This is a genomic window from Methylobacterium currus (assembly GCF_003058325.1).
GTDB lineage: Bacteria > Pseudomonadota > Alphaproteobacteria > Rhizobiales > Beijerinckiaceae > Methylobacterium > Methylobacterium currus.
In genome coordinates, this window is sequence record NZ_CP028845.1 from 1 (window position 1) to 115,343 (window position 115,343).

87 protein-coding genes and 14 pseudogenes (1 of these 101 running past the window's edge) are annotated in these 115,343 nt (G+C 64.6%); 51 read left to right on the forward strand and 50 right to left on the reverse strand.

From position 1 onward, the window contains the following. Window positions 1–1,389: pseudogene (locus DA075_RS34630) on the reverse strand (heavy metal translocating P-type ATPase); the annotation flags it as partial. A 98-nt stretch (window positions 1,390–1,487) separates the two neighbouring features. On the opposite strand from DA075_RS34630, the gene DA075_RS34635 reads away from it, so the two are divergent. The 5 genes and pseudogenes from DA075_RS34635 to DA075_RS34665 form a co-directional block, all read left to right on the forward strand. After that, window positions 1,488–1,913 carry a MerR family transcriptional regulator gene (locus DA075_RS34635; RefSeq protein ID WP_099957680.1) on the forward strand — a complete coding sequence of 142 codons (426 nt, stop codon included), beginning with the start codon at window positions 1,488–1,490 and terminating at the stop codon, window positions 1,911–1,913. 100 nt (window positions 1,914–2,013) lie between these two features. Then, window positions 2,014–2,283 (forward strand): annotated as a pseudogene (locus tag DA075_RS34640) (transposase); the annotation flags it as partial. A gap of 808 nt (window positions 2,284–3,091) precedes the next feature. Beyond that, window positions 3,092–4,423, forward strand: a pseudogene (locus tag DA075_RS34645) (IS1380 family transposase); the annotation flags it as partial. A 941-nt stretch (window positions 4,424–5,364) separates the two neighbouring features. Further along, the gene (locus tag DA075_RS34655; protein ID WP_099957681.1) at window positions 5,365–5,730 is read left to right on the forward strand and encodes a FixH family protein; all 366 of its coding nucleotides are present in this window, start codon (window positions 5,365–5,367) and stop codon (window positions 5,728–5,730) included. Window positions 5,731–5,885: 155 nt separating this feature from the next. Further along, window positions 5,886–6,318, forward strand: a pseudogene (locus DA075_RS34665) (transposase); the annotation flags it as partial. A 42-nt stretch (window positions 6,319–6,360) separates the two neighbouring features. Here the strand turns inward: DA075_RS34665 and DA075_RS34670 are convergent. Beyond that, window positions 6,361–8,025, reverse strand: coding sequence for an IS1182 family transposase (locus DA075_RS34670; protein WP_099957598.1), 1,665 nt, complete (start codon window positions 8,023–8,025; stop codon window positions 6,361–6,363). A 125-nt stretch (window positions 8,026–8,150) separates the two neighbouring features. Here DA075_RS34670 and DA075_RS34675 point away from each other — a divergent pair. Further along, window positions 8,151–8,300, forward strand: a pseudogene (locus tag DA075_RS34675) (IS481 family transposase); the annotation flags it as partial. Window positions 8,301–8,335: 35 nt separating this feature from the next. On the opposite strand, the gene DA075_RS34680 reads toward DA075_RS34675, so the two are convergent. Further along, window positions 8,336–9,102, reverse strand: a protein-coding gene (locus DA075_RS34680) for an IS5 family transposase (RefSeq protein WP_099952440.1) whose coding sequence is annotated in 2 segments (ribosomal slippage) — window positions 8,336–8,787 and window positions 8,787–9,102 — 768 coding nt in all. Because the reading frame shifts where the segments join, the coding sequence is not laid out codon by codon here. Between the two features lie 158 nt (window positions 9,103–9,260). On the opposite strand from DA075_RS34680, the gene DA075_RS34685 reads away from it, so the two are divergent. Then, the gene (locus DA075_RS34685; protein WP_099957611.1) at window positions 9,261–9,632 is read left to right on the forward strand and encodes a MerR family DNA-binding protein; all 372 of its coding nucleotides are present in this window, start codon (window positions 9,261–9,263) and stop codon (window positions 9,630–9,632) included. 21 nt (window positions 9,633–9,653) lie between these two features. On the opposite strand, the gene DA075_RS34690 is transcribed toward DA075_RS34685, so the two are convergent. Further along, window positions 9,654–12,623, reverse strand: a complete 2,970-nt coding sequence (locus tag DA075_RS34690) for a Tn3 family transposase (RefSeq protein WP_096488052.1) — start codon at window positions 12,621–12,623, stop codon at window positions 9,654–9,656. 129 nt (window positions 12,624–12,752) lie between these two features. Between DA075_RS34690 and DA075_RS34695 the strand changes: the two genes are divergently transcribed. Then, complete coding sequence (locus DA075_RS34695) at window positions 12,753–13,385, forward strand: recombinase family protein (RefSeq protein ID WP_096488053.1); 633 nt, start codon at window positions 12,753–12,755, stop codon at window positions 13,383–13,385. Between the two features lie 1,015 nt (window positions 13,386–14,400). Here DA075_RS34695 and DA075_RS34700 read toward each other — a convergent pair. Together DA075_RS34700 and DA075_RS34705 are read right to left on the reverse strand one after the other, a co-directional pair. Further along, window positions 14,401–15,825 (reverse strand): phosphohexomutase domain-containing protein, encoded by a 1,425-nt coding sequence (locus DA075_RS34700; RefSeq protein WP_099957612.1) that lies wholly within the window; start codon window positions 15,823–15,825, stop codon window positions 14,401–14,403. A gap of 313 nt (window positions 15,826–16,138) precedes the next feature. Beyond that, entirely contained in the window at window positions 16,139–16,792 is a 654-nt protein-coding gene (locus DA075_RS34705) for a recombinase family protein (protein WP_244936722.1), read from the reverse strand. Window positions 16,793–17,060: 268 nt separating this feature from the next. Here DA075_RS34705 and DA075_RS34710 point away from each other — a divergent pair, with 268 nt between their 5' ends. The 6 genes from DA075_RS34710 (at window position 17,061) to DA075_RS34735 (ending at window position 19,411) form a co-directional block, all read left to right on the forward strand. Then, on the forward strand, window positions 17,061–17,324 hold the full coding sequence (locus DA075_RS34710) for an AbrB/MazE/SpoVT family DNA-binding domain-containing protein (protein WP_099957613.1): 264 nt from the start codon (window positions 17,061–17,063) through the stop codon (window positions 17,322–17,324). Further along, window positions 17,321–17,707: a PIN domain-containing protein gene (locus tag DA075_RS34715; protein ID WP_099957614.1), complete on the forward strand. Its 387-nt coding sequence runs from the start codon at window positions 17,321–17,323 to the stop codon at window positions 17,705–17,707. The genes DA075_RS34710 and DA075_RS34715 overlap by 4 nt, the downstream gene beginning before the upstream one ends. Before the next feature lie 16 nt (window positions 17,708–17,723). After that, on the forward strand, window positions 17,724–17,972 hold the full coding sequence (locus DA075_RS34720; protein ID WP_099957615.1) for an AbrB/MazE/SpoVT family DNA-binding domain-containing protein: 249 nt from the start codon (window positions 17,724–17,726) through the stop codon (window positions 17,970–17,972). A gap of 126 nt (window positions 17,973–18,098) precedes the next feature. Continuing rightward, a complete protein-coding gene (locus tag DA075_RS34725; RefSeq protein WP_099957616.1) occupies window positions 18,099–18,350 on the forward strand; it encodes a type II toxin-antitoxin system Phd/YefM family antitoxin in 252 nt (83 codons plus the stop codon). Beyond that, entirely contained in the window at window positions 18,343–18,750 is a 408-nt protein-coding gene (locus DA075_RS34730; protein ID WP_099957617.1) for a hypothetical protein, read from the forward strand. Before DA075_RS34725 ends, DA075_RS34730 begins: the two co-directional genes overlap by 8 nt. Window positions 18,751–18,907: 157 nt before the next feature. Then, window positions 18,908–19,411 carry a hypothetical protein gene (locus DA075_RS34735; RefSeq protein ID WP_174800203.1) on the forward strand — a complete coding sequence of 168 codons (504 nt, stop codon included), beginning with the start codon at window positions 18,908–18,910 and terminating at the stop codon, window positions 19,409–19,411. 75 nt (window positions 19,412–19,486) lie between these two features. Here the strand turns inward: DA075_RS34735 and DA075_RS38335 are convergent, their stop codons facing one another. From DA075_RS38335 to DA075_RS34745, 4 genes are all read right to left on the reverse strand, one after another. After that, complete coding sequence (locus tag DA075_RS38335) at window positions 19,487–19,618, reverse strand: hypothetical protein (protein WP_276330951.1); 132 nt, start codon at window positions 19,616–19,618, stop codon at window positions 19,487–19,489. Window positions 19,619–19,803: 185 nt separating this feature from the next. After that, window positions 19,804–20,598, reverse strand: coding sequence for a metallophosphoesterase (locus DA075_RS34740; protein WP_244936719.1), 795 nt, complete (start codon window positions 20,596–20,598; stop codon window positions 19,804–19,806). Window positions 20,599–20,959: 361 nt separating this feature from the next. Beyond that, on the reverse strand, window positions 20,960–21,091 hold the full coding sequence (locus tag DA075_RS38340) for a hypothetical protein (RefSeq protein WP_276330952.1): 132 nt from the start codon (window positions 21,089–21,091) through the stop codon (window positions 20,960–20,962). A gap of 10 nt (window positions 21,092–21,101) precedes the next feature. Continuing rightward, window positions 21,102–21,446 (reverse strand): mobilization protein, encoded by a 345-nt coding sequence (locus DA075_RS34745; protein ID WP_099957683.1) that lies wholly within the window; start codon window positions 21,444–21,446, stop codon window positions 21,102–21,104. 259 nt (window positions 21,447–21,705) lie between these two features. Between DA075_RS34745 and traA the strand changes: the two genes are divergently transcribed. Both traA and DA075_RS34755 read left to right on the forward strand, forming a co-directional pair. Next, window positions 21,706–24,924, forward strand: coding sequence for a Ti-type conjugative transfer relaxase TraA (gene traA, locus DA075_RS34750; protein ID WP_099957618.1), 3,219 nt, complete (start codon window positions 21,706–21,708; stop codon window positions 24,922–24,924). 17 nt (window positions 24,925–24,941) lie between these two features. Next, window positions 24,942–25,709, forward strand: a complete 768-nt coding sequence (locus tag DA075_RS34755) for a DUF6118 family protein (protein ID WP_099957619.1) — start codon at window positions 24,942–24,944, stop codon at window positions 25,707–25,709. A gap of 300 nt (window positions 25,710–26,009) precedes the next feature. Here DA075_RS34755 and DA075_RS36230 read toward each other — a convergent pair whose 3' ends face one another. Both DA075_RS36230 and DA075_RS36235 read right to left on the reverse strand, forming a co-directional pair. Beyond that, a complete protein-coding gene (locus tag DA075_RS36230) occupies window positions 26,010–26,309 on the reverse strand; it encodes a hypothetical protein (RefSeq protein ID WP_123834585.1) in 300 nt (99 codons plus the stop codon). Between the two features lie 5 nt (window positions 26,310–26,314). Continuing rightward, a complete protein-coding gene (locus DA075_RS36235) occupies window positions 26,315–26,809 on the reverse strand; it encodes an ATP-dependent nuclease (RefSeq protein ID WP_123834587.1) in 495 nt (164 codons plus the stop codon). Window positions 26,810–26,941: 132 nt separating this feature from the next. On the opposite strand from DA075_RS36235, the pseudogene DA075_RS34760 reads away from it, so the two are divergent. Then, window positions 26,942–27,421, forward strand: a pseudogene (locus DA075_RS34760) (transposase); the annotation flags it as partial. Window positions 27,422–27,470: 49 nt separating this feature from the next. On the opposite strand, the pseudogene DA075_RS34765 reads toward DA075_RS34760, so the two are convergent. After that, window positions 27,471–27,965, reverse strand: a pseudogene (locus tag DA075_RS34765) (IS630 family transposase); the annotation flags it as partial. Between DA075_RS34765 and DA075_RS34770 the strand changes: the two are divergent. After that, a pseudogene (locus tag DA075_RS34770) lies at window positions 27,952–28,368 on the forward strand (integrase core domain-containing protein); the annotation flags it as partial. The pseudogenes DA075_RS34765 and DA075_RS34770 overlap by 14 nt on opposite strands. Before the next feature lie 3 nt (window positions 28,369–28,371). Here DA075_RS34770 and DA075_RS36240 read toward each other — a convergent pair. Continuing rightward, window positions 28,372–30,465: a hypothetical protein gene (locus DA075_RS36240; protein ID WP_123834589.1), complete on the reverse strand. Its 2,094-nt coding sequence runs from the start codon at window positions 30,463–30,465 to the stop codon at window positions 28,372–28,374. Between the two features lie 297 nt (window positions 30,466–30,762). Between DA075_RS36240 and DA075_RS34775 the strand changes: the two are divergent. Together DA075_RS34775 and ltrA are read left to right on the forward strand one after the other, a co-directional pair. Further along, window positions 30,763–31,433, forward strand: a pseudogene (locus tag DA075_RS34775) (ISL3 family transposase); the annotation flags it as partial. A gap of 615 nt (window positions 31,434–32,048) precedes the next feature. After that, window positions 32,049–33,713 (forward strand): group II intron reverse transcriptase/maturase, encoded by a 1,665-nt coding sequence (gene ltrA / locus DA075_RS34780; RefSeq protein ID WP_164712603.1) that lies wholly within the window; start codon window positions 32,049–32,051, stop codon window positions 33,711–33,713. 275 nt (window positions 33,714–33,988) lie between these two features. Here the strand turns inward: ltrA and istB (DA075_RS34785) are convergent, their stop codons facing one another. Together istB (DA075_RS34785) and istA (DA075_RS34790) are read right to left on the reverse strand one after the other, a co-directional pair. Continuing rightward, window positions 33,989–34,855, reverse strand: a complete 867-nt coding sequence (gene istB, locus DA075_RS34785) for an IS21-like element ISMex13 family helper ATPase IstB (protein ID WP_099952836.1) — start codon at window positions 34,853–34,855, stop codon at window positions 33,989–33,991. Next, window positions 34,852–36,117, reverse strand: coding sequence for an IS21-like element ISMex13 family transposase (istA, locus tag DA075_RS34790; RefSeq protein ID WP_200602002.1), 1,266 nt, complete (start codon window positions 36,115–36,117; stop codon window positions 34,852–34,854). The genes istB (DA075_RS34785) and istA (DA075_RS34790) overlap by 4 nt, the downstream gene beginning before the upstream one ends. Window positions 36,118–36,282: 165 nt before the next feature. Between istA (DA075_RS34790) and DA075_RS34795 the strand changes: the two are divergent. The 4 genes and pseudogenes from DA075_RS34795 to glmS all read left to right on the forward strand — a co-directional run. Beyond that, window positions 36,283–37,046: pseudogene (locus tag DA075_RS34795) on the forward strand (helix-turn-helix domain-containing protein); the annotation flags it as partial. Window positions 37,047–37,648: 602 nt separating this feature from the next. Further along, a complete protein-coding gene (locus DA075_RS36245; protein WP_123834591.1) occupies window positions 37,649–38,362 on the forward strand; it encodes a hypothetical protein in 714 nt (237 codons plus the stop codon). A 4-nt stretch (window positions 38,363–38,366) separates the two neighbouring features. Beyond that, a complete protein-coding gene (locus DA075_RS36250) occupies window positions 38,367–40,349 on the forward strand; it encodes a glycosyltransferase (RefSeq protein WP_123834593.1) in 1,983 nt (660 codons plus the stop codon). A 403-nt stretch (window positions 40,350–40,752) separates the two neighbouring features. Then, a complete protein-coding gene (gene glmS / locus DA075_RS34810; RefSeq protein ID WP_099957621.1) occupies window positions 40,753–42,579 on the forward strand; it encodes a glutamine--fructose-6-phosphate transaminase (isomerizing) in 1,827 nt (608 codons plus the stop codon). Between the two features lie 152 nt (window positions 42,580–42,731). Here glmS and DA075_RS34815 read toward each other — a convergent pair. The 5 genes from DA075_RS34815 to istA (DA075_RS34835) form a co-directional block, all read right to left on the reverse strand. Next, window positions 42,732–43,924, reverse strand: a protein-coding gene (locus DA075_RS34815) for an IS3 family transposase (protein ID WP_099957622.1) whose coding sequence is annotated in 2 segments (ribosomal slippage) — window positions 42,732–43,651 and window positions 43,651–43,924 — 1,194 coding nt in all. Because the reading frame shifts where the segments join, the coding sequence is not laid out codon by codon here. Window positions 43,925–44,092: 168 nt separating this feature from the next. Continuing rightward, a complete protein-coding gene (locus DA075_RS34820) occupies window positions 44,093–45,205 on the reverse strand; it encodes a glycosyl transferase family 90 (protein WP_099957686.1) in 1,113 nt (370 codons plus the stop codon). Window positions 45,206–45,394: 189 nt separating this feature from the next. After that, window positions 45,395–46,150 carry a polysaccharide pyruvyl transferase family protein gene (locus tag DA075_RS34825; RefSeq protein WP_099957687.1) on the reverse strand — a complete coding sequence of 252 codons (756 nt, stop codon included), beginning with the start codon at window positions 46,148–46,150 and terminating at the stop codon, window positions 45,395–45,397. Between the two features lie 540 nt (window positions 46,151–46,690). Continuing rightward, window positions 46,691–47,422, reverse strand: coding sequence for an IS21-like element helper ATPase IstB (gene istB / locus DA075_RS34830; protein ID WP_060846004.1), 732 nt, complete (start codon window positions 47,420–47,422; stop codon window positions 46,691–46,693). Beyond that, complete coding sequence (gene istA, locus DA075_RS34835; RefSeq protein ID WP_099957623.1) at window positions 47,422–48,921, reverse strand: IS21 family transposase; 1,500 nt, start codon at window positions 48,919–48,921, stop codon at window positions 47,422–47,424. Before istA (DA075_RS34835) ends, istB (DA075_RS34830) begins: the two co-directional genes overlap by 1 nt. A 164-nt stretch (window positions 48,922–49,085) precedes the next feature. On the opposite strand from istA (DA075_RS34835), the gene DA075_RS38345 reads away from it, so the two are divergent. Both DA075_RS38345 and DA075_RS36255 read left to right on the forward strand, forming a co-directional pair. After that, window positions 49,086–49,211 (forward strand): hypothetical protein, encoded by a 126-nt coding sequence (locus tag DA075_RS38345; RefSeq protein ID WP_276330953.1) that lies wholly within the window; start codon window positions 49,086–49,088, stop codon window positions 49,209–49,211. Between the two features lie 299 nt (window positions 49,212–49,510). Then, window positions 49,511–50,482 (forward strand): tetratricopeptide repeat protein, encoded by a 972-nt coding sequence (locus DA075_RS36255; protein WP_123834595.1) that lies wholly within the window; start codon window positions 49,511–49,513, stop codon window positions 50,480–50,482. Window positions 50,483–50,610: 128 nt separating this feature from the next. Here the strand turns inward: DA075_RS36255 and tnpB are convergent. The 13 genes and pseudogenes from tnpB to DA075_RS34895 all read right to left on the reverse strand — a co-directional run bounded on the left by tnpB (window position 50,611) and on the right by DA075_RS34895 (window position 66,142). Then, window positions 50,611–50,920 (reverse strand): annotated as a pseudogene (gene tnpB / locus DA075_RS34845) (IS66 family insertion sequence element accessory protein TnpB). Window positions 50,921–51,134: 214 nt separating this feature from the next. Beyond that, complete coding sequence (gene istB, locus DA075_RS34850) at window positions 51,135–51,929, reverse strand: IS21-like element helper ATPase IstB (RefSeq protein WP_091889755.1); 795 nt, start codon at window positions 51,927–51,929, stop codon at window positions 51,135–51,137. Continuing rightward, complete coding sequence (istA, locus tag DA075_RS34855; protein ID WP_091889757.1) at window positions 51,926–52,969, reverse strand: IS21 family transposase; 1,044 nt, start codon at window positions 52,967–52,969, stop codon at window positions 51,926–51,928. The genes istB (DA075_RS34850) and istA (DA075_RS34855) overlap by 4 nt, the downstream gene beginning before the upstream one ends. A gap of 49 nt (window positions 52,970–53,018) precedes the next feature. Further along, the gene (locus DA075_RS38740) at window positions 53,019–53,267 is read right to left on the reverse strand and encodes a transposase (protein ID WP_099957624.1); all 249 of its coding nucleotides are present in this window, start codon (window positions 53,265–53,267) and stop codon (window positions 53,019–53,021) included. A gap of 321 nt (window positions 53,268–53,588) precedes the next feature. Beyond that, window positions 53,589–54,329, reverse strand: coding sequence for a glycosyltransferase family 2 protein (locus DA075_RS34865; protein ID WP_099957625.1), 741 nt, complete (start codon window positions 54,327–54,329; stop codon window positions 53,589–53,591). Window positions 54,330–54,414: 85 nt separating this feature from the next. Next, complete coding sequence (locus tag DA075_RS34870; protein ID WP_099957626.1) at window positions 54,415–56,043, reverse strand: phosphotransferase; 1,629 nt, start codon at window positions 56,041–56,043, stop codon at window positions 54,415–54,417. 3 nt (window positions 56,044–56,046) lie between these two features. After that, entirely contained in the window at window positions 56,047–56,427 is a 381-nt protein-coding gene (locus tag DA075_RS34875; protein WP_099957627.1) for an HAD-IIIC family phosphatase, read from the reverse strand. Between the two features lie 523 nt (window positions 56,428–56,950). Beyond that, a pseudogene (locus tag DA075_RS38040) lies at window positions 56,951–57,112 on the reverse strand (helix-turn-helix domain-containing protein); the annotation flags it as partial. A gap of 57 nt (window positions 57,113–57,169) precedes the next feature. Next, window positions 57,170–59,803 (reverse strand): glycosyltransferase, encoded by a 2,634-nt coding sequence (locus tag DA075_RS34885; protein ID WP_099957628.1) that lies wholly within the window; start codon window positions 59,801–59,803, stop codon window positions 57,170–57,172. Beyond that, window positions 59,800–61,395, reverse strand: a complete 1,596-nt coding sequence (locus DA075_RS34890) for a DUF6212 domain-containing protein (RefSeq protein ID WP_123834597.1) — start codon at window positions 61,393–61,395, stop codon at window positions 59,800–59,802. The genes DA075_RS34885 and DA075_RS34890 overlap by 4 nt, the downstream gene beginning before the upstream one ends. 372 nt (window positions 61,396–61,767) lie before the next feature. Beyond that, a complete protein-coding gene (locus DA075_RS36260) occupies window positions 61,768–63,234 on the reverse strand; it encodes a hypothetical protein (RefSeq protein WP_123834599.1) in 1,467 nt (488 codons plus the stop codon). 195 nt (window positions 63,235–63,429) lie between these two features. Then, complete coding sequence (locus tag DA075_RS36265; RefSeq protein WP_123834601.1) at window positions 63,430–64,500, reverse strand: glycoside hydrolase family protein; 1,071 nt, start codon at window positions 64,498–64,500, stop codon at window positions 63,430–63,432. A gap of 505 nt (window positions 64,501–65,005) precedes the next feature. Next, complete coding sequence (locus DA075_RS34895; RefSeq protein WP_244936720.1) at window positions 65,006–66,142, reverse strand: DUF1972 domain-containing protein; 1,137 nt, start codon at window positions 66,140–66,142, stop codon at window positions 65,006–65,008. A 438-nt stretch (window positions 66,143–66,580) separates the two neighbouring features. Between DA075_RS34895 and DA075_RS34900 the strand changes: the two genes are divergently transcribed. From DA075_RS34900 to DA075_RS34925, 6 genes are all read left to right on the forward strand, one after another. After that, window positions 66,581–68,113, forward strand: a complete 1,533-nt coding sequence (locus DA075_RS34900; protein WP_099957631.1) for a GumC family protein — start codon at window positions 66,581–66,583, stop codon at window positions 68,111–68,113. A gap of 251 nt (window positions 68,114–68,364) precedes the next feature. Beyond that, the gene (locus tag DA075_RS34905) at window positions 68,365–69,300 is read left to right on the forward strand and encodes a hypothetical protein (RefSeq protein ID WP_099957632.1); all 936 of its coding nucleotides are present in this window, start codon (window positions 68,365–68,367) and stop codon (window positions 69,298–69,300) included. Continuing rightward, window positions 69,297–70,457, forward strand: coding sequence for a GNAT family N-acetyltransferase (locus DA075_RS34910; protein ID WP_244936721.1), 1,161 nt, complete (start codon window positions 69,297–69,299; stop codon window positions 70,455–70,457). The genes DA075_RS34905 and DA075_RS34910 overlap by 4 nt, the downstream gene beginning before the upstream one ends. A 7-nt stretch (window positions 70,458–70,464) precedes the next feature. Continuing rightward, complete coding sequence (locus tag DA075_RS34915; RefSeq protein WP_099957633.1) at window positions 70,465–71,250, forward strand: polysaccharide deacetylase family protein; 786 nt, start codon at window positions 70,465–70,467, stop codon at window positions 71,248–71,250. 29 nt (window positions 71,251–71,279) lie between these two features. Beyond that, complete coding sequence (locus tag DA075_RS34920) at window positions 71,280–72,293, forward strand: glycosyltransferase family 2 protein (RefSeq protein WP_164712604.1); 1,014 nt, start codon at window positions 71,280–71,282, stop codon at window positions 72,291–72,293. Between the two features lie 44 nt (window positions 72,294–72,337). After that, entirely contained in the window at window positions 72,338–73,618 is a 1,281-nt protein-coding gene (locus DA075_RS34925) for an O-antigen ligase family protein (protein ID WP_099957635.1), read from the forward strand. Window positions 73,619–73,661: 43 nt separating this feature from the next. On the opposite strand, the gene DA075_RS34930 is transcribed toward DA075_RS34925, so the two are convergent. The 3 genes from DA075_RS34930 to DA075_RS34935 all read right to left on the reverse strand — a co-directional run bounded on the left by DA075_RS34930 (window position 73,662) and on the right by DA075_RS34935 (window position 77,455). Next, window positions 73,662–74,825 (reverse strand): endo-1,4-beta-xylanase, encoded by a 1,164-nt coding sequence (locus DA075_RS34930; RefSeq protein ID WP_164712605.1) that lies wholly within the window; start codon window positions 74,823–74,825, stop codon window positions 73,662–73,664. Window positions 74,826–74,842: 17 nt separating this feature from the next. Then, window positions 74,843–76,183: a lipopolysaccharide biosynthesis protein gene (locus DA075_RS36270; RefSeq protein ID WP_123834603.1), complete on the reverse strand. Its 1,341-nt coding sequence runs from the start codon at window positions 76,181–76,183 to the stop codon at window positions 74,843–74,845. A 132-nt stretch (window positions 76,184–76,315) separates the two neighbouring features. Further along, window positions 76,316–77,455 (reverse strand): glycosyltransferase, encoded by a 1,140-nt coding sequence (locus DA075_RS34935; protein WP_099957637.1) that lies wholly within the window; start codon window positions 77,453–77,455, stop codon window positions 76,316–76,318. A gap of 412 nt (window positions 77,456–77,867) precedes the next feature. On the opposite strand from DA075_RS34935, the gene repA reads away from it, so the two are divergent. The 3 genes from repA to repC all read left to right on the forward strand — a co-directional run bounded on the left by repA (window position 77,868) and on the right by repC (window position 81,579). Continuing rightward, entirely contained in the window at window positions 77,868–79,097 is a 1,230-nt protein-coding gene (gene repA / locus DA075_RS34940) for a plasmid partitioning protein RepA (protein WP_099957638.1), read from the forward strand. Continuing rightward, entirely contained in the window at window positions 79,094–80,104 is a 1,011-nt protein-coding gene (gene repB / locus DA075_RS34945; protein WP_099957689.1) for a plasmid partitioning protein RepB, read from the forward strand. The genes repA and repB overlap by 4 nt, the downstream gene beginning before the upstream one ends. A 200-nt stretch (window positions 80,105–80,304) precedes the next feature. Further along, window positions 80,305–81,579: a plasmid replication protein RepC gene (gene repC / locus DA075_RS34950; protein ID WP_099957639.1), complete on the forward strand. Its 1,275-nt coding sequence runs from the start codon at window positions 80,305–80,307 to the stop codon at window positions 81,577–81,579. Window positions 81,580–81,611: 32 nt separating this feature from the next. Here the strand turns inward: repC and DA075_RS34955 are convergent, their stop codons facing one another. Both DA075_RS34955 and DA075_RS34960 read right to left on the reverse strand, forming a co-directional pair. Next, window positions 81,612–84,581 (reverse strand): Tn3 family transposase, encoded by a 2,970-nt coding sequence (locus DA075_RS34955; protein WP_096488052.1) that lies wholly within the window; start codon window positions 84,579–84,581, stop codon window positions 81,612–81,614. A 201-nt stretch (window positions 84,582–84,782) separates the two neighbouring features. Then, window positions 84,783–85,966, reverse strand: a protein-coding gene (locus DA075_RS34960; RefSeq protein WP_099957640.1) for an IS3 family transposase whose coding sequence is annotated in 2 segments (ribosomal slippage) — window positions 84,783–85,702 and window positions 85,702–85,966 — 1,185 coding nt in all. Because the reading frame shifts where the segments join, the coding sequence is not laid out codon by codon here. A gap of 73 nt (window positions 85,967–86,039) precedes the next feature. Between DA075_RS34960 and DA075_RS36930 the strand changes: the two genes are divergently transcribed. Then, window positions 86,040–86,204, forward strand: a complete 165-nt coding sequence (locus DA075_RS36930) for a hypothetical protein (RefSeq protein ID WP_164712606.1) — start codon at window positions 86,040–86,042, stop codon at window positions 86,202–86,204. Window positions 86,205–86,535: 331 nt separating this feature from the next. Here DA075_RS36930 and DA075_RS34965 read toward each other — a convergent pair whose 3' ends face one another. From DA075_RS34965 to DA075_RS34975, 3 genes are all read right to left on the reverse strand, one after another. Then, on the reverse strand, window positions 86,536–87,012 hold the full coding sequence (locus DA075_RS34965; RefSeq protein WP_395413968.1) for a Ros/MucR family transcriptional regulator: 477 nt from the start codon (window positions 87,010–87,012) through the stop codon (window positions 86,536–86,538). A gap of 182 nt (window positions 87,013–87,194) precedes the next feature. Next, window positions 87,195–87,731 carry a Ros/MucR family transcriptional regulator gene (locus DA075_RS34970; protein WP_099957641.1) on the reverse strand — a complete coding sequence of 179 codons (537 nt, stop codon included), beginning with the start codon at window positions 87,729–87,731 and terminating at the stop codon, window positions 87,195–87,197. Between the two features lie 213 nt (window positions 87,732–87,944). Beyond that, window positions 87,945–89,045: an RHE_PE00001 family protein gene (locus tag DA075_RS34975; RefSeq protein ID WP_099957642.1), complete on the reverse strand. Its 1,101-nt coding sequence runs from the start codon at window positions 89,043–89,045 to the stop codon at window positions 87,945–87,947. A 179-nt stretch (window positions 89,046–89,224) separates the two neighbouring features. Here DA075_RS34975 and DA075_RS34980 point away from each other — a divergent pair, with 179 nt between their 5' ends. From DA075_RS34980 to DA075_RS34995, 4 genes and pseudogenes are all read left to right on the forward strand, one after another. Beyond that, entirely contained in the window at window positions 89,225–90,394 is a 1,170-nt protein-coding gene (locus DA075_RS34980) for a site-specific integrase (RefSeq protein WP_099957643.1), read from the forward strand. 290 nt (window positions 90,395–90,684) lie between these two features. Next, complete coding sequence (locus DA075_RS38745; protein ID WP_236012880.1) at window positions 90,685–90,900, forward strand: type II toxin-antitoxin system RelE/ParE family toxin; 216 nt, start codon at window positions 90,685–90,687, stop codon at window positions 90,898–90,900. Beyond that, the gene (locus DA075_RS34990) at window positions 90,897–91,223 is read left to right on the forward strand and encodes a helix-turn-helix domain-containing protein (RefSeq protein ID WP_099957644.1); all 327 of its coding nucleotides are present in this window, start codon (window positions 90,897–90,899) and stop codon (window positions 91,221–91,223) included. Before DA075_RS38745 ends, DA075_RS34990 begins: the two co-directional genes overlap by 4 nt. A gap of 228 nt (window positions 91,224–91,451) precedes the next feature. Continuing rightward, window positions 91,452–91,709, forward strand: a pseudogene (locus DA075_RS34995) (DDE-type integrase/transposase/recombinase); the annotation flags it as partial. Window positions 91,710–91,854: 145 nt separating this feature from the next. On the opposite strand, the gene DA075_RS35000 reads toward DA075_RS34995, so the two are convergent. After that, window positions 91,855–92,424, reverse strand: coding sequence for a recombinase family protein (locus DA075_RS35000; protein WP_009867463.1), 570 nt, complete (start codon window positions 92,422–92,424; stop codon window positions 91,855–91,857). A 146-nt stretch (window positions 92,425–92,570) separates the two neighbouring features. Here DA075_RS35000 and DA075_RS35005 point away from each other — a divergent pair, with 146 nt between their 5' ends. Next, the gene (locus DA075_RS35005) at window positions 92,571–95,546 is read left to right on the forward strand and encodes a Tn3 family transposase (protein ID WP_099955289.1); all 2,976 of its coding nucleotides are present in this window, start codon (window positions 92,571–92,573) and stop codon (window positions 95,544–95,546) included. A 131-nt stretch (window positions 95,547–95,677) separates the two neighbouring features. Here the strand turns inward: DA075_RS35005 and DA075_RS35010 are convergent, their stop codons facing one another. After that, window positions 95,678–95,953, reverse strand: coding sequence for a hypothetical protein (locus tag DA075_RS35010; protein ID WP_048463589.1), 276 nt, complete (start codon window positions 95,951–95,953; stop codon window positions 95,678–95,680). A 117-nt stretch (window positions 95,954–96,070) separates the two neighbouring features. Between DA075_RS35010 and DA075_RS36275 the strand changes: the two genes are divergently transcribed. Beyond that, complete coding sequence (locus DA075_RS36275) at window positions 96,071–96,601, forward strand: hypothetical protein (RefSeq protein ID WP_123834605.1); 531 nt, start codon at window positions 96,071–96,073, stop codon at window positions 96,599–96,601. A gap of 613 nt (window positions 96,602–97,214) precedes the next feature. Continuing rightward, window positions 97,215–98,696, forward strand: a complete 1,482-nt coding sequence (locus tag DA075_RS35015; protein WP_164712607.1) for a type IV secretory system conjugative DNA transfer family protein — start codon at window positions 97,215–97,217, stop codon at window positions 98,694–98,696. A gap of 89 nt (window positions 98,697–98,785) precedes the next feature. Here DA075_RS35015 and DA075_RS35020 read toward each other — a convergent pair whose 3' ends face one another. Both DA075_RS35020 and DA075_RS35025 read right to left on the reverse strand, forming a co-directional pair. Beyond that, window positions 98,786–99,367, reverse strand: coding sequence for a hypothetical protein (locus DA075_RS35020; protein WP_099957646.1), 582 nt, complete (start codon window positions 99,365–99,367; stop codon window positions 98,786–98,788). Window positions 99,368–99,373: 6 nt separating this feature from the next. Continuing rightward, a complete protein-coding gene (locus DA075_RS35025; protein WP_099957647.1) occupies window positions 99,374–100,075 on the reverse strand; it encodes a hypothetical protein in 702 nt (233 codons plus the stop codon). A 192-nt stretch (window positions 100,076–100,267) separates the two neighbouring features. Between DA075_RS35025 and istA (DA075_RS35030) the strand changes: the two genes are divergently transcribed. The 3 genes from istA (DA075_RS35030) to DA075_RS35040 all read left to right on the forward strand — a co-directional run bounded on the left by istA (DA075_RS35030) (window position 100,268) and on the right by DA075_RS35040 (window position 104,062). Next, window positions 100,268–101,533: an IS21-like element ISMex13 family transposase gene (istA, locus tag DA075_RS35030; RefSeq protein ID WP_200602002.1), complete on the forward strand. Its 1,266-nt coding sequence runs from the start codon at window positions 100,268–100,270 to the stop codon at window positions 101,531–101,533. Further along, window positions 101,530–102,396, forward strand: coding sequence for an IS21-like element ISMex13 family helper ATPase IstB (gene istB / locus DA075_RS35035; protein WP_099952836.1), 867 nt, complete (start codon window positions 101,530–101,532; stop codon window positions 102,394–102,396). Before istA (DA075_RS35030) ends, istB (DA075_RS35035) begins: the two co-directional genes overlap by 4 nt. Window positions 102,397–102,460: 64 nt before the next feature. Then, window positions 102,461–104,062 carry an ATP-dependent DNA helicase gene (locus tag DA075_RS35040; RefSeq protein ID WP_244936718.1) on the forward strand — a complete coding sequence of 534 codons (1,602 nt, stop codon included), beginning with the start codon at window positions 102,461–102,463 and terminating at the stop codon, window positions 104,060–104,062. Between the two features lie 165 nt (window positions 104,063–104,227). Here DA075_RS35040 and DA075_RS35045 read toward each other — a convergent pair whose 3' ends face one another. Beyond that, on the reverse strand, window positions 104,228–104,818 hold the full coding sequence (locus DA075_RS35045) for a recombinase family protein (RefSeq protein WP_060851480.1): 591 nt from the start codon (window positions 104,816–104,818) through the stop codon (window positions 104,228–104,230). A 572-nt stretch (window positions 104,819–105,390) separates the two neighbouring features. Between DA075_RS35045 and DA075_RS35050 the strand changes: the two genes are divergently transcribed. Together DA075_RS35050 and DA075_RS35055 are read left to right on the forward strand one after the other, a co-directional pair. Further along, on the forward strand, window positions 105,391–106,023 hold the full coding sequence (locus tag DA075_RS35050; RefSeq protein ID WP_099957649.1) for a ParA family protein: 633 nt from the start codon (window positions 105,391–105,393) through the stop codon (window positions 106,021–106,023). Between the two features lie 31 nt (window positions 106,024–106,054). Further along, window positions 106,055–106,339, forward strand: coding sequence for a hypothetical protein (locus DA075_RS35055; protein WP_099957650.1), 285 nt, complete (start codon window positions 106,055–106,057; stop codon window positions 106,337–106,339). Window positions 106,340–106,594: 255 nt separating this feature from the next. Here DA075_RS35055 and DA075_RS35060 read toward each other — a convergent pair whose 3' ends face one another. After that, entirely contained in the window at window positions 106,595–107,356 is a 762-nt protein-coding gene (locus DA075_RS35060; RefSeq protein ID WP_099957651.1) for a hypothetical protein, read from the reverse strand. A gap of 659 nt (window positions 107,357–108,015) precedes the next feature. Between DA075_RS35060 and DA075_RS35065 the strand changes: the two genes are divergently transcribed. The 3 genes from DA075_RS35065 to DA075_RS35075 all read left to right on the forward strand — a co-directional run bounded on the left by DA075_RS35065 (window position 108,016) and on the right by DA075_RS35075 (window position 112,292). Continuing rightward, entirely contained in the window at window positions 108,016–108,615 is a 600-nt protein-coding gene (locus DA075_RS35065) for a recombinase family protein (RefSeq protein WP_099957652.1), read from the forward strand. Window positions 108,616–108,667: 52 nt separating this feature from the next. After that, complete coding sequence (locus DA075_RS35070) at window positions 108,668–109,717, forward strand: AAA family ATPase (protein WP_329618738.1); 1,050 nt, start codon at window positions 108,668–108,670, stop codon at window positions 109,715–109,717. A gap of 154 nt (window positions 109,718–109,871) precedes the next feature. Then, on the forward strand, window positions 109,872–112,292 hold the full coding sequence (locus DA075_RS35075; RefSeq protein ID WP_099957654.1) for a S8 family peptidase: 2,421 nt from the start codon (window positions 109,872–109,874) through the stop codon (window positions 112,290–112,292). Window positions 112,293–112,485: 193 nt separating this feature from the next. Here DA075_RS35075 and DA075_RS35080 read toward each other — a convergent pair. Together DA075_RS35080 and DA075_RS35085 are read right to left on the reverse strand one after the other, a co-directional pair. Then, window positions 112,486–112,981 (reverse strand): annotated as a pseudogene (locus DA075_RS35080) (IS66 family transposase); the annotation flags it as partial. A 42-nt stretch (window positions 112,982–113,023) separates the two neighbouring features. Next, window positions 113,024–115,343, reverse strand: the 3' portion of a protein-coding gene (locus DA075_RS35085; RefSeq protein ID WP_053622085.1) for a Tn3 family transposase. It continues 638 nt past the right edge of the window; only the last 2,320 of its 2,958 coding nucleotides appear in the window; its start codon lies beyond the right edge, outside the window; its stop codon occupies window positions 113,024–113,026.

The window sequence follows — 115,343 nt, forward strand, 5'->3', positions numbered from 1 at the left end:
GCGGCAAGGCTGATAATGGAACGTTCCGAAGCATCCGGCCCGAAGGGTAAGATGTCCGTGACACGGGGACGTCCCGCCGTGAGCGTGCCCGTCTTGTCGAAGGCGACCGTGCGCACCCGACCAATGGTCTCCAGAGCCGCGCCGCCTTTCACGAGCAGCCCGCGCCGCGCACCCGCGCTAGCCCGGAGGCGATGGCGGCCGGCGTCGAGAGTACGAGGGCACAGGGGCAGGCGATCAGCAGGAGGGCCAGCCCGCGGTAGATCCAAGTGCCCCAGTCCCCGCCGAGTAGTAGCGGCGGCACCACGGCTACCAGGACGGAGAACGCGAACGCGAGGGGGGTGTAGATCGCGCTGAACCGATCAATGAAGCGCGCCGTCGGCGACTTCGAGGCCTGTGCCTCCTCGACCAGGTGCAGGATGCGCGCGACCATGTTGTCAGCGGCCTCCGCGTCACACGAACCTGAAGAGCACCGTCGGCGTTGACGCTGCCAGCATAGACGGCGTCACCGGGTTCCTTGGCCTTAGGCACCGACTCGCCCGTGATGGGGGACTCATCGAGGCTCGATGCCCCGTCCGTCACCACTCCGTCGGCCGGCACTCTGTCGCCCGGACGCACTACGACGGTCTGACCGATGCGAAGGGAGACAGCGGGCACCTCCCGCGCCGATCCGTCAACGTCGTCGACGAGGCGGGCCATCTTCGGCACCAGCGCGACGAGGCTGCGAATGCCGGCCCTCGCCCGCCCAGCTGCGACGACCTCCAGCATCTCGCCGACGGTGAAGAGCAGGACGACGACGGCCGCTTCCTCGGCCGCGTGGATTGCGAGTGCACCGGCCGTTGCCACCGACATCAGCATTTCGATGGAAAAAGGCGAGCCATTCCGCGCAGCCGCGAATGCGCGCCGGCCATAGAAGGAAAGTCCGACAAGGGCTCCAGGCCAGTACGCGAACTCGCCTGCTACTTCGGGCATTGCGCGGTCGAACAGCAAGCCGAGCGCAAAAAGGGAACCAACCGCGATGGCGAGAGTGGCCTTGGGGGTTCGCCAGAACGGCAGGTCGATGTCTTCTGCTTCCACCTTGGCCAGTGAGGCGTCGAGGCTGGCCGCCTGCGATCGGGCCAGATCCGCCGCCGTCGGAAGGGACGTGATGGGATACCCGAGCGCCCCGACACGCTGCTCAAGAGCGTCGCGCGGCGTTCCGGTCTCATCAAGCGTGAGGTCGAGGGTTTGACTGGTGTAGTTCACCCGAACCGTTGCGATGCCGGGCAGGCGCCTGACCGCCGTCTCAATCTTGCCCGCGCAGCTCGGGCAATCCATGCCCTTCACCCGATATCGCAGCGAGACCAAGTTCGCAGGGACCGGCGGGGCCGCGGCGACAGCGGCGTTGGACATGTTCTGCTCCACGGCTCGCACGATTGCTTCGAGCCTTAGCGCCCCTATATGAACCCTGTAGCAACTATAGGGTCAAGGGCATGTCGCGGATCGATGCGATGACCATCGGCAACCTCGCGGCGGCGACGGCCACCAAGGTCGAGACGATCCGATGGTACGAGCGGGTGGGCTTGCTTCCGGCTCCGCCGCGGACGGACGGCAACTATCGGTCCTATGGCGACGAGCACCTGCGCCGGTTGAGCTTCATCCGCCGCAGCCGCGACCTGGGCTTCACGGTGAAGAAGGTCCGGGAACTCCTCGCCCTGGCGGACCAGCGCGACAGGTCTTGCGCAGAGGTGGACATTATCGCACGTGCGCATCTGTCGGAGATCGAGCAGAAAATTTCCGACCTCATGAGGTTGTCGAATGAACTGAGAGACGTCATCGATCGTTGTGGTTGCGGCTCCATTGCTGAGTGCAACATCATCGGTGCACTTTCGCCGGACGGCGGAACAACACGGCCAAAGCTGCCAATTGCGGGTTGAAGTGTCGATGGTGTCGTCCGCAAGGATCGGCTGTCTACGGCCTGTTTGCCTTGAACGTGTTCCGTGTGCGGGCGTTTGCTCCTCCTGACTGGGAGGAGAGATGCTGGACGACGCAGAATGGAGAAAGCTGGAGCCGCTGATCGAGGCACGCCGGCCGAGGGCCAAGACCCCGCCGCAGGATCAGCGCCGGACGATTTCGGCCATCCTCTGGCGGCATCAGAGCAGGGCCAAGTGGCGCGCCATCCCAGCTGAGTTTGGTCCCTGGGCTCGCGCCGCGCAGACCTTCGTCCGTTGGACCCGCCTTGGTGTCTGGGAGCGCCTGCTCCGCCTCGCTCAGCATGCCGGGGTGCAGCTCGGGATACCTCATCTTCGAGAGCCGGTTCGCTCAGGATCTGTTCTGCGCAGTCCCGACAAGTCGCGTGATCCCCGCGTTCCTCTTCGGCGCCGCTTGGTGGTTCCGAGGCACCCTCGGAAAAAGAGGCTTCAGAATACGCGGTTTTGATAAGGCTACGGCCCGGACCGCAGCACAGCGTGACGGCTTCTATCTCTTCACTTCAGCGGGCGCAGGGATCAGGGCTGACGCACCGACACCGACAAAACGCACCGCGCGCGACGTGATTTTCGAAGCATCTTCATACGTCTAGCGAAAGAGCGTGCATCGCCCGTGAGAGCCAGCGCAACGGCGCAGAGCGCCCCCTGGCTGAAGCAGTGAGAGAGCGTGTCCGACTTAACCAACTATTCGCCCAGCCTTGTAACGTGAGCGGCCATTCCGAAATTGCAAGAAGAAGCATCAAGCTTCAAGAGCATAAAAGGGATCCCGCCATGAAAAGAACTTTCGTCGTTCTGGGCGTCGGAGCTTTCCTAGTCTCGGGCCTGCCAAATCAGGCCTCGGCTGCGTATTGGGAGTCGCTGCCCCCATCGTGGAGGAATCACCGGACGGCGGCTGCACCGTCGACGCTCGCTCCGCCCCCGAGAGACCTGACGACCGGTTCGATCAACAACGCCCCGCGTCGACCTGCGCACCGTCAGCCGAGGCCCGCCGGCGCGAAGTTCTAACCCGTCTTATTCACGAGGACGGTGGATCTGGGGTGGCGAGCGTAGCATAAAGCATTGTTGTAGCTTAGGGATTGGGTGCTGACGCCAAGCCTTCAGATCGCACCGAGCCTGCCACGCCCGCCATGTCCGATCCTACGTGTCTCCCGTTCGCGTTTCCATCCGTTCGGGGCAAGAAGCTCACAGCCGCCTTCGATGGCGGACGCCTGACCTCGGATGGCGGCGTCCTGCTGCTCGCCCAGGCCGCCCGGCGGTTGGACATTGCCGACAAGCTCGCTGCTGTGATCCCGGACCGGCGTGACCCCAGCCGGGTTCTGCATCCGTTGCCCGAGATCCTGCTGGCGCGCATCCTGGCGATTGCCTGCGGGTATGAGGATGCGGACGACCTCGACCACCTGCGCCGACCCCGCCTTCAAGCTCGCCTGCGGCCGCCTGCCCGAGAGCGGGCACGACCTGATGAGCCAGCCCACCGTCTCGCGGCTGGAGAACACGCCGGGTCTGCGCGACCTCATCCGGCTCGGGCGGGTGCTGGTCGACCTCTACTGCGCCAGCTACCCCGTCCCGCCCGACGCCGTCACCCTGGACATCGACGACACGTGCGACGTGGTGCACGGCCAGCAGCAACTGTCGCTGTTCAACGCCCATCACGATGAGCGCTGCTTTCTGCCGATCCACGTCTACGACACCGCCACCAGCCGCCCGGTCGCGATGATCCTGCGGCCGGGCAAGACGCCCGGGCCGCGAAGTGCGTGGACATCTGCGCCGCCTGGTCCGGGCGATCCGCCGTCATTGGCCGAACACCGCGATCACCATCCGGGGCGACGGCCACTACGGCCGGCCCGAGGCAATGGACTGGTGCGAGAACAACCGCGTCGCTTACGTCTTCGGTTTGACCGGCACCAAAGCGCTGGCGGCCAAGGTGGAACAGACGGCCGATCACATCAGAGTTGTGCGAGCCATCGACAACGAGGACGCGGTGCGGGGCTTTGCCGAGACCCGGCACGCGGCCAAATCCTGGCGGCAGGAGCGGGCGCGTCGTCGCCCGTATCGAGGCGACCCGGCTCGGCCTCGACGTCCGCTATGTCGTCACAAACATCACGACCGGCACGCCGGAATGGCTCTATGCCGACCTGTACTGTGCCCGCGGACAGGCCGAGAACCTGATCAAGCTGCACAAGAGCCAGCTCGCCTCCGACCGTACCTCGTGCCGGCATCCCGCCGCCAACCAGATGCGGCTCGTCCTGCACACGGCGGCCTACTGGCTGATGCTGAGCGTGCGTGAGGCCATCCCGAAAGCGCACCGCCTCGCCACGGCCGAGTTCGCCACGCTCCGGCTGCGCCTCCTGAAGCTCGGCGCCCGCATCCGCGAGACCGCCAGCCGGGTTCGCCTCGCCTTCGCCACCGCCTGTCCTGAGGCCGACCTACTGAGCCATCTTGCGACCACGCTCGCCCCCAGCACCTGGCTAAACCAAGGGGCCGTGATGCCCCCACAAACCCGCTCCCGTCCCTCCAGTGCTGACAGAACGATCCAGGTCCACACGCGTCAGAACAGACGCCCGAGCCCGCGCGCCATCAGCCCAAAACACGCCGCAAGCCACTGCCCGGTGAATAAGACGGGCTAAAACATCACGGCACAGGGCGCCGGTAGCGGCGTCCGTTGCCGCGGCCGGGCTTTCGTGTCCTCGGCCTACTCAAGTAAGCGCAGGCGACAAGCCTCACAGACTCGTTGCCCAGCCGGCCATTCCGATGCCGCCGCGGTCGGCGTTGATCGTCCGGCTTTACGACGGCTTGGCGAGGCGTGAGGGGACGCGTCTCTTGGTCGAGTTCGGAGCACAGTCCGAGAAGGCCACGCATCGGCGTGCCGATGTTCGATCCCGGCGATGTCGGGAAGGCGCCGGGCATCCCGCACATCCGGATGTAACGAAAAGATTTTGAGCTCCGAACTCCATGAGCAATGGCACTGAAGCAAGGGCGCTCCCTCAAAGGACGGTGGACAAGATCATGAAACTTTCGGTGGCATTGCTCTCGTAACATTGGCCTTCGTGGGCACGGCATCGGCCGCGCCCAGTTGGCAGACGCGGACCGGTCCGCGCCTCCAAGCATCATATCTCAAGCCCGCCCTGCGTGATCCGGAGATGACGGGGAGCCTCGCGGGCAGCCCGAACCGCACGCGCGTCTTGCGCGACGTCCAGGGACGAGACTTCCGCAGCAGCACGCGCGGCAACGCGCAGTTCCCGGAGCGCCCGCCAGCTCAGCAAAACCTCGGCGGCACTGCCGGCGGCCCTGAGTTTTGAGCACCCCACCTCGCACGCCACCGCTGGCCGCAGCACCTGCTGCGGCCGCCCCCACGTGGCGGCGCCTCCCATTATGGCGCACTCTCGCGCTGGTGCTGCTTCTCATGGGCGCTGGCGTCGCCGTCGCGTCGTCCTTGAGCCGCGCCGCTTCGGACCATTATGCCTTCGAGCTCGTCGAGCGTGAGGTGAAGCAGGGTTACGGCACGACCATCCTGGTCCGGCTCGTCGACGAGCGCACCGGCAAGGTGGTTCCGGACGCGGTCCTGTTCATCAGCCGGATCGACATGTCGCCTGACGGGATGGGCCAGATGGCGGCCCCGCTGGAGCTTCAGGCCGATACACTGCCCGGCTACTACCGTTTCGAGACCGATCTTTCGATGCAGGGCGCCTGGGCGCTCACCCTCGCCGCAAAGATCCCCGGCCTTGCGGACCCGGTCCAACGCAGGCTCGTCCTGCAGGCAGTGCAATGATGCATCAGAACACGCCCTTTCACGACTTCGAGGAGTTCGAGACCGCCCCTGGTGGCGGTGGTCGGGCGAGATGGATCACGGGCATCACCTGATCCTCCCCTGTTTTAGTTTTTTAGTGGCTGTCGCGGACCGGCGCGACGCGCGCCGAGGGTACCAGAGCAGAACCAAATCGCGTCTCCGAAGCAGCTGGCCTAGATCCTGGGGCAACCCGTCGCGACACTGCCGCCCCGCGCCACGGACGATCTCGCTCGTATCCGGCAGGATGCCGAGGCAGCACGCGTGGCCGATCTGGCGCAGCGGTTCACGATGCTGGTGCGCGCCTGCGGCCTGGGCGGCGACCGACCGGCGGATGCGGTCGGCGAACTCGACAGATGGCTCTTGGAGACGCGGAGCTGTGGCGTCGCGGCGCTGGCGACCTTCGCAGCCGGCTTGGTGCAGGATAGGGCGGCCGTTCGGGCGGCGCTGACGACGTCCTGGAGCAACGCGCAGGCGGAAGGGCAGATCAGTCGGCTGAAGATGCTCAAACGCACCATGTACGGCCGCGCCAGCTTCGCACTCCTCCGTCGCCACGTCCTCCTCGCTGCCTGATCCACGCAAAGTGATATTGGTGGCGAATTCGGCACAGCTCAGTCAGGCCGCGAGTTGATGCAGCCGCGCAAAGGCTGAGTGCCGTGTTCGCGCCTTTGGTTCGTCTGCCAGCCACCGCAGCAAGCGTGCCAAGTTCATCGCGGCTGCCGTCATCAGGTGGGCAAGGTGCGTCTTCGCGTGCCCAAAGTACGGCGTTCGTCGGAGCCGAGATGACCGCACACCCTGGGCAATCGTGCCTTCGACGCCGGCCCGCCGCGCGTATTCGGCTGCGAAATCCGCGGTCTGCTCCCGCGCCCGCCCGACGCGCAAAGCCTCGTGTTGCGCCTCTGGGCGGATCGTGATCGCCCGGCGTGCAGTGCTCGCGCGCGTGCACTGCGGCCGGAGCGGGCACGCTCGGCAGTCGCTGGGGGCGAACTTGATCTTGATCACCGGCGTCGTGCCGCGGGCGAGCGCCGGCGTCCAGCTCTGGCTTCGCTTGCCGGCTGGACACGTTGCCCGCTGCTGAACGAAGTCGATGGCGAAGTCCCGTGCGGCGAACCCAGCGCCGGCCCGCGCCTGCCACTGTCGGTCGCCGCGCGTCGGGCCAATCAGGTCGACCCCGTAGCGTTCCTGGGCGTCGACGAACAGCGCCGCATTCACAAAGCCGGTGTCGGCAATGTGGGTCTTGGGCAGCAGGCCCCGTGCAGCGAGCGCCGCGTGGATGGTCGAAGTCGTGGCGTCGTCCGAGACCGCGGCGGTCGTCGTCTCAACGTTGGTGATCAGGTTCGGGGTGCCCTCGTCGCACGTCTCGGTCAGGTGCACCTTGTAGCCGCTCCACACCGTCGCGCCCTTGCTCGCGTAGCGCGCCTCCACGTCGTAGGGCGAGCCGATGTAGCGACCCGACGGCGGCACCTGATCATTCGTCCGCCACTCGACGCGGGCGCCTTCCGGCCCGTGCTCGACCAGGAAGTTCTGCACCCAGACGCGCCGCAGGGTCTCAAGGGCCGCGGCGTCCCGCACAACCGGCGGCGCGCCGTCCGCTGTGGCGAGAGCCAGCAACGTGAAGCCATCGACGCCGGTCTGCACCGCCCACGCCCGGCGCCCAGTCTGGCTCTTGGGCAGCCGAAACTCGCTCGCTCGGAGCTCGTAGCGTTCGGCCCATGTCGGGGTCGTGCACGCGCGCAGCCAGTCGGGCGCCACCGTCGCCAGCGCGTTCAGTGCGTAGCGCAATGTCTCGCCGACGACTTCGAGCCGGCTCATGGTGCGCATCGCCCCGAGGACGTGCGTGGAGTCGCTGCGCTGGCGTCCGCCGCCCTTCAGCAGTCCGCGCTCTCGCGCCAGTTTGAGAGTTGCGTCGAGGAGGCGGCTTTCCGCCCCGTGCGCGAGAAGGCGCGTGCGAAACTCGCTCAGGACAGTGTGGTCGAAGCCAACGTCAGTCAGTTCCAGACACAGCAGGTATTTCCAGTCGATCCGCGTGCGAACCGCGTCGGCGGCCTGCCGATCGGTCAGCCCCTCCATGAACTGCAGGAGCGTCGCGAGCGCGAGTCGGGCCGGTGCCTCTGCGGGCCGTCCCCGGGCCGGGAACAGGTCGGCGAAGTCGCGATCCGCCACGACCCTATACAGGTCGTCGTAGAGGCGCATGACCGGATTGCCATTCGGAAAGATCGCCCGCGCGACCTGCGCGGTCTGGTCAGGCACGACGTACGTGCGCTTCACGTCGAGCGACATCGCCCACCCCTGGCTGGCTTGGGGCTGCATCGTCGCTCAAGCGCATTGCGCGGTCGTCCTCTCATCGCAGGAGGCACGCCGAATTCGCCACCAATATCAAAGTGAGGGAGAACCGTGAAACCGAGGGAGGATCACCGGTCAAGTCAGACCGGGTCGCCGAACGCTTGGACCAGACGCCGCTCAGGGAAACAGTCGAGGCCCTCTTCAATCCGGCCACAGCGCGCATCCGCCACCCGGATTACTGCATCGAGCAGGCCTTGGCCGCAGTGGAATGATCTCCCTAGACCCTATAGCTCACTAGGGCCTGTCGTCACTTGATCCAGAGGAGCGTAGCGGCGAGGCAGAGGACGCCCATGAAGCTGACGGCAGTCTTCTCGTAGCGTGTGGCAACGGCCCGCCATTCCTTGAGGCGCGCCCACAGTCGCTCGACGATGTTGCGATTGGTGTAGATCCAGTCAGGACAGGCGAGCGGGGCCTCGTTGCTCTTGGTCGGGATCGCGGGCCGGGCCCCGGCGGTCCAGATCGCCTCGCGAAAGCCGTGGCTGGAGAAGCCACGGTCGGCCACCACCCACTTCGGCACCCCGGGCAGTTGATCGAGCAGCGGAAGGGCGTGGGGCAGTTCATGCGCCTGACCGGGCGCGAGGCGGAAACCGACGGGGCGGCCCCGTCCATCGGCGATCACGCAGGCCTTGGTGCCATAGCCGCCACGCGAGCGGCCAAGAGCTTCACGATGGTCTCGCTCGGCTCCAGATCCCCCCTTTTGGCCGCGCCCGCCGCCTTCTGGTGGGCTCGAATGTTCGTGCCGTCGAGAAACACCATGCCCAGCGCGACGCCGCGGCTCTGCACGAGGTCGAGCAGCCGCTCCCAGACGCCGGCGCGCGCCCAGCGGATGAAGATCTGGGCGGCCTGCCACCAGGGACCCAACTCGGCTGGAATGGCCCTCCAAGAGGCGCCGTTGTGATGCCGCCAGAGGATGGCTGAGATCGTGCGGCGCAGCTCTTGGGGCGGCGTCTTGCCTTTGGGCCGGCAGGCTTCCACCAGCGGTTCCAGTTCGGCCCACTGAGCGTCCGTCAGCATCGTGTCTCCTCGCTCAAAGCGGGGAAACGCTCATCCTCGCAGAGAGTTCAAGCGACAACAGGCCCTAGCCCGTCGCCAACGCTGCCAAGGGACCGCTTGACTCCGTACTATGGTACGTACTTTAGGCTCTTGCGGACTTGGTGATGCCAGGACAGCACATGCGGGATCTGACCATTGGAAAGGCGGCGCAGGACGCCGGCGTGGGCGTCGAGACCATCCGCTTCTACGAGCGCCAAGGTCTGATCGAGCAGCCCGTCAAAGGAGCCGGGTATCGGACCTACTCGCCCGAGGTGGTCGGCCGCATCCGCTTCATCCGGCAGGCCCAGAGGATCGGGTTTTCCCTGAAGGAGACGCAGGAACTCCTCGCCCTGCGCGCCAACCCGGCCGCCGATTGCGCCGAGGTGCGAGCCCAGGCCCAGCACAAGATCGCGGAGGTCGACGAAAAGATCTCCGAGCTCCTCCGCGTGCGCGCAGCCCTGGAGGCCGTGGTCGCTTCCTGCCCCGGACGCGGCGGACTTGGGGACCGGTGAGAGGATGGTCGAAAACGTACGCTAAGCGTCGCGGCCTTGCTGGTGGAGGCGGAGCGGCCTGAGCCGTTCGCGGGGCTTGTCGATTTCGGCCCAGAGGTAGTCGCCGGTGAGGCCGACATGCTCCCAGCCCAGCGGGGCGACGTGGGCGAGCCGTTCGTCGGGCACCGCGACGCCGCTGCCGCGCAGATGGCGGACGGCGCGATCGAGATAGACGGTGTTCCACAGCGTGACGGCCGCGGTCACGAGGGTCAGGCCGGAGGCACGATGGCGCTGGTTCTCGAAGGTGCGGTCGCGCAGCTCGCCGAGGCGGTTGAAGAAGATGGCGCGGGCGAGCGCGTTGCGGGCCTCGCCCTTGTTGAGGATGCTGCCGGTCCGGCGCCGCTGGCCGGGATCGTCGAACCAGTCGAGCATGAACAGGGTGCGCTCGACCCGCCCGACCTCGCGCAGCGCACGCGCCACGGGGTTCTGGCGCGGATAGCCCGCGAGCTTGCGCAGCATGACCGAGGCGCTGACGGTGCCGGCCCGGATCGAGGCGGCGAGCCGGAGCGTCTCGTCCCAGTCCGCCTCGATGGCGCGGACGTTGACCGGCCCGGCGACGAGCGGGCGCAGCGTCGGCCACGGGTCGAGCGGCGACAGGCCGTACAGCCGGCGTTCGTTGATATCGCGGATGCGCGGCGCGAAGCGGAAGCCGAGCAGGTGGCACAGGCCGAAGACATGATCGACCGCGCCCGCGGTGTCGGTCGCATGCTCGCGGATGACCAGGTCGCTCTCATGATCGAGCAGGCCGTCGAGGACATGGGCGGCCTCGCCGGCATTGGCGGCGATGACCTTGGTGTGGAACGGCGTGAAGCGGTCGGTGACGTGCGTGTAGAACAGCACACCGGGTTCGGTGCCGTAGCGGGCGTTGCGATCGGCGCGCGCCTCGCCCTGACCGCCGGCGCGGAAGAACTGCCCGTCCGACGACGACGTGTCGCCCGGGCCCCAGACCGCGGCGAGCGGATGCACGGTGTGGCAATCGACGATCGCCGCCAGCGCCGACAGGTAGGTCTCGTCGCGCACATGCCATTCCGCTGTCCAGCGCAGGCGCGGCAGCGTCAGCCCGCGCGAGCTTTCCGCCATGCGCCCGAGGCCCAGGTTGGTCGCGTCGGCGAGGATCGCGCCCATCAGCGCGGCCGGGTCGGAAGCGGGTACGCCGCTGCGGGCATGGACGAAGCGGTCGGCGAACCCCGACCAGGCGGCGACCTCCACCAGCAGGTCGGTGATGCGGACACGCGGCAGCATCGCGTAGAGCTGGCTCTTCAACGCCTCGGCCTCGTCGGCCGGGGAGCGCCGGATGGGTGAGATCAGTAGCTGCCCGCGCTCGATCGTCACGTCGACCAGCCCACCGGCCGCGGCGGCGCGCTCCACCTCGGTCATACGCCGGGCCAGGAGCGTGCGGCGCTCCTCATGCCATTGGGCAAACCCAGGCGACACGGCGAGGCGCAGGTTGCCATCGGCGCGCATCGTCTCGAACGCGGGCACGGGCAGCAGATAATCGTCGAGCGTGCGATAGGCGCGGCTGCCGTCCACCCAGATGCTGCCCGAGGCCAGCCGCTCGCGCAGGTGGACGATCACCGCGATCTCGTAGGCGCGCCGGTCGATCGTCCCTTCGACCGGCTGCACGACCTTGCGCCAGCGCGGCCTGATGAAGCTGGTCGGCACCCGCTTCGGCAGGACCGATCGACCGTCGCGGTACATCGTCCGCAGCGCCTCGATCGCACCGAGAAGCGGATCGCCCGACCGCGCCGTGCGGAAGGTGAAGGCGGCGAGGAAGGTCGGGGCGAACCGCCGCACGGCGGGATAGCGTTCGACCACATCCTCCAGGCCGTCATCGACCGAGCGCGTCAGATCCTCGGCAAAGCGGATGCTGCGTTCCAGCTGATCCCACCCCACTCGGTCGTCGATCGCGCGGAAGGGGTCGCGCCCGCTCGCGCGGGCCTCGACCAGCAGGCGGCCGAGCCGGGCATGGAGGCGGGCCGTGTCCTTCAGCATCCGCGCTTGCCCGAGCAGCCGGTCGGAGCGGGTGCGGTCGGCACGGCGGAACAGCGCGCCCACCATCTTCTCGACCATGACCAGGGCGGCGTCGGTCAGCGCCGCCTCCATCTCGATCATGGAGGCGACGAGCATGGCGAGCCGACGAGGACGTTCGAGGCGGCGCAGGTGCTGGGCGGTGACGAGGCCGGCGGTGCGCGCGATGACGGCGTAGCGGGCGGCATGGATGCGGCGTGCCCCGTCCGCCGCGATCCCGATGGCGCGCACCGCGTCGAGCCGTTCGACGATCCCCTTCAGGTTGGCAGCCGACGGCGCCTCCGGCCACTCCCGTATCCAGCCGAGCCGGGTGCGGCCGTCGTCGTCCGAGGCGATCAGGCGATCGAGCGCCGCTTGCTGCTCGGCCGGGCAGTCTCGGATCAGCCCGGCATGGGCGGCCTTGCGCGCCCGGGTCCGTACGATGAGCGCCAGCCGTTCCAGCGTCGATGCGGCCGGCAGCACGATCCGGCCCAGCCGCAGCCGATCGACCATGCCGGCGACGATCGTCTCGCCCCGGTCGGTCGAGGCGGCGATCTCCGACCCCACCGCCAGCATCGATCGCACGTCCGCCCGCTCGAAGGCGCGCAGGCCGAGCCAGGCTTCGATCTCGGCGCGATGCTCGCGCAGCGTCGTCGGGCGGGCGGCATAGCTGGCGAAGTCGGTGGCATCGCATCCGATCTGACCGGCGAGCAACTCCAGCATCGCGTCGGGCACCGCCTCACCCGCCACCAGTGCGCGTCCGGGATGACGGAGGTAGCAGAGCTGCACCGCATGGCCGATCCGGTTCGGACCTCGCCGACGCCGTGCCACCTGCACGAGGTCGGCGGGACCGAGGGTGTAGAGTCGTTCGATCGTCGCGTGATCGGCAGGCGGGTCGAAGATCGCGGCGCGCTGCGCCGGTGACAAGATAGTCTTGGCCGGCATCCGCTTCCCATCCGTCACGAAACAGGAATGCGGGCCTGTTCACGGAGCGTAGACCACAAGACGGGTTGTGTGACATCATGCTGACCGATCGGCGGGCAATGCCGCTCCGTCACGCAGACGGACGTATGAATGACGACCGTGATCGGCTACGCCCGGGTGTCCAAGGCCGACGGCAGCCAAGTGCACGACCTGCAGCGCGACGCGCTCGTCGCGGCCGGCGTCGATCCCGGGCACATCTACGAGGATGCCGCCTCCGGTCGGCGCGACGATCGTCCCGGGCTCGAGGCCTGCCTCAAGGCGCTACGGATCGGCGACACGCTGGCGGTGTGGAAGCTCGACCGGCTCGGCCGCGACCTGCGCCACCTCGTCAACCTGGTCGGGGATCTCACGAAGCGCAACGTCGGGCTGAAGGTGCTGTCGGGCGAAGGCGCCTCGATCGATACCACCACGGCCAACGGCCGGCTGGTGTTCGCCATCTTCGCCGGCTTGGCCGAGTTCGAGCGCGAGTTGATCTCCGAGCGCACGAAGGCCGGGCTGGCCGCGGCTCGCGCCCGGGGCCGCAGGGGCGGTCGCCCCTTCAAGATGACGCCCGCCAAGCTGCGCCTGGCTCAGGCCGCGATGGGAAACCCCGAAACCTGCGTCGCCGACCTCTGCGTGGAACTCGGCATCACCCGGCAGACCCTCTACCGGCACGTCACGCCCAAGGGGGCGATCAGGCCAGACGGAGAAAAGCTCCTCGCCCGCACCGGTCGGCGGGCTTAGCGTACGTTTTCGACCATCCTCTCACCGGGCCCCCATTAGCCCTTGCGGACTTCGAATAGCACGTTTCCACCACCGAGATTTCGGCTTCCAACCATGACGGTCGGTGTACCGGGAGGAGTCGTCGTGTTCCACAGAGCGTCGTTGGGTGGATCTGATCCCGACCCTTTGACGTCGGGCCGGACGCATCTGTCGACCGCGCTGGGCTACTTCGCGACGTAGCGCGGATAAAGGCGGACGCGACCCGTGCAGCCGATCCAGCGCTGACGCCGGAGCCTTCCGTCTGCGCGCGGGCGGACCTGTCGTTCGGGGCGTGGGACCCAACGTTCGCCAGCGGCGCGGTGTCGATGGCGGCGATGCTGGATCGAAGCCGCCCTACGTCGGCGTGATGACGATCACGGGCGAGAGCGATCGCCTGAAGGACAAGCGGCGCGTCGGGCTGGCGGCACCGAGGATGCAAGCGCCAGCCGTTCCTGCACGAGGGGCAGTTCAGGTTCCGAGCCGCCGCGCGGCCATTCGCCGGCGACCGGTTGTGCGATGCCCACGCGTTACCAGCTGGTAATTGAGCTAAGTTATTGATTTTGATATTATTTCTATATCTATCGCCGTTCGGAACATCAGCATGGATCGCTGATGGCAGGCTCGAGCGCGAACAGACTCACGTCTCGCAGGGCGGTCCGAGGCGAAACATTCGGAACGGCAGCACAGAGCCGGAGACCGCACCATCAGGTGATCCGGCCGGAGAGAGGGCCCGGAACCGCTGCCCAAGTGATGCCGGGCATCTCGGGTGGGTCGACTGCGAGCTCCGGCCCGATCCGCGATGCGATCTCAGGCCGCCTCGAGGGCACCTTGCCAGAGATCCGCCCCGGGTTCCGCCAGCTCGTGTTGCCAGCGGCGTGTACGTGCTTCGTCACATTGCAGGTGTCTGGACCGTGCGCGAACGGCTGGTTCTGCTCGCGCACGGCTTTCGGTCTGCCCGTTGCGGACGAACCGTGAAAGCGGGGAGGCCGGGGCGATGTTACTTCGCGTTCCCGTCCATCACCGCCGCTGCTGCCGCCAGCCCCCATCGGACCAGGTCCTCGGCCGCCTCCGCAGACTTCGCCTCCGCGTAGCAACGCAGTTCGGGCGCGTTGCCCGACGCCCGGAAGTGGATCGTCCGCTCGCCATCGAGGCCGATCCTGACCCCGTCCTGCTCGTCGACGGCCTGCGGCACTCCGACAGGACGAAGGAACTCCCGACGGAACGTCTCGTCCGTGAGCTGCCGGAGGAGGGCGCCGCTCCGCTCCGCCGCGACGTTGGGGAGGCGATTGCTCGCGGTCTCGCCGACGTCGAGCGTGACGACCAGATCAGCCAGCGGCATCGCGGCCTCCCGGACTGCGGCCAGGGTTGCGAGGATCGGCAGTACCGCGTCGCGCGTCGGCAAAGCCGGGAGGACCTTGTCGCCGATCGGACAATCCGATCCGAGCAGGAACCCGCCATTCGCCTCGAAACCGCAGATGACCTTCGCGCCATCCCTCGCGGCCTGCTCCATACCGGCGATCACGAAGGGGGAGCCGACCTTGGTGCGCAGCACTTGCTGAAAGCCACCCGCACGCTCGATGGCGGAGCCGGCTGTCACGGGCACGACGACGGTGTCGGCACCCAGATATCGGGCCGTGATGAGTCCGAGAACATCCCCTCGCACGATGCGGCCGGTGCCATCGGCGATCAGGGGCCGATCCGCATCACCGTCTGTCGTCACGAGCGCGTCGAAGTCACCCGATGCCATGACCTCGCGGATGAAGGCGACGTCTTCCGGTCGATAGGCCTCGGTATCGATCGGAACGAACGATTCGGATCGGCCGATCGGCACGGCGCTGGCTCCGAAACCGGCGAGAACGTCGATCAGCAGGTCGCGGGCGACCGAACTTTGCTGGTAGACGGCAATCTTCTGGCCGGACAGCACGTCCGCATTGAAGGCGTCGAGGTACCGACGGCGATAGCGCGCGATGGCGTCCGGCTCCTGACGGGCCGCGACGGCCGGAGGAGCGGGAGCGCCTGTCGCGACCTCACCGAGCGCTGCCAGAATCGCGGCTTCATCGGCTTTGGTGATCTCGCCATCGGCGCGATAGAACTTCAACCCGTTCCGATCCTCCGGGATATGGCTGCCGGTGACCATGACGGCGCAACTTCCACGCCGCCGCGCCTCAAGGGCGAGGGCGGGCGTCGGCAACGGGCCGCAGTCGATCGCCGTGAGACCGGCAGCGGCTGCCGCCGTGGCAACCGTTGCGGCGATCCCCGCGCTGCTGTTGCGCAGGTCACGCCCGATCACGACCTCGCGGCTGGTTCCCATCTCCTTGCCGACCGAGGCGAAGAACGCCGCGGCATAGGCAAAACTAGGCTGTCCCACGAGATCGGTCACGAGGCCGCGCAGTCCGGAGGTTCCGAATTTCAAACTGCTCATGAGTTTCCGTTCGCGGAAGGATGCAAGAACGCCTTGGTCGGGATGTACCGGTGCCCGGACTCACAGCGCGTGTGAGCGTCCCCGCCTCGCCTTATCATAGAGGATGCGCGTCAGCACCACCGACCAAGACCTCACCCTCCACCTCGGCTGCCCTCACTGCCGCTGGATGCCGCGTCATCCGATCCGAGAAGGTCACCAGGGCCACTGTCCCTGCCTACGCCGAGCTGCGCAGGGTCCTGGATTGCTCGGCATCCTCGTTGGTGAGGAAGGTGTCGAGGGCGTGTGCCCGGGCCAGGCTGCGCTTGCCGCAGGTTCAATCTCCCGAACCATGCTCCTGCTCGCAGGCGTTCGCCGCATGCAACAGGCCATCGGGAATTTTGTCCGTCATGGCGTCGAGCGTGAAGGCCTGGCGCGCATCATCTACCCCGATCGCACGGTAGACGCTCCGGCGAGAGACCCCGAGCGCGCGAGCGATCGCGGTTGGCCCCTCACCTGCGGCGTGGCGGCGGCGGATCTCGTCCCCGGGGACGGATTTCGGCCGCCCCTTGCCGGCATAGACGCCGGCCGCCTTGGCGGCCTCGATCCCGGCACGCTGGCGCTCGAGGATGAACTTGCGCTCCATCTCGGCCACCATCCCGAGCACCGTGACCACGATCCGTCCGACATCCCCGCCGGTCGTCAGCTCGGGATCGAGGATGCGCAGGGAGGCACCCTTCTGATCGAGGTCGTGAACGAGGTTGAGCACGTCGCGGGTCGAGCGGCCGAGTCGGTCAAGGCGGACCACCACCAGTTCGTCGCCCTCGCGCAGGAACTGCATCACGGTGGCGAGCTCGGGCCGGTCGTCGGCAGATTTCCCCGACAGCTTTTCCGCGCGGATCACCGTGCAGCCGGCGGCCTTCAGCTTGTCGATCTGGATGGTGAGATCCTGGTCGGTGGAGGAGACGCGGGCATAGCCGAAACGGGGCATCTTGAGCCTCAAAATGTGCCAGAAGGGTGGCTTGCGCGCCCGCTCCGATGCATAAATCAGAAACGACCGTTTTGCCACATACCGACGGTGTGTCATGGTATTGGTGCTGAACGGTATACCATTATGCGGCTCATGCTTCTGGCATCGCCTCTCTCATGGCATCAGTCACAACCCTACATGAGGGCGGTGGGTGTCATTCGCATCAAAGTGACATTTTTGAATGAATTTGATAGGAAGTGACGCGGCAACAATGGGGCGGGTATAACTCATGGCGTTCGTGACCGATGTGAAACTGGCAGCCAACGGTCGCATGCTCCTCCCCCAGGCCGTGCGCGAGGCGATGGGCATCACGGGCGAAACGCGCATCATCGTCACCGTCGACGGCACCGACGTGCGGCTGTCACCGATCACCAACGTCGTCTCGAAACTCCAGGCGCTCTATCGCCAGCATGCCACCCAGGACGCGGACTCGGCCGCCTTCCTCGACGAGCGGCGGGCCGACGACGGCGACGGTCAGGATGCCAGCGCATGAGCGGTGTCGTCTTCGACACCTCCGCGGTAATTGCGCTCCTGCGTGGGGAGCCCGGTGCCGGGGTGGTGGCCGCGCGCGTCGGCCAGGCCGCGATGTCGACCGTCAACCTTCAGGAGCTCGTCAAGGCGTTGCTCCTGCGCGGCCTGTCCCGCCCGGTGATCGAGGAGATGGTGCAGGAACTGCGCCTCGACCTGCACGCCCACGACCGCGAGGCGGCCTTCGCCGCCGCCCTCCTGACCGAGGCCACGCGCCGGCACGGCAGCGGGCTGGGCGACCGCACCTGCATGGCGCTGGCCATCAAGCTCGGCGTCCCGGTCCTGACGACCGATCGCGCGTGGGCGAACCTGAGGATCCCCGGCCTGGTCGTCGAAGTGGTCCGCTGAACGGAAGGGCAATCCCATGGCCTCACGGTCGACCACGATCCTCGAGGGCGGCACGCTCGTCCTCCCGGCCGACCTGCTGGATGAGCTCGGGCTCCAGGACGGCGATACCGTCGTCCTGGAGGTGGTCCATGGCGAGCTTCGGGTTCGCCCACGCGACGCGGTGATCGCTGGGATCCAGGCCCTTGCCCGAGAGTACGTTCCCGACGGCGTCAGCGTGGTCGACGAGCTGATCGCGGACCGGCGCGCCGAGGCGGCCAGGGAGTGACCGACCGGCTGAAACGGGTTCGGTTGGCACAAGACCGGGGAACCGGCCGATCCGCACGCTCGCCTTCCATCCGGATTGCTGAAAATAGCTAATACAGCTATTTTATGGATGGCACAGGAGGCGGCGATGGCGAGTTTCACCCTGACGGACCTCGGCAATAAATCCGGGGAGGTGGTCGAGGCGGCCTTCCGTGGCCCCGTGGACATCACCAAGCGCGGAAAGCGCAAGTTCGTCCTGATGACGGCCGAGCAGTTCGATCGCCTGTCCGGCGTGGGCTCGCAGCGGGCGCACCGAGCCGAAGACCTGAGGGGTGCGGAGCGCGACGAGATCCTGGCCGGGCTCGACGCCGTCGCGCAGGACGACGGGCGCGATGACTGAGCCCCAACACGGCGAGATCGTCCTCTACTCCTACCTGTGGGCGCGGGAGCACGATCGCGGCGAAGAGACCGGCCGGAAGGCGCGCCCGACCTGCGTCATGCTGATCGTCATCGGCAAGGACGGGCGTCGCAGACCCCTGCTGTTTCCGATCACCAGCCAGCCGCCGGGGTCGTCCGGCCACGTCGTCGAGATCCCCGAGACCGAGGCCCGCCGCGCCAAACTCCGTACGCCGGCCTGGGTCGTGGTAGACGAGTTCAACACCGACGACCTCGCCGCGTCATGGGCGCTTGAGGATATCAAGCCGCTCGGCCGGTTCTCGCGGAAGTTCATGGCCCGGATTGCTGCGGCCGCCGCTGCTGCGATCCGGGCCGGCGAGGCTCGCAGCATCCCGAGGAGATAGCCGGGGTGACAGCGTGAGCCGCCATGCTCTGCAGGATCCCGGATGCGAACGACCGCTCGAGCTTGCGGACGTCGGGCCTTGGCCCGACACCCCCCTCACGATCATGGCGGGTTGGCTGACGCGGGCGAAGGATGCTCCCGATCGGAAGGGGACGCGGTTGCGGGACATCTCAGGGGACAAGGCCCGGCTCGTCGAGGCGCTGGGCGCCAGCCGCATCGTGGAGCGGGATCGCCTCGCGGCGTTCGTGCGCGACCCGGCGACGGCGTTCGCGGCCAATCCGTTCCCGTCGGCGACGGCCGGGGCGGCGCGCCAGTGCTGGGGCCTGCGCGAGATCGAGTTCGAGGCGATGCTGGTCGCCTCGGCCGGGCTGCGCTGCCTGATGGCCGCCCTTTCGGATCTGCCGGCCGGCGAGGAGCTGCGCCAGGAGATCCTGCGCTCGCCGACGCACGTTCTGTACGTGCTGCGGTGCGGGGAGTCGGGCCCGATCGTCGGGGCCGTGCTGCACGGCAAGCCGCGCGAGGCGCTGCCACCGTTCACGCCGACGGCGAGATCCGCGACGGTGCCTCCGGTCGTGCCGGAGCGCCGCGTGACGACCAATCGGGCGTCACGCCGGCGGGTGGATGCGCGCCAGCTCGATCTGTTCGCGACCTCGACCAGCTAAGGGATACGGGCGCGGCCGCGGCATCGACGAAGCGGCGTACCGACCGAGGGCGCCGTCAGATCCTCTGCGCTTCGCTCAGCCGCGGGCGAACAGGGCGATGAAGGGCGGCAGCCAGATGACCGCGATGAGGATGCCGATCAGCACGATGAGCCAGGTCATGATCGTGAGCTTGGCCTCGATGCCGGCCGTCGCGTCATTCATCTTCATAGCGATCGACCCTCCGGCTGGCCTCGCTGCCCGACACCCTCGTTCCTCCGATCTAAGGGCCGAGCACGCCCCGGGACAACGGGAGCATGCCTGCTGGCCCGTCGGCGTTCGATCGTGGACATGATCCGTTGCCGCGTCATTCCTGCCTGGTGCGCAATTCATCGCGCGATGGATCCGGTCCGGCTTCAGCCCAGCGCGACCACCAAGCCGTCCGCGAAGGCCGGATTGGAAAAGCCCGCGCCGGCCGGATTGCACAGGATGCGCGTCCCGCCCGGACGTACCAGATCGACCGCGTGATGCACGTGCCCATGCACCCATAGAGCCGCCCGACCGGCATCGGTCAGGGCGGAGAGATCCGAGGCCGAGTTCCCGGCATTCCAGGTGCCGCGCTGGGCCGGATGGATGCAGTTTGGGTGGGGCGCGTGATGGGTCACGACCACCAGGGGCAAGGCGCCGTCATCCTCTTCGAGGCGAGCCGCCAGCGCGGTTCGAGCGCGGCGGTGCAGGGCCGCGGCGTCGCCGATGGTCAGGAGGTGGCTGCCACCCTCGTGCGCGACCTCGACCGGCTCGCCGGTCGGCGTGCGAGGATCGAGGTAGCCGGCGAGGCGGTAGTCGCTCCACAGCGTGGTGCCGACGAACCGGCATCCGGCGAGGACCGCGCTGGTGCCGTCGAGGAGGGTGATGCCGGCGCGTTCGGCCAGCATCCCGGCCAGGGCGAGGTCCTCGTCAATGAGCCCGTTCCAGTGCTCGTGGTTGCCCATCACGAACACCACCGGCCTGTCGCCGGCGAGGCGGCGCAGGAATGCGAAGCCGCAGCCGGGATCACCTTCCTGGATGTCGCCGGCGGCCACCAGGACGTCGAAGGCCGGCGGCGCGGGACGGAACCCGTCGGGATCGGGCAGGGTCTCGAGGTGCAGGTCGGACAGGATCCAGAGCTTGGCCACAGACGCTTCCGGAGGCGCGAGGATGGGAGGAGCCATCGCGACGAGCCCTCGCCCTTCGCGGTGCAGACAACGGTCCAGGAGCTTGCCGATCCCGGTGCCTTCCTGGTCGATGATGCAGTCTCGGCCGAGGTCGCAAGCCGCGACGATCCCCACGGAAGCGAAACCGGGTTCGACGGTCCAGGCCGATCCCGACATCTGCGCCGATCGGCCCAGCCGGCAAGCTTCGCGGGAGGGAGAACCCCCCTGCGGCGGAACCACGAGGATCGCTGTGACGGCTTCACGGTTCGCAGCGACCGCTTCTACGCAGACCAGCGAGGCGGTTCGACCTCACACAGCCGGCGTCGGATCGGAAGCTTGGCACCGTCGCAAGCCGTGGCATCGGTGATGGCGCCGTGGATCAGGGATCGAGGTGTTCGACGAACGCACAGGCGAGGCAGAAGATCACCAGGAGGGTGCCGCCCAAGGCGATGCCCCAGGTTCGCCTCCTGAGATATGCTTCGAGCCTGGCGTTGCCGTGTACGACCTTCATGGCAGCTCCCTCAGGCGGCATCCTGCGGCCTCGCCGCTTCGCTGCCATCCGCCTCGGTCTGTCCTGCGGGATCGTCCGTGCTCGGCGTCTCGGCCGGTGAGCCGATCAGATCGGCGAACAAGGCCCTGTCGGCGTCGCGGGTGAGGAAGGGCGGCAGCTCGCGGCGGAGCCAGTCGGCGAGGCGCTTGGTGAAGGCGGGATCGTGGCCGGCCTCGAGCCGCTGCAGCACGAGCGCACCGAGCAGGACCTTGCGGCGGGTATCGCGGGTGCGTTCCTGCTTGCTGCGGCGGGCCTGCAGGCTCTTCTTCTGCGCCTCGAGGCGCGCGATGCGTTCCTCGATCGTCCGCCGCGCCATCATCATCTCCCGGGGTCAGTCTCGACCGTTGTAGCCGTCGCACGCGTCATGGCCAAGCTCACTGATCAACGTTGGCCGTTGCTTCCCTAGAGAACGGCTGCGGTGCAACACTGGTGGCGCACCCTTCGTCCCGCAAAAGGTCCTGCCAGCGGACATCTTCCGTAGCGTCGGAGCGAAGCGACAGCGGCGGAAGAGCGCAGCTACGGGTCGCGGAGCGACCCTTTTGCTGCTAAGCTCGGCCAGAAGGAGCAAGCCTCGCGTGGCGATCTACTACTGCCAGATGTCGGTCGTCGCCCGCTCCTCCGGGCGCAGCGCCGTGGCGGCTGCCGCCTACCGGGCCGGCGAGCGGCTGGAGAACCTGCGCGACGGCCTGGTGCACAACTACACCGGCCGTATCGGCATCGGGCCGACCGGGATCGTGCTGCCGCAGGGCGTCGAGGCTGCCTGGGCCAAGGATCGTTCGGCGTTGTGGAACGCGGCCGAGGCGGCCGAGAAACGCGTCGATGCCCGCGTCGCCCGCGAGTTCGTCGTCGCGCTGCCGCACGAGCTGCCCGGCGAGGCGCGCCTGGCGCTGACCCGCGCCTTCGCCCAGGACCTCGCCGATCGCACCGGCGCGGCGGTCGATTTTGCGATCCACGAACCGCATTCCCGCGGCGACGAGCGCAACCACCACGCCCACCTCCTGATGACCACCCGGGTGGTCGGGACCGAGGGCCTGGGTGCGAAGACACCCCTGGAACTCGCCAACAAGCAGCTAATGCCGCGCGGCCTGCCGACCACGCAGGCGCAACTGGTCGCGATCCGGCAGGCCTGGGAGGGGTTGGCGAACGCGCATCTGGCGCGCGAGGGCCTCGATCTGACCATCGACCATCGCAGCCACGCCGAGCGCGGGCTGACCCTCGCACCGACGCAGCACGTGGGTGTGGCGGCGACCAGCGTGCAGCGGCGCGGCGGCACGATCGAGCGCAAGCGCCTCGATCCGGCCGATGCCGCCCACAACGCGGCGGTGATCGCGAAGCGGCCCCAGGAGGTGCTCGCCCTGGTCACCGGCGAGAAGAGCGTGTTCGACGCCCGCGACATCGCCCGGGCGCTACACCGCGCGCTCGACGACGATGCAGCCACCTTCCAGAACGCGTTCGCGATGGTCATGGCCTCACCGGCCCTGGTGGTCCTGCAACCCGAGAGCACCGACCCGCTCACCGGCGAGGTGAGCGCGGCGCGCTACACCACGCACGAGATGCTGACGCTCGAAACCGGGATGGCCCAGGCCGCCGGGCGGATGCAGGTGAGCTATCGGCACCCGGTCGAGAAAGGGCATGTCGCCGGAGCGATCGCGATGCAGGACGCGGCGATCCGGGCGAGCACGGGCGAGGCCTCGGCCGGGCTGTCGCCGGAGCAGCGCGAGGCGATCCAGCACCTCACCGGGCCGGAGCAGATCGCGGCGGTGGTGGGGTTTGCCGGGGCCGGCAAGAGCACGATGCTGGCCGCCGCGCGAGCCGCCTGGGAGGCCCAGGGCTACCGGGTGCACGGCGCGGCGCTGGCGGGCAAGGCGGCGGAGGGGCTGGAGGAGAGTTCGGGCATTCCCAGCCGCACCCTGGCCTCGTGGGATCTCGGCTGGCGCAACGAGCGCGGGCTGCTCGGGAGTGGCGATGTCCTGGTGATCGACGAGGCCGGGATGATCAGCTCGCGCCAGCTCGCGCGGTTCGTCGCGGAGGCGGAGGCGCGCGGAGCGAAGCTGGTGCTGGTGGGCGACCACGAGCAGCTGCAGGCCATCGGCGCGGGAGCGCCGTTCCGGGCGATCGCGGAAGCGATCGGGCACGCCGAACTCTCCGATATCCGCCGGCAGCGCGAGCCGTGGCAGCGCGCGGCCTCGGTGGCGTTCGCCAGCCACCGCACGACCGAGGGCCTGCAGGCCTACCAGAAGGCCGGAGCGATCGAGATCGCGCCTGACCGGGCGCACGCCGAGGCGATGATCGTGCGGGGCTACCTCGCCGACCGGGAGCGCCGGCCAACCGGCTCGCGGGTGGTTCTGGCGCATCGCCGGGCCGACGTGCGGGCGCTCAACGACGGGATCCGGGCCGCGTTGCAGAAGCGAGAGGCGCTGGCGCAGGGCGAGGAGGCGGGGGAGCGGGCGTTCTCGACCAACGACGGCGAGCGCTGGTTCGCGCCGGGGGACCGGCTGGTGTTCCTGGAGAACGACCGGGCCCTAGGCGTGAAGAATGGGATGCTGGGCACGGTCGAGGCGGTGGCAGCCGGGCGGATCGTGGTGCGTCTCGACGGGGCGGAGGAGCGCCGGGTCGAGGTGGCGACGGACGCGTATCAGGCGTTCGACCACGGCTACGCAACGACGATCCACAAGAGCCAGGGGGCGACGGTGGACCGGGCGTTCGTACTGGCCTCGACGACGATGGACCGTCACCTGACCTACGTGGCGATGACCCGCCACCGGGATGCCGCCCAGCTCTACGTCGACGGTAGCGAGTTCGGGCTGAGCGGTCCAACGGAAGCCGGGGCGGCGCTACCGGCCCGGTTCGCCGCGCGGCTGTCGCGGGCGGGCACGAAAGAGACGACGCTGGACTATGCGTCGGCCTACGCGGCGCGGCGCGGGATCGCCGAACGGTTCGGGCTCGGCAGTACGATCGCCGTGGAGCCGAACGGGGCGGGGGAGGCCACGACCCGGCGCCGACGGGCGCTGTTTTCGGGACTTCGCCTGAGCCAACCCGGCCCGGCCGAGGTTCCGCCGGCGCCGCGGCGCGACCCGTTCGCCGGATTGAAGCTCAGACCCGGCCGCCCGAGCCAGCTGGAGTCGGCGATCGTCCCGGTGGCGGGGCTAAGACCCGCGAACGCCGCAGGGAAGATCCCAGACCCTGGGGGTACGCGCAGTCCCGCCACGTTTGGGTTCGAAGCGGCGCTCGGGCGCTATCTTCGCGCGTTCGACGCTCGTGAGCGCCAGGTCGGGGCTGGCCTCCCCGTGCTCGAAGGACAGGCGCGGGAGCTCAGCGCCGCCACGGCCGTGCTGGAGCAGGCCCGCCCCGGGGTGGGGGAAACCCTGCGCTCGGCTCTGCAGCACGATCCGGAAGCCGCGCCAGCGCTCGCGATGTCTCCCGGTCGCGCCCGCCTCGCGGCCCTGACGGCGGTTCTCGACCGCGAGGCGGCGGTCCTCGCCGATCCGGCCTCGCGCGCGGAGCGCTTCGTGCGCTCCTGGAGCGATCTGAGGGCGCAGCGGGCGGCTTTGCCCGGTCGGCAGCATGAGAAGGCGCGCGGGGCGATCGAAGATCGGATGCGGGCCCTGAGGCTGAGCCTGACCGACGATCCGGCGCTGGAGACGGCTTTGGCTTTGCGGCGCGGGGACCTCGGGATCGCGCTCCGGGCCGAGCCGGAGCTCGGTCTGTCGCACGAACTCGAGCGCAGCCTGGTGCCGGAGCGTAGCCTGACACGTGAGCGTGCCTTGAGCTTGGGGCCGAGCCTCGGATTGTGAACCGCGAGGGAAGCGAGATGCGGGACGACGAGCGCCGCGCGGGCCGGCCGGATCCGGGGCTGGGTGTCATGGAGGCGGACGAGACCGTGGATGCGGCGGTGGCGTTCGAGGCCCTGCGCGCCAGTGTCGAGCGGGTGGGGCGTGAGGTCCACGCCGAGACCGCGCGCCTGCGGGAGGACATGACGGCCGCCCTTTATCGCGCCGAGATGGCCGGGACACCGGTCGACTACAGCGCCGATCTCGGACGCCTGGTCCAGGAACTGGCGACGGTGAGCGGGCGTCTGAACGCCATCGAGCGGCTTCCCGCCCTGCACCAGGATGCGGAGCGCACCGTCACCCTACTCCAGAACACCAGCGAGGGATTGGTTCGGGACGCGGTGCAACGGCTCGACGCACGGGCGGCGGAGTTCCTGCGGGAAACCCGCGTGCTGAAGGCCAGGAAATGGCCGGCATGGATGTCCGACGAGCGGAACTGGCTTGCCTCCGTCGGTGTGGTTGGCGGTATGGCGGGCTTCTACCTCGGGGTGATGGCAGTCCTCGTACTTCCGGGGCTCCTGCCGTTCGGGTCAGCCGAACGTGTGGCCACGCAGATCCTTGGAATGGAGTCGTGGCAGGCGGGCGTTCGCTTGATGGAGTTCGAGAACCCGGTCGGGCTGAGGCAGCTGGCCGCAGCCGGTGAGCTGATGCGAGAGAATGCTACGGTGATTGCGGCCTGCCGCCAAACTGTCGCCAAGACGGGCAAGGACCAGCCCTGTACCATCACCGTTCCGGTTGAGAGGAAATAGAGCCGTGATCCAATCCTTGCTCTTGGGCGAAGAAAGTATGTGGACTGAATTATATTTTTGTATATGTAAAAATATATTCGTGAGCGATAAAGGATGTTATCGGATGCATGAACACCCTGCATATGCTATCTGTGGAGAGGGATATTTTAGGCTTGAGTTTTGGACGGGGAGGGGTCTGCTCTGACCGTAGGCTAATCAGTGGCTCAAATCTGGTGAGTTATGAGCGCCATCGGCACCGGCCGCTTGAACGGGTCGGTGCACTAGGCTTGGGTATTATCATGAATTTGTGCATGCCTTTGATTAAGCAAAAATATCCGCATCAAGCACAGTTGGGTCGGCCAAAACTCTGATCGCCTCAATTATTTCACTAATGAAATCTGACACTATTTCGTTCTTAACAAGTTCTGCCGCCATATAACGAGCAATCAAAGGCTTGCTTGTTCCCAACTCTGTAACAGTCTTGCTGTGAAGATCATCATAAAGACCCTGATCTTGCCGCTCTAACTCTTCTCGCATCGCCTGTTCGTAATCACCATTCAAGATGGCGTAATTGGTTCCTGCAGATGCCTCAGGATCTAGATTTTCTTCCAATTCAAGCATGCGTGTCAGAAATCTATTCCAAGCCTGATCGCTATAGTTGAATTTTTATGCAAATCATTGTCAAATATAGTAAACACGTGCAAACCATGTGCTTGATAAAGATGATAAAACAAATCTATATTTTTTCCTCTAGCAGGAACAATAGATATTTCAAGTGCATTTATATATAAATCCAGGAATTTAGCAAAAATCGGGAGCGCCGCTGCCTCTGTTGGCCCCTCGACAATTACGACTACCCTTGCAAAGAAGGCGTCAGCATGGATTGATTCGCAAATCAAATTATACCGCTCCTGTACTGAGGCCAGCGTCATAGGTTGTCTTGGATGAAGCGTTTTTCTGAGATGTAAAAGCACGTCTCCATCAGTTGAATGGACCTGCGTACAGGTTTCTTCTTCATCATCTGCACACTGTTCGACAAGTAAAATACGATCAGCCCTGGAAACGCTCACAAAATTAGAACTGTGTGTTAAGTAGAAAATTTGGTTGCCCGCCTTGGCCATATCCTCAAACAAACTCGCCAAACTACGCTGCGCATGAGGGTGTAGATAAATCTCAGGTTATTCTATCGCAATGATAGCCCCTCCCTGGGTATGAGCGCATCGCGGTGAATTCAGTCTCGACAGAAAGGGAACGGCACCAAGGGTCGGCTGCGGGGCCGCTTCTGCGCGTTGCGCGTCCGGATGGCCGATGGTCCGACCCAGCGGATCGGCACAAAAGGTAACCAGCACCTGCCGGGAGACGAGGTCTGGCTGGTGCGCGAGGAGCGCGGCTCGGGCGAGCGCAAATACTACCTCACGAACCTCCCCGCCGACGCGACCCTCAAGCAGCTGGCCGCAACGATCAAGGCGCGCTGGATCTGCGAGCAGGCGCACCAGCAGATGAAAGAGGAACTCGGCCTCGACCACTTCGAGGGCCGCTCCTGGACTGGGCTGCATCGCCACGCGTTGATGACGATGATGGCCTACGCCTTCCTCCAATCTCGGCGCCGCGCAGCGACGGGACGGAAAAAAAAGAATCGCCTGCCCACCGCCCCAGCCCTCGATGCCGGCCATCCGCCAAGCCATCCTGGACCATCTCAGCCGGCCATCGCCGCAGCGATGCCCGCATTGTGATGCCGCCCTCAACCAGCCACCTTAAGAACAATCTGCCAAAGTAGTGCTATCAAACGGATGGTGCAGCGTTGCCGTTGATGGCATCGAAAATGACGGCGGCTGGCTTGGTCCAGACGAAGGGTTTTGGCCTGTCGTTGTGCTCGGTGATGTAGCGGTTGATCGCGGCCTGAAGGTCGACGATCCCGCTGAAGCTGCCACGTTTCAGCCTACGCTGGGTCAGGACGGAGAAGAAGCCCTCGACCGCGTTCATCCATGAGGCTGAGGTCGGAGTGAAGTGGAAGACCCAGCGCGGATGCCGGGCCAGCCAGGCCCGCACCTTTGGGTGCTTGTGCGTGCCGTAGTTGTCCAGGATCACGTGGATCAGTTTGCCGGCCGGCACCGCCGCCTCGATCATGTTGAGGAAGCGCAGGAACTCCTCGTGGCGGTGACGCTGCATGCATCACCCGATCACCGTGCCCTCCAGCACGTCCAGCGCGGCAAACAGCGTCGTGGTGCCGTGGCGGATATAGTCGTGGGTCTGTGTCTCGGTGTCTCTTCCCTTCCGGGTTACGGACCTGCTGACTGATCGCGGATCCTGCTTCACGGCCGACGCCTTCGAAGCAGCTTGCTGGCGACACGAGATCGAGCACCGCAAGACTAGACCCTACACCCCGAAAACCAACGGTATGGTCGAGCGCTTCGACGGTCGGGTGCAACGTGAGATGCTCGGCATTACGATCTACAGCCATCAGGATCTGGAAATCCTGCTGGCCGGCTTCAACCTGGCCTACAATGGTCGTCGACAGCGTGCCCTGAAAGGTCTCCCGCCCGAGATGGTCCTGCACCAACGCCTGAAGGACAAGCCTGCCTTGGTTCGCGCGGCAGCCAAGGAGGCTAATCCCGCCGCGTTGGATTGCGCGCTCAAGGTTGTTGCCGACACCAAGGAGGCCTCACAGTTAGACAGCTAAAGATCAAACTTGGCCCAGCAATTCACTTCTAGTTCCTAGTCTTGAAAGATAATCTTTCAGATTTTCTCTGGGTGGCTTCCTTATGGAGACCGCAGAAATCACATCTTTAATTGCAACATTGCCATCTTGTCCAAGTAGTGAGAGATCATCTAGAAGTGGCCCGATGATGCCTTCTTCAAAGACATCTGAGAGCCTAGCTGGGTTTCCTAGGTTTTGTCGTGCAAATACCATTTTAGCACCGGCCACGAAATTCTGGTAAAAACAGACGCTTTCAGCATAGGCGTTTGGTGCCCCGGGAACATAATCTGCGCCAAAATTTTTAAGGATATTGGTCCACGCTTGGGCGGCGCTCTCCACGACCTCTGGGGAGCCAAACCAGAAGCTATCATCAAACCCTACGTATTCCGGGCCAAGCAGATACATACCTACGATAGTCGCTCTATCCGCAGTTAATCGAATTAATTCACCCGGATCAGCTTGAAACATTTCAAGATCAATTCGCATCCGAATTACATAATCATATTCGTACATCGTTTTACGATCAATCAGTGCATTGCAGGCATGTATCTTATACCACAATTTTGACTGATTAATGGGAGGCATCGCCCTGGGGCTTCGCGACTGCCACCAGGTCTCAAGCTCTAGTTTGAACTCATCCTCATCCTCAACAACGACATCTTTTGCGCCGTAAAAACTGCGGAGAGTATCAACGTTATTCTCAACGCCGTCGATCGCCGCTAGGGTGGTTCCAAAGTTCTGACGCGTTACTAGTCCCCTTTCAGAAAGGCTCTTAAGTGCTGGAATGCCACTAATCGAGATTAACCTCTCGTCTTCGGTTGGCAATTTAGCACTTGATCTCCATGTATGCACATATATATCGACGTCAAAAGCTTCAAGCAGCGGCGCCCAGCTCTTATACGATTTTCTAAAATTCCGCATCTGACCGGATATGCATAGCGCTACCTTTGGGCGACCAATCCGACGGGGCGTACCTATCTTCCATGTCGGCCACGGAAATTCTTCCAATTGAGGTTGCACTTGAGATATGCTCTTCTTTTCATGGCAGCTAAAGAAATTCGCGTGCCGTAGCGCGATCAAAAGTTTATGAGGATCAGAATGCTGAAGATAGCATATAGCTTGTTCCATACACTTCAGTTCTCCCTGCACATCCTGTAGAGCCGAATATGCTCGACACTTCACGATTGCGGCAGGGCCCGTTTTTCCATAATCGACTTCATATTTCTCAACAATCCCTATTGCCTCACGAAAATGCTTCCTCTTCAGGCAATCATTCGCGAGCGCTACCATCAAGTCATGATTGCCTGGGTCCAATTTATACAGAGTCCGCAGCACAAAGGTTTGGTATTGTCCATTGGCTCTCAGAGGATGCCAGCTTAGTGCCTTAAGATACCCAACAACGCGCTTATTGTTTTCGCCCTTATTAAATCTCTGCCAGACATTTGCGCTGAAGGCGTCTATTTCATCGAGATTTGTAATACTTAATACATCGAAAGAGCCAGAAATAATTTGCTGATTAAAATCATATTTCTCTAGAGTTGATAGATGACACATTTTGTCTAATAGGCTTTCCCGCATTTTATCAAGATTATCTGTATACTCCCTATGACAATGCTTGATGCCGTTGTTAATAATTTCATAGACTGTATCAAAAATATACATCTTCGACGCAAGCCTGAATAACAAAGGATACATCCAAAAGTGATCCGGTGTATCATGCAATATTTCCGTAGCTATTGCGTAAGACTCCTCCCATTGTCCATCATTTTCTAAAAGGGTGGCGAGGTTGCCCTTCAGTTCTACGACTTTTGGAAATTGCCGGACACTTGCTCTCAGAAAGGCAATAGCGTTATATCCAAGCCCAAGTTCGTACAATGAGATAGAGAGAAATATCATTGCTTCGACATTATGCGGACGTATGGATAACTCTCTCTCGCATATATTTTTTAAATGTAGAAAGTTTCCGGCATCTCTATTTTGCGAATAGAGACTATGTTCAGGTTTAGAAATGAAAGCCAGTTCTTCGATTTCAAATTTACTTGATGCACGATTTTCATGAACAGACATAACTGCAAACACCTGCCCGCTTCGAGTGAGGTTCTTTTATCACGGGCAAACTCGGGCGGCCAGAGACGACGCTGGGCCCCTTGTTCACGCCGCCGTTCACGAGTGGACCGAAACAAGAAAGGATCGTGTCCCAGGGCATGGTGTGGCTGCGTATGGTCCACTGTGATTAGGCGTGGAACAAGGACCCCGTTTACGGGGTGATCGGCGTCCAAACGGGGTTCATCCGCGCTTTCAGTGCTGAGGAGTGGGAACAGGCGTTGATCCGCGTGGTCGCCGTAGGGCAGCACGATGCCGATCTCGAACCCGTCGATGCCGTCAGTCCCGGACGGCCTTCACGTCGATGATCTGACGCTGAACTCGGTTGGGCTGATGATCACCGCCCACACCACCGCGGACTAGGCGACCTGTCCGAGCTGCGGACAGTCGTCGAGGCGGGTACACAGCGCGTATTGGCGAACACTCAAGGATCTGCCGTGGCAAGATCGAGCCGTGACGTGGCACCTGCGCGTACGCCGCTTCCGCTGGGGTCACTGCCCGGGGCGGATCTTCGCCGAACCTGCAGCAGGGCTGGGCCCACCCAAGGCACGCCGCAGCGAACGGTTGGCTGAGGCTCAGAACGACATCGGCATGGTGCTCGGCGGCGAGCCCGGCGCTCGATTGTCACGACGATTGGCGATGCCCGTCAGCGGCAACACGGTTCTGAGCCTGATCCGTCGACGCGCCATTGTCTCGTCACCACCACCGCGCGTGGTCGGAATTGATGATTGGGCGTGGCGGCGCGGCCATTCCTACGGCACCATCGTCTGCGACCTGGAGCGGCGGCGTGTCATCGACCTACTGCCTGGCCGCTCCGCGACACGGATGGGGACTGGCTTGCCTCCCATCCGAGCGTAGCCGTCGTCAGCCGCGACCGTGCCGGACCCTACGCCGAGGCTGCGCGCACAGGCGCGCCGGCGGCAACGCAGGTTGCAGATCGCTGGTGTGCGACCTGAGGGCTGCTGGAACCCACACCGCTCCAGTAGCCCGCAAGGTCCGATGGAGGAGTGTCCTGCAAGGGAACCTCGTCCACCCGAGTGCTGCTACCCGGACGTGCGAAGGAGCAATCCGACGTGCGAAGCTCCGGGGACAACGGCCCTAATCTGGAAGCACCAATCCGGAGGCGGCCCAGCAGAGGATGGAAGGCTGAACGTGTGTGAACGCCCGCAGTCAAGGTCCGTCATCGGCAACCGGCCAAAGGTGCTGTCAGGCCGGCGCCAAAACGGCACGCGGGTCGGATCGTCGAGTGTCAGCATCGACGACGGTGGCACCATGACCCGCCGGACCATAGGGCGCAGCCTCCCCATCCGCTTCTCCCCATCGGGCAACAGGGTAAGCCCCACCCGTCCCGCCGCCGCAAGGCGACGGTCTCCCGACCGCAAGGAAGGGCATGGCGGAGGGGGTAGAGGAACGGCGGAGCAAGCGAAGGCCGCCCTGTAACCGGGCGGACAGGGCCTCGGCGACGAGGAGATACCCGACCCGAAAGGGTGCTGACTTCCGTCACGGTCTCAACGGTCGAGACGCTTTGGATCGCTTGGACTTGCCGGGGACGTTGGACGGTGACAGCCGAACTGACCGGTGAACGCGGACAGACGACGTGGCCCGAGATCGACTGGGCCGCGACGGAGGACGCCGTGAAGCGATTGCAGGGCCGCATCTTCCGTGCCGCGGCGGCCGGGAAGGCTCGGCAGGTCAAGAACCTGCAGAAGCTCCTGGTTCGCTCCACATCCGCAAAACGGCTCGCGGTCCGCCGGGTGACCCAGCAGAACGCGGGCCGCGAAACGCCCGGCATCGACGGCGTGGTGTGCAGGACGCCTGAGAGCCGGATGAGGTTGGCCGATCATGGCCTCGGCCTGAGGGGCTACCGGCCGCAGCCGGTCCGGCGGGTGTACATCCCCAAGCCGGACGGGCGGCAGCGCCCCCTGGGCATCCCGACGGTCCGGGACCGGGCCATGCAGATGCTCGTCAAACTGGCGTTGGAACCCGAATGGGAGACGCGCTTCGAGGCGAACAGCTACGGGTTCCGACCCGGACGGTGCACGATGGACGCGATCGTGGCCCTGCACGCGACGCTGGCTCCGGCCGGTGCGAGTGGCTGGCTGCTCGACGCGGACATCGCCGGCTGCTTCGACGCCATCGGACACGATCCGTTGCTGGCGAGGCTGCCGGTGTTCACCACCACGATCCGGCGCTGGCTCAAAGCCGGCGCGGTGGATCTCGGCAGGTGGTCGGCGACGACGGCCGGGACGCCGCAAGGTGGCCCCCTGTCGCCGTTGCTGGCCAACGTCGCGCTCGACGGCATGGAGCGGCTCTTCGGAGCCGAGGATGATCGGGGCCGGTACGTCCGCCCGAGCCTGCGCAGCGGTGAGAACCGCGGCGTCAGCCTGATCCGCTACGCCGACGACCTGGTGGTGACGGCACCGACACAGGAGGTCCTGCAGACCCACGTCGTTCCCGCGCTCGCCCGGTTCCTGGGTGCACGCGGGCTGCAGCTGAGCGAGGCGAAGACCCGGATCGTTCACATCGACGACGGTGTGGACTTCCTGGGCTTCACCGTCCGACGCATCCGGGGCAAGGTTCTGACGCGGCCGCAGAAGGCCAAGGTGGTGCGGCACCTGCGCGCCATCGGGGACTACCTGCGCGACCATCGCCAGGCCAGCCCGAGCCAGGTGATCGCCGCCCTGAACCCGGTGATCCGGGGCTGGACGGCCTACTACCGGCACGGCGCGTCGAAACACGCGTTCCACACGGCGGATCATCGCGTCTTCGCCAAGCTGTGGCGGTGGGCCAAGCGGCGCCATCCGACCAAGGCGGCGGGATGGGTCCGGTCGAGGTACTTCGACCCGGCGTGGAACTTCGTGGACGGCAAGGCCAAGCTCGTGCGGCACGACGAGGTGGGGATCGTCCGGCATGCGAAGGTCCAGGGCAAGCGCAGCCCGCTCAACCCCGACGACCGAACGTACTGGCAGGCCCGGCGGCGTCGGCGACTGGACGAGACGATGCGGTCTCGCACGCGAGCGATGCTGCTACGGCAGCAGGACTATCGCTGTGCACTGTGCGGCGTGACGTTCGACCCCGACGAGGACATCACCTTCGTCGAGGTCCACCACGACACACCGCGCCAGTGCGGCGGGACGGACCGGATCACCAACCTGAAGCTGGTGCATCGGTGGTGCCACAAGGCTCACCACGCGCGGACGATGCGCCAGGCGGCCGAGGCTTGAGCCGGATGACGAGAGATCGTCCCGTCCGGTTCTGAGGGGGCTAGGGCTCGGCAACGAGCCCCGGCTACCCGACACCTGCTCGTCAATGCCTCAGAGGCACTGCGCGGCATCGTCGAACGGCACCAGTCCGAGATCAGGACCGTGGCGAACCACTTCATGGCCGAGCCTTCTCTCCCTCGCGATCCAACGGAGACCGAGTGTCAACGGGCACCGAAGTCTCCGCAATTGTGGGCTTTCAAAATTCCCTGGCCGGCGGGTTCGGTGCGGATCGGTGATCAGCCGGCCGTGTGATCGGAGGCAGCCTTTCCGGGTGGACGACCGCGACGCCTGGGTGCGGGCGGCGGAACGATCAGGGCCTTGGAGCGGACGTGCTCGGGGACGAGGTCGGCGTGCTGGCGCAGGCGGTAGCTCGCCCCCTCGATCTGGATCACCACGGCATGGTGGAGGAGTCGGTCGAGCAGGGCTGTCGCCACGACCGGATCACCGAACACCTCGCCCCACTCGGCGAAGCCGCGGTTCGAAGTCAGGATCATCGCCCCGCGCTCGTAGCGCGCGTTGACGAGTTGGAAGAACAGGTTGCCGCCACCGGGGACGACGGGGAGGTAGCCGATCTCGTCCACGACCAGCAGCGAGGCCCGGCAGAGATAGCGGATGCGCTCGCGCAGGGAGCCGTCGCGCTCGGCCTTGGCCAGCGAGGTCACGAGGTCGGCCAGCGTCGAGAACACGACGCTGCGCCCGGCCTTGACCGCCTCGACGGCGAGCGCGATCGCCAGATGGCTCTTGCCGGTGCCGGGTGGTCCGAGCAGATGGACGACCTCGGCCCGGTCGATGAAGGTCAGTTCCGCCAGCGCCAGGACGCGCTCGCGGTCGAGCGAGGGCTGGAAGGCAAAGTCGAACCCGGACAGCGTCTTGATCGTGGTCAGGCGCGCGACCAGCAGGGCGGTCTTCACGCGGCGGTTCTCGCGCAGCGTCAGTTCCTCGGTCAGGATCACGTCGAGGGCGGCCAAGCCGTCGATCTCGCCCTGCTCGATGCGCCGGACCGTCGCGTCGAGCACCTCCAGGGCGCGCGGCATGCGCAGGCCGACCAAGCTGCGCTTGATGCTGTCGAGGGTCGTGATGGCACAGGATGCGGTGCGGCTCATCGCTGGCCTCCGATCCCGCCGGCGAGCCGTTCGCCGACTGCCTGGTAGACAGCCAGCGAGCGCCGGGCGACGTGATCGCCATGGCGGCCGATCGGCAGACTGTCGGGATGGCCGTGGCGCATGGCCCGAGCGGCCGTGCCTTGCCGATGGTCGGGGTCGATGCGGTACTGCCGTCGTCCCTCCAGGATCGGATGGCTCGCGACGAGCCGGCCACCATCGAGGATGCGGATCGTGTCGGGCAACTGATGCACCTCGACGACGCGCCGGGTCCGATCCGGTACGCTGTAATAGTTGCCACCGATCGAGACGAGGCCATCGTGGCTGACGCGCCGCTCCAGCGTGAGCAGAGCGTCGAAGGGCAGAGCCGGCAAGGGCTGCAACTCGGGCCGCTCGGCGGCGAAGGCTTCCGAGACGATCCGCTGCGTGGTGCCGTGCAAGCGGACGTTGGCGACGGTATCGAGCCAGCTCCGAAGCTGGCGGTTGAGGTCGTCGAGGTCGCGGAAGGAACGTGCGAGGAAGAAGTCCTGGCGGATGTAGGAGAACGGTCGCTCGACCTTCCCCTTGGTCTTGGCCCGGTACGGGCGGCAGGCGCGCGGCAGGAATCCGTAGTGCTGGGCGAGTGCCAGCAGGGATCGGTTGTAGACGATGTGGCCGTCCGCATCCTCGCCGGTGACCGCCGTCTTCATGCGATCGTAGAGGATCTCGATCGGCACGCCGCCGATCGCGGTGAAGGCCTGCATGTGACAGCGCAGCAGCGTTTGCAGGTCCTGATGCAGGACGAAGCGCGCCTCGATGTGCCGGGAATGGCCGAGCACCAGCGAGAACAGCCAGACGATGCAGGTCGTGTCCGGCGCATCCGTGAAGGTGACGAGGAAGCGGGCGAAGTCGACCTGCGCCTGCTGGCCGGCCGGGGTCTCGAAGCGGACCTCGTAGGGCTTGGCCTCGGGCGGCCGGATCGCGGCGGCGAACCGCTTCACCGCGGTGTAGGCACCGGTGTAGCCGCGCTCGCGCAACTCGCGGGTCAGGCGCACGGCACTCAGGTCGGGGAAGGCGGTGATCCGCTCGCGCAGATAATCGAGATAGGGCGCGAGCTTGCTCGGGCGGCCGGGCTGACGCGGGCCGTAGGCCGGCGGCTCGAGGCCGCGCTCGATGTACTTGCGGATCGTCTTCGGATCGCGGCCGGTCCGGCGGGCGATGGCGGAGACGGACAGGCCCTGTCGGTGCAGGTCCAAGATCATGACGAGTTCTCCCAGCAGAACCATCCTCGTCGCTCCCAGCCGATCGGTATCGGCAGGCATGGTGGCTGAGGATGGAAAAGCCCGAGAGGGCGCGGGGCGTCGCGACCCTACGGGCCAGGGCACCGACCAGGGAATTTTCGATGCCCACAATCAGGGAGTATTCAACGCCCGCTGACAACCGAGCTCGTCCCGGAGACGAGCAGCCGGCGACGCGACCGCTGTGAGGCAGCTCTGCGGCTCCACGGCGAAGGTCTCAACCGTCCAAGGAGATCGCCCGCCTTCTCGGAGCATCCCGCAACGCCGTGCGTTGCTGGATCCGGGCTGGCCAGTTCGTGCCTCACCGTCATGCCCTAGGCCTGAGCCGGCTCGACCGTTACATCTCCTTCGTCGAGGCGCGCTGGTAGGACGGCCAGCGCAGCGCCACCGGTCTCCATCGCGAGTTGTGCACGCAGGGCTCCACGAGCGGCTACGACATCGTCCGGCGCTGGGCTGCGCGGCAGCAGTCGGGCGCTCCGGCTCGACCGCCATCCGCCCGGATCCCTTCAACACGCCGCATCGCCCGGTGGCTGACGGGTGATCCAGCCGCGCTGTCGCCCGAAGATCGCGCCTTCACCGAGGCACTCTGCAATGCGGCTCCGCGCTTGAAGCGGGCAGCCGAGGATGTATGCGCCTTCGCCGATCTCCTGCACCAGGACGATCCCGCCGGACTGGTACCTTGGCTGGAGGCTGCCGCCAGCGAACTCGGCGGCTTCGTCACCGGGCTCCAGCAGGATGAAAATGCCGTGCGCGCAGCGATTGCCGAGCCCTGGAGCGACGGCCACGTTGAAGGGCAGGCCAACCGCCTCAAGCTGATCAGGCGCAGCATGTATGGTCGCGCCAAGTTCGGCTTCCTTCGGCAGCGCGTACTGCATGCCGCGTGTACCGAGAGAGCCTGGCAAGACGTGACTTGCTAGTGCACTGACGCCTTCAAAACGTACATAGTTCGTTGCGATTTCTGATGGACTTGCAACCAGTTAGCGAGAGCGGATGTGGTGCGTTCGTCCGCGTCACTGCACTAGCAACGAAAGTGCGGATGAACCCCGTTCCGATGCCGTTTGACACCAGCTATCCTGACAGCCGGCCACCAGTTCGCGCTGGACGCGCTGATGGATATACAGGTACGGCACCCGATCGCCGACAACGGCTACGATGCTGACTACTGCGTCAGAATCTACGCGAGTAGGGCATCAGCGGTAGTCATTCTCGGCGCCCGCAAGCGCAAGATCCGCTATGACAGGAGGCGCTATCGGGACCGCCGGCGGGGCAAGCCGTGTGCTGCGGCATGAAAGACTTCCGCTGTACCGCCACCCGCAACGACAAAATCGCTAGAAACTTCGTGCCGAGCCTAGGATCGGTGCTGTGATCACTGTGTTATAGTGCGATCTGATTCTGGACCCTAGCCAACGCGCCCAATCTATGCAAGAGACACCCGTCATTAGTGGCATCTGATGCGACTGTCTCGCGTAACGGTACAAATCGGTTGCCGTGCTCAGCTACTGGAAGAAAGCGAAAAAACATGAGCGTCGATAATTTGCGAACCATATATCAACGCCTGCATTTAATTGAGCGTGCCATCGTTTCAACAAGAGTAGAAATCGAGAGCATGCTTGCAGGAGATTTAAAGCCAAGACTTTCGCAGCGATCTATTGACGTTTCAAATGGCCTAAGAAAATTATTTAGTCGGTCTGACGAGATTACCGAGGAAAATATCGCACCATATATGGAATTTTCAGAAGGAGTGTGTTGCGCGATAGATCGGCAATACGCAAATTTCATATCGATTAAAACTTCTGTTGTAGAGATGTTTGATCATGATGGCGCTGCAATATTAGGCTCTTGCCTACATGTCAGTCCTGTATTTGATGGCGTCGATGCCGCCCAATGGGCTACTCTTGAAGTCGATCTTGACGCAGATGAAATACGAAAAGCCTCAAATATAGCAATCCGATTTATGCCAATATTTAGGTTTGAAACACAATTCAAAAAGCCTAATTTGACAATGTGGGTTCGATTATTCAAAAGTGAAAATGAATACATAGATTTAAATGTAAAAAGCTTTCCTGCAGTTTCTTCACCTATAATGTTTACATATTCGGACGATTTTTCTAAAATTGACTCTGAAATATTATCCAATATGGTTAAAGCTCGAGTCATGATCGGTCTTCCGATATCTACGAGTGGCCAATATGAAATGATCGTAAGCTATTTCAATACTCAGGTGGTCATCTAGCGCTATGAAAATCCTATATGTTTCAAGCGAGAGCCCCTTATTTCCTGCCGGCGGGATCGGAACTTATATCTCGTTCGCCGCTTCGGCGATGGCAGCAATGGGGCATTCGGTTTTTCTCCTAACTTGGACTTACGAATCTCGTGAAATAGTTTCCTATGCACCCTTCGAGCCTGAGCGCGTGAGAATTGTAGAGCTTGACGGCAATTTTGTATGGCGTAACTATCCGGATGGCCCTTATCATATCGCCTTCGCTCATATTTTAGCAGAACAAATTAATAAGTGTGTCGCCGAATGGTCAATAGATGTCGTCGAGGCGTGCGATTTTCAGTCTCCTGCCTTAGGATTTTATCGGCAACACCAGGGAAGCTCGCGGGCCTCGGATGTCCTGTGTGTGACCTACAATCATGGACTCCTAGAACAGTCATATGAGGCTGCGCGCGTTGGTGTCAGCATGACTTCAGCCGCCGAGCTTGTAGGCGAACGGGAGCAATGTCGGATCAGCGACCTCGTCGTCGCGCCATCTCAGAAAGCTAAAAGAACTTTGAGTCAATACGGCATCTCACATAATTGTGAGATTATTAGAGAGCCGTACGAATTCAAAATAAGGGCTCCGGTGGAAAATATTACCGGATCGTTGACGCATGTCGGCCGCGTATCAATCGCAAAAGGCATTGATCGATTTGTTCTGGCCGCAACCTTAATATCCAGCATAACCAAAATCGATAGAATTTTACTTATCGGCCAGACGGTTGATACTCCATATCGCAGGGCCAATATAGAAGAATATATTAAGAGCAGGCTCCCCGGCGAGTTAAAAAACTCGATAGTATTTACGGGCAGACTATCACGAGAAGTCGCGTTAACTTTTCTCCGGAGCGGCGATATTGCCCCTTCTCTAAGCCTAGCCGAAACTTTCTCTTATACATTTGTTGAGACTCTAGATCGTGGCTTAATTCCAATTATTGAGGATCAGTCTGCTGTCTATGAGTTTATGCCTCCAGATATGACGAAATATGCATTAAATTTTCGTCAGGATACCCAGTCTCATCTAAAAAATAAATTGGAAAAACTCATTGAAAATGCTCCTAGTTTAGTTATTGAGATGCAGGAATATAATCATGATTTATTAAATCCTACTAATATCGCACAAATAATGACTGATAAATATGATTATTATTTATCAAATAAGAAGAAAACACAATACGGCTGGGAAAATCAATCTCGTGTTGGCGTTAATATCGATGATGTCACAATCTTAATGCCAGTTCATTGCACGTCAGAACATCTTTTTGAAGCTGTTGACTCTATTGCTAATCAGTCTATCGGATGTCCGAAAGTGATCATTTGTGACGACGGCACGCCGCCTAAGCATCAAGGTACACTCGACTATGCCCCAATGCGCCTGCCCAATGTGCGCATTCATAGGCAACCTAATATGGGTCTTCTGGCGGCGAGAAATTTTCTTATAGATGAGTGTCAAACTAATCTTGCAGTCTTCCTTGATGATGACGATATTTTTGGTAGTACATTTCTTGAACGGGCAATGGAAGCGTACAAATTTCATCCTATGCGCCCGAATGCGGTTGTTTGCCCCCGTTATAATTTTGGGGAAAGCAATGAAATAGTTATTCGCAATAATATGCATGATCATACCCATCTCATTGAAAACGATTTTAGGATGACATGTCTAATTGAGACAGATGTTCTCAGAGATATTAGATTTGATATCAGTGTTCGTAATGGCGAGGGGGACGATTGGGCTTTCTGGGTTGATTTCAGCTCTAAGGGCTACCGCGCTGTTATGATCCATGATTTGCTATTTCACTACAGGTTTAAACTTGGTTCGATGTCGTGGCCGTGGTCGGAGGGGCAAGAAATTGGCACACATATCCTTTTACGCAATGCGATGATCAACGTATCAGATGAGAGTCTGGGTCAGGCACGGCTGGCCGAAGCCTTGTACGCAGCTAAGATCCGTCGGCGCTGAAGAATTCTAGGGGGAGGTTTTCAGATATGATTTTGAATTGTTGCGGAATAAATTTAAAAAATATTTGCGCAAAAATAATTTTGCCTTTTAATTCTTCTGTCTTACGAAATTTGGGGCTTATACGTAGTAATATAAAATCTAAAATGACGGAAATTATTAAATTAAAAAATTTTATAATGAGAATAAATATTAGAGAAATGCATTGCATTGATTCCATCTCGCGAATTTCAGATTTTTTTATCTACGGCATTTACTGCCCGATGAATTATGCATTATTTCACACATACGTGAGATGTACTTATTGCGGCAACTGGCAACTCAATCAGAAAGTTTTAAATTTATGTAAATAATATATACAACGTAATCGATGACATATTATTTTCAATAAAAACTGGATCTTAGGATGTGCGGGATCGTTGGAATCGTCGGTCGGAATGCCGTGGCGGGGCAGGTGGTCGATGCGCTGCGCCGGCTCGAATATCGTGGCTACGACTCGGCCGGCATCGCCACCCTGGAGGCCGGTCGGCTCGAGCGCCGGCGCGCCGAGGGCAAGCTGTCAAACTTGCAGCTGAAGCTGCTGCAGAACCCGCTCGCCGGCGCCATCGGCATCGGCCACACCCGCTGGGCCACCCACGGCCGGCCGAACGAGACCAACGCCCACCCGCACGCCACCGAGCGCCTGGCGGTGGTGCATAACGGCATCATCGAGAACTTTCGCGAGCTGAAGGCCGAGTTGCAGGCAGAAGGCTGCGTCTTCGAGACCGAGACCGACACCGAGGTGGTGGCCCAGCTCGTCAGCCACCTGATGCGGACCGGCCTCGGCCCCGTCTCCGCCGTCGAGGCAGCGCTGCCGCGCCTGCGCGGCGCCTTCGCGCTCGCCTTCCTGTTCGCCGGCGAGGAGGACTTCCTGATCGGCGCCCGCCACGGCGCGCCGCTCGCGGTTGGCTTCGGCGACGGCGAGACCTATCTCGGCTCGGACGCGCTCGCGCTCGCCCCCTTCACCGACGAGATCACCTATCTCGACGAGGGCGACTGGACCATCCTGACCCGCGACGGCGCCGAGATCCGCGACGGTGCCGGCAACGTCGTCGCCCGCCCGCGCCAGAAGATCGCCACGCAAGCCTTCCTGGTCGACAAGGGCAACTACCGCCACTTCATGGCGAAAGAGATCTACGAGCAGCCCGAGGTGGTGGGCCGCACCTTCGCCCACTACGTCGACCTCGCCGCCGGCCGGGTCGCCCTGCCGGAGGCCTTGCCGTTCGACCTCGCGAACCTGAGCCGGATCTCGATCACCGCCTGCGGCACCGCCTACTATGCCGGACTGGTGGCCAAGTACTGGTTCGAGAAGCTGGCCCGGCTGCCGGTCGAGATCGACGTCGCCTCCGAGGCCCGCTACCGCGAGCCGCCGCTGGAGAAGGGCGGGCTGACCATCGTGATCTCGCAATCGGGCGAGACCGCCGACACCCTGGCCTCGCTCCGCTACGCGAAGTCGCAAGGCCAGCACACGCTGGCCGTCGTCAACGTCCCGACCTCGACCATCGCCCGCGAGGCCTCCGCCGTGGTGCCGACGCTGGCCGGCCCTGAGATCGGCGTCGCCTCGACCAAGGCGTTCTCGTGCCAGCTCACGGTGCTGCTGTGCCTTGCGCTCGCGGCGGGTCGCGCCCGCGGCACCCTCGATGAGATGCAGGAGAAGCGCCTCGTCGACGCGCTGATCAAGGTGCCGGGCCTGATGGCCGAGGCGCTGAAGCAGGAGGACGAGATCGAGGTCCTGGCCCGCGAGATCGCCAAGGCCCGGGACGTGCTCTATCTCGGCCGCGGCACCGCCTACCCGATGGCGCTCGAAGGCGCGCTGAAGCTCAAGGAAATCTCCTACATCCACGCCGAGGGCTACGCCGCCGGCGAGCTGAAGCACGGGCCGATCGCGCTCATCGACGACGCGGTGCCGGTGATCGTGATCGCGCCGCACGACGCGACCTTCGAGAAGACGGTCTCGAACATGCAGGAGGTGGCGGCCCGCGGCGGCCGGATCGTGCTGATCGGCGACGCGCGCGGCGCCGACGCGGCCGGCCTCGACACGCTCGCCACCCTGATGATGCCGGACCTCGACCCGGTCGTGGCGCCGATCGTCTACGCGGTGCCGATGCAGCTGCTCGCCTACCACACCGCCGTGGTGCTCGGGAAAGACGTCGACCAGCCGCGCAACCTAGCAAAGTCAGTTACCGTTGAGTGATTTTCACTCCACGCCCTTTTTGCGGTGTATCGATCTGTTTCGAGATCATGATGCATCCACAAGGATTTGTATCTCTAGGAAAATTATCAAAAATAGGAAAGCCCTCGGCTTTACCGGGGTGATCAGCCCCACGAGGTGGCCCGAGTGGAATGTTAGTGGACCATGGGCCTTTCCACCACGGGTAGCTTGGCCGGCGGAGCCGGTCGGGCGAGCGCAGCCGGCCAAGCGGTTAAGGCTGGCACGAATACCTCCGGGGCCGGCGGGCGGTAGCCCAGCGAGGCGTGCGGCCGAACCCCATTGTAGTGCCTCCTCCAGCTCTCGATCAGGATCTGCGCCTCCCGCAGAGAGTAGAAGATCTCCCCATTCAGCAACTCGTCCCATAACCTCGCGTTGAAGCTCTCGATGTAGCCGTTCTCCCACGGTGAGCCAGGCGTGATGTAGGCCGTCTTTGCGCCCACGGCAGTGATCCACTTCTGCATAGATTGGGCGATGAACTCCGGTCCATTGTCAGAGCGAACGTGCGCAGGTACGCCACGCAGGATGAACAAGTCCGAGAGCACATCGATCACGTCCGGTGCCTTGAGCTTGCGCGCCACCCGGATGGCCAGGCACTCGCGGGTGAACTCGTCGATGACGTTCAGCAGGCGGACCTTGCGCCCGTCATGCGTGCGCGCCTCGACGGAGTCGTAGGACCAGACGTGGTCGCGATGCTCGGGCCGCAGCCGGACACAGGAGCCATCCCCGTCCCACAACCGACCCTTCTTGGGCTGGCGGGCCGGCACCTTCAGACCCTCCTGCCGCCAGAGCCACTCCACCCGCTTGTCGTTGACCAGCCAGCCCGCCGCTCGCAGCAGGGCGGCGATCTTGCGGTAGCCGTAGCGGCCATACCGGCGCGCCAGCTCGATCAGATCAGCAGTCAGCGCCGCCTCGTCGTCTCTCCCCCGCGGCACCTTGCGCTGCGTCGAGCGATGCTGGCCAAGCGCCCGGCAGGCGCGCCGCTCGGAAACTGTCAGCGCGGTCCGGACATGCTCGATGCAGGCGCGCCGGCGCGCGGGGCTCAGAAGTTTCCCCGGGCCGCCTCCTGCAGGATCAGCTTGTCGAGCGTGAGATCCGCGATCGCCGCGATCGCCTTGCGTAGCCGCTGGTTCTCGGTCTCCAGCTCCTTCATCCGACGCACCTGATCGGACTTGGGCCCGCCGAACTTCTTGCGCCAACGATAGTAGGTGACCTCTGTCACGCCGATGGCGCGGATCGCGTCAGCCACGCTCTGCCCCTGCGAGACCAGCACGTCCACCTGCCGTAGCTTGGCCACGACCTCTTCCGGCCTGTGCTTCTTCGTTCCCATCGCGTCCGTCCTCCGTCGGCTCAAAGCCATACTTCAGGGCGGACCACTCCGATCGGGGCTGACCACCGTCAGGTGGCTCAGTAAATCAGTAGCGCGTTAGTGTTCCCCTCCTGCCGCTTTGAGCGGCTCACATCATAAAACCTCCGGCTTCGCCGGGAGATACTTACTTCAGAATATAATACTGGCATCAGGGGCAGCCATAATTCTACATACAGCCTGATCTACAGAATATTTCAAATCAAGCATTGACGCAAGTTTTGAGCCAGAGCTGGCAATTGCCTCGCATAATTCTTGATGTGATATGCACCAGTCAATTTTCTCGTTTAAATCAGATAAATCAGGCTCTATAGGAATGAAGTTAGTCCATTGTATAAGTTTATCATAATACCATTGAAAAAATCCCTGATGACTTCCAACTTTCAATATTGTATTTCCAAACAAAAATTTGGAAAAAAGCCCTTTCCAATCGTTGGAATGATTATCTATATCAAAAGAATATCGAAAAAAATTACTATCTTCAAATGCAACATTTTTGCAAAAAATATTTTCATCTTTAACGTAATCAATAATTTTTGTCCCTATTTCGTCTTCGAAATTTTCAATGATTTTGCAGTTCATGTTGCTGATATTTTTAGATTTTGTAATAAGAGCAATTCTAGGGCAATACTTTTTATGATTATAATCTACTAGATTGCTTAAAAAATCGTTTTTTGATGTAGAAATGTCTCCGCGCCAATAAAACTCTGGTATTTTGTTTTTCCAAGATATATTATTTCTTTCTAATTTTGTCTTAATATTTTTATATGCATGACTATTTAGGTAGTCAACATCAGGAATGGCTATAGCATTGTTGGTTCGTGGATTAAAGCCAATAGCATATTCTGCAGTCCAGTCACCTAGAGAAATATATATTGTTTTTTCTCTTTTAAAGCGCTCAACACACAAGCAAAAAATCCCTATTATATTGAATAACCTTCTTAAAGCATGTGCAAGTTCAATTTTTTTAGATAATCTAAGGAGTGGTTCTAGATATATCGTAATATTACTTTTTGGTTTTATAGTTAAAAATAAAGGCCAATATGGCTGTTCTTCTTCATTAGGACTCCATATATTTTTCGATAAATCAAAATATATGTCCATATTGCTAAATCCGATAGAATTTATGAAATTTTCAAATTCGTAACTTAAGCCATTAATATCACCTTCATAAATTTTATCTACAATATCAGTGATCTTATACCATTCTATACCAGGAAATAAAATTTGATAATCTGAATTCATATCACATTTCCTTCGTTTTTGGACAAGAATTTTCTACGGACCGATATGTGTATAATTAAGGTTTGGTAGTTTATGTGTTAAAACGACCCGCCTTACCAGCAAGTCGGATTTTAGGATCCATATAGAGGCTTTGCCAATAAACGCATGAATTTTTTCCATACGAATTATCTCTCAAGGTACAAGGGACGCCTAGCAACTCGCTCCAATCGCAACATGAAGTCGATCAGTATTTATATGTGAACACAAACTTATTGCGTTAAGGAAACACCATGACGAAAGACGAGCCATATCAGGCAGCACGCCAAAAGCAAACAAATTTGAAATATCTAAATCTGTCGAAAGATCAGAAAACATCGATTCCTCGTCCTCTCGATAATAATCAACGCTTGGTAATTTAGTAATATTTTCCATTTCAAATCCTGAATTGAGTAACATGTAAGACAGTTCTTTGTATCCAAAATTTCCTATTTTTTTATTTTTTACAAAATTCTTAGCATCTACTTGAAATGCCATATCATGAGATAATCTCACGTCTAGTTTATGATTAGTACTTCTAACGTAATTAAAACTGTAAAGATCTCTGCAAAATATCAAACAAGAATCATCCATGCGCAATATTAAATCTTTATGCCCACGAATAGTATGAGGCAACAAAATTAATTTTTTTACTCTTCCTATCGATTTAGCAATCAAATCACTAACTGTATTATATAAAGGTACTAAATTTCCACCTCCTCCAATAACAAGTATTCTATTGTCTATAGATGTATCGTCATCCATTAATGTCCACTTAACCCCAATTTTACTGAAAAAATTATATGTTCCTAGGGCAATCAAAGAGTCTCCTGCATTTCCTCTATTTGGGAAATAAATTAATTCTTCATTTTTGTAATCAGCAAGTGCTGATCCAACAGCTGCACAGTCAAAATAACTAGTTTTGTCCATTGTTTTAGAGCCTCTTCTTTTTATAGGATGTTGCGTTTTGTATATTTATTTGTTATAAATAAATAAAACTTATAATATGATAATAATTTTATACGACTATAAAATTTACATGTATTATTTAAAACAGGATATATTTAATTGAAAATTCTTAGTCCGGACATACAATGTATTTGCTCACCATTGTGAAGCCGGCCTGTCATTGTCAACGCCGATTGCAGCCTGACCCATGCTAGCTCTTACGTGTTTGTAGTGCAAGCGTAGCAATCAAGCTGCCAGTACATAAGCGCGGAGTAGGTCGAGCTTGGCATTCACATATTGTCAACCCCCTGTGGAGTGGTTCATCGGCGAGTTTGATACCGCCAGCGAAATCGGAGGAGGCATCGGATGTGTCAAACGGCATCGGAACGGGACCCCTGATCGGCGTCCAATCGGGACCCTTGTTGCGCGTGGCGAGACGCCCCTGATCAGCCCGGCGAAGCGGGTCGGGGTGGCGCAGCCGGGCTGCGCAGGGGTCCAGGATGAGCCGCGCGCAGGCTGCCCTCACGCCCGGTTCTTGAAGCGCCAGCTCTCGTTGCCGGTCTCGACGATCTCGCAGTGGTGGGTCAGCCGATCGAGCAGCGCCGTCGTCATCTTGGCGTCGCCGGCAAACACGCTCGGCCACTCCCCGAACGCCAGGTTGGTCGTCACCACGATCGAGGTGGTCTCGTAGAGCCGGCTGATCAGGTGGAACAGCAGCTGACCGCCCGACTGCGCGAACGGCAGGTAGCCGAGCTCGTCCAGCACCACCAGATCGAGCCGGGCGAGGTGGTCGGCGATGCGGCCCTGCCGGCCGGCCCGCGCCTCAGCCTCGAGCCGGTTGACGAGGTCGACCACGGTGTAGAACCGGGCCCGCGCCCCGTCCCGGATGCACGACCGGGCGACCGCGATGGCCAGGTGCGTCTTGCCCGTGCCGGTGCCGCCCACCAGCACGACGTTGCGCTGATGGGCCAGGAACTCGCCGCCGCAGAGGTCGCGCACCAGACCCTCGTTGATCGGCGTCCCGGCAAAGGCGAACTCGGCGAGGTCCTTGGCCAGGGGCAGCTTGGCAATCGTCATCTGGTAGCGGATCGAGCGCGCCTGCTTCTCGCTGATCTCGGCCTGCAACAGGTCGCCGACGATCTGCTGCGGTTCGTGGCTGCGCTTGAGGGCGACCTTGATGATCTCGTCGTAGGCCGCCTTCATCCCGAACAGCTTCAGCTCGCCCATGGTGGCGAGGATCTGCTGACGTTCCATCATGGGGCTCTCCTCAGGCTGTCGTAGCGGGCACAGTCGGCGACCGGCTCGTGGCGCAGCCGCAGGCTCTCGGGCGTCAGCAGCGGGACGGGCGCGGGCGGCTCCCGCTGGCGGGCCAGGATGTTGAGCACCACGTCGACCGAGTACACGCCCTCGCGCAGTGCCTCGGCGCAGGCCGCTTCGACCGCGGAGAGGCCGTCGCCGAGCACGGCGGTGAGGATCTCGACCATCTGGCGGTCGCCGTCGGCGCTGCCGGCGAGCTTGCGGCGGATCCGTTCGAGGGCGGCGGGCAGGACCCAGTCCTTGAACGGTGCGCCGTTGCGCAGCGCGCCGGGCTTGCGGGCGAGCACGGGGACGTAGTGCCAGGGGTCGAACACCGTCTGGCCGCGGCCGAAGGCCCGCGGGTGCTCGGCGACGACGCGCCCGTCCTGGCGGATCTCGATGCGCTCGGCATAGGCGCGCACCTCGACCGGGCGACCGATGGCCGAGGCCATGACCGAGTACTTGTTGTTGTCGAAGCGCACCAGGCAGGTCGAGGACACGGCCGCCGGCACGGCGTGGAAGCCGTCGAAGCGTCCGGCGTAGGGGACCAGGGCTCCCCGTTCGGCTTCGAAGGCCTGCCAGATCGTCAGGTCGCGCTGCTCGGGATGGGGGTGGGCCTTGGCGTAGGCGACGACCCCGTCGAGCAGCAGGGCGTTGAGCTCGTCGTAGCTTCTCACCCGGATGCGCGGGGTGAACAGGCGCTCGCGCACCAGCCCGACCTGGTTCTCGACCTGCCCCTTCTCCCAGCCCGACGCCGGCGTGCAGGCCACGGGCTCGACGAGGTAGTGCGAGCACATCTGCAGGAAGCGGCGGTTGTAGGCGCGCTCGCGCCCGACGAAGATCGTCTCGACCGCGGTCTTCATGTTGTCGTAGATCCCCCGCTGGCAGGTGCCACGGAAGAAGGCGAACGCCCGGTCATGGGCGTCGAAGACCATCTCCTGGCTCTCGCGCGGATAGGCCCGCACGAACAGCATGCGCGAGTGGCAGAGCCGGACGTGGGCGACCTTGACGGTCGTGGTGACACCGGCGATCAGGACGATCTCGTGGCTCCAGTCGAACTGGTAGGCTTCGCCCGGGGCGAAGGCGAGCGGCACGAAGGCGGGAGCCGTCACGCTGGCCTGCTGGCGCTTCCACGTCCTGGCGTAGCGGCGAACGGCATCATAGCCGCCCTCGTAGCCGAGCCCCCGTAGCGCTTCGAAGATCCGGGTCGGCGTCAACCGCTCCCGCACCGGCTTCCCGGCATTGGCCGCCAGCATCTGGTCGAGTTCGTCGCGCCAGGGCCCGAGCTTGGGTGCAGGCTGGACGCTGCGGGTGTAGCGGAAGGCGGTTGCCTCCGAGCGGATCACCTTCCTGACGACCTTGCGGGAGAGCTTCAGCTCCCGGCAGATCTGCTTGATCGGCTTATGCTGCACGAAATACGCGCGGCGGATCTTCGCGACCGTCTCCACGACCAACATCCTCCGCGAGCCTCCCGTTCCGAGTGCGGGAGGCAGTCTGGATGACGTATCCTGGGGGCCCGTTTGAACGCCGATCACCCCGGAAACGGGGTCCTTATTCCACGCCTAATCACACCTTCCACGACGATCAGTCCCGGATCCGCACCGCTTATGCACCCGAGAACATGCTCACCGTCCGCCACATCGCGGTGAACGTGGCAGCCCGCAAAAAGGGCAAGGACTCCATGCGCCTCGCCCTCAAAACCGCAGGATGGGACGATGACTACCTCGTCAGGCTCGTCGCTCCATGAACCTTCACCTGATTCCCCTGCAATGGTGCCGGCAGGCCTAGTGTTTACAGCGTCTTAGTTATAGAATGAGCATGGTCAAGGTATATACTGATGCCGGTACACCCGTTGCGCGGTAAAATTTAGCAGGAGTTAAATCAAGGATTGATAATAACATTGAAAACAATGATTTTATTTCAATCCAAGAAGCATATTATATCGAGTGGGAATACGAAAAACTCGGAATTATCCTAGAAAGACTTGACAAGCACGATAAGATATGGGGTATTTCTATTAAATCGGCCGACCTGCGAGGACATATATTGCATCGGAGAAATGATTGGTATGATGCCTATAAGTCGTTAAGCAGTGCATTAGAAATTTTTCCGGATAGTGTTGACATATGTTATTGGGCGGCATTGAACGCCATTGATGCAGGATCCTACGAGAGTGCGAGTGGTTTGCTTGATAGATTGGGTGACCGCCTAAGCTCTATTCCCGAGCGCTACCTTCGAGGCATATGGCGAGCTGCTGGGGTCGTTGGCAACATACAACTCGCTAGTGCCGCCTTTAGTCAGGCTAAGGCGCAGGGGTCTGAACTTGCACTGGATGCTGTTGGCTTGAGGATCGAAAGCGCGCTTGCTGCACAAAGCATTAATCTTTGTCCGATCATCTCTGTTGGAGAAAACTGTCAACCATGGATGTTGCCAAATCGTTGGGGACTGCGTAGGCCAAGCGATATCGGCCCGCAGTCTTCAATGTTCAATTTGGGTCAATCAAATTGCTACGGTGTAGCAAAAATTCTCAGGAGCTTAGGTGAAAATTTTGTATCGCCAGAGTATTTAAGCGTTAAAGAATATCCGCAAAGAGCCCCATGTCCTACAAACGACACATTTCACTACGAATTCAATCACGAATTAGGAAAATATTGGCTGGAAAACAATTACGAAAATCTAATATCGAGGTATAAATCAAGAATTTCGAATTTTCACAAATTTATCGCGGGTCAGCAAAGAGTATTTTTCTTTTACTCAGACAGGGATGGTGACATAAATTCTGTTGTTGATGCGATTATTGAAATAAATCAAGATGATAATTATTCGATTGTAATAATAGATCTGTTCGACGGAGAGAGACCATCGCGATTGCGCCATCACGATCGCGTCAGTTATGCGCGTTTAAGATTTCCGGACAAAGATTACGTCTGGTGGAGGCCGGATCATCATGATAGTGATGCTGGGGTGTATTTCGAAAGATCAATTCGAAATCAATTGATTGATGCGGCTAGAATTTAACGAAGCGCTCGGAGAACAAAACCGACTGCTCTGCGAGTGAAGACGAAATCGAGAACGACGGAGCGCCCCGAGCTCGAGCCCGGGGTGCATCGCCGGATGTTAATTGGGAGGCTGCGCAAAGGTGCGTGCTAGTCGATCCCCTCCAGCAGAATGGCGAGCTGGGTCGACGTCAACGCGGCGGCGGCACCAGCGGTGGACGGCCAGACGAAGCGGCCCTTCTCCAGGCGCTTGGCGAACAGGTGATTACCCTGGCCGTCCCACCACAGCACCTTGATCAGGTGGCCCTGACGCCCGCGGAACACGAAGGCCTGGCCGAGGAGAAGGGATCGCGCGCCAAATGGTCCTGGACGAGGGCGGCCACAGCCCGTCGAAGCCCCTGCGCATGGAGGTCAGCTCGGTGGCCAGCCAGACGCGGAAGCCGGACGGGACGGGGATCATCGGCCAAGTAGCGCGGCGATCGCGCCCCGCAGGAGCGTCAGGTCCGGCCTGGCTGCGGCCCGCACGCGATGCCCGGCAGATAGCTCGATCTCGATCAGGCCCGATTCAGCCAGTACGTCGTCTGCCGCCGTGACCGGGGGGCGGCAAGGTGTCAACGCCGATTGAAGTCTGACCCACCTTTGGGTTTGTCGCCGATCGTAACCTGACCCACCCCTCACGCAGGAACGTCTGGTTCCCGCACTGGCCGCGCCACCAGTCCGGCGCGCCGCTTGTCCTTCAGCCGGTAGCTCTCGCCGGTGATCGTCACCACGCTGGCATGGTGCAGCACCCGGTCCAACATCGCCGCCGTCAGCACCGCGTCGCCGGCAAACGCCTGGTCCCACGCCCCGAACGACAGGTTCGAGGTCAGGATCATCGCGCCCCGCTCGTAGCGCTTGGCCGCCACCTGGAAGAACAGGTTCGCCTGCTCGCGCGCGAACGGCAGGTAGCCGATCTCGTCGACGATCAGCAGCCGGTAGAGGTTCACCGCCCGGTGCATCGCCTCCTTCAGGCGACCCTGGCGCTGCGCCGTCTCCAGCGTCAGGACCAGGTCCGCCGCACTGGTGAAGCGCACCTTCATCCCGCGCTGCGTCGCCAGGTAGCCGAGCGCGATCGCCAGATGCGTCTTGCCCACGCCGGACGGACCCAGGAACACCACGTTCTGCGCCCGTTCCACGAAGGCCAGGCTGGCCAGTTCCTGGATCTGCGCCCGCGGCGCTCCGGTGGCGAAGCCGAAGTCGTAGCCCTCCAGCGTCTTCACCGCCGGGAACCCCGCCACCCGGGCGAACATCTCCCGTGCCCGGGTGCGCCGGGCCTCGCGCTCGGCGCGCAGCACCTCCTCCAGGAAGACGGCGTAGGGCGTGTCGCGCTCGGATGCCGCTTGCGCGAGCGCGCCGTAGGCCGCGGGCACCGCCTGCAGGCGCAACTCGCCGCAGAGTTCGGCGAGGCGGGCATGCTGCAGGTCGCTCATGCCGGCTCTCCCGTCATCAGGCCCGAGAGCCCGTCGTAGAGCGCCAGCGGGTGCTGCAGCCCGACCACCGGGTGGGCGGGAGCCGGCACCGCCGGGGCCTTGATCTGGCGCACCGAGCGGCCGCCATAGGGCGGCGGCACCGGCTGCAACTGCGTCCGTTCCACGTCCAGGCGCTCGGCCGGCACCGCGCCGGTCGTGGCATGGACCCGCTGGTTGGCCACCGTGCGCAGCCAGCGACCCGCCGCCAGGTTGGCCGCCTCGCGATCGAGCACCAGCCCTTCCTGGCCCAGCCGGCTGGCCAGCGGCACGTAGAAGCTGCCGCGCAGGTAGCGGATGAAGCGCTCGACCTTGCCCTTCGTTTGCGCCCGTCCGGGCTGGCACAGCCGGGGCCGGAAGCCGCAATGGCGGGCAAAGTCCAGGAAGCCGGCCTGGAAGCGATGACGCCCGCGACCGTAGGCGTTCCGCTCCACCACCACGGTGCGCATGTTGTCGTAGAGCACCTCGCGCGGCACGCCCCCGAAGGCCAGGAAGGCGTTCTCGTGGGCGGCGATCAGCGTCTCGAGGCGCTCGTCGGTCACGAACTCCAGGTAGGCCGCCCGGCTCCAGCCCAGCGTTGCCACGAACACCGAGAGACGGTCGGCGCCGCGCCGCATCACCGCCCAGTCGACCTGCATCTGCTCGCCCGGCGCAGTCTCGAAGCGCACCACCGGCTGCGGGGTCGGCGCCGGCGCGAGGCCGGCGACGAACTCCTTGAGCATCGTGTAGCCGCCCGCATAGCCCCGCTCGCGCAACTCGACGAGCAGCACGCTGGCCGGGATCCGCTCCGGCGCCGCAGCCGCCAGACGTTCCACCACGTAGCCCTTGAACGGATCGAGCTTGCCCGGTCGGGGCGGCCGCCCCTTGTAGCGCGCCGCCGCCTCGTCGCGCAGGTAGCGCCTCACCGTGTTGCGCGACAGACCCGTCGCGCGGGCAATCTCGCGGATGCCCTTCCCGTGCCGATGCAACACCCGGATCTCCAACGCTGCCTCCTCACCCACCATCCGGGCCTCCTCCCGCAGAAGGAGCCCAGCCTACGGCCTGGGTCAGGGTTCAGTCGGCGACTGGGTCAGTTTCACATCGGCGCCTACACAAGGCGAGCGGAATGAAGCTCGGCGGCGCGGCGACAGCCGCATCCCGCTGCTCGGTCAGCAAGGCGTGCCGCCATCGGAACAACAGGCCGGAGCGCAGACCATGCCGGCGGGCTACCTCAGACGCGGTCGTGGCAGGATCGTCCGCCTCGGCCAGGATGGCGCGCTTCTGCTCGGGCGACCAGACGCGGCGCGTGCCCGCAACGACGATATGAGGAAGTTGGTCATAGGTTCAGACACACGGCCGATATAGCGTCATCTGACGGCAATGCTTGTATCCAGAGCAAAGCACTACAAGAGGGCGGCCCTCACCGAGTGCTTACGCCTGATCTGAGCCTCGCTGGTGTGAGCGCCGATGCGGACGACCGCGCCACCGATCTCGAGTTCGATCCCGACGCCGTCCGCCGCTCGCGCGGGCGACCGCATCGGTCGTGACCAAGACAGTCATAGTCGCTCATATCTGCATCGCTACGCGCAGCCTCGCCGAGCGATCAATCGGATGCGGGATGAGCGGTCGCCCTGGTCCCAGAGGTCAACCCTCTGCGAACAGGTCGGGTCGCTTCAGCAGGTCCTCGTACTGTGCCGGGGTGCCGCAGAACAACACCTCTGCCACTGGCACCTCGAAGTAGCGGACGTCACGTCCCTGGGCGATCATTGCGTTGTACATCGGCGCGACGTAGAGCTCCGGAGCACTCGGGACCTGTCTCTCCACCTCGAACGCCGCCTCGTAATCGGCGGCCCGGCGGAAATAGTAGAGCCCGGTGCTCGCGAGCCTGGAGATGACTCGCTTCTCCGCCGTCTCAGCCACCCGCTCGTCGCCGTCCTCGTGCGGTCTGGCGAAGGAGTAGCCCGGATCGTCCGCGTGCATGACTTCCAGGTAGCCGTCCGCTCTCATCATCCAGGAGCGGTCGGGATAGCGGAAGCGGGGGCGGATCGTATCGATGTTGAAGATGGTCAGCGGCTCGTCTTGCGCGACACGTGCGCCCTTCAGGCCGAGCCGGACCGTGTCCGCTTGTCCCAGCGTTGGCTCTGAGAGCATGACGATCTCCATCTGCGAGATGCCCATTCGTGCCGTCTCGCGATAGATGAAGTCTTCAGTGTCCGCCTCGGAGCGCGCGATGAACAGGAACGGCTCCGTCGCGAAGTAGTGTGAGAAGCTGCCGACCGTCCTCTCGAATAGGCTGCGGCCGTGGAGATCGAGCATGTACTTGGGCAGCGCGTACCCGGCGTTGCGGAAGCGCTGGCTCAGTCCGGCCATCGGGATGACGATCACAGGGGCACTCCTGCCAAGATTTTTCTCTGTCGGCGGCCTGCTACCTCGGGCATGCGGCTTCCGCCCCGACCGCGGCGCACCGTCGCTAGACGCGCCACGCGCTGTCCACGTCGAGCCCGGCATAGAGGCGCAGGGCGTTGGCGATGAATGCGCGCTGGCGGTCAGGGCGGTCGGCGTGGAGCGGAAGCATCGACAGGAAAAGACCGACCGTGATCGCGCGGATCTCGGCGCTCCCGGCATTCGTCCCGCCGACCTCGAACTCGCTCCAGGCCTCCTCCAGCCAGGTGTGGTGCGGCGCGGCCTCGAAGGTGATCGAGAAGCGGCCGTTGTCCTCCACCGGCATCGCGTAGCGTCCCGCGATGATCTGATCGTAGCGGCCGACGATCGAGTGTGTCATTTTGGCAAGATCGTAGCGCACATCGCCGAAGACCGAGCAATCTCCGCTTGCCTCGACGTAGCCGCGCGGGTCGATGACCTTAATGCGCTGCACGCGCGAGCTATACAGGACGTTGCTGAAGCAGAAATCGCCGTGCATAATTGTCTGGCGACGAGTGCCGCTGAGGTCGATGCCTGTCTCAAGATCCTCGGCGATCTGCATCAGCGAGGGCATCGGCTGGCCATCATAGCGGAGCATGTGGTGGATGTCGAAGCCGGTCTCGTTGGAGAAGCGGCGGAGGCGGTCCGCCGTCTTTACGGTCGCGAGCTGGCGCAGCGCGATGCTTGCTGGTTCAGGGCCCTGCACGCTCGCACAGGTGGCCAGGAACTCGTGGCATGATTGGAGTACGCGCATCCAAGTGGCGCGGCCGAGGGTACCGAAGACGAACAGCTCCGAGAGGGTGGGCAGGTGCTCGTACTCGGTCTCGTAGAAGGCCGTGCCGTTCTCCTCCCCGCTGTCGATCAGGCGCGCCGTGTAGACGCGCAGGGTTGGCGGAACGCTCGCGAACCAGGACGCCTCGGCCACCATCTTCTCGGTATCAGCGCTGAGTTTGCGTACCGTCCGGCCATCGATCCGCAGCATGTTGAAGGCTCGGGCGCTCGCCAGCAGCCGGCGCGAGCGGAAGAAGGTCTGCAGGTGGCCGAAATCGAGCCATTTAGCAAGGTCGATATCAACGGTGCACAGTCCCCGCTCGCGCGCGTAGGCCTCGATGCCCTCGACGAAGGAGCCGCGGGCACGGACGATAGCGCGCACCAGGGCCGAACTGTGCGCGAAAGCGAAGTAGCCGCAGGCGACCAGCCGGGGATGCGAGACGGGCAGGCCCGCCGCGAAAGTATGCACGCCGAGGATGCGATTACCTTCCCGGTGCACCTCGGCCCAGGAATACCCCTCTTCACTCGGGGCGACGCCGATCTCGTCGAGACCGGTCGGGACGCTGGTGAGGAGCGTGTCGCCGTGCAGGATCCGAACGGGCTGCTCCGGCCCACCGATCAAGTTGAGCGCGAAGACCACAGCCTCGCCGAGGCTCAGCCCGTCCGGCACCGTCAGCACCGTCGCGCCCGCTTCCGCCAGTCGCCGTTCGTCCTCAGGGGCGACGACGTAGCTCTCGGGCAGGGTGATGTAGACCGGGCGTTCGCGCCCGAGCTGCTCGAGCTGGTACTCGTACAGGCGCTTGGTGCCAACCGGCAGGAAGGTCGGGGGCAGGTGCCCGAACTCGGCGGACAATTCCTGGTCGACATAGGCGCTCGACGTGACGAGCCACAGGCCGTTCGATGCCATTCCTTACACTGCCGAGGTTGGCCCGATCAGGGCGAGGATCTGCTCGCGCGTGAGCGAGACGAATTCGGACGGGCGCACAGCGCGGTCGTCCACGTAGAAGCCATCCGTCCCGCACCACGGCTTGCCGACGTGGATCTCGTCGTACGGAATGTCGTGGCGCTTCAGCCAGTCGATGATCACCGGCACGGTGTGGGCTGTGATCTTGCCGACGGAGTTCTCGAAGGTGCGCATGTTGCGGGCTGAGTAGATCACGATCGCGAAGCCCATGTCGCGGTACTCGCGCATCCGCGCGACAATCTCCGGATCGGGCACCTTGTCCGCGTAGTCGATGGTCGGATCCTCGCGCGTGATTGTTCCATCGAGGTCCATAACGAGGCGCTTCATGAGGCAGAAACTTCCTGATAGATGGAGCGTCGGATCGCTAGTGCCCTGACGCCTTCAAAAGGTGCACGCGCAACAAAAATTCCTTCATGAGTGCAATCTGTTAGCGAATGAGCACGTGGCACATTTGTCGGTGTCGGTGCACTAGTGTCCTGACGCCGACAAAACATCCAAAGACGGACGGGATTTCCTTCGCACCTGCAAGCGATTAATAAAACGATCATGTGATGCATCCGTCGGCATCTGTGCATTGGCGCACACAGGTCCGCTTCGCCAAGGCCCACCTCTCGGCAGCCTCGGTGTCGGCAGCATTTGAGAGTGTCGGACACTACGAGCCGGATCAGCATTCTCAATGGACTGGGTTACAGCTCACTCCAGGGACGGACGCAGTCTCCAGACCATCTTCCAGGATGGGCACGGCAGCTTGCGCGGCGGTCTTAGCACCGTCGACCCATCCCGTCACCTGGCAAGACCATGCCGCGCTGGGAAGGCCACCGGCGCTCACGGCTCCGTCGCTCGAGGATCGAAGTGCAGCATCGCGCGTGATCTGGCGGCCACGCCACTTCTGCACAGTGGTCGGGCTGATACCGTAGCACTTGGCAGCGGCCGCCACACTCTCTTGACGTAGCTGTATCGCACGACGTAGTGCCTCTGTCGGTCGGGCCCTGCCGTGAAGAAGTTGGCCTATATTGCATCCCTCGCTGCATGGTGGCCAAGCGGACCACCATGCTGCGTGATCAAACACCTAAGCCGTAGCACGCAGCGCAGCCGCCCGGGCTGCCTTGGCCGTTCGGCCAGCGGCGCGTAGGGTCTCCAGACGCTCGCGTACCTGCTCGGCAAGTATGCTCCACGGCCGTGAGGCCACTTTGGTCATCGCCTCTCGGCTCATGGTACCGAGCTTGTTACGATCCGCTGCGAGGGTGCGCAGGTGGTCGATAGTGTCTTCAACGCAGCGATCCTGCGGAACGATGAAGCCGCTCACCTCGGTTTCGACTGCCTCTGCAACAGCGCCACACGCCGCCACGATTGGGACGACGCCGTGGGCCATCGCCTCAAGCACCGTGAGCGGGAGGCCCTCGTAGCGCGAGGGCAGTAGCAGGACGTCAGCCCAGCTATAGGCTGCGCTGAGGTCAGCGTCGTCGTAAATCGGCGGCTCGACAAGGCTCGCGTGGCGGTTCAGGAATATATTGCCATCTGTCAGGATGGACTTGCCGATAACACGGACATCAAAGTCCGGATCATGGCCGATGACATCGAAGATGCTGGCAAGTCGATCGAGGCCTTTCTGGGTGTCAAGCCGGCCTAGATACAACACGCGGATAGGACGATCGACCGGCGGGCGCACCGGCAACTCGCCGCTGCCATTTGGCAATAGCGATGGCGCGTTTGGCAGGGACAGGATCTTCATGCGCGGAATGCCGAGGCCAGTTACTTCAGTGGCCATCGTGTCAGAGCAAGTTAGGACAAGATCGATCGCGTGCTCGTAGGCTAGCGCGAGTGTGGGATGGCCGCAATATCCGCCGATCAAGGATTTATCGAAGAGGTGCAAGTAAGTTGCCGTCACTACCTCGCGACGGCGTAGACTACTAAACAGTCCTAAGATCTCGGCGGAGTGGCAGCTAATTACTGTCTCGAACGTCGACAGGAAGTTCACGAAGTCGCGGGCCCATTGATCATTGAGCACCGTCGGCACCTGCGTCCCTAGGAACGATGCCCCTGACCAGGCAGAAACCCGGTCGCGTGTGTCAATAATATGGATGTCGTCAAAGGCATCAATGGCGTGTCCGGCGCGATAAACAGCATTGGCTCCGAGAAGAATAAGACTAGTGCGAAAACCTTGACGGCGCAACTCTCGGCTGAGGCAAAACGTGACCTTCTCTACACCGCCAAAATCGCAGTGCGGCAGCACCATTGCGATGCGACCCTCGCGTGCCTCTGCGATGGGAGGCAGCATGGCGTTGTCGAACTGAGCGCGGGCTCTCGGCATCATGTCATTTAGGGCGCGTGACCCTAGGAATACGTCTTCGACGACGTTGCTGGGCCGACCACGCATATCGTTGCGGCGCACGTGCAGGCAGGTCTGGATGAAGTCTGAGGCAGCTAAATCCTTGAGCGTCTCAGGTGAGACGATGTCGCCCGGTAGGGAGACTTCGATACAAGCGATCCTGTAGCTCTCCCCATACTCAAGGAGTTCCCTGATCCAGGTATCGCTTGAGTCCAGAGCGATGGCCTGCATGAGGGACCAGGAAGTTCCGAACAGGTGGCTGCCCTCCCGGAAAGGCTGATCGCGCCGGACGCGGATCGCATTGTCCTCGGACGCCACGATGGTCAAGGAAACGAAGTTATGGCTGGTAAGGGCCTGCTCGATCTCGATGGATAGCCACCGCATCAGACCAGTCCTGCGCAGCAGGTTAAGAGTTCTATCAGTCGTCGTGAGGATGTACTGGCCGGCAGATACGAAGGTGGGTTCGCGGATTGCCTGCCAGACTCGGGTTTCGAAGGTCTGCCAGGGCATGCGTGAGCCGCCCTGTTGCAGATCAGTTGCCATCTCAACGAGCGCCTCGTCGGACAGACACACCGCGAAACGGGGCAGCTCCTGGTGCTCGAGCTGGACGAAGGTGTTAATTTGGAACAGGTCGTGTTTGCGGCGCATGTACTCCCTGATTTGACTATCTGACCGGCCGGAGTCAGCCAGCATACTCTCCGCGCGCTTGCGATAGGAGAGTCCGAGGGATGGCAGGTGGCGGCCACGAAAGCCGCGCTCAATAGCCGAAAGCCAGAAGTCCCAATCCTCATAGCCGAGGCGCATGGTCTCGTCGAACCGCAGGTCCGATTCGACCATGCGACGGCGAATGAGGCTCCCAGCCTCGCAGATGTTGATCACCGACGCAGCATAGGCGTTGAAGCTGCCGCTGTAATCATTGAACACGCGGAAGCCGAACATCCGCACGTCCGGATAAAACCAATCAGCGTCGGGATGACTAATCAAAGCTTCCTGCATAGCAAATATGCTATATGGCGCAAGGAAGTTATCAGCATCCAAGAAATAAATCGCCTCTACCTCTGGAATATTTTTTAACGTGAAGCTAATTCCCCGATTGCGCGCCGCGCTCAATCCACTATTGAATTGCCTAATGTAATGAACATTGACCCATTGATTGCTGAAAAATGTTAGTGTAGCATAGGTCTGAGGATCGGGACATCCATCATCGACAAAGATAACATCGACGTCAGTGAATCCAGCTTGCTGCGTGAGCGAGTACATTGCCTCGCGCACCAGCCCACTATGCCTGAAAATAGGAATGATGATCGAGAGGCGTGGTCGGTGGGACAGTTGTGGCACGAGGGTGGGCAGGGCTGGCGCGTGATGGATGGTCATGCCTGCCTCTTCTCGCGGATGGCGACGAGGTGAAGAAAGTGTGCCATGGCGTGGTTGGTGCCACCGCCGGTCTGGCGCGTTGCAAGGTAGATGTTGAAGCTGTCACCGAGGGTGTCGGTCGGCTCGAAGACGAGCTGACCCTGCTCGCGCGCCTTCAACCGAAGCCAAGTTGCATTCGCGTGGAAGTTGTCATGTACTGCGTCATTCTCGCTCTTGCGTCGTGGGTTGCCGACGCGCAGCCATTTCGGTTGATGGGATTTTGGCGACGGCTGCTTGAGCGTCAGCGGCATATCGACGGGCGCGGCGAACAGGCCAAATTCCGTTGGAGCGGCGAGGTCGTGGGCGAGCGTCACGTCGGCCGTGATAGCGCGAACGTCGTCGATCCGCACGTTGCGGATCACCGCGACATGAGTGCCTTCGGCAGACGGGTGCAGAAAGAGGCCGGCACGCTCGTCGACGTAGCGCAGCAGCTCCGCTCGCGGCTCCTCCAGGCCACCGAAGTACTCGACGGTGGGGAGCAGCTCATCGATGATAACTTGGCTCGGCCGCTCAGCAGCCGGGTATCCGTCCGGTAGCCTGCCCCAGCCCTGGAATGGCAGGCGCAGGCCTGGTGCGCCAGTGTAGATACGGACGGCCAGTGATCGATCGTCCACGGTGCCATCGGAGCGAACGAGGCCCAGCCGCGGATCGGCAGTTATTTCGCCAAGGCTGAGAGCGAACCGGGGCGCAGCATCGGGCTCCCACCGAATTTCAATCAGTACCGGCTCGTCCAGGGGGCGCGGCATGAACGGGCAGTCGAACCGGTTCCACCCGACATCCAGGGTGTGCGCCGGGACCGTCCAAGTTCCTAGAACCCCCCGGGAATGAGCTGCGAGCAGGCGGATCACGACCACCGGTGAAGGGTCGCGATTGGGCTCAGCCACGTGGATCTCGAAGGCATGCACCGCTCGAAACTCCCGTTTGGAGTTCTGGCTGATGCTCACCACGTCCCGCAGGTCCGACGGCTGCAGAGAGGTGCTGCCGGGAGGCAGAAACACGCCCAGGCGTGGCTGCGGCGGGACCGCCTCGTGAACGACACGCTGCGCTTCCTGCAGCGCTTCGAGGTGCTCCTGCATCATTTGCTGAAGCCGGCCGATCTCGAGGTGCCCAGCCCCGAGGTCTGCCAGGAAGCGCCCGGACAGCCCAAAGGCGCGGCTCAGTTGCCAATCTAGCAATCCTGCGGGATCGGCAGACAAGTCGTAGATCGGGTCAGATCCGTCGATGCGCGGCGCGATCTGTCTCAACTTGGCGATCGCCATCGGATGGGCATTGATGAAGTCATGATCTAGGACCACTCCGACGACGGGGCGGGCCAGGAAACGTCCGTCCGACTCCTGCGCCACGTCGGAAACTTCGAAGCCACGTAGCGCAGCGATCTGCTGCTCGGACAGGACGACGTGGTGTATGCTCTCCTTTGGCATCTTCGCCTTCTCCAATACTCGATCGAGTATGATGAAGGCATATTGCGACTTCGAAGCTGAAACCGATGAAGAGGTGCGCGCGATTGGTTTCGCCAGCACAGGGGCGAGATTGCCCTGATTACTTGCTTGCATATCTAGATCTCTGATCGCTTGAAGTGAGAGTGGACATCATCACTATACAACCCTGAGTTGCAATTGCGCGCTATCACTCTGAGTTTAAAAAGCTATTATCCTGCTGCGCACTTGCTGCCAAGCGTTGCCTGACGACATGCCACATTTTCCATTGAGTGATGTCCGCGCGTCACAACGCAGATCGTCTACATTCTGGAAACGAAAGATCGAACTCTCCGGACCTAGTTGCTGATGCGGCTCGCGGTTAATAGTGATGGCGCAGGCAGTAACCTCAGCATACTTCACAGGGGACCATCCCTGCGCGCTCAGCAAACAGTCCAACGACGCAGCGCGTCAGCCGGCGTTGGGAGCGGCTGGATTAAAGGCATCGGTTCAGCCACGAGGCCGCGCGCGGTATATGCGGATCCGAAAGGACAAATTCACGTTGGCGACGACGGGAATGCCGATGTAGCATGGACCATATCCATGGGTTGGCTCCGAGGGAAAATCGATGCGGAACGGTATTACGGGTGTTCCCGGCTCCGTCTCAGCGTGTGCCGTCTCGGCATCTCTTTTCATGATGCCATAGGTATTGTTGTAGAAATACGTTAATCTCTCAGCCTCTCCATGCTTGCTGCCGTCGTCCGCATTGATGCGGGCTGACACGAGCAGCGTTTCGCTGACAAGCGATCGGAATGGTATGTAGAGGTAGGCAATAATTGCGCGGTCGCAGGCCCCGTTCAGCTGCTTGCACATCGTGCGGAGAACGTAATCGGACCCAGAAGCTTCAATAATCAGCTCGACGTCATAACAACCATCGTTCTCCTCAAGATAAAGGTGAGTCCGATGGACAGGTCCGCTTAAAGAATTAATATAATCTATTTGCCGTGACGGCCGCAGTGCCGTACTGCGATAAATGATAGTTTTTTCCTGCTGATCAGACAGAATTAAACTATTGGTTGGGCCAAATAAATCAATTTCATCTATATCAAAGAAATATTTATGAGCAACTTCTTGATATAAAAGCCTGATCGGGTCATCTGAATGTCTGATTAATGCATCTCTCAGAGCGTCGAGATGCGCCGGCGCATTCGGTTGGCAGAGCAAAGCAGTGATTGGATTGCGCGGATCGCGCGGAAACCACTTCATTGCGAAGACCCGGTTGCTGCCCCAGGCTGTCATGGGCTGCTCGAATTCGACTAGTGGTCGGACGAGGTCGTTTAATCGCGCTGCCCCCGCACTCGTAGTGAACCTATCCCAAAAATTGTGACACAAGATCCCGAATCGGCCCGATGCCTGACCCATCAAGACGGTGATTGGAAACACCTCCTCGTACGGAAAGGTCTGGAGACCGAGTTGCGCCGCTTGATGCAAGAACGCATGATGCCTGGCAACGCGGTCCCAATCCTCACGAGCCGCGCACAGCCCCTCGATCTGTGAGCTCCTGACAGCTGTCAAACCGATGGAACGGATATAATCGAGAAATATGGGATCGCTTTCGACTTTGGGCCAGTGCCATGCATCAGGGAGTTGGCCGATGTCAAAAGCATTGTCGCCCCCACGATGCGTCATCAGTTCTGGGACAATGTCGCCCTGCAGGCGATTGACGAAGAGGGCGTTAGATGCCGTCGTGCAGAAATACCTGAACGCTCCAAAAACTTCGCGCGCGACAGCAAAATTTTCGAGATGTCCCAGCAGGAGAGTTGGGCCTACCTTTGATCGCTGCGTAGGTCCCCGATGAATGTGGACCCGAGCATCAATCCTGTCGAGCGCAGGAATTTCGCCATGATTACTACAATTTATGATAAGTGCGCATTTTTCATCAGTAAAATTAAGAAAGTTCGCAATATATGATTGCATATATTGCGAATCTTCCGCAAATAGACACGAGAATATTGTAATCAGTGACATTTTACATCTTTCAAGATTTTTGCTTTGAGGCACGAGTAGAATGTACTTGGAACTGATATTGGCGCGCTTGCGATGGGTCCATCATTCTGGATAGCTGCTTGTCGAATGCCGAGCAGCAGGCGCTGCCTAGCAAATAACCCAATTCTAGTCCATCGCATTTGGCGCAATCGCGATTGCTCCACTCTTCGTTAGTTGGCTGCATTGAAAGAGGCTGATTTTGTCGCCGGGGATGGACCAGCTGTAATAGAACGATGCCAAAAGCTTGCCTTTGCTATGAAGCTCGCGCATGAACGTGCGCCAATTGCTCACGATCGTGGCGCGGCGCTCATCTCTTACAGGACAGGTTTCGCTCTCTGTGTTCACCCCCCATTCAGTGAGCCAGCAGGGCTTGCCCCCCTCTCCTCCGCAGAACGAGAAAGTCCGACGCATCAGGAGTCCGGCATGGTCGGCGGACTCAACGCCGGTGATATCGTAGGTGTGAATCCCGTAACCATCAACGAGGGCATCAAGGCCGAGTGTTCTCAGGTACGCGATGGTCGCGTCGGGGCTGACGGCATCAAGCCCCGTTCCGATGCTTACGCCTGCGGGTCCGAAATCGGTCAGGCCAGCTGAGATGATTGGCGTCGCACGGTTCACGTTGAGGGCTGCCCGAATGGCATGCATCTCGCGCAGCATCCCAATGTAGGCCTGGAAGCCTCGCGCGATATCTATAACTCGAGCATCGTTTTGCAGTTCTTCTAGGCCAATTACCCTGCCAAGGCCCGGTACTTGAAAGTCACCATTGAACTGCGTCCAGTTGATTTCATTTCCAGCCTCAATAGCAACAAGTTTAATATCTTTTTTATCTATTTCTTTTAGCACATAACTGGCAAAAATCTTAAATCTTTCTAAATCTATCGAAGAATAACGATATGCCGGCCAAAGATCGATTGGCTTTTTATATGGAGGACGCGGCAGCACATCAGCTCTATATACAGGGTAAATATTGAGATTAATTTGAATTCCTGCCGCGTTGAAGCGTTTTATAAGATCGATCGACTTATCGCGATCAGAATCATTGCTTGGAATTAGCGGAATGCGAACGTACTTTACACCGGAGCTTGCGAGCTGCTGGATGATGGCATCCTGCGACGCGCGATCGAGCCATTGCGGGTTTGTGACGTTGACCCCCACGATCCCGCTACCAGCGCGTGCCGGCAGACCCGCGAACAGCATGAGCGCGACTAGAAGGATGCGCGCCCCTCTCACCGGTCGGCACCAAGTGTCAGGATTTCTCACCAGTCCCCCTTCTGCTGAAGCGGCTCATGGCGCGTCAGCGCCAAACTCAGAGTAATGGATCTGTGCACCAAGGACAAATTTCCACGGTAGCCCCTCTAGTGAGCCGACACCGACGAACAGGCCCCACCATCGCTTACTAAGCACCTGCGATCACAGGGGGATTTGGAGTGCTCAATGTACCTTCGGTCGTGTCCCTTGGAGTGGTGTAGCTGAACGACAGCGGGAGAGCCACCCTGCGCGCCTTTCACAGCGCTGTAGCAGGCGGGATCTCCCGCTTGGGTAGCCATCGACGGTGACGGGTTAGGATCGGGTTGTGAGCACCAACCCCGAACCCGAAGCGCGCTATCGTGCTCACAGCGGCGACCAAGCCCTGGCCGCATGACCCAAGACAATCTGCCTCCGAGAAACCCGGAACGGTTCACATGCTGTTTGGCTTCCTCGATCACAGGCCAGCCGCCTGCTGGACGAGACCAGAACTCGCCTTGCGGCCGGTGAGCGCGAGGCACTCCCGCTCGTAGGCATGCAGGATCGAGTCCCAGGAGAATTCCTGCGCGGCTCGGATGTGGGCCGCGCAGCGGGCCCGAGCCACCAGGGCGTCGTCGGACAGGACCGCCTCTATGGCCCTCTCGCAGGAAGGCCCGTCGGAGAAGTAGATCTGGTCCTCACCGGCCGTGTGCCGGTTGAACGGGTTGTCGTGGGCCACGACAGCATTGCCGCTCCACAAGGCCTCGACGAGCGAGGGATTGGTGCCGCCGACCGTGTGGCCGTGCAGATACGCCCGGGCATGGCATCGCAGGGACTGGACGGTCGCCGGCTCGTAGATCGCGCCGGGAAAGATCACCTCGTCGCTGGCTGCGGCCCGGACCGCCGCGTGGTAGCGGTTACCCGGGATGAAATGCCCGAGCACCACCAGGTGCCGCTCCCGTCGCCGGCGCGAGAACGCCTCGACCAGGGTCAGGATGTTGTTGTCCGGCTCGATGCGGGCGATCGATACGAGGTAGCGGTCCGGAGTCAGGCCGAGCGCCTCGAGCGGCGCCGGATCCGCCGACGAGACCGGGTCGCCGCCATAGGCGATCGTCGCGATCGCGCGCCTGGGTCTGCGGGTCGCGAGGTGGTCGGCGATCCGGGGGTGGTCTGCGATCAGGCGATGCGAGGTCCAGGCGGCGATCCACTCGTTGACCCAGAACCACGCCCGCACCGGCCACGACCATTTCGGCCGCCTCCACTCGATGCCGTCCATGTTGGTGACGACCTTGCGCCCCCGCAGGCGCAGGTAGGGCAGGAAGACGGCCCCGTTGTAGCCCAGCACCAGGCACACGCCCCCGCGGCGGGCTGCGTCCACCACGCTCCAGGCGTCGAAGTCGAGGGTAGCCTTCGGGCCGCCGGAGGCGACCTCGACCTGGATCAGGTCGATCCCGCGCCAGGTCTCGACCGAGATCCGGCGGCCGACCGTCGCGACCTCGCGCTGGCAGTAGACGCCGACCCGCCAGCCCCGGGCGACCAGGAACAGGGCAAGGCGTTCCGCGAAGGTCTCGAAGCCCCCATGAGCCGCCGGGATGCCGCGGCAGCCCAGGATCAACAGGGACGGCTGCTCCGTCCCCTTGGCGGACCGGAGTGCTTCGGCCTGGAGACGCCGATCCGGATTGTTCCGCTTCGGCACGTCGTGGGCCCTCAATCGGTGGTGCATCGTCCGATCCCAGCTCTGGCGGGGCGCTCCCGTGACCCAGATCGGCACAGCGAGCGAAAATGTAGCTCCCAGGGAGCAAGGATGGTGCAGGTCGGATCGGAGAGTGACTTACGTCTCTGCCGCAAAATCCAGGAAGATTTTTCGACTCAGGTGACTCTGCTCTTCTGCGCCTGCCCTTTGCGTGATCGGAGGACGCATCGCGGCTGCGGCTGCGCACCATCCTCAGCATCGCCCTTTCCTGGCACTGCTCTTGCGGCGCGGGTCGGCGCCTCCTTCGCAGCGTGCCGATCCGGCACGGGCGCGAGCCGGGGCGACGAAGAGACGGGGCAGATGTTCAGGTTCGAGAGTCACGCTCCAGCAGAACCGGTCCGGGTCACCCTCGGGGAACGGTCTGAGCCTGCACCGGGCGCGGCCGGCCGGAACCTCGACGCCGTCGCGCTGCTCGGTGCGCTGTGGCGGTCCGCCGGTCTGATCGTGCTCGGTGGCCTCGCGTGCCTCGCCCTCGCGGTGGTGGGGTTGGGGATGGTGCGGCCCACCTACACCGCCGGCATCCAGATCCTGCTCGATCCCTCCGACCTGCGGGTGCTGGAGAACGAGGTCACCACCCGCACGCCGCAGGCGGATTCAGGTGCCTCCCTCGCCGAGAGCCAGGCGCGGGTGATCCAGTCGAGCACGGTGCTGCGCCGGGTCGTGGAGCAGCTCGGGCTCGACCGGGATCCGGACTTCGCCAAGCCCGACTCCACGAACCCCTTCGTCGTCGCGCTCAAGGGTCTGCTCGGCCTGACGCCGCCCGCGACGGCCCGCGATCCCGTCAACGTCGCGATCGACAGCCTGAGCAGCGCCGTCAGCGTGCGCCGGCCGGAGCGGACCTTCGTGATCGAGGTGGCTGCAAAGGCCGCGGACCCGCAGCGCGCGGCCGACATCGCCAACGCGATCGGCACCGCCTACCTCGCCGGGGAGAGCGCGGCCCGCACGGAGGCGGCCAAGCGCGTCTCCGACGCCCTCACCGCTCGCCTCGCGGCCCTGCGCCAGGGCGTCGAGGCGGCCGACAACCGGGTGGTGAAGTACCGCCGCGACAACAGGCTCACGGCGGCGAGCGGCCGCCTGCTCACCGACCAGCAGCTCGGCGACCTCAACCAGCAGCTCGTGACCGCCTCGATCCGGGCTGCCGAGGCCCGGGAGCGGCTGGCCCAGGCCGAGCGGATGCGCGCCCGCGACACCGGCACCGCGCTGCCGGAGATGCTGCAATCGCCCGAGATGCAGGCGCTTCGCCAGCAATACGCGGCGCTCGCCCGCAGCAAGGCCGAGGCGGCGACCCGGCTCGGCGAGCGCCATCCCGCCATCGCGGAGCTGAACGCCCAGCTGCGGGAGGCCGAGCAGCGCATCGAGGGCGAAAAGCGCCGGATCGTAGAGGCCACGCGCAAGGATACCGAGCGCGCCACGGCGAGCGAGGCGGCCATCCGCCGCCAGCTCGCCCGGGCGAAATCCGAGATGGTCACGAACGAGAGCGCCGTCGTCGGCCTCAGCGAGCTCGAGCGCGAGCGCGACGCCCAGCGGACCCTGTACGAGAACGTCCTGCGGCGCTCCCGGGAAGCCGGCGAGCAGGAGCGCCTGAACGCCCTCAACGTGCGCATCATCTCGGAGGCGGTACCGCCCCGCCAGCGGACCTGGCCGCCCTCGCCGCGGATCGTGCTGCCGGCCGCCATCCTGCTCGGCATGGTCGCCAGCGCCGGTCTTGTCCTCCTGCGACATCTCGCGCGGGACTGGGGGCCGGCCCGGCCCCAGGGCAACGCCCGATCCCGGCCCGCCGTCGCAGGGAGGGGCGGCGGCGCGCGCGACCTGTCGCGATCGCCGGAGGCCTGAGCGAGACCGGGACCCCCGAAGACGACGGCGCCCGGAATAGCCCGAGTACCGGGTCAACCTGGCGAGATACCAGGCCTGTCCCTGCCGGAGAGCAAGGATACTGGGCTGCCTCTTCTCTGGCATCGCGGTTGCGACGTCGAACATACTCGAAGACAGCCGGGGACATGCTTCCGGATTTGGCCCGGGAGCATCCTGGAACGGGACTGATCCCGTACCGAAACGACACAGACGCCGCAGGGAGCAGAACATCCATGAGCCGCGAACCGATCTTCACCGACTGGACCGACAGGCACGGGGCGCTCTGGGGCCACCAGCCCCTGCGCCTGCAGCATCGCCTCCACACCATGCCGCTGTTCTCCCGCGCGGCGCTGGCGGAGCTGATCGACACCTATCCGCGCGAGCAGTACAGCCTGATCCACATGGGCGCGAGCGGCCAGCGCCGCTACTGGCGCGAGGGCGACATCGGCGGCCTGCCGGGCGAGGCGGTGATCGATGCGATCGCCAAGGGCCGGATGTGGCTCAACCTGCGCAACGTCCTGAAGGTCGACAAGCGCTACGCCGAGGTGGCGGACGCCATCTTCGCCGAGATGGCCGAGCGCCTGCCGGGCTTCTCGACCCGCCACCGCAGCGCCGGCATCCTGATCTCGTCGCCCTCGGCGCAGGTCTATTACCACGCCGACCTGCCGGGCCAGCACCTCTGGCAGCTGATCGGCCACAAGCGGGTCTACATCTACCCGAACTCGCCCCCCTTCCTGACCGAGCGGCACCTCGAGGACATCGCCCTGTTCGAGGTCGAGGTCGATATGCCCTACGAGCCCTGGTACGACGAGCACGCCCAGGTCCTCGATCTCGCTCCCGGCCAGATGCTTAGCTGGCCGCTCAACGCCCCGCACCGGGTCGAGAACCTGGACTGCCTGAACGTCTCGATGACGGTCTCGTTCACCAACGAGGAGATCCACCGCCTCCAGACCGTCAACCTCGCCAACGGCCTCCTGCGCCACCGCCTCGGCCTGCCCCCGCGCAGCCGGGCGATCACCGGCCCGTCCTACTGGTCCAAGGCCGTGCTCCAGAAGGCCCTGCGCAACAGCCGCTGGGTCCGGCGCGAGCGGGGGGCCCGGCGCCGGGTCGACTTCCGCCTCGACGGCGCCAATCCCGGCCAGATCATCGACGCGCAGGCCACCGCGTGACCGCCCTCGACCGGCCGTTCGCGGCCGCCCCGGCCGCCTCCGCGGCGGCCTACCGGGCCGAGGCCACGACCCGCTTCGAAGCCGCGGCCCTGCGGGGCGGGACCGCACCGACGCCGTTCCAGGGCGTCGACTGGCTCGCGAGCTGGTACGAGGCCATGGCCGGCCGGGCCGGCCTGACGCCGGTCGTCGTCACGGTGCGCCAGGCCCGCACGGGGGAACTCGCCCTCGTGCTGCCGCTGGTGCTGCGGCGGCACGGATCGCTGCGGCTGGTCGAGTTCGCCGACCTCGACCTGACCGACTACAACGCCCCGCTGATCGGGCCGGCCGCGCCCCGGGACCGGCGCGAGGCGGCGCGGCTGTGGCGGGCGGTGCGCCGCGCCCTGCCGCCCGCCGACCTCGTGCGCCTCGCCAAGATGGAGACGGCCTTCGGCGGCGCGGCGAATCCCCTGGCTCTCCTGCCTGGCGCGACCGCCTGCGCCCTCAACGGCAACTTCGTGCGCCTCGGCCCGGATTACGACGCCTGGCGCCATGCCGGGCTCGAGCGGACGGTGCGCAAGGAGCTCGAGCGGAGCTGGCGGGTCTTCGCCAAGCATCCGGCCGCGACCTTCGAGCGGGTGACCGATCCCGCACGGGCCGGCGCGGTGCTGGCGACGATCGAGAACCTCCAGGAGCGCCGGATGGACGCGCTCGGGGCGACGTACTTCCTCAACGAGCCCGAGGTGGCGGCGGTCTATCGCCGCCTCGTGGAGCGCGGGGTCGCCGACGGGAGCACGGTCGTCACCGCCCTCGTGGCCGACGGCGAGATCGTGGCGGGTCTCCTCGGCCTGCGCCAGGGCGAGCGCTACGTCATGATCCGCATCGGCCAGGCGGGCGGGCGCTGGTCGAACTGCTCGCCGGGCCGGCTCATCATCGAGCGCACCATGGCGGCGCTCCACGCCGAGGGGGTGCGCTGCGTCGATTTCAGCATCGGCAACTACGACTACAAGCGCCGCTTCGGCACAGAGCCCCTCCCCCTCGTCGACCTCGTCGCTCCCCTGGGCTGGCGGGGGCTCGCGCCGGCCCTGCGCGCCCGGCTCGTCGGCCGCCTGCGCGCGCATCCCGAGCTCGACCGGCGCCTGCGGGCCTGGCTCGGCGGGTTCACCTTCGCCAAGGTCTAGAAGATCCATGCCCTCGCCGGAGACATCCGCACCCTCCGAGAGCCTGCGCGACAAGGTCGGGCGGCGCCTCGCGCGGGCGGTGGTGACGCGCCGCATCCCGCTTCCTCTCGAGCGCGCCGCCGTGAGCTTCACCTTCGACGACATCGCCGCCTCGGCGGCCGGGACCGGCGCGCGCATCCTGGAGGAGCGGGGCGTGCGGGGCACGTTCTACGTCTGCGGCGGCCTCGCCGGTACCGTCTCGGAACTCTACCCGCTGGCCGGCCTCGCCGCCGTCGCGGATCTCGCCCGCCGGGGTCACGAGATCGGCTGCCACACCGCCACGCATCCGAGCGCCGCGCAGGCCGGCGTCGGCGCCTACCTGCGCGACGTCGCGGCCAACGCCCGCATCCTGGAGCCGGTCGTCGGGCGGCTCTCGACCTTCGCCTACCCGTACGGAGCCATCGGGCTCGCCCACAAGCTCCGCCTCCAGGCACGGTTCCGGGCCTGCCGGGGCATCCATGGCGGCCCGATCGCCGGCGCGGCCGATCGCGGCCGCCTGGAGGCGGTCGCCCTGGAGGACGCGTCCGTGAGCGAGGCGGGGATCGACGCCTGGCTCGATGCCGCGGTGGCGCGGCGGGCGTGGCTGGTGTTCTACGCCCACGACGTGGCGGCCCGCCCGACGCGGTTCGGCCTCTCCCCGCAGCGCCTCGCCTACGCCGTCGACGCGGCGCTCGCCCGCGGCTGCCGCATCGAGACCGTGCGCGGCCTCCTCGACCTCGCCGCGGGCGCCCCGCCCACGAACGGAGCCTCATAATGAACGACGGGATCGCGCGAGACTTGCCCATGCAAGCCCAGCCCACGCAAAGCCTGCCGGCCCGGCCGGAGCCGTTCGAGGTCGCGTATGCGGGCAAGACCGCGGCGGCGCCGGCCGTCGTCGTCTGCATCCCGACGATGCGCCGCCCCGACCACCTCGCCCTCACCCTGCGGTCCCTCGCCGCCCAGGACTTCGCTCGGCCCTTCGCCTGCCTCGTCGCCGACAACGATCCCGCCGGGCGGGCGGGCGCGGCGCGGGCCGAGGCGATGATGCGCGAGGGAGTGGTCACAGGCGCGGCCGTCGTCGTGGCCCGTCCGGGCCACAGCTCGGCCTGCAACGGCGTCTTCGCGGCCGCCCGCGCGCTCTTCCCGGACACGCCCCTGGTGGCGATGATCGACGACGACGAGCTCGCCGAACCCGACTGGCTGCGCCGGATCGTGGACGCCCAGGAGCGCTCCGGCGCCGACCTCGTCGGCGGACCGGTGCTGCCCCGGTTCGAGCGGCCGGATGCCGGCCGCTTCGCCGGGCATCCGGTGTTCACGCCCTACTACACCGCCTCGGGACCGGTCCCGTTCCTGTACGGCAGCGGCAACTTCGCGATGCGGGCGCAGGTGCTCGACCGGTTGGGCCAGCCCTACCTCGATCCCGCCTTCGACTTCGTCGGCGGCGGCGACTTCGACTTCTTCAAGCGCGCCCGCGACGCGGGCTTCACCGCCTATTTCGAGGCCGAGGCGCGGGCGGTCGAGACCGTGCCGGCCGGCCGCACCAGCCTGCGCTGGGTGGTCGCCCGCAGCCTGCGCTACGGGGCGATCAACTACATGATCGAGCGCAAGAACGCCCGCCGCCCGCTCGACCGGCTGCGCATCCCGGCCAAGAGCCTGGCGCTCCTCGGGCTCGGCCCCCTGCGGTCGCTGTCCCGGCTCGCATCCTCGGGCGATCTCCTGGCCTCGACCCATCCGCTGCTGGAGGCGCTCGGACGGGTCACCGCGCAGGCCGGCTTCCGGCCCGAGCAGTACCGCCCGCGGGAGGGACGCCTGCCGTGACCCGGGGGGCCGCCTCGGGTCGGGCGCCCGGCTCGAGCCCAGCCTTGGACGGGGCGCCGGCCCTCGATATCGGCCTCCTCGCGCGGGCGGGGCTGTTCGTTCTCGCCCTGCTGATCTTCTGGATCACCCTCGAGCCGCTCAAGGACCTGTCGGACGGCGCCCTGCTGGAGCCGACCGAGGCGGCCGACCGCTTCAACCAGGTGGTGTTCCTCACCCTGTTCGGGCTCAGCCTGTGGGCGCTGCGGGCCGGCGGCTGGCGCCGCGCCGCGCCCCTGCTGCACCCGGCCTACGGGGCGGTGCTGGGCTGGTTCCTGCTGGACTGCGCCTTCGCGATCAATCCGGGCCTGTCGCTGCGCCGGCTGATCCTGTCGGCCATGGTCATGGCGATCGTCGGCGTCCTGCTGCTGCTGCCGCGCAGCCAGCGCCAGTTCGAGGCCTGGATCGGCGGCGTCGCGATCACGGTGGTCGTGCTGTGCTTCCTGGCGGTCGCGCTGGTGCCGCACCTCGCCGTGCACCAAGCCGACGCCGCCGCGGAGGTGAACCTCACCGGATCCTGGCGCGGCATCTACGACCACAAGTCGAGGACCGGACCGATGATGGTGGTCTTCCTCATCCTGGGGGCCTACCTGACCGGGCGGTGGCGCCTCGTGCTCGGCCCCTGCCTCTTCGTCCTCGCCGGCACCTTCCTGGCCTTCACGGGTGCCAAGCAGCCGCAGGCGCTCGTTCCGTTCGTGTTCGCCTGGGCGTGGCTGGCGGGCCGGATCCGCTCGGTCCCGCTGCTCCTCGCCGTCTGCCTGGTTCCGCTCGTCCTCTACCTCACCTTCACGGTGGGTTCGGCCGCGATCCCGGCGGTGGCCGCGTTCAACGAGCGCGTCATGAGCGATCCCACCTTCACCAACCGGACCGGGATCTGGGGCTTCGCGCTCGCGTCCTTCCTGGAGCGGCCCCTGACCGGGTACGGCTTCATGGGGTTCTGGAACACCGAGTACGTCCGCTACGCCGTCGATGCCGCCCGGAACCCCTGGGCCGCCACCGCCTCGCACTCGCACGACTCCTATCTCGACCTCGCGCTCACCACCGGCCTGCCGGGCCTCGCCCTCGCCGTCTGGGCCCTGGTCGTGCTGCCGATCCTGGACTTCGCCCGGGCGCGGCGCGATCCCGCGAGCCGCGACCTCGCTCTCCTGTTCTTCCGGATCTGGCTGTTCGCGGTCTTCCTCGGCTCGATGGAGACCCTGTTCTTCCAGCGCGACGAGGCGTTCTGGGTCGCGTTCCTGATCGCGGTCTTCGGCCTGCGCTACCTCACGGCCTACCGCGTCAGGGAGTGACGACAGGACGTGGCGGGGACTAAGGACCCTCGGCGTCCCCGCCTCACGGAGCCCGGCCCGGACCGGGCAGCGGGGCGGCGCTCGCCACGCGCCGGCGGAAATGCTGCATCACCTCGTGCAGGGGCTTGGGCTTCAGGTCGTCGTCGAGGGGGAGCGAGCGGGTCGGCAGGCCGTCCGGCCGCGGCTTGTGCCAGCGGGTCCAGCTGTCGCGGTCGCGCAGGCCCCAGGTCAGCACCGCGTCGGCGCCGCCGCCTTCCGCGATGGCGTCGAGGAGCCGGAAGGCCTGCTGCGCCACGAGCTCGTCGCGCTGGCGCAGGTCGGCCGGAAAGGTCTGGTCGATGACGTCGAGCTCGGTCACCACCACCACGAGGCCGAGCGCCCGCACCTCGGCGACGAAGCGCGCCACCGCGGCCCGGTCGACCACCCGGTCCGAGTAGAGGTGGCCCTGCATCCCGACCCCGTGCAGCGGCACGCCCCGCGCCACCAGGCCCTGCACCGTGCGCAGCATCACGGCGCGGCGGGAATCGTAGTGCTCGCCCTCGAATTCGAGGAAGTAGTCGCTCAGCAGGAGCTGGGCGGCGGGATCGGCCTGCGCGGCGGCGCGCAGCGACATCTCGATGTACCCGTCCCCGATCAGCCGTCGCCAGAGGGTGTTGCGCAGGCCGGTGCCGCGCTCGGGCGCGTCGTCCGTGAACTCGTTGACCACGTCCCAGGAGGTGATCGCGCCGCGGTAATGCCCGACCACGGTGGCGATGTGCTTGCGCAGCTCGGCCTCGGCCTCGGCGCGGCTGCGCAGCGTGTCGAGCCAGGGCGGGACCTGGCCGTGGAACACGAGGGCGTGGCCGCGCACCGCCAGGCCGCCGTCGCGGGCGAAGCGCACGATGGCGTCGCCCTCGGCGAAGTCGAAGGCGCCGCGGGTCGGCCGCAGGCGGTCCCACTTCAGGGCATCCTCCGTCACCACCAGGTCGCAGTCGCGCAGGATCGCCCGCCGGTAGCCCGCGTCCCGGTCGAGGAGCGAGGCCTGGACCGCGCAGCCCACCGGCGTGCCGAGCGGGGCCGCCGGCCGGGCCCGCGCCGCGGGGCCCGGCTTCGCGGCTCCCGGAGCCGCCAGGGCGGCGGGCGCGGCCGTGCCTGCCGCGAGGGCGGCGGTGCCGAGGATCCCGCCCTTCAGGGCCGCCCGGCGATCGATGTGCGAGGGCTGCGTCACGATCGGTCTCCTGTTGTTCAGGCCGGCGGCCCGGGAACGGTCGCTCCCGGCCCCCGGCGGCCGAAGGCGTAGGTGCCGAGGCTGGAGGCGAGATAAGCGACCAGGAAGACGGCGTTGATCATCCCGGCCCATTGCGCCGGACCGTGGAACTGCCAGAACACGGCCGCGATCAGGGCTGATTTCAGCAGGATCAGGAGGCCGGAGATCCAGAACAGGCCGAACATCCGCTGCCAGGCGTAGAGCAGCTCGGCCTGGTACTCGATCAGGTTGCGCAGGGCCGGCACCGCCCAGAGCAGCGGCAGGATCGGGGCCGCCTTCGCGACCTCGCGCCCGAGCAGGCCGGGCCAGACATGGAGCGCGAGGGCGATGACCGCGAAGGCCGCCGTGGAGACGACCAGGATGCCGGCCTCGGTGAGCAGCTTGGCCCGGGTCCCCCGCATCGCGGCCGGGTCGCGCAGCAGGGTGCGGATCATCATCACGTTGAAGGCCCGCACCGGCATCGCGGTGAGGTCGACGAGGCGCATGCAGGTGGCGAAGAGGCCGGCATTCGCCTCGCCGCCGAGGGCGAGGACCAGCACCTTGTCGCTCTCGCCCTGCCCGGCCGAGACGACGTAGGCCCCCGCGAGCGCGAGCGCGTGGCGGCCGCGCAGCAGCAGGGAGCGCCGCCGCAGGCGCAGGCGCACCCGCGGCAGCAGGGTGGCGACGACGACCACGAGGGCGGCGATGTTGGCTGCCGCGTAGGCGAGCGCCCAGGTCGCGAGGCTGTGGTCGCCCGATCCCAGGAAGGCGAGCGCCGCGAGGGTCCGGGCGAGGAAGCCGATATTGTATGCCGCGGCCGAGCGGGCGTAGCGGCCGAGGCCGCCATTCACCACCGCCACGAGGTCGATGAGCCGCCAGACCACGACCTCGACCGCGACGACCGTCAGGTAGGCGAGGAGCTGGCCCGGGAAGAAGGCCCAGTGGATCAGCAGCGCCAGCCCGAAGCAGAACGGCAGCGAGACCGCGAGCCAGACCGCGTAGGATCCGAGATACTGCCCCAGGAGCCGCGGGCGGGTGGCCGAGATCGCCACCATGTTGGCGCCGTACCCGAAGGCGGCGAGGCGCGACAGCACCATGCCGACCGCCGCGCTGGTGGCGAACAGGCCGAAATCGTCGAGGCCGAGCGCGCTCGTGAGGGAGACGAAGTAGACGAGCGAGAGCAGGAGCCGGGTGACGGACCCGCCGAGCAGGTGGACGTAGCCCCGCACGAGGCCGCGCTCCCCCAGCCCGGCCCAGGCCGCGCGCAGCCGCGGCAGGAGCAGCGAACGGCGCGTCCGGACGGGTTCGTCGACCAGCAGGTTCGTCCGGCTGTCCTGCATCGGGCTCCTCGAAGGCGGAAATGGGTCAGCCCGTACCGATCCGGCACAGGCCCGCCCGTTGATCCGCCAGAGCCTGCGGCCTGCGTGCCAGGACGGCCCTCCCAAGCAGGGCGACGTGCGGGCGCGCTGGCGTCAGAGCCCCGCGAGCGCGTCGGCGATCATCGTGACCGCCGCCCGGCGTCGCGCCTCGTTCCAGGCCAGGCCCGCCTCCGGATCGTGGGCGCGCGGGCGGCGCACAGCCTCGACCAGGGCGGCGGCGAAATCCTCGGGTGTCTCGGCCACCCGCAGGCTGTCGGGTACCACGTCGAGCCCGCGGACCCCGAGCCGGGTGGACACGGCGGGCGTCCCGGTGGCGGCCAGCTCCAGCGTCTTGATCTGGATGCCGGTGCCCGCGACCGTCGGCACGGCGGCGACCCGCACGCCGGCCAGGAAGGCGCGCGCGTCCGGCACGAGGCCGAGGCGCTTGATCCGTCCCTCCGGCAGCGCCTCGGATCCCGCACCCGCCACCGCGATGCCGATCTCCGGCGGCAGGCGCGGCACCACGTGGTCGAGGAACCACGTCATGCCCTCGCGCACCGGCGGCCAGCTCCAGGTCCCGATGAGACCGATGTCATCGTCGACATCCGCCTGGACCGGGCCGGAAACGAGGGGGAAGAACAGCGGTAGCACGGCCCCGTGCGCGATGCCGAGGTCGCGCCGGGCACGGTCGGCATCGGCCTGCGACAGGAACCACGCGAAGCGCCCCTCCGCCCCTGCCTGTCGCTCGAGCACCGCGTTGAGCCGGGCCTCCCGGGCATAGACGGCCCGCCACCAGGGCCGTCGGGCAGCCTTGGCCACCATCGCGTAGGACAGGGCCTGGATGTCGTGGAAGATCACCCCGACGGGGATGGATCCGGCGAGCTCGCGCACGAACGGGTAGAGGTTGACGTGGTCCACGATCAGGAGGTCCGCCCCGGAACGGGCGATCTCCTCCCTCAGACGGTGCGCCGGCAGGTAGTTGTACTTCTCCGACGAGATCGGGTGGCCGGAAGTCAGGCTGCGCCAGGCCCAGGACACGGTATCGGCGAGGGGCGCCGTCGCGGTCTCGATCGGGATCGTCCCCAGGAGCACGCTGTCCACCGGCGCCGTCACCCGGAACGGCGCCCGCCCGTAGCCGTAGAGAACGACGTCGTGCCCGAGCTCGGCCAGCGCCGCGAGGATCGCCCGGGTGGCGATCTCGCTGCCTGTCTTCAGCGTGTTGGGCACGATGGTGGTGAGGAGGGCGATCCGCATCTGCCGAGGAGGGTTGATGGCCGAGGAGAAACTTGTCGGCGGCCCTGTACCACGATCCGGGGGAAACGACAATATTTATCCCGGTTATACATGATTTATATTTCGTAAATAGAGCCGAAAACACCTGGTCAGCTAGAGATTTCGTCAGGCGTACTGGAGCGGATCAGGCCGACAATTGAACCCCACACCTCACCTGCAGTCGAGTCGGCCCCGTTCGATCCAGTCGTGCCTCGCCGTGGCTTCGGCCCGTGCACGGATCTGCAGGTCCTGCTTCATGTTTCTCCACACCTGAGTCGGTCCTCAAACTTACCTGGGGCTTGCATGGGACTCGACTCTCGTACCGAATCAGTCTCATCTCGCCGCTAGCGGTGGTATGGCGTAATCTGTCGGTTTAGCGCTAGCGAGAGGGGTCATGAACCAGCACGTGCTCGTGGATGGCACCGAAGCGCACTCCAACGAGATCGCAGCGAGCCACGCCCGGCTGCTCGGCGATAAGCTGCAGGATCTCGCGGTCGGCTTCTATCCTCCCACCGCGCAGAAGACCCTGCGGCGGTTCTCGGCCGGCGAGACGGCGCGACTCCTCGGCATCACAGAGGTGCGCCTTCGTCAACTGCCCTTCGACCGGCTCACGCCAGATCTGGAGATCGGGCCGGCGGGACGTCGCTATTTCACCCTCGCCGAGATCCATGCCGTCCGCCGACACCTTCACGAGATCGATCGCGTCGGGCGAGGGTACCTCCCCCATCGCAACGGCGAGAAGGGCGAGCACCTCCAGGTCATCGCGCTGACGAACTTCAAGGGCGGCTCGGCCAAGACCACGCACACCGCCGGATTGGCGCACTACCTCGCCCTCCACGGTTACCGCGTGCTGGCGATCGACGCCGACCCGCAGGCCAGCCTGTCCACCCTGCTCGGCGTGCGCGCGGACGACAGTGGACCGACGATCTACGACGCTGTCCGCTACGGCGAAGGTCAGCGCCCGATGCGGGAGGTGATCCGCCAGACATATTTCACCGGGCTCGACCTCGCCTCGGCGAATCTCGAACTCGAGGAGTTCGAGTTCTACGCACCCCTCATGTCGAGCCCCGAGCGGCGCAAGTTGGGCGGTCCTCCGTTTTTCGCCCGCCTCCCCGTCGCGATCGAGAGCATCGCTGCGGACTACGATGTGGTGGTGATCGATTGCCCGCCCCGGCTCGGCTACTTCGCGATCTCGGCCCTGTGCGCGGCCACCGCGACCCTGATCACCGTTCATCCCCAGATGATCGACCTCGCATCCATGCGTCAGTTCCTGACGATGATGAGCGATCTGATGGAGACGGTTCAGGAGGAGGGCGCTCCGCCACCGACCCAGGATTGGTTCCGCTACCTCATCACGCGCTACGATCCCCAGAGCGTGCCGCAGACCTCGGTGGTCGGAATGCTCCAGGATCTGTTCGGAAGCTACGTGCTGCCGAAGGCGATGCTCCAGACCCCGGCCGTTTCGACGTCGGGTCTCGTCGGTCAGACGATCTACGAGACGTCACTGGGCAAGGATCGCAGCGACGAGGTGAGCCGCGCGACCTATCGGCGGGCGCTGGATGCCTTCGACGACGTCAACCGTGAGATCGAAGCGCTCATCCGCGGCGCGTGGGGGCGGGCATGAGCAAGAGCATCCGCCATCTGATGGCCCGGCCCACGCCGGAGCCGGTCTCGACCACGACATTATCAACGGAATCAACGACTTCGCCCCCCTTATCAGGTGGTAACAACCCCTCTCCTCGCCGCACGGGCGCAGCTCGCTCGTTCGGTGCTGCGTGGCAGGCGCAGGAGCAGGCGCGCGCGGCCGCCGATGCCGAGCGCGACGGCAGCGTGATCGAACTCGATCCGGAGATCTGCGATCCCTCCGCGATCGCGGATCGGGTGCCCGATACGACCGACACGGCGTTCGACGCCTTCGTGGAGCAGATCCGCGAGGAGGGCCAGCGCAGCCCTGCGCTGGTTCGGCCCAAGCCCGGTGAGCCCGGTCGCTACGAGATCGCCTACGGCCGCCGCCGGCATCGCGCGGCGCGGATCCTCGGTCGCCCGTTGCGCGCCATCGTGCGCCCCTTGAGCGACACCGAGCTTGTCATCGCGCAGGGATCGGAGAACCTCGCTCGAGCCGACCTGAGCTACATCGAGCGGGCGCACTTCGCTCGGAACATGGTGCAAGCCGGTGTCACTCGCGAGGTCGTCGCCAAGGCGATGGGCATGCAGGCTCCCCATCTGTCGAGCCTGCTGACCGTCGCCGACGCGATCCCCGCATCCGTGCTCGCCATCATCGGTCCGGCGCCCAAGATCGGTCGGCCGAACTGGCTCACCCTCGCCGACCGGATCAAGGCCGCGACACCCGAGCAGATCGACACGGCCCTCGCCGCCTCGGGTCTCTTCGGCAAGACGTCGAATGAGCGTTTCGGCGTGGTGCTGGCTGCCCTCACCCCGGCGCCGAAGGCGACCAGGAAGCCGAAGGCCGAGACGCTGAAGGATTCCAAGGGCCTGAAATTCGCCCGCGTCGAGCGCAGCACGTCCGGCGTGCGCGTGACGACCGATGAGGCGAGTGAGCCGGGCTTCGGCGACTACCTCGCCCGCCGGCTTCCCGAGATCCTTGCCGCCTACCGGGCGAGCAAGGCCTGACCCCTCCCCTCACCCCGAACTGAAAGGAGACGAGGACACCGCAAAAAGAAAGGGCCCCCGAACCGACGCCCGGAAGACCCTCTCTGTCTGTCGCAAAGTCAGAGAACCACACCTCCCGGCACATCGCAAGGCGGAACAGCGCCGTTCGCGAAAATTTCGCGGCGGCGAACGCCCGGTCTTTGCCCGGTGCTCGACAGAGCATGCTCCACATCACGACGCCCTTCGGGCGGCGATCGCTGACGGCTGCGCAGGTGAAGGCGCAGGCGACCGCGGACGGCTGCCCTCGCGAGACAACGGTCGAGAAATGGGCTGTTCTCCGCGACATCACCGAGGCACGAGCTCAGCTCGGCCTCTCCGCGTCCAGCTTGGCCGTCCTCGACGCGCTCGCAACCTTCCTGCCCGAGACGGCATTGCAGATCGGAGAGGCGCCGAGCCTCGTCGTGTTCCCGTCCAACCGTGCTCTCGTCATCCGGACGAGGGGCATGGGAGAGGCGACCATTCGCCGGCATCTCGCCGCGCTGGTCGAGGCCGGCATCGTCATTCGCCGGGACAGCCCCAACGGGAAGCGCTACTGCCGCCGCGGCCCGGCCGGCGTGATCGCGCAGGCCTACGGCTTCGATCTCTCTCCCCTGGTCGCGCGCGCCGCCGAGTTCGCGGGTCTCGCCGAGGCCGTACGGTCCGATGCACTCGCGCTTCGCATCGCCCGCGAGCGCGTCACGCTGCTGCGGCGAGACTGCATGAAGCTCATCGAGGCCCTCGACGAGGCCGAGGGTGCACCAGGGGCGTCGGAGCCGCTGAGGGCCCGCTACAGGGCGACGATGACCGCGTTACCCCGGGCACCGTCTTGCTCCGATCTGACGGCGGCCGGCGGAGCGCTCGCCGATCTGGCAGCGGATGTGTGTAAGTTGCTGCTTGAGCATCAGGAATCGAAGGAATCGAGCGGCAATGCCACTCAAAACGAGCGGCACAAACAGAATTCAAAGCCAGAACCTCCTGATTCTGAACAAGCCTCCGAAGAGGAGAAGAAGGAGGGCTCGGCTCTCGGCCCGCAGATTGCGGTGCCAGTTGTGACCGACGGATCAGGGCAGGGGAGCCCACCAGGGCATTGGTCGATTCGCGCCACTTACCCCCTCGGCCTTGTCCTCAGTGCCTGCCCGGACATCCGGGATTACGCGCGGGGTGGAATCGGCTCGTGGCGGGAACTGGTCGACGCTGCGGGGTTGGTTCGATCCATGCTCGGGATCAGCCCGAATGCCTGGGACGAGGCGCGCGAAGTCATGGGCGAAGATGCGGCTGCGGTGACGATCGCAGCGATCCTGCAACGAGCGGAGCACATCAAAGCGCCGGGCGGCTACTTGCGTGCGCTGGTGGATCGAAAGAGGCGAGGGGAGTTCAGCCTGGGACCTGTCCTGCAAGCGCTGCTCCGCGGCAAACTCGGAGTGCCCGTCAGCAGCAACTTGCGTCCGACTCATTAGGGGACCGGTGAGAGGATGGTCGAAAACGTACGCTAAGCGTCGCGGCCTTGCTGGTGGAGGCGGAGCGGCCTGAGCCGTTCGCGGGGCTTGTCGATTTCGGCCCAGAGGTAGTCGCCGGTGAGGCCGACATGCTCCCAGCCCAGCGGGGCGACGTGGGCGAGCCGTTCGTCGGGCACCGCGACGCCGCTGCCGCGCAGATGGCGGACGGCGCGATCGAGATAGACGGTGTTCCACAGCGTGACGGCCGCGGTCACGAGGGTCAGGCCGGAGGCACGATGGCGCTGGTTCTCGAAGGTGCGGTCGCGCAGCTCGCCGAGGCGGTTGAAGAAGATGGCGCGGGCGAGCGCGTTGCGGGCCTCGCCCTTGTTGAGGATGCTGCCGGTCCGGCGCCGCTGGCCGGGATCGTCGAACCAGTCGAGCATGAACAGGGTGCGCTCGACCCGCCCGACCTCGCGCAGCGCACGCGCCACGGGGTTCTGGCGCGGATAGCCCGCGAGCTTGCGCAGCATGACCGAGGCGCTGACGGTGCCGGCCCGGATCGAGGCGGCGAGCCGGAGCGTCTCGTCCCAGTCCGCCTCGATGGCGCGGACGTTGACCGGCCCGGCGACGAGCGGGCGCAGCGTCGGCCACGGGTCGAGCGGCGACAGGCCGTACAGCCGGCGTTCGTTGATATCGCGGATGCGCGGCGCGAAGCGGAAGCCGAGCAGGTGGCACAGGCCGAAGACATGATCGACCGCGCCCGCGGTGTCGGTCGCATGCTCGCGGATGACCAGGTCGCTCTCATGATCGAGCAGGCCGTCGAGGACATGGGCGGCCTCGCCGGCATTGGCGGCGATGACCTTGGTGTGGAACGGCGTGAAGCGGTCGGTGACGTGCGTGTAGAACAGCACACCGGGTTCGGTGCCGTAGCGGGCGTTGCGATCGGCGCGCGCCTCGCCCTGACCGCCGGCGCGGAAGAACTGCCCGTCCGACGACGACGTGTCGCCCGGGCCCCAGACCGCGGCGAGCGGATGCACGGTGTGGCAATCGACGATCGCCGCCAGCGCCGACAGGTAGGTCTCGTCGCGCACATGCCATTCCGCTGTCCAGCGCAGGCGCGGCAGCGTCAGCCCGCGCGAGCTTTCCGCCATGCGCCCGAGGCCCAGGTTGGTCGCGTCGGCGAGGATCGCGCCCATCAGCGCGGCCGGGTCGGAAGCGGGTACGCCGCTGCGGGCATGGACGAAGCGGTCGGCGAACCCCGACCAGGCGGCGACCTCCACCAGCAGGTCGGTGATGCGGACACGCGGCAGCATCGCGTAGAGCTGGCTCTTCAACGCCTCGGCCTCGTCGGCCGGGGAGCGCCGGATGGGTGAGATCAGTAGCTGCCCGCGCTCGATCGTCACGTCGACCAGCCCACCGGCCGCGGCGGCGCGCTCCACCTCGGTCATACGCCGGGCCAGGAGCGTGCGGCGCTCCTCATGCCATTGGGCAAACCCAGGCGACACGGCGAGGCGCAGGTTGCCATCGGCGCGCATCGTCTCGAACGCGGGCACGGGCAGCAGATAATCGTCGAGCGTGCGATAGGCGCGGCTGCCGTCCACCCAGATGCTGCCCGAGGCCAGCCGCTCGCGCAGGTGGACGATCACCGCGATCTCGTAGGCGCGCCGGTCGATCGTCCCTTCGACCGGCTGCACGACCTTGCGCCAGCGCGGCCTGATGAAGCTGGTCGGCACCCGCTTCGGCAGGACCGATCGACCGTCGCGGTACATCGTCCGCAGCGCCTCGATCGCACCGAGAAGCGGATCGCCCGACCGCGCCGTGCGGAAGGTGAAGGCGGCGAGGAAGGTCGGGGCGAACCGCCGCACGGCGGGATAGCGTTCGACCACATCCTCCAGGCCGTCATCGACCGAGCGCGTCAGATCCTCGGCAAAGCGGATGCTGCGTTCCAGCTGATCCCACCCCACTCGGTCGTCGATCGCGCGGAAGGGGTCGCGCCCGCTCGCGCGGGCCTCGACCAGCAGGCGGCCGAGCCGGGCATGGAGGCGGGCCGTGTCCTTCAGCATCCGCGCTTGCCCGAGCAGCCGGTCGGAGCGGGTGCGGTCGGCACGGCGGAACAGCGCGCCCACCATCTTCTCGACCATGACCAGGGCGGCGTCGGTCAGCGCCGCCTCCATCTCGATCATGGAGGCGACGAGCATGGCGAGCCGACGAGGACGTTCGAGGCGGCGCAGGTGCTGGGCGGTGACGAGGCCGGCGGTGCGCGCGATGACGGCGTAGCGGGCGGCATGGATGCGGCGTGCCCCGTCCGCCGCGATCCCGATGGCGCGCACCGCGTCGAGCCGTTCGACGATCCCCTTCAGGTTGGCAGCCGACGGCGCCTCCGGCCACTCCCGTATCCAGCCGAGCCGGGTGCGGCCGTCGTCGTCCGAGGCGATCAGGCGATCGAGCGCCGCTTGCTGCTCGGCCGGGCAGTCTCGGATCAGCCCGGCATGGGCGGCCTTGCGCGCCCGGGTCCGTACGATGAGCGCCAGCCGTTCCAGCGTCGATGCGGCCGGCAGCACGATCCGGCCCAGCCGCAGCCGATCGACCATGCCGGCGACGATCGTCTCGCCCCGGTCGGTCGAGGCGGCGATCTCCGACCCCACCGCCAGCATCGATCGCACGTCCGCCCGCTCGAAGGCGCGCAGGCCGAGCCAGGCTTCGATCTCGGCGCGATGCTCGCGCAGCGTCGTCGGGCGGGCGGCATAGCTGGCGAAGTCGGTGGCATCGCATCCGATCTGACCGGCGAGCAACTCCAGCATCGCGTCGGGCACCGCCTCACCCGCCACCAGTGCGCGTCCGGGATGACGGAGGTAGCAGAGCTGCACCGCATGGCCGATCCGGTTCGGACCTCGCCGACGCCGTGCCACCTGCACGAGGTCGGCGGGACCGAGGGTGTAGAGTCGTTCGATCGTCGCGTGATCGGCAGGCGGGTCGAAGATCGCGGCGCGCTGCGCCGGTGACAAGATAGTCTTGGCCGGCATCCGCTTCCCATCCGTCACGAAACAGGAATGCGGGCCTGTTCACGGAGCGTAGACCACAAGACGGGTTGTGTGACATCATGCTGACCGATCGGCGGGCAATGCCGCTCCGTCACGCAGACGGACGTATGAATGACGACCGTGATCGGCTACGCCCGGGTGTCCAAGGCTGATCAGCCCCCACGAGGTGGCCCGAGTGGAATGTTAGTGGACCGTGGGCCTTTTCACCACGGGTAGCTTGGCCGGCGGAGCCGGTCGGGTGAGCGCAGCCGGCCAAGCGGTTAAGGCTGGCACGAACACCTCCGGGGCCGGCGGGCGGTAGCCCAGCGAGGCGTGCGGCCGAACCCCATTGTAGTGTCTCCTCCAGCTCTCGATCAGGATCTGCGCCTCCCGCAGAGAGTAGAAGATCTCCCCATTCAGCAACTCGTCCCGCAACCTCGCGTTGAAGCTCTCAATGTAGCCGTTCTCCCACGGTGAGCCAGGCGTGATGTAGGCCGTCTTTGCGCCCACGGCGGTGATCCACTTCTGCACAGATTGGGCGATGAACTCCGGTCCATTGTCAGAGCGAACGTGCGCAGGTACGCCACGCAGGATGAACAAGTCCGAGAGCACATCAATCACGTCCGGTGCCTTGAGCTTGCGGGCCACCCGGATCGCCAGGCACTCGCGGGTGAACTCGTCGATGACGTTCAGCAGGCGGACCTTGCGCCCGTCATGCGTGCGCGCCTCGACGAAGTCGTAGGACCAGACATGATCGCGGTGCTCGGGCCGCAGCCGGACACAGGAGCCATCCCCGTCCCACAACCGACCCTTCTTGGGCTGACGGGCCGGCACCTTGAGCCCCTCCTGCCGCCACAGCCGCTCCACTCGCTTGTCGTTGACCAGCCAGCCCGCCGCCCGCAGCAGGGCGGCGATCTTGCGGTAGCCGTAGCGGCCATACCGGCGCGCCAACTCGACCAGGTCGGCCAGCAGCGCCGCCTCGTCGTCTCTCCCCCGCGGCAGCTTGCGCTGCGTCGAGCGATGCTGTCCGAGGGCGCGACAAGCGCGCCGCTCGGAGACCGTTAGCACGGTCCGGACATGCTCGATGCAGGCGCGCCGGCGCGCGGGGCTCAGAAGTTTCCCCGGGCGGCCTCCTGCAGGATCAGCTTGTCAAGCGTGAGATCCGCGATCGCCTTGCGCAGCCGCTGGTTCTCGGTCTCCAGCTCCTTCATCCGGCGCACCTGGTCGGACTTCAGCCCGCCGAACTCCTTGCGCCAGCGGTAATACGTGACCTCGGTCACGCCAATCGCCCGGATCGCATCAGCCACGCTCTGCCCCTGCGAGACCAGCACGTCCACCTGCCGCAGCTTGGCCACCACCTCTTCCGGCTTGTGCTTCTTCGTTCCCATCGCGTCCGTCCTCCGTCGGCTCAAAGCCATACTTCAGGGCGGACCACTCCGACGGGGGCTGACCAAGACCGGGGTGCCCCTCCCGAGTGATCCGCCTCGGCGCGGCTTCGGGTTCGATCTGCTCGAGCGGATGCTGCCGCACGAGTTGGGTGGGCAGACGAAGCTGACCCTCGCGCAGGGTGGCCTCCTGTGCACGATCACCGTGCCGCTCACTCCGCGGATCATCGTGGACGCATAGGGTCAAAATCCAATCAGCTTGATCGTATGAGGAGCTGCTTGCGACCCCGAGCAGTCATTCTGCTGGCGGGATTGGGATGTATGAAAAACGACCCATTCCTGACACGACGGCGGACCGGCTGGGACTGACGCGACTTACGCGAGAGCCGCGAATGCCGGCGGGTGTCAGCAAACCCTGTCAGGCATTCAAATGTAAGTAAAATGCTCCCAATCTCGGCCATTGCAGCCGCCGTCCCGGTCCATAGAGGACTACCCTACTGGACCGGTCGAGCCCGTCTGCACCCCTGTCGTCTTTGCGTGATGCCGGTCGTCAGGGGGTAGTTGGGAAGGGCTCAGGCTGCCTTGCGGGGCCGGCCCAATCCGCTGTTCTTCGCAAGCTCCGAGCGCTGAGCCGCGTAGGTAGCTGCTACCATCGGATAGTCATGCGGCAGGCCCCACTTGCGGCGGTATTCCTCCGGGGTGAGACCGCGCGTAGAGAGATGCCGCTTCAGTGACCTGTACTGCTTCCCGTCCTCGAGGCTGATCAGGTAGTCCGGGGTGACCGTCTTCTTGATGGGCACCGGCGGGGTCAGCTTCTCGGGCTCCTCGGCAACTGCCTGCCCCAGGTTCGTCAACGAGGTGTGGACCGACGCGATCAGGTCAGGCAGCGCCGCAACCGGAAGGGAGTTTTTGGACACGTAAGCCGACACGATGTCAGCGGCGAGCCCAACGAGAGTAGCCGATGAGCCTTGGTCTTGTTGCGACACGGAAAGCTTTCCCACTGCATGGCTCGGTTCACGAGCGAACAATGGCACCGTATCGAGCATCATACAGGATCGCACAACCCTAAGCAGGCGATACGCCTACCTGATCCAGTGGAGGACGACATCCTCAACGGCGAAATACACACCAACCGCGGCGATCACGAAATCTCCCGCAACGAGGAGCACGCCCGAGAGCGACAGCGTGCGCCGGGCACTCTGTCGTCGCCATGGATTGGTAGGATCCGACGTCACTCGGCTGCGCTGGTTTCGGCCTTCTTCGGCCGGCCGCGGCGTACAGGCTTAGCGTCGGCCGACGCGGTGACCACGGGATCGGGTGTGGCCCGCTTCTCAGCCACCTTCTTGGCTGCCGCCCGATCACGCCGGAGTTGGCCGAGGCCGAGGCTTTTGGCGAGCTCGGAGCGCTGGGCCGCGTAGGCGGCTGCCACCATCGGATAGTCGCGCGGCAGACCGTACTTCTGGCGGTACTCGTCGGGTGTCAGGCCGTTCGAGGTCAGGTGCCGCTTGAGCGACTTGTACGGCTTGCCATCGATGAAGCTGGTGATGGCGTCCGGGGTGACAGACTTGCGGATCTGGGCTGGTGTGATCTTGTGGTCCTCGGCCGGCGCGGCGGCGGGTTGGCCGAGGCCGCTCAGCGAAGCGTGTACCGAGGCGATCAAACCGGCCAGTTCGGCGACCGGGACGTTGTTCTTGCTCACATAGGCCGACACGATATCGGCCACGAGGTCGATGAATTCAGGCTGTTGGGCTTGGGGCTCGTCCGACACGTAAATCCTTTCTGACGCGAGGATCCATCCAGATCCGAACACGGAAAGTCCTATGGAGGACGGCCGGCGTCAGACAAGTCCCTGCCGGCATATGATCCCCGGCAATCTCAAGAATAAACTCCTTCGTCAGTACTTTGTCACACCGGACCGCTGCCATCGACGGCAACTTCAGCGCTGCGAAGCTCATGGATCCGCCGCACCCGTGACATCGACTCATAAGATCCCCCATGCCCGGTATCGCCCCCGCCCGGTGAGCTCGCGCAGGCCGAGTTCGGCCACGAGAGTCTGGGCGGCGCGAGGTGTGACGCCGAGCTCGTCTGCGATGGTCGTGGTGGATACCAGCGGGCGGGCAAGCACGAGGTCGATGAGGCGAGGCAGGCTTGAACTCCCCCGCCTGCCCCGCACCTTCGCCTGCAGGACCTCGCGCGCCAGCATCCATCGGTCGTGATCTCTCATGCCCTGCTCGGCACCCGCGGTGACGGCGCTGAGGACAGCCAGCCAGCGGGTCAGCGGGTCGCGCACGAGCCAGCGGTCGCGGGGCACGCGGCGGAGGGCGTTGGCGAGAGTGGGCAGGTGGTGTCGGGCCTTTTCGCGGGCGCGCAGGAGGTCGGCGGCGAGCAGGGATCCGAACCAGGCGCGGTGCTGGAGCGGCTCGAGGGCGGTCCAGGCATCGTAGGCGATGGTGGCGGCAAGGACCGGCGGCAGGGTGCGGGTATCGGCGACCACTTGGCGCCAGTTGCTGAGGCGGTCGGTCTCACCCCACTCCGGATCGTAGAGCATGGCCGATTTCTCTCTCACCGGACCGGGGTCGGTGAGGAGGCGGCTAGAACGGGCAATCAGGGCGTCGATGTCGGCGAGCTCGGCTGCGAAGGCGTCATCGACGTCCGCAAAATCCCCCTCCCTGTCCGCGGCTTCGAGTGACAGCCCGTCTGGTATCGGGGCCTGGTCGCGGTCCCCCGCTCCATCCGGATCCTCGGATAGGACGGCGAGACCTGTGGGGCTGGTAGCCCATCCGGGCTCGGCGGTGGCGATACGGCGGCGGGTGCGCAGGACGGCGTGGGCGCGGGTGAGCTCCTGCGAGGGGGCGTGCCGATCGCGACCGGCGTCGTGGAGGACGAGGTCCTCGAGGAGGACCAGGTCGCCGTGGAGGGCGAGGCTGGCGCAGGCGTCGGCGAAGTCGGTGCGGGCGCACCAGCCGTCGCGGAGAGGGCTGGTGGCGAGGAGCTGGTCGAGACGAGCGAGGGCGTCTTCAGCGGCGGCCAGCGGCGTGGCGAGGGCGGTCCAGGGGAGCGGTTCTAGCAGGCGGTAAACCATTGTTCTTCTTGTACCAACGCGTCGTCACGGAAGCGACAACGCATTTTGCTTCGCGCACCGGCATCACTGCGTGAGTGCTGCCCTGACCATTGATAATTTGCCCTTATCGGTGGTGATAGACGCGGACGCGGAAATCGGCTTTGATGCGGTTCAGCCCCCCTTTGTCCGCGTCATCCGCCATGCCCAATCCCGCCCCTGCCCTCCTTCCGGACCCGACCCTCGCCCGAGAGCGCGACTTGGATGCGCTGGCAGGCCTCCTGCCCTTCGATGCCCGCGAGCGCCTGGCCGCCCTCCTCACCGACGAGGACGCCGCCACCCTCAAGCACCTCGCCCGCTCCGGCATGGGAGCCAACACCCTGCGGGCGCTGGCCTCCGACCTCGGCTACCTCGAGGCTTGGTGTGTCGCTGCCACGGGCCACCCCCTGCCTTGGCCTGCCACCGAGGCCCTGGCGCTGAAGTTCGTCGCCCATCACCTCTGGGACCCAACCGAGCGCGAGAGCGACTCCCGCCACGGCATGCCCAGCACCGTCGAGGATGACCTGCGGGCCCGTGGCCTGCTGCGGGTCGCCGGCCCGCACGCGGTCTCGACGGTGCGCCGGCGCCTCGCCCACTGGTCGACGCTGCACCGCTTCCGCGGCGTCGAAGGACCCTTCAAGGCTCCCCGCCTGCGCACCGCCCTCTCCCTTGCTGTCCGGGCCAACCGCCGGCCTCGCTCCCGCAAGAGCGCGCGGGCGGTGACCGCCGCGGTGATCGAGAAGCTGCTCGCCACCTGCCTGTACGAACACCGTCTGGTCGATGTGCGCGATCGGGCGCTGTTGCTGGTCGCCTTCGCGTCGGGTGGCCGACGCCGGGCCGAGGTGGCGGGACTACGGGTCGAGGATCTGGTGCGCGAGGCGCCCGTGCCGCGCGATCCGGCCGACCCGGACAGCCCCATGGTCGCGAAGTTCACGATCCGGCTCGGCCGCACCAAGACGACCACGGCCGAGGACGATGCCCGCGTGGTGGTGATCGGGCGAGCGGCAGACGCCCTGCTCGACTGGCTGGCGCTCGCCAGGATCGAGAGCGGGGCGGTGTTCCGGCGCATCGACCGCTGGGGCCGGCTCGGCGCGACGGCGCTCGACCCGCAGAGCGTGAACGCGATCCTGAAGGCACGCTGCGCCCGGGCTGGGCTCGACCCGGCGCTGTTCTCGGCGCACGGCTTGCGGTCGGGGTTCATGACCGAGGCCGGGAAGCAGGGCGTGCCGCTGCCCGAAGCGATGCATCTCTCGCAGCACCGCTCGGTGCAGCAGGCGGCGCGCTACTACAACGAGGCCGAGATCGACAAAGGCAAGGCCGTCCGGCTGATCTGAGAAACCAGGCAAAGCTTGGACAAAAGCTCCCCCTGATCAGAGCATGCCAAAGGCAGCGACCTCTTGCGCGGGAAAGGCCGTGGTCGGTCAAGGCGCACCCCCACGCGTCGTTCAAAGTGCGTGGAAGTTAGTGCAAACCCCTACAATGTCGTAACACAGTGATGTAGTATGGGGCCATGAAAGTTGTCCGGCTGAAGCCCTATGTCCGGGCGATGAGGAGCATGGGGCTTAGCGAGGAGGCTCAGGCTGCGATCGAATTGTCGATCGTCCGAGCCCCTGAAGCGCACCCCATGATCCGTGGTCTACGTGGGGCTCGTAAAGCGCGTTTCCCTCTGCCTGGACGTGGAAAGAGCGGGGGTGGGCGCACCGTCTACTACGTCGCGGTCGCGCCAGGAGTGCTGTTCATGATGACGGCCTACCCGAAGAATGAGCGGGATGACCTCTCACCGGAGCAACGGAAGGCGATCCTCGAAGCGATCGCGAGCATCAAAGGAGTCGAACCATGACGCAGAGCCCTCAGCAGCCTAACGGCTCTTGGGTCGGTGACGATCTGGTCGAGGCGTTTCAGGAGATGGCCGCCTACCTGCGTGGTGAGGTCGAAGCCGAGAGCTATGAGGTGCCCGACGATGTGCTGACGCCTGAGCGGGTGCAAGCGATCAGGCGCAAGGTGGCTCCGTCAACGAAGGAGTTCGAGCGACAATTTCGGATCTCGGCACGGACGATGGAAGCCTACGAGCAAGGGCGTCGTCGACCTGACGCCACGATGCAGACGCTCTTACGCGTCATCGAGCGTGAGCCAGATGCCGTGCGCCGAGCTCTCGCGTCGTAGTGTCCTGATGGATGCTCAACATCAGCTCGACCAGCACTATGGCGATAACCTTGTGATCGAGCCTCAATCAAGATGTACATCATAGATGGAGCCGGCTTGAGACGGATCCAGGCCGTCGAGAGCTAGCTCGGCGACCACGAGCGTGTTGGGGGTTGATCACTGTACGCTGTCTTTCTCAGTCATGACTGAGGGCAGCCGTTCCCAAATCAGATCTGCATGTGTGACCTAGTGCTGCCGCGCCCGCCCACCCACCACGTCACCAAGCACCTGCAGCAGGGGATCGGGAGCGACCACTTCCGAGTGAAGCGGGCGATGCCGCGGGTCGGCGGGTTCCGGTCGTTCAACACGGCCCGGCGCACGATCCGGGGCTTCGAAGCCATGCTGTGGCTGCGCAAGGGCTTCGGGTTTGCGGGTGCCTGGACGGTGCGGGAGCAGAACCAGCTGCTCGCCTGCTGCTTCGGATTTCCCGTCGCGAACAAAGCGTGAAAGCGGGGCGGCAGAGCCCCTTCTGCGGCTTGGACCCGAGTTTGCGACAGGCCCTCGCCCACCGGTCGACCTTGCTTTCGTGAGGACAGCGCGACGGATGTACGCTGAGCAACGCTAAGGCCGAACGGAGCAAGAACGGCCATCTTCAGGTCAGGCGTGCCAGCCCTGCGGCGGCGACTTCCCGGTAGACGGTCGATCGTCCAAGACCAAGTTGGCTGGCGGCCTTCGTTGGCGAAAGGCCGGCTTGGACCAGCTTCAGCGCGGCCTGCACCCTGTCGGCGTCCACAGGCTGGCGGCCAGGAACCTTTCCCCTGGCGCGGGCTGCTGCGATCCCGTCCTTAGTGCGCTCGGCGATGAGCCGACGCTCGAATTGCGCAATGGCCCCGAACACGTGGAAGATGAGTTCCCCGGCGGCCGAGGACGTGTCGAGCTTCTCTTCCAGGCTGAGGAGAGCCACACCGCGGCCCTTCAGTTGCTCGACCACGGAGATGAGTTCCGCGAGAGAGCGGCCGAGCCGGTCGAGTCGCACCACCGCCAGCGTGTCGCCGCGGCGTGCATAGGCCAGGAGTTCGATCAGACCGGGGCGGTCCATCGATTTGCCAGACCGAACGTCGGTGAACACCCGGATGGCGCCAGCCTGCTCCAGCCGTCTGGCTTGGCCGGCAACGTCCTGGTCGCCGGTGCTGACGCGGGCATAACCGAGAACATCTGCCATGGGGACGCCGTCTCTCAACCGGTCGTTCTGTGGACGATCGCGCTATTGCGCTTCTCGGGCCGTCGACTCCGTCCACAGAATGCGTCCCTAGTGGCCTCGCTGTCCATCATCATCGTCGGCGTTCTCTGGACGCTCAGGAGCGGTCCATGGGACGACGCGACCTGCTCAGCGCCGAGGAGCGCCGCCGCATCTTCGGCGTCCCGACCGAGCGCGATGATCTGGCGCGGTTCTACACCTTCGAGGCCGCCGACCTGGATCTGATCGGGACCCGACGTGAGGATCGCAATCGGCTCGGGTTCGGCGTTCAACTGGCCCTGCTACGCCATCCTGGGCTGACGCTCGCCCAGGTCGCGGTGCAGCCGGATGTCGATCTCGCGCCCATGACGGCCTTCGTCGCCGAGCAGCTCCGGATCCCGGCCGAGATCTTCAGGGCCTACGGCGCGCGGGACCAGACCCGGACCGACCACGCTCGTGAGGTCGCGACGGCACTGGGGCTGCGGTCGGCAACCCGCACTGATCTTCCGCTGCTGATCGAGGCCGCCGCCGCTGCCTCCTGGGCCACCGACAAGGGCGGGGTAATCGTGACGGCCATGATCGCTGCCCTGCGTGAGGCGAAGATCATGCTGCCTGCCCCCGCGACGATCGAGCGAGCGGGCGTGACCGGTCGGGCCAAGGCGCGCACGCGGACCTACGCCGCCTTGCTGGCGGGGCTGGGATCCGATCAGATCAGGGCGCTCGACGCCCTGTCGAGCGTGGGGACGAGAACCGGTCTTACCCGGCTGACCGAGCTGCGCACCATCCCGGTCGCGGCAAAGCCCGACCATGTCGGCGACATCCTCGCCCAGTTGCAGGCCGTGCGCGCCCTCGGCATCGACCCTCTCGCGGAGAGTCGTGTGCATCCGGACCGGCTCGCGCGCTTGGCGCGCGAGGGCCGCCTGTCTCCGGCCTACCTGATGGACCGCTATACGACGGCACGCCGGCGAGCGACGATCGTGGCGCTGCTCCTCGACCTCGAGGCTCGGCTGATCGACGCCGCCATCGAGATGGCTGACAAGCTGATCGGGGGCGCCTTCACTCGGGCCAAGAATGCGCAGGCGCGCCAGTATACTTCCACAGCGCGCGACGTCGGGCGGCTCATGCGTATGTTCCGCGGCACCATCGACGCGCTCGTAGCCGCAGCCGGCGCGGGCGAGGATCCGCTGCATGCCGTGGACGAGGCAGTTGGTTGGGCCAAGCTGTTGCGGGCGCGGGGCGAGGTGGCCGAGATCGCGGACGCCGCCGGCGTCGACCCGCTCGTGCGCGCCGCTGATCGCCATGCCACTCTTCGCAAGTTCGCACCGGCGCTGTTGGAAGCGCTCGAGTTCAAGGCCGCTTGTGGGAGCGACAAGACGGTCGCGGCCGTGCACCTCCTGCGCGAGCTGGCCGGTACGCACCGACGTGAGGTCCCGCGCGATGCGCCCATGCCGTTCAAGAAGGAGTGGCACGCCCTGGTGATCCGCGCGGACGGCCGCATCGACCGGCGCCTCTACGAAACTGCCGTGCTGGCCCACCTGCGCAACAAACTCCGCTCGGGCGACGTGTGGGTCGAACGTTCGTCGGCCTACCGGCGCTTCGACAGCTACATGCTGGCCTCGGCCGAGGTGGTTCCGATCACCTCCGAACTGGGTCTCCCCGCGACGGCCGACGCTTGGCTGGAAAGCCGCGCTCGCGAGCTCGACCGCCGACTGAAGCGGTTCGCGGATCGGCTCGGGAAGGGAAAGCTCGATGGCGTCGCAATGCGTGACGGCCGGTTGTCCATCACCCCTGTCCGGGCGATCGCCACGCCTGAGGCGAAACGGCTCGCAGAGCGGCTCGACGCACTGATGCCGCGCGCCCGGATCACCGAGCTCCTCCATGAAGCCGCCCGCGGCACGGGGTTCCTCTCCGCCTTTACCAACCTGCGCACCGGCGATCCGTGTCCAAACGAGAACGCGCTGCTCGCCGCCATCCTGGCTGACGCGACCAACCTCGGCCTCGCGCGCATGGCTGAGGCCAGCCAGGGGGTGACCCGCGACCAGCTCGTCTGGACCGCCGACGCCTACCTCCGGGAGGAGACCTACAAGGCCGCACTCGCGCGCATCATAGACGCCCACCACGCCCTGCCGATCTCCGCCGTTTGGGGCGACGGGACGACCTCCAGCTCCGACGGCCAGTTTTTCCGCTCCGGCAAGCGGGGTGCCGCCGCCGGCGAGATCAACGCCCGCTATGGCGTCGATCCCGGCTTCAGCTTCTACACCCACGTCTCCGACCAGCATGCCCCCTACCACGTGCGGGTGATCTCGGCCGCGACGCACGAGGCGCCCTACGTCCTGGATGGCCTGCTCCACCACGGGTCGAGCCTGCCTCTGGCCGAGCACTACACCGACACGGGCGGCGCGACCGACCACGTGTTCGCACTCTGCGCCATGCTGGGCTTCCGGTTCTGTCCGCGCCTGCGCGACTTCCCCGACCGACGATTGATTCCCATCGCGCCACCGACCGCCTACCCGGCGCTGGCGCCGCTGCTCGGCAAGAAGGTCCGCGCCGATGTCGTCCGGGAGCACTGGGGCGAGATCCTGCGCCTGGTAGCCTCGCTGAAGGCCGGCCACGCCGCGCCCTCAGTCATGTTGAAGAAGCTGGCCGCCTACGAGCGGCAGAACCAGCTCGACCTTGCGCTGCAGGAGGTCGGGAAGGTCGAGCGCACCCTGTTCATGCTGGACTGGCTCGAGAACCCTGTCTTGCGCCAGCGCTGCCAGGCCGGATTGAACAAGAGCGAGCAACGCCACCAACTCACGCAAGCCCTCTACACGTTCCGTCAGGGCCGCCTTGTCGACCGCTCGCATGAAGCGCAGCAATACCGGGCCTCCGGTCTCAACCTCGTGATCGCGTCCATCGTCTGGTGGAACACGACCTACATCGCCGATGGCGTCGATCATCTCCGGGGCGCCGGCGAACAGGTCCGTGACGAGGTTCTGGCCCACACCTCACCCGTGGGCTGGGAGCACATCGCCTTCTCCGGCGACTTCCTCTGGGACCGCGCCGCGGCGCTCCCGCACGGTCGCCGCCCGCTCAATCTCGGCCGAACGACCCGTCGGGTCGCCTGAGCCAGCCCGTTCACGGTTCAGTCCGCCTTAGCGTTGCTCAGCATGCAGAAGTCGCGCTGTCCTCTTCGTGGCGTCGACGGACCCAAGGCAGAGGGCCGGAGCCGCTCGTAGCAGCTCCGGCCCTCGTATAATTAGGCCATGTTCGTGATCACACGGCAGCGCTGGACGATGCGGCCCAGTTCTTCCTGGGTAACCACGACACGGGTCAGCCCCACGGCGTTCAGACTGATGCTGAAGCAGCCCGGGCGGGTCGGCGAGGGGACGATCGCATCATCGATGCGCGCTCCCACCACTCCCATCGCGAGTTCCTCAACGTCGCTCAAGGGCACTTGCAGGCTCATGTCGCCCACCTGGGTCGGCACGATCTGCTCACCATCGAGCTCAACCGCAGTACCGAACTCAACCATTGCGTTAAACCCTTTCGCTACAAACCGTCCGCTCGCGGCGGACACCCAACCAGTACGGGGCCTGCAGGCAAAAAGATCGCGACTCGGTCGGCAGAGTTTTTGGTTAACGAGGCTTATATGGGCATTCTTGATCTCCGTTTCGGGTACTTCGCACGCGGCGGCCCTAATACAGTTATCGACGACATGGGATCAGCTTTTAACAGGAAGAGACAAGATGAAATAAATCACTTTAGCAACTGGTTTTCGCTAAAACGGCGTACATTCAAGCAGTTCATGACTGGTGATACACTTGCAACGACGCAAAAATTTGAAATTAAGTCGGACAACTGTCGACTAAATATACAAAATTTGCTTCAGATATCACAGACATCAGATGCAAGATTTTCGGTAGTCATTGGAAATGTAGATGGCGATCTAAGAAATCAGGACGTTTTGCATACAGAAAATAGCATAGACATACTACAAATAATCCATGATAAAATAGAAAATTTCCAAATACAAATTTTCAGTATCAATGATGAAGTAGCTCCACTTACGCCAAATATATTGAATTCAAAGAATGATAACGAGGTTCCATTCTATCTCATGAATAATGCCGTTCGCTCTAGAGAAAGTATAAATTATTGGATCAAACGAAATATAAAATAATATTAATACCCAAAAAAATACGGAGGCACATCTTCCTACGAGCGGCAGCCTGGCGCATGGTGATGCTTGTAACCAGAGTAGCACGAGATGAGGCGAGCATGTCGAGTATGACCATGGACCTGCGGCCTCCTTTATGCCCGCGCGCTTACGCAGCTCGCAATTCGACGCTATGCGCTCGCGGATGAGGTCACGCTCGAACTGAGCGAGTTCGATATCAAGTGAACACCGGCTCGATCTTGCGTGCCGGCCGCGCTCTTGCGGAGACAACTCTAACGAAGCCTTGTCTCGGCTCTCATCCTGATCAAGGTGGTCAACAGCTACTTCACCAGCTCGCTCAAGGTCGATATACGCCGCATCCGGTATGCTCACGTGTACGGCTTTATGGCATCGCCATGCATCGCCCCGACCTTCCTCTCCGCGCCGGCCTCGTCCTCATTGTCGTGCTCGCCACCTTACTGCTCGGCTACCCGGCCGCCTACCTCGCGAGCCACGGCCTCGACGCGCGGGTCTGGCCGGCTTTGCGAGGAACCCCACCGATTGGTTTACGCTGGAGGGCAGCGGCCTGCGCGCTTGGCTCTCCGGCTTTGTCCGCATGGCCGGCACTTACCTCAACATGGCGCTCGGCCGCGCGCAGGCGCTCCCCGGCGGCGGCCGCGAAGCCTCGCTTCTCGTCTGGGGAGCCGCGGTCGCGCTCGGCACCATCATCCTGATGGGCGGGCGCCTCGTGCCGCTGCGCCACCGCCTGCGCCGCTTCGGCGACGCTCAGTTCGCCTCCCCGCGCGCGCTCGCCCGCATGCGCAAGGGCATTGAGCTCGGTCTGGATCCGGATACCGGGCGAGCGGTGCGCATACAGGTTGAGGGCAACCTGCTCACCGTCGCGCCGCCGCGCACGGGCAAGACCAGCGGCTTGATCCTGCCCAACCTCGCCTTTCCCGAACCGGATGCCTGGGCCGGCCCCGCCGTGGTGATCGACCCCAAGGGCGACGTCGTGCGCGCCGTACGCCGACGGCGCGAGAGCATGGGTCAGACGGTCTACGTGCTCGATCCACTCAATCTCGCCGGCGGCACGGACCGCTGGGATCCACTGCTCGGCCTCGATCCCGAGGACGTGCTGGAACTGCAGAGCATGGCCCGTGCCCTCCTGCCGGAGACCGGCCAGACCAGCGAGGCCGGTGCCTTCTTCCGCGACCGGGCCGGTGTGCTCATCGTGGCAGCACTCCAATGCGTGATCCGGGCCGGACAGGGCGCGCCCGAAGCCGCTGCCCTGGTGCGCGATCCCGAGGCGCTGCGCGCGGCGCTGGAGGGCTACGACGACGCGGTTGCCTGCGACGCGCGCGGCATCCTCGACTCCGACGACGAGAAGAGCCGCGCCAGCATCCTCACGACCGCGGCGCAAGGCTTCAGCTGGATGCTGGATCCGCGCATGCAGAGGATCGTGACCGGTCACAGCTTCCGCCTCGACGCGCTCTGTGCGGGCGACGCCGACCTCTACATCGTGCTGCCGGCCGACGACCGCCGCAAGGAGATGGCGGCTTACGTGCGCTGGCTGCTCGCCGCCCTGTTCAGCACCGTGCGGCGCCGGCCTGTCGCTGAGCGCCTTCTGGTCATCATCGACGAGGCCTACGTGCTCGGGCGCTTCGACGCTGTCCTGCGCGGGACTGGCGAGCTGCCGGGCTACGGCGTGTCGTTGTGGACCTTCTGGCAGTCGGAGGCGCAGATCGTCGACACCTATGGTGAGGCGGGTGCGGCCATCCTGCGCGATACGGCCGAGGCACTGATGCTGTTCAACCTCTCGGGCGCGCAGGGTGCCGAGCGCGAGCGCTGGTCGAACGCGCTCGGCACCTTCACGGGCGTGCACGAGACGATCTCGCGTGATCCAACCACCGGCCGGGAGACGAAGAGCGTGGCGCCCGGACCTGAAGCGCTGGTGCCAGCCTCCGAGCTCGCTCGCCTGACCCAGCGCCACAGCCTGGTCTTCCTCAACAGCGCGGCCTACACCACCGACCCGCTCAAGCTGCGCAAGACCTTCGCGCACCGTGACGCGCGCTTTGCCGGCCTGCTCGATCCGGTGGCGCCGGTGCGGGCGACCGCCTGAAGGCGGTCCCCGGGACCGTTCGGCAGTCCTCGCGCGAGGGCCTCGGCCTCCCGGGCGGCTCGGGCGAGGATGGACCAGGGCTGGTCGGTCTATCGGGCGAATTCGAGCCCGTTGCGCCAGACCTTGCCGTGCCCGTAGCCCTGACCCGGATACCAGACCCGCATCTGCGCCACGTCGGTGCCGAGCTGCTCGACCGCGACCCAGCTCCGGGCCGGCACGGTGTAGTCCTGCACGCGGCCGTCCGGCCCGATCACGTTGCTGGCCAGCGCCTGCGTCGCGATCGCCACGCGCGGTGTGTTGGACCAGGCCGTGGAGAGGCAGACGCCGCCGAGGGCGACGAGGCCGAGCACGGCCGGGTGCAGGAGCTGGCGCAGGAGCGCTGCCCTAAGGCGCCGGCCGAGCGCCTGCAGCCGACCGCCCGGCCGCCAGCGGCGGTGTGGCCTGACGAGGCTCGCCTGGAGCGAGCGGCGCAGGCTGATCCGGTCCGGGCCGACGAGAGCCGGGTCGTCGAGGTGGGTCAGACGCTCGCGCGGCGCCAGCCGCAGGAGCTCGGCCAACCGGGCGCGGCTCGCCTGCTGCACCCGCTGCGTGGCTGCTCGCTCGGCCTCCTGCGCTGCTTGCAGGCGCGCCTCGACCGTAGAGGGCTGGGTCCGAGAAGGCGGACGTGCCATGCGCCCTCAGCCCTCCAACCAGCGCGCGGCCGGACCGGCGGCCTGCATGGCCTTGGACCGGAAGCCGGTGAGGTCCTCGATGATGCGTCCCGCCTCGGCAAAGCCGTAGCGCCCGGTCAGGCTGTCCTCGGCCGCGGTGAGATCCTCGCCGATGAAGCGCAAGCCGCCCTTCTGCAGGAGCTCGTTGGCGCGCTCATCCAGGCTGAGCTTCTCCAGTCGGGTCAGGGTGACATCCTTGGCAAACGCCTTCAGAGCCTTCGGATCGACCGCACCCTCGATCTGGTTCTCGACCGCAAAGCGCGCCGCCGTGAAGGGGCGGGCGAGATCGAGCAGGACGGGAGCGTTGGCGAGCGCACCGGGTTCGCTGGTGAGCACGACGAGGAGGGCGAACTCGACGCCGCGGCGAGCGTAGCGCGCCTGCGCCTCGCCGATCAGCGGGAGGAGCGAGCCGGCCGTGTTGGCGCCGACATCGACGATGACCGGCCCTTGTGCGCCTGCGATGGCGTTGAGCGGCCCGTCGAACTCGGCACGCGCGGCCGCGCCACCCGTGCGGTTGATCTCACCGCGCTCGGCCCGCACGGGGAAGAAGCTGACGCGGTCCTCCAGCTCGATCAGGCGGCGGTTGGCCTCGATCTCGATCAGGTGAGCGGAGGGCAGGCACTCGGCGAGTGCGCGCTGCGCGCGGCTGACCGGCCTGCGGCGGAGCATGTGATCCCGGTACCCATTGTGGAAGCGGTGCTCTCCTGCTGTCAGCGGGCGTTGAATACTCCCTGATTGTGGGCATCGAAAATTCCCTGGTCGGTGCCCTGGCCCGTAGGGTCGCGACGCCCCGCGCCCTCTCGGGCTTTTCCATCCTCAGCCACCATGCCTGCCGATACCGATCGGCTGGGAGCGACGAGGATGGTTCTGCTGGGAGAACTCGTCATGATCTTGGACCTGCACCGACAGGGCCTGTCCGTCTCCGCCATCGCCCGCCGGACCGGCCGCGATCCGAAGACGATCCGCAAGTACATCGAGCGCGGCCTCGAGCCGCCGGCCTACGGCCCGCGTCAGCCCGGCCGCCCGAGCAAGCTCGCGCCCTATCTCGATTATCTGCGCGAGCGGATCACCGCCTTCCCCGACCTGAGTGCCGTGCGCCTGACCCGCGAGTTGCGCGAGCGCGGCTACACCGGTGCCTACACCGCGGTGAAGCGGTTCGCCGCCGCGATCCGGCCGCCCGAGGCCAAGCCCTACGAGGTCCGCTTCGAGACCCCGGCCGGCCAGCAGGCGCAGGTCGACTTCGCCCGCTTCCTCGTCACCTTCACGGATGCGCCGGACACGACCTGCATCGTCTGGCTGTTCTCGCTGGTGCTCGGCCATTCCCGGCACATCGAGGCGCGCTTCGTCCTGCATCAGGACCTGCAAACGCTGCTGCGCTGTCACATGCAGGCCTTCACCGCGATCGGCGGCGTGCCGATCGAGATCCTCTACGATCGCATGAAGACGGCGGTCACCGGCGAGGATGCGGACGGCCACATCGTCTACAACCGATCCCTGCTGGCACTCGCCCAGCACTACGGATTCCTGCCGCGCGCCTGCCGCCCGTACCGGGCCAAGACCAAGGGGAAGGTCGAGCGACCGTTCTCCTACATCCGCCAGGACTTCTTCCTCGCACGTTCCTTCCGCGACCTCGACGACCTCAACCGCCAGCTTCGGAGCTGGCTCGATACCGTCGCCAACGTCCGCTTGCACGGCACCACGCAGCGGATCGTCTCGGAAGCCTTCGCCGCCGAGCGGCCCGAGTTGCAGCCCTTGCCGGCTCTGCCCTTCGACGCTCTGCTCACGCTGGAGCGGCGCGTCAGCCACGATGGCCTCGTCTCGATCGGTGGCAACTATTACAGCGTACCGGATCGGACCCGGCGCGTCGTCGAGGTGCATCAGTTGCCCGACACGATCCGCATCCTCGATGGTGGCCGGCTCGTCGCGAGCCATCCGATCCTGGAGGGACGACGGCAGTACCGCATCGACCCCGACCATCGGCAAGGCACGGCCGCTCGGGCCATGCGCCACGGCCATCCCGACAGTCTGCCGATCGGCCGCCATGGCGATCACGTCGCCCGGCGCTCGCTGGCTGTCTACCAGGCAGTCGGCGAACGGCTCGCCGGCGGGATCGGAGGCCAGCGATGAGCCGCACCGCATCCTGTGCCATCACGACCCTCGACAGCATCAAGCGCAGCTTGGTCGGCCTGCGCATGCCGCGCGCCCTGGAGGTGCTCGACGCGACGGTCCGGCGCATCGAGCAGGGCGAGATCGACGGCTTGGCCGCCCTCGACGTGATCCTGACCGAGGAACTGACGCTGCGCGAGAACCGCCGCGTGAAGACCGCCCTGCTGGTCGCGCGCCTGACCACGATCAAGACGCTGTCCGGGTTCGACTTTGCCTTCCAGCCCTCGCTCGACCGCGAGCGCGTCCTGGCGCTGGCGGAACTGACCTTCATCGACCGGGCCGAGGTCGTCCATCTGCTCGGACCACCCGGCACCGGCAAGAGCCATCTGGCGATCGCGCTCGCCGTCGAGGCGGTCAAGGCCGGGCGCAGCGTCGTGTTCTCGACGCTGGCCGACCTCGTGACCTCGCTGGCCAAGGCCGAGCGCGACGGCTCCCTGCGCGAGCGCATCCGCTATCTCTGCCGGGCCTCGCTGCTGGTCGTGGACGAGATCGGCTACCTCCCCGTCGTCCCCGGTGGCGGCAACCTGTTCTTCCAACTCGTCAACGCGCGCTACGAGCGCGGGGCGATGATCCTGACTTCGAACCGCGGCTTCGCCGAGTGGGGCGAGGTGTTCGGTGATCCGGTCGTGGCGACAGCCCTGCTCGACCGACTCCTCCACCATGCCGTGGTGATCCAGATCGAGGGGGCGAGCTACCGCCTGCGCCAGCACGCCGACCTCGTCCCCGAGCACGTCCGCTCCAAGGCCCTGATCGTTCCGCCGCCCGCACCCAGGCGTCGCGGTCGTCCACCCGGAAAGGCTGCCTCCGATCACACGGCCGGCTGATCACCGATCCGCACCGAACCCGCCGGCCAGGGAATTTTGAAAGCCCACAATTGCGGAGACTTCGGTGCCCGTTGACACCTGCGCGCCCCAATTGGCCGAGGAGCAGAAGCTGGCCCTGCGCCACGTGAGCGGTGCAGCAGCGGTCAGCGTGCTGGAGGCGGGCGCCGGCACGGGCAAGACCACCACGGCGAAGGCACTGACCGAGATCGCACGACGCTGTGAACTTCAGGTGATCGGCCTTGCTCCGAGTTGGGTCGCGGCAGACGAACTGCGCAGCTCGACCGGCATCCCGGCGCAGGCCATTGCCAAATGGCGCCACGACCACGCGCAGGGGGCGGGCACGAGCCTCGGTCCCGACAGCCTGGTGCTGGTGGACGAGGCCGGGATGGTGGGTACGAAGGACCTTGCCGCCATCCTATCGGCGGCGGAGGCCGGCGGAGCCCGCGTGGTGTTGGTGGGTGATCGGCGCCAGCTCGCCTCGGTGGCGGGCGCGAGTGCTCTGCGGGCGGTGACCGACGTGCTAGGCCGCCACGCCACGCTCTCGCAGGTGCGGCGCCAGGTGGTGCCCTGGCAGCGGGCGGCCTCGGTGCTGATGGCGCGCGGCGAGGTGGAGGCAGGCTTGCGCGCCTATGCGAGCCGCGGCTGCATCGAGCTCGTCCCCGGCAGCGCGGCCGTACAGGAGCGGGCGCTGGCGCTCTGGTCCGAGACGCGGGCGCGGCACGGCTCGGATGCGGTGCTGATGGTGACGCGGCGCAACCGCGACGCGGCCGCGCTGAACCGCGGTGCACGCGCGCTGCTGCGCACGGAAGGCGTGCTGACCGGCCCTGACGTCGAGGTCACGGCTCGCGACCGCGAGAACAAGGCGCAGGCGCTGAGCTTGGCGGTCGGCGAGCGCGTCCGCTTCGGCGAGAGCTTGAGCCAGCCCGGCATCCGCAATGGAACGCGCGCGGTCGTGGAGGCGATCGGGCCGGACGAGGCCGGGGAGCTGCGCCTGCGGGTTCGGCTGGAGGACGGCCGGCAGGTCGAGGACGACTATGCCGGCTTCGTGCCGCTGCAGAGGGGCCGGAGCAAGGCGCGGCTCCTGCCGCGGATCAGCCCGGGCTATGCTGGGACCGTCTACGCAGCGCAGGGCCGCACCTGCGAGGCGACGATCTACTGCGGGTTCACGGCGGGCGATGCGCGCGAGCTCTATGTGGGGCTGACACGCCACCGGCATGAGGCACGTCTGGTGATTGAGCGGGAGCGGCTGGAAGCAGCGGTGCGGGTGCGACAGGCCGATCCGCACTTCGCCCCGAGCACGGCGGAACTGCACGAGCGCCTGTTCGTGGAGGCACGCCGCTACAGCGAGAAGGTGAACGTGGTCGATCATGTCGAGGACAGAGCCGCATTCGTGAGCAGCGGCGCGATCGCGCCAGCCCGTTCCGAGCTGCGCCTCGATCTGCAGGCCAGCTTCGGAGCCGCACGTGCCCTGCGCCAAGTCTTGTGGGAGATCGGCACAATCCCTCAGCTCGCACTGCGGCAGTTGGCTAGGAACGTTCGGCAGGCCGAACGCCAGATCGCGCTGCGTGTGCTGCGGCTGATCGAGGACGTTCGCAGCAGCCTTCCCCAAGCTGTTCAGCGCGAGCGATCAGAGCGCTCGCGCTCAAGAGCGGATTACGATCGCTGAAGATCCACTCAGGATAGATGTTGGGGCTCGTTCCTGATCCAGCCCGAGATCTCACTTCGGTGTCGATCACAGCACAGGCCCACTTGGCCGAAGAGTTGGCCGCTGGACCAACCCGCCGCGGTCGACACAAGAAGGCCGACATAGCCAGCTAAAGCGGCTCTTCCTTCATAAGGGCACGTCCAAAGGGCGACGGTCGTCTTGTGAAACAACTTTTCCTGGGCTGAGCAAGCGATAGACGCTGGCTCGGCCAATCCCCAGCTGTCGTGCGATTGCCGAAGGACCCATCCCCTCCCCTGCAAGACGGCGCACCTCGTCGGCAGCGATCCGAGTCCTGCCACCCTTGTAGACGCCGGCGGCCTTGGCTTTGGCGATTCCCTCCATCTGGCGCTCTCGCCGCAGGTTGGTCTCGAACTCGGCGAACACACCGAGCATATCGAGGAACGCTTTGCCGGCGGCGGTGCTGGTGTCGATCGGCTGCTCGGTGGCGACGAGCGAGGCTCCCTTGGCCTTGAGCTCGCGAACGATGTCTTGGAGGTCGCCGAGGGAGCGGGCGAGGCGATCGATGCGGGTGACCACGAGGGTATCGCCCTTGCCGATGAAGTCGAGGACGGTGCGTAGCTCGGCGCGACCGGCGACGGTAGATCCGGTGATCTTCTCGGATCGGATGACGCCGCATCCTGCAGCGGAGAGGGCGGCGAGCTGAAGGGAGAGGTCCTGATCCGTGGTGCTGACGCGTGCGTAGCCGATTTTGCCCATCGTTTCGTCTCACCAGGATCTAGAGCTTCACTCATAGCTGTCTCACGTCCTGATTTACAACTCTGTTGAGACGGCCACGGCTGTCTCACACGTGAGTCTCGTTAGGGTGTACCAAAGGGACAGACGGCCTCCTTCCGCCGGCGGCGGCTCGCCCTGGCGATGGGGCCGGATGCAGGGTGAGGCGTGGTCGAGCTGGGACCGCCCTCCCCTCCCCCGCAGGCGCTTGGCGTCGTTGACCGCGGCTTAACTCAGCGCGCAAGGCTTGCTTGACCTCTAGAGGTCAATATATCTAGAGATATAGAGGACAACGGTGCGCCAGCCGGCGCCGTTGCGTGAGGCAGCCAATGGCCTGCTGTTGCTCGTTACCTCTAGAGGACAATACCTCTACCTCTCTTGAGGACAACTAAAATGACTATCGTTTTCGTCGCCGCCGCGTGGTGCGCGATCGTGCTCGTCAACGCGACTCTAGTGTTCGTCACCATCGCGCTCACCGTCAGCGCCTAGACCTCTAGAGGTATTGATTTGTTGAGGCATTGAGGCGCAGAACCCCAGAGGGGTTGAGGAGGACACCCGTGCAGATCATTTCCGTCATGTCTCAGAAGGGAGGGGCGGGCAAATCCACCCTCACCCGCCAGCTTTCGACCGCCGCCGCCGAGGACGGCCCCGCCTTCATCATTGATCGCGATGTGCAGGCGACCGCCTCGAAATGGTGGGACCGCCGCCAAACCCTGACTCCGGCGCCCGAGCGGCCCGAGCTGTTCGAGCTCGCGACGGGTTCGCTCGCCGCCGAGATCGCCGAGGCTCGCGCGGCGGACGGCGTGCTGTTCGTCGACACCGCGCCCGCTGTCACCGAACGGGAGGCGGAGGCCGCCCGCGTCGCCGACCTGGTGATCGTCCCCGTGCGCCCGAGCGGCGACGACCTCGAGGCGGTGGGTGACACGCTCGCCATGCTGCGCCGCCTTGAGCGACGGGCCGTCATCGTCGTCAACTGCGCCAAGACGGTCGGCCGCGCCACCGAGGCGCGTGCGGCCCTGTCTGTCTACCCGGTGCCGGTCTGCCCGACGCACCTGGCCGACCGGACCGTATATCAGGACGCCCACACCGAGGGGCGGTCCGTTCTCGAGATGCGTGGCGCTGCCGCGCGCCAAGCGGCCGACGAGCTGCGCGCCGTGTGGCACTGGATCAGAGGCCAAATCAATGAGTGAGACACCTCCTCCCGCGCGTCCGAAGCGCACCATGGCGGCGCTGCTCAAGCCGCTCGATCCGCCGCCGCCCGCGCCCGCACCGGCGCCCGCCGTGCCCAGCGCGACGGCGCCAGCGCTCGACGCCGACACCGCGAAGCTGCGCCAAATCAACCTGTTCGTGACGGCCGAGGATCACGAACGGCTGCGCCGCTACAGCTTTGACGCCAAGCTCAGCTTGCAGAAGATCATTCACGAAGCCGTATCCGAGTATCTGCAACGGAAGGGGCATGCGGCCTTGCAGCCGGCGACGGCGCAGAGGCCGAGCGGGCGCAGGTGACGGCGGGCGGCCCCTCTCTTATTGAACTCAAGAGGCCTAGAGGCCCAGAGGTGTTGAGGAATAGAGGCCTAGGCCTCAATCGGTTTCGGGCGCGGGATCCTTCGTGCCCACGCCCGACCCGTTGCTCTTGAGGTCGAGAGGCATTGAGGTCTTGAGGCGCAAACCTTAAGAGGCCAATACGCGAATCCCTCACCGCGCGCCGGATCCTCCCCAGGGTCCGGCGCTCGCGATTCCAGGACTGGCGATCGTTTCAAGCTAGAATCGCGGACGCGCCGCCGCTCGACCGGCCGCTCCGGATCCCGAATCCCCCCTCCGAAAACCCGTCGCGACGCTTCCGCGCGCCGCCCCCTTCGATTCTAGAGAGAAAGAAGAATCTTCGATTTCCGTGGCACCAAACTGTCTGCACCCTGTCGGTCGCCGCTTCGCGAGCCAGGCAGCCCACTCTCGCGACAGGACGCGCACGAGGTTCGTCTGATGCTTCTGCCCCTTACGGGGCCGCTCGGTGATCGTCACGAGCCCGTCGCCCTCGGCGAGGCGAAGCGTCGTCTGCGCGAGGCGGTGACACACGCCGGCCCGCGCTGCGATCTCGGCGATCGACAGGGCGCACACGCCGCGGGCCGCCATCTCGTCGCCCACGACCCCGAGCACGGCCGCCTGGCCGTTAGTGTAGCGGGCGGAGAGGTGGTCGGGCAGGCACCGGGCCCGGGAGATCAGGCGCACGCGCGCCCGGCTCTTGGCCCTGTCGGGGGAGGTCTGGCGGCGCTGACGCGCGAAGCGGTGCACGCGCTCGGCCGTGGGCGCGATCGCAGCCCCTAAGGATAGGCCGGCCGGCATAGGGGAGGGGGCCGGCGTCGCCCGGCCGGCGGTGCGCCGGGCCTCGATCGCGTCGTCGAGCTCGCCGGCATCTTGGTCGCTGATCAGTCCGGTGCCGTTGAGGTCGTAGAGCTGCGCGCGCAAGCCCGGGAGCGCCTGCGGCAGCGCTCGGGCGATCGCGTCTTTCATCTCGGCATAGGTCATCGGTCGGCCCTTCGGTAAAGGGCCGCGGCAGATCGTTCCCGGACGCGTGGCAGGCGCCCAGGCTCCAGACAAAGCGGCCCCGTGTCCGAAAGCGGCGCTTTCAGATTGACTCGGGCGGCGATTTCCGGGACGATGAGCTTGTGAGAGACTTCATCGGCCCTTCGGGGCTCTAGACCCTCGGACGCCCTGGCAGGCTTTCGGGGGTCTCGCTTTTTCAGGGTCTCACTGCGGCGGCAGGATCTCCGGGTTGATGCGACTCGGGCTCAAGCCACGGGTCGCGGAAGCCTACAGACAGGCACGGATTAACCCTGGCCGTCAAATCTGAGCGTCTAGGAGCAGTCCTGTTTCTGGGTACGGTGTGAAATCGCCGTGTGGGCTTCCCACGTCCACGTCAGCGCCGGTTTCATGATCCGCTGGCTTCACGCCAAGCGCGCCACCCATTCTCCTGCATAGCTCTCCGTGTCGTTGTACCCAGCACGTCGGCCAGCGCCGCGGCGGACGGGAGCCGATCCCACTTCAGGTACTGGATCACGCGCGGCGTGGCGGGCAGCACGTTCCAGAGAGGGGGACGGGCAACGTCGAAAGTCCGGCTGTGGAGCGTCGCGAAAGCCGTTGAAAAATCGCTGTCGCGGAAAGGAGGCGACTGGTAGGTTTTCGATATGCTGCTGGGCTACGCGAGAGTGTCGATAGACGATCAAACGGCTCTCCTTCAGCTGGAGGCGCTGGAGGCGGCGGGCTGCGAGCGCACCTTCTCGGAGCCTGCGTCCGGCGCGGCCGCGGGGCGGCCAGTTCTGGCCGAGCTACTGAACCACTCGCGGCGTGGTGACACACTCGTAGTGTGGCGACTTGACCGGCTCGGACGTTCTCTGCCGCACTTGATCGAAACTGTGCAGAAGCTGGAGAGGAGGGGAGTCGGGCTGCAGAGCCTTACCGAAGGCATCGATACGACGGCGCCGAATGGGCGTTTGGTCTTCCACCTATTTGGAGCGCTCGCGCAGTTCGAGCGCGAGGTAATCCACGAGCGAGCCATGGTGGGTCTAGCGGCTGCGCGGGCCAGAGGACGCAAGGGTGGACGCCCACCGAAGCTCAGCGCAGAGAAGCTGCAGGTAGCTCAGCGGCTTTTAAAAGACCCTAAATTGACGGTGTCCGAGGTCGCAAGAACCTTGGGTGTTCACCGCTCAACGTTGCACAAAGCGCTGAATGGAGCAGTGGCGAAGCAGGTTGATGGAGTGGGACGTGGATTTGTTCGGGCCGGATGAAGCTGCGCCCGGCCCCCTACGTCCAAAGGCGGAGGCAAAACCGGCTAGGCCGGTGAAGAAGAAGAAGCGGATGGCGCGTAGCGATCTCCTAGTGGCTCTTGTGAAGGCGGGCGCAACCGGCGACCGTCATTTGGCGCGCACGTCTGCTGAAGCGCTTATCGCTGATGAGAAAGCAAACAAGCACACTGTCCTCGCTGAACGGCTGACGGCCGCCCTCCGCACGAACCTGAACGGCAGCCATGTTGCAGCACCGGCACCGGCGGTACGCGGGCCGTCGACACGCGACCTCTTCGTTGACCGCGTGCCTCAGCGTCGGCTAGCCGACCTGCTGCTGCCGCCCGTCACCCGCGAAGCGTGTGAGGAGCTGATTGAGGAGCAGCGTCGAGCCGACGTCCTCCGCTCGCACGGTTTAGAGCCCCGCCATCGCATCCTACTGGCCGGACCTCCTGGAAACGGGAAGACCTCTTTAGCGGAAGCGATCGCTGAGGCTCTGAGCGTTCCCCTCCTGACAGTCCGCTACGAGGCGGTAATCGGCAGCTTCCTCGGTGAGACGGCAGGCCGGCTCCGTCGCGTCTTCGACTTCGCGCGCACGACGCCGAGTGTGCTTTTCTTCGACGAGTTCGACGTTGTCGGAAAGGAGCGGGGTGACATTCATGAGACGGGCGAGATTAAACGTGTCGTCAGCTCTCTCCTCCTTCAGATGGACGATCTGCCAAGCTGGACCATTATCGTAGCGGCGACCAACCATTCCGAGCTTCTTGACCGGGCTGCATGGCGACGGTTTCAGCTACGTCTTGATTTGCCGGCGCCGGGCGAGAGACAAATATCTAATTTTATCAGCATGTTTTTCCAAGCTCGGCCGGTGCTAAGCGATCTTGGAAAGTCGCCAGATCAGCTAGCTCGCGCACTACGTGGATCAAGCCTCGCTGAGGTTGAGGATTTCTGCACAAATATTCTTCGTCGCTTCGTCTTGTCACTGGGGGATGGTCGCCCAAGCGAAATCGTCGAGCACGAGTTAAAGGTCTGGCGATCCCGCGTGAGTGCACCGAGCAAAAAGAAGAGCGAGAAACGTGGCGGAGAGACCTCTCCTTCAGATACCTGAGGCTACCCGTAACGAACGCGATAAGCGTGCCCCTACGCCGGTAGACCCGAACGCGAAGATCGCGAAGCCGGGGTTCGGTCGGCAGGCGCAGCGGCTTGGCCCGCGTTTCGATCGTCTCAGAAACGTCGCTGCTCAGGCTGCAGCGCAGGCGAGCATGACACTACGCGCCGATCCCGATGGTATAGCGCCGGAGAGAGCACTCGTCTTCGAGGTTGTCGGTTCAGTAGGGGACTTTTACAGCCAAGTCGGACGCATCCAGGGGCTCGAGTTCCTGCTGGAAGACGATGCCGTAATCGAGCCCGATGACGACTTCCACGTCGTGCAGAATAATAAGGGCAAAGAAATTCGTAGCGAAAAGCCTGTCGGCGGACGCCTCTACATGGCGATGCCTGACATGCGCGCGTTGGGTGAGATCCTCAGGCTCTGGGATCTGTTCCGCCAAGGCCAAGCGATGCCGTGGGGCTTCGCACCGTGGGGCACCTTGTTCGAGATGCTGAACGACCTGCGGGCGTGGGGGCCGCAAGATCGAGTCCTGCCAGAAACGTTGGAATACTGGCGCGAGCGTGTAGCGGAGCGACCGGATGACCCTGTACGGTTCGAGGTCGAGCTCTGGTTTCACGAGCGCGCGGAGCGGCGAGCCCAAGCGATAGGCAGTGTTGAAGGGCAGCTCACCGAACTGGGCGGACAAGTAGTTTCTTCGTCGCTCATTGAGCCGATCCGCTATCACGGCTTGCTTATTGACCTGCCGCCTGACCAGGTACGAGAGCTCATTGAACATCCCGACGTCGCGCTCGCGCGTCTGGACGACATCATGTACCTGCGACCGCAGTCGCTCGCCTCCATCGCTGAACCAGAGGAACTGGGTGAGTCTGCAGTGCCCCCGCAACAGGCCAAACCAGAGGGCGACGCGATCGCCGCTCTATTGGATGGCGTACCTGTTGCCAATCATCAGCGGCTTGTTGATCGCCTGATACTGGATGACCCAGACGACTATAGCGCTCGTACGCCAGCGGCCAAGCGCTCGCATGGAACGAGCATGGCATCCCTGATCGTGCACGGCGACCTGCAGGCTGGAGAGCAGCCCGTAGGTCGGCCGCTGTATGTGCGCCCGATCATGGTCTATGACGCTGCGGCCGATGCGGAAACCACGCCCCCTGATCGGCTTCCGCTCGACGTCATCTATCTCGCGGTTCGGCGCTTGCTGGAGGGTGATGGCGGCGAGCCCGCGTCTGCACCGACCGTGGTCGTAATCAACCTCTCGGTGGGCGATCTTAATCGCCCATATGCTGGTCGAATTAGCCCGTGGGCGCGGCTGATGGACTGGCTGTCATTCCGCTACCGCGTCCTATTCCTAATCAGCGCGGGCAATGTGCGTCGCTGGTTGCCGGTCCGCGACTTTGCGACCACAGCTGATTGGGCGGCAGCGACCCCGGAGCAGCGCGAGGCGGCGGTAATCGCGGCGCTGAACTCCGAGAAGGCAACGCGGTCACTACTCTCACCTGCCGAAGGGCTGAATGCGATCGCTGTCGGGGCTTGGCACGCAGACGAGTTCGCCAGCGCGCCAGAGGCCTTTCATCTGAAAGATCCATTTCCAAACGGCAGCATGCCCAACGTCAGTTCGGGCGTCGGTCTCGGCTTTCGACAGACCGTCAAGCCCGATCTCCTTTTCGACGGGGGTCGTGAGCTCGTGCGGGCTTCCGAAGATGAAGGTCATGTGTGGCTCACTGTCGATCCGGGTGGAAATTACGCTGGTCAAATGTCGGCGGCACCTGACGGTGGCGGGACAGGCCGCTTGGATGTGCAGCGTCGGACTGTGGGGTCTAGCAACGCGACTGCGCTCATCACACGATCGGCGATCAGGATCTACGACTCGCTGGTTGAGGCTGGCTACGACATACCGCGCACCCATGCGGCGGTATTGCTAAAAGCTTTGCTCGTACACGGTGCGACTTGGGGCGAAGCCGGAAGCAAACTTGATGAAGCATTCGGACCGGGAGGCCGCGATTGGCAGCGCCACCGCGATAACATCTCCCGTTTCCTAGGTTATGGACGACCTGAGATTGACCGCGTCCTCGACTGTACGGCCGAACGGGTCACACTATTCGCATACGGTGAGATTGAACAGGATGCACAGGACGAATTTGCTATTCCCTTACCACCGTCGATCGAGGGCTCAACGGAGCTGCGTCGCTTGACGATGACCATGGCTTGGCTGACGCCGATCAACGCCCGGCACCAGCAATACCGCTCGGCGACGCTCGAACTGCTTCCTGCCGGCGACAAGAGCTACTCCTTGGCAGTCGGGCGCGCGTCCGCACAGCCCACGCACATCGCCATCAACCGCGGAACGCTCTCGCACTGCATGTTCGAAGGGGAAAGCGCAGTCGCCTTTCTAGATGGTGGCATGTTGAAGCTCCGAGTTGCTTGTCGTGCCCAGGCGGGCGCGCTTGATGATCGCGTGCCCTACGCTGTTGCGATCAGCCTGGAGACAGAGGTCGGGTCAGGCATTGCGATCTACGACGAGGTCAGGGCCGCGGTTCAGCCGGCAGTTCGGGCAACGGCGGGTGCAGCGTGATCTGTGCAACTGTTGCCGCAGCGAGATGGGAATGGTCCTACGTTCGGCGTCACAGGGAAGTCTGTAACTGATTGCACTTCCGCGGCAACAGCCGAGGTTACGCGGCCGGCTTCTCGGGTGCGAGAGCACGGTGCATGGAGCCCTTCCCGATGACGAGCTTTGCAGCGATGACGTTCATGCGTAAGCGGCGCCTTCAGGCCACGGCTCTGGGGTCTCGCGCGCTGGCATAGGCCCAGGGGCAGCAACTCGTCGAGGCGGCGGTTGGGATGGCCCTTGGCGATGCGAGTGAGCACGTCGCTCAGGTAGGCGTGCGGCTCCACCCCGTTCAGCTTGCAGGTCTCGACCAGCGAGGCGATCACCGCCCAGTGCTGCCCGCCGCCGTCCGAACCAGCAAACAACGCGTTCTTGCGCGTCAGCGCCAGCGGCCGGATCGCCCGCTCGACCACGTTCGAGTCGAGCTCGACCCGGCCATCCTCCAGGAACACGCTCAGCCCCGCCCAGCGCGACAGCGCGTAGCGGATCGCCTCGGCCAGCCGGCTCTTCTGGCTCAGCTGCCCGAGCGTCTCGCGCAGCCAGGGCTGCAGCGCCGCGATCACCGGACGGCTGTGCTCCTGGCGCTGCATCCGCCGCTCCTCGGCCGAGCGGCCGCGGATCTCGGCTTCGGTCCGGTACAGGAGGACGTCGCGTTGGTTGTTCGCCCAGTTACGCCAAGGAAGAACGCTGCGTGAACGTCATGCAACGCGACGTTGGCGCGGCAGGTTGAGCGGCCGCCGGCCCCTCGGCATGGCGACGTGGTCCCAGAGGAAGTCTCCGGAGAGCGCGATGTGCTCCCACCCGACGGGCGAGGTGTGGCTCAGCAGGTCGTCGGGCGCGGGCTCGACCGTCGTACGCAAGTGCGCCACCGCGTCGGCCATGTAGGTCGAGTTCCAATATACGATGGCGGCGATGACGAGGTTGAGCCCCGAAGCGCGATACTCCTGCGCCTCGCGCGAGCGGTCGGCGATGCGTCCCTGTTTGTAGGTGCAGATGGCACCGGCCAGAACGTGGCGCTGCTCGGACTTGTTCAGTCCCGCATGGCAGCGTCGGCGCAGCGCGGGCGCCTCGAGCCAGTCGAGCATGAACAACGTACGGCAGATGCGGCCCATCTCGGCGAGCGCGAGGTCGAGCTGGTTCTGCCGTTCGTAGGCGGCAAGCTTCTTCAGCATCGCGGAGGGCGCGACGACGCCGGCCTTCAGCGAGGCTACGAGGCGGATGATGTCCCCCCAGTGCTCGCGAATGAGTTCGACGCGCACCCTCTTTCCCATGATGGGCTTCAGCGCCGGGTATCGTGCGGCGGGCTCGATCGAGGCGAGCCGGCGGTCGGGGAAGTCGCGCAGGCGGGGGCAAAAGCGGAAACCCAGCAGCGCGCACAGGGCGTGGACGTGGTCGGTGCTGCCGCCAGTATCGGTGTAGTGCTCGGCGATGCTCAGGCCGCTGCCGTGATGGAGAAGCCCGTCGAGGACGAAGGGCGCCTCGTGCTCGGTGGCCGAGATCACGGTCGCATGGAAGGGATCGTGCTGATCAGAGGTGTGGGTGTAGAAGGCAAAGCCTGGATCGACACCGTAGCGGGCGTTGACCTCGCCGGCGGCGTCGCCGCGCTTGCCCGACCGGAAGAACTGACCGTCGGACGCCGAGGTGGTGCCATCCCCCCACACACAGGCGATCGGCAGCGCGTGGTGCGCGTCGATGATGCGCGCGAGCGCGGCCCGGTATGTCTCATCGCGGATATAGGCTTCGCGGGTCCAGAGAAGCTGGTCGCGGGTCACGCCCTGGCTCGCCTCGGCCATGCGAGACAGGCCGAGATTGGTGGCGTCGGCGAGGATCACGGCCAGGAGTGCGGCCTCGTTGTCGACCGGCCGGTGCGTGCGCAGATTAGTGAAGGCGGAGAGGAAGCCGGTCTCGCGCGCCACCTCGTGAAGAAGGTCGGTGACGCGCACGCGCGGCATCAGTGCGTCGATGCGCTCGGCCAGCGCCGCCGCGTCCGGCGGGGTCGCGGAACGCACCGGCGCGATAGACAGCCGGCCGTTCTTCATGGACACGCCCTCGACTTGGCCTCGGGTCAGGCGGCCTGCGAAGCGCTGGAGGCGCCAGTCGAGTTCACGGCCCCGCTCCGACAGCCACGCGTCGCCGCTCGCCGGCAAGTCGAGATCGGTGACGATGGGCGCAGCTTCGGCCGCAGGAAGGAGATAGCTGTCGAAGCGACGATACTCGCCCGAGCGCTCCACCCAGACGTCGCCCGAGCGCCACTTGTTACGCAGGTGGGCGAACACCGCAGTCTCGTAGAGCCTGCGGTCGACCTTGCCGTCAGCACCGGCGACGAGCCTGCGCCAATCCTTCTTGAACGGCATCGGCGCGTCGCGGGGCACGTCGCGTTTTCCGGAGCGGTTAAGCTGACGCAGGGTGGCGAGAGCAGCAATCGTGGGGTCCGTGCTCCGGCTCGCCCTGAAGTCGATCGCCTCTAGAAGGAGCGGCGCGAACTTCCTGAGGGTGCCATGCCGGTCGGCGGCGCGCACCAGCGGATCCTCCTCCGCGAGGTCAGCGATCGCAGCCGCGTCAGGCTTAGCGTGGATAAGCCGGTCCAGCCCGACCGCCCCGTCGATCGCGCTGAGCGCGTCGCCGCCGTCGCGCACCGCGGCCTCGACCGCTTCGATCGTGCCGTGGAGCAGGCGCATGAGCCGGCCAACGTCACGCGAGGTCGCCGTGTAGGTGCGCTCGCGGGCATTCTTCCCCCGTGTGAAGCTGGCACCGATCAGCCGATCGGCCATGCCGAGCACGGCGTCGGTCAATCGCCTCTCCAGGTCGAGCAGCGCCGCGACCAGGATGGCGCGGCGTCGGTGCGGCGTGTAGCGTTCGATCGCGTGGGGCGACGACAGTTGTCCCTCCCGCACGAGTGCGCGCAGCCGGTCGGGGTGGATCCGGTTGGTGAGGGTGGGGTCGAGACCGACCGCGCGCACCATCGCCAGCCGGTCCACAAGTTCGCGAACGTGGTCAGGCTTGGGCGCGACCGGCAGG

Excerpts from the sequence above, each read along its gene's own strand:
- istA (WP_099957623.1), bottom strand. The coding sequence starts at position 48,921 with ATGTTGGTCGTGGAGACGGTCGCGAAGATCCGCCGCGCGTATTTCGTG.
- istA (WP_091889757.1), bottom strand. The coding sequence starts at position 52,969 with ATGGTGGGTGAGGAGGCAGCGTTGGAGATCCGGGTGTTGCATCGGCAC.
- DA075_RS35065 (WP_099957652.1), top strand. The coding sequence starts at position 108,016 with ATGCTGCTGGGCTACGCGAGAGTGTCGATAGACGATCAAACGGCTCTC.
- DA075_RS34700 (WP_099957612.1), bottom strand. The coding sequence starts at position 15,825 with ATGAGCAGTTTGAAATTCGGAACCTCCGGACTGCGCGGCCTCGTGACC.
- DA075_RS34725 (WP_099957616.1), top strand. The coding sequence starts at position 18,099 with ATGGCGAGTTTCACCCTGACGGACCTCGGCAATAAATCCGGGGAGGTG.
- DA075_RS34975 (WP_099957642.1), bottom strand. The coding sequence starts at position 89,045 with ATGGTTTACCGCCTGCTAGAACCGCTCCCCTGGACCGCCCTCGCCACG.
- DA075_RS34655 (WP_099957681.1), top strand. The coding sequence starts at position 5,365 with ATGGGCGCTGGCGTCGCCGTCGCGTCGTCCTTGAGCCGCGCCGCTTCG.
- istB (WP_099952836.1), top strand. The coding sequence starts at position 101,530 with ATGAGCCGCACCGCATCCTGTGCCATCACGACCCTCGACAGCATCAAG.
- repC (WP_099957639.1), top strand. The coding sequence starts at position 80,305 with ATGCTCCACATCACGACGCCCTTCGGGCGGCGATCGCTGACGGCTGCG.
- DA075_RS34870 (WP_099957626.1), bottom strand. The coding sequence starts at position 56,043 with ATGGCATCGAACGGCCTGTGGCTCGTCACGTCGAGCGCCTATGTCGAC.
- DA075_RS34710 (WP_099957613.1), top strand. The coding sequence starts at position 17,061 with ATGGCGTTCGTGACCGATGTGAAACTGGCAGCCAACGGTCGCATGCTC.
- DA075_RS38745 (WP_236012880.1), top strand. The coding sequence starts at position 90,685 with ATGATCCGTGGTCTACGTGGGGCTCGTAAAGCGCGTTTCCCTCTGCCT.
- DA075_RS35025 (WP_099957647.1), bottom strand. The coding sequence starts at position 100,075 with ATGCTCCGCCGCAGGCCGGTCAGCCGCGCGCAGCGCGCACTCGCCGAG.
- istA (WP_200602002.1), bottom strand. The coding sequence starts at position 36,117 with ATGGTTCTGCTGGGAGAACTCGTCATGATCTTGGACCTGCACCGACAG.
- DA075_RS35015 (WP_164712607.1), top strand. The coding sequence starts at position 97,215 with ATGGCGCTCGGCCGCGCGCAGGCGCTCCCCGGCGGCGGCCGCGAAGCC.
- DA075_RS34670 (WP_099957598.1), bottom strand. The coding sequence starts at position 8,025 with ATGTCGCTCGACGTGAAGCGCACGTACGTCGTGCCTGACCAGACCGCG.
- DA075_RS34905 (WP_099957632.1), top strand. The coding sequence starts at position 68,365 with ATGAGCCGCGAACCGATCTTCACCGACTGGACCGACAGGCACGGGGCG.
- DA075_RS34695 (WP_096488053.1), top strand. The coding sequence starts at position 12,753 with ATGACGACCGTGATCGGCTACGCCCGGGTGTCCAAGGCCGACGGCAGC.
- DA075_RS35060 (WP_099957651.1), bottom strand. The coding sequence starts at position 107,356 with ATGACCTATGCCGAGATGAAAGACGCGATCGCCCGAGCGCTGCCGCAG.
- DA075_RS34885 (WP_099957628.1), bottom strand. The coding sequence starts at position 59,803 with ATGACCATCCATCACGCGCCAGCCCTGCCCACCCTCGTGCCACAACTG.
- DA075_RS38335 (WP_276330951.1), bottom strand. The coding sequence starts at position 19,618 with ATGAAGATGAATGACGCGACGGCCGGCATCGAGGCCAAGCTCACGATC.
- DA075_RS34685 (WP_099957611.1), top strand. The coding sequence starts at position 9,261 with ATGCGGGATCTGACCATTGGAAAGGCGGCGCAGGACGCCGGCGTGGGC.
- DA075_RS36250 (WP_123834593.1), top strand. The coding sequence starts at position 38,367 with ATGAAAATCCTATATGTTTCAAGCGAGAGCCCCTTATTTCCTGCCGGC.
- DA075_RS34920 (WP_164712604.1), top strand. The coding sequence starts at position 71,280 with ATGCAAGCCCAGCCCACGCAAAGCCTGCCGGCCCGGCCGGAGCCGTTC.
- DA075_RS38340 (WP_276330952.1), bottom strand. The coding sequence starts at position 21,091 with ATGAAGGTCGTACACGGCAACGCCAGGCTCGAAGCATATCTCAGGAGG.
- istB (WP_099952836.1), bottom strand. The coding sequence starts at position 34,855 with ATGAGCCGCACCGCATCCTGTGCCATCACGACCCTCGACAGCATCAAG.
- DA075_RS34745 (WP_099957683.1), bottom strand. The coding sequence starts at position 21,446 with ATGGCGCGGCGGACGATCGAGGAACGCATCGCGCGCCTCGAGGCGCAG.
- DA075_RS35010 (WP_048463589.1), bottom strand. The coding sequence starts at position 95,953 with ATGGTTGAGTTCGGTACTGCGGTTGAGCTCGATGGTGAGCAGATCGTG.
- DA075_RS36245 (WP_123834591.1), top strand. The coding sequence starts at position 37,649 with ATGAGCGTCGATAATTTGCGAACCATATATCAACGCCTGCATTTAATT.
- DA075_RS34990 (WP_099957644.1), top strand. The coding sequence starts at position 90,897 with ATGACGCAGAGCCCTCAGCAGCCTAACGGCTCTTGGGTCGGTGACGAT.
- DA075_RS34740 (WP_244936719.1), bottom strand. The coding sequence starts at position 20,598 with ATGGCTCCTCCCATCCTCGCGCCTCCGGAAGCGTCTGTGGCCAAGCTC.
- DA075_RS34980 (WP_099957643.1), top strand. The coding sequence starts at position 89,225 with ATGCCCAATCCCGCCCCTGCCCTCCTTCCGGACCCGACCCTCGCCCGA.
- DA075_RS36275 (WP_123834605.1), top strand. The coding sequence starts at position 96,071 with ATGGGCATTCTTGATCTCCGTTTCGGGTACTTCGCACGCGGCGGCCCT.
- DA075_RS34965 (WP_395413968.1), bottom strand. The coding sequence starts at position 87,012 with ATGATGCTCGATACGGTGCCATTGTTCGCTCGTGAACCGAGCCATGCA.
- istA (WP_200602002.1), top strand. The coding sequence starts at position 100,268 with ATGGTTCTGCTGGGAGAACTCGTCATGATCTTGGACCTGCACCGACAG.
- DA075_RS34720 (WP_099957615.1), top strand. The coding sequence starts at position 17,724 with ATGGCCTCACGGTCGACCACGATCCTCGAGGGCGGCACGCTCGTCCTC.
- DA075_RS36235 (WP_123834587.1), bottom strand. The coding sequence starts at position 26,809 with ATGGCCAAGGCGGGCAACCAAATTTTCTACTTAACACACAGTTCTAAT.
- DA075_RS34730 (WP_099957617.1), top strand. The coding sequence starts at position 18,343 with ATGACTGAGCCCCAACACGGCGAGATCGTCCTCTACTCCTACCTGTGG.
- DA075_RS35005 (WP_099955289.1), top strand. The coding sequence starts at position 92,571 with ATGGGACGACGCGACCTGCTCAGCGCCGAGGAGCGCCGCCGCATCTTC.
- DA075_RS34820 (WP_099957686.1), bottom strand. The coding sequence starts at position 45,205 with ATGAATTCAGATTATCAAATTTTATTTCCTGGTATAGAATGGTATAAG.
- DA075_RS35045 (WP_060851480.1), bottom strand. The coding sequence starts at position 104,818 with ATGGGCAAAATCGGCTACGCACGCGTCAGCACCACGGATCAGGACCTC.
- DA075_RS35020 (WP_099957646.1), bottom strand. The coding sequence starts at position 99,367 with ATGGCACGTCCGCCTTCTCGGACCCAGCCCTCTACGGTCGAGGCGCGC.
- DA075_RS34935 (WP_099957637.1), bottom strand. The coding sequence starts at position 77,455 with ATGCGGATCGCCCTCCTCACCACCATCGTGCCCAACACGCTGAAGACA.
- DA075_RS36265 (WP_123834601.1), bottom strand. The coding sequence starts at position 64,500 with ATGCTGTTCGCGGGTCTGCCGGCACGCGCTGGTAGCGGGATCGTGGGG.
- DA075_RS34690 (WP_096488052.1), bottom strand. The coding sequence starts at position 12,623 with ATGCCGGCCAAGACTATCTTGTCACCGGCGCAGCGCGCCGCGATCTTC.
- DA075_RS35000 (WP_009867463.1), bottom strand. The coding sequence starts at position 92,424 with ATGGCAGATGTTCTCGGTTATGCCCGCGTCAGCACCGGCGACCAGGAC.
- DA075_RS34955 (WP_096488052.1), bottom strand. The coding sequence starts at position 84,581 with ATGCCGGCCAAGACTATCTTGTCACCGGCGCAGCGCGCCGCGATCTTC.
- DA075_RS34915 (WP_099957633.1), top strand. The coding sequence starts at position 70,465 with ATGCCCTCGCCGGAGACATCCGCACCCTCCGAGAGCCTGCGCGACAAG.
- DA075_RS34715 (WP_099957614.1), top strand. The coding sequence starts at position 17,321 with ATGAGCGGTGTCGTCTTCGACACCTCCGCGGTAATTGCGCTCCTGCGT.
- DA075_RS38345 (WP_276330953.1), top strand. The coding sequence starts at position 49,086 with ATGCTCACCGTCCGCCACATCGCGGTGAACGTGGCAGCCCGCAAAAAG.
- DA075_RS35055 (WP_099957650.1), top strand. The coding sequence starts at position 106,055 with ATGGCGGCGCTGCTCAAGCCGCTCGATCCGCCGCCGCCCGCGCCCGCA.
- glmS (WP_099957621.1), top strand. The coding sequence starts at position 40,753 with ATGTGCGGGATCGTTGGAATCGTCGGTCGGAATGCCGTGGCGGGGCAG.
- DA075_RS34890 (WP_123834597.1), bottom strand. The coding sequence starts at position 61,395 with ATGCAAGCAAGTAATCAGGGCAATCTCGCCCCTGTGCTGGCGAAACCA.
- repA (WP_099957638.1), top strand. The coding sequence starts at position 77,868 with ATGAACCAGCACGTGCTCGTGGATGGCACCGAAGCGCACTCCAACGAG.
- istB (WP_060846004.1), bottom strand. The coding sequence starts at position 47,422 with ATGGAACGTCAGCAGATCCTCGCCACCATGGGCGAGCTGAAGCTGTTC.
- DA075_RS35075 (WP_099957654.1), top strand. The coding sequence starts at position 109,872 with ATGACACTACGCGCCGATCCCGATGGTATAGCGCCGGAGAGAGCACTC.
- DA075_RS34705 (WP_244936722.1), bottom strand. The coding sequence starts at position 16,792 with ATGCCCCGTTTCGGCTATGCCCGCGTCTCCTCCACCGACCAGGATCTC.
- DA075_RS34825 (WP_099957687.1), bottom strand. The coding sequence starts at position 46,150 with ATGGACAAAACTAGTTATTTTGACTGTGCAGCTGTTGGATCAGCACTT.
- DA075_RS34875 (WP_099957627.1), bottom strand. The coding sequence starts at position 56,427 with ATGAAGCGCCTCGTTATGGACCTCGATGGAACAATCACGCGCGAGGAT.
- DA075_RS36270 (WP_123834603.1), bottom strand. The coding sequence starts at position 76,183 with ATGCAGGACAGCCGGACGAACCTGCTGGTCGACGAACCCGTCCGGACG.
- repB (WP_099957689.1), top strand. The coding sequence starts at position 79,094 with ATGAGCAAGAGCATCCGCCATCTGATGGCCCGGCCCACGCCGGAGCCG.
- DA075_RS34635 (WP_099957680.1), top strand. The coding sequence starts at position 1,488 with ATGACCATCGGCAACCTCGCGGCGGCGACGGCCACCAAGGTCGAGACG.
- istB (WP_091889755.1), bottom strand. The coding sequence starts at position 51,929 with ATGAGCGACCTGCAGCATGCCCGCCTCGCCGAACTCTGCGGCGAGTTG.
- DA075_RS34755 (WP_099957619.1), top strand. The coding sequence starts at position 24,942 with ATGCGGGACGACGAGCGCCGCGCGGGCCGGCCGGATCCGGGGCTGGGT.
- DA075_RS34900 (WP_099957631.1), top strand. The coding sequence starts at position 66,581 with ATGTTCAGGTTCGAGAGTCACGCTCCAGCAGAACCGGTCCGGGTCACC.
- DA075_RS36230 (WP_123834585.1), bottom strand. The coding sequence starts at position 26,309 with ATGCTTGAATTGGAAGAAAATCTAGATCCTGAGGCATCTGCAGGAACC.
- DA075_RS36260 (WP_123834599.1), bottom strand. The coding sequence starts at position 63,234 with ATGCAATCATATATTGCGAACTTTCTTAATTTTACTGATGAAAAATGC.